We start from the raw sequence: 115,343 nt of genomic DNA on the forward strand, positions 1-115,343 counted from the left end.
TTCCCCGCCAGCGACCCGGTGTCCGCCAAGCGCATCACCTGAGGCAAACTGATCGTTGTTAACCGGCCGTGTCATCGGCTAGGCGTGGTGCGAACCCACGGAGCATCCGATGACGCGGCCGACCGACCGGTTCGAGGGCACCTCGAACTACATCGCAACCCAGGACCTCAAGATCGCGGTGAATGCCGCCGTGGCCCTGGAACGCCCGCTGCTCATCAAGGGCGAGCCCGGCACGGGAAAGACCGTGCTGGCCTATGAGATGGCGACCGCCTTGAAGGCACCGCTCATCACATGGCACATCAAGTCGACGACCAAAGCCCACAACGGCCTGTATGAATACGACGCAGTAAGCCGGCTGCGTGACAGCCAGCTGGGCGACGAGCGCGTGCATGACGTGCGGAACTATCTGAAGCCCGGCAAGCTGTGGGAGGCCTTCACCAGTCCCGTGCGGCCCATCCTTCTGATCGACGAGATCGACAAGGCCGACATCGAGTTTCCCAACGACCTGCTGCAGGAACTCGACCGGATGGAGTTCTTCGTCCAGGAAACCGGCGAGACGATCCGCGCCGCAGTGCGCCCCATCGTCGTCATCACCTCGAACAACGAAAAGGAGCTGCCCGACGCCTTCCTGCGGCGCTGTTTCTTCCACTATATCCGCTTCCCCGACGACGAGACGATGAAGGCGATCATCGACGTCCATTTCCCCGCCATCAAGCCCCGCCTGGTGTCCGAGGCGCTGAAGACCTTCTACGAAATCCGCGACACGCCGGGCCTGAAAAAGAAGCCCTCCACATCCGAACTGCTGGACTGGCTGAAGCTGCTTATGGTCGATGACGTCCAGCCCGAAACCCTGCGCGAAAAGTCACCCAACAAGCTGATCCCGCCCCTGCACGGAGCCTTGCTGAAGAATGAGCAGGACGTGCACCTGTTCGAGCGGCTGGCCTTCCTGAACCGGCGCGAGGGCGCTCGCCCGGGAGGCTAGGCTGCCGTCATGCCAACACCGCGCGAACAGATATCGTCAGGCCGGTTACCGCGATTTCACTGGAATGGCCGCTCCTTTTGGTCAGGATGGGCTGCGAAAGGAACCTTGTTATGCGCCTGCCCCTTCTCGTCACCCTCTGCGCGGCTTCGGCCCTCGCGGCCGGCTGTGACGGCGAGAATGGCGTGCGCATCTCCAGCAGCACGACGTCGTCGGATGCCAAGGGGGTGCTCAAGGTCGTCGAGACGCTGCAATGCCCCGAGACCCTGGGAGTCCTGACACGCAAGGGCACCGCCGAGGCGGGCGGCACCGTCTGCAACTATTCGGGGCCCCGCGGAGCCGAGGTCTCGATCCATCTGGTCGCGCTGGACAGCGAGCCGGTGGACACGATCCTGGCCCGGTTCCAGTCCCTGCTGGCTGCCGACATGCCCCGCACATCGGAAGACCTGCGGGCCTCCGCCGACGCCGATCGCGCGCGGATTGCCGCCGACGCGGCGCGGATCCAGGCGGACGCCGCAAGGGCCGAGGCAGACACCGCGCGCGCGACCGCAGAATCGGCCACGGACGAGCGCGTCACCGTCCAGGGGCCAGGCATGGACATCAACAGCCAGGGCGACCAGGCCGACGTCCGCCTCCCCGGGCTTCAGGTCAAGGCCGACGGCGACCACGCCAGGGTCCGCATCGGCGGCTTCAGCATCAACGCCGACGACTCCGCAGGCACGGCAGACATCCACTCCAGCGACGACAGCGTCAGCATCCAGGCCCATGACGATGCCGCCGAAATCCGCACCCGCGCGCCCGGTGACGCCACGCGAACCACCTATATGCTGACGGACAGCAGACCGGCTGACGAGGGCTGGCGGCTGGTCGGCTACGAGGCCCGCGGCCCGGTCGGTGGCCCCCTGGTGATCGCCATGGTGAGGGCCAAGGATCGCGACAGCGACGGCGTGTTCGACTCGGCCAAGGACCTGGTCACCCTGAACGTCGGGGAATAGTCGCCGCGTCCGGAGGCGTTCCCGCTTGATCCCGACGGCAGGATGGGTCACCTGACCTGCCGTTCGCCGCTGGACCCTGCCCCTTGGACGATCTCGCAAAGACCACGCCCGCACCATCGCGCAAGTCTGCGGCCCCCGCCCCCCGCGCCTGGCAAAGGATGCTGTCGGGTCGCCGGCTCGATCTGCTGGATCCCTCCCCCTTCGACATCGAGATCGAGGACATCGCCCACGGTCTGGCACGCGTCGCCCGGTGGAACGGCCAGACGATCGGCGAGCACGCCTTCTCCGTCGCCCAGCACAGCTGCGTGGTCGAAGAGATCGCGGCCCATATCCGGCCAGGCCTGGAACCCAGATGGCGTCTGGCCGCCCTGCTGCACGACGCGTCCGAATACGTCATTGGCGACATGATCTCGCCCTTCAAGGCGGCGCTGGGCGTCAGCTACAAGAGTTTCGAGGCCCGCTTGGAGGACGCTATCCACGTCCGCTTCGGCCTGCCGCCCAGGACGCCACTGCCGATCAAGAAGCTGATCAAGGCCGCGGACAAGGCCTGCGCCTTCTTCGAGGCCACCCAGCTGGCCGGCTTCACGGAAAAGGAATCGCTGGGCTTTTTCGGCGCACCCCCGGCCGATTACCACCTCACGATCGAGCCCCTGCCCGCCCCGGCCGCCCAGGCGCGCTACCTGGAACGCTATCGCGTACTGGCAGAGGCGACCGGCGGCCTGCCGGGCCCCGACGCCTGGCATACGGAATAGCCAATGTCGTGGGGCGGGGAGCACGGCGTTCGCATCAGTCTGTCGGCGGTCGTGATGGCCGTGCGCGGCGACCGTCTGTCGGTCCTGACGACCGAGGATGCGAACGGGGACCTGGCCCTTCCCTCCGGCCCTTTCGATCCTGTCCATGACCGGACGTTCGAGCGCGCGCTGCGGGCTTTCGTGACGGATCAGACCGGCTTCGGGCTTGGTTTCGTGGAGCAGCTCTACACCTTCGGCGACGCAGGCCGGGGCGCGCCGCGCGCGACGCCGGGCCCGGACCAGCAGCGTGAAATCTCGGTCGGTTACCTGGCCCTGACGGCCGATGCCGTCGATGTCGCCCCGCCCGGTGCCCGCTGGACCCCGGTGCTGGAGGTCTTTCCCTGGGAAGACCGGCGCCAGGCCGGGACGCCCGAAGTCCTTGGCGAAGCGCTCGGGGCCTGGGCCGGAGCCGATGCCCGTCGCGTAACCCGCTACGAACCCCTGTTCGCCCCCGGCCCGACCCTGCGATGGGACGAAGGTGCCGTGCTCGACCGCTACGAGCTGTTGTATGAGACCGGGCTGGTGGCAGAGGCCCTTCGCGACGGTCAGGAGGCCACCCCTCCGGCGCTCGGCGACCGGCCGATGTCCTCCGATCATCGCCGTATCCTGGCCACCGGCCTGGGTCGGCTGCGCAGCAAGCTCCGCTATCGCCCGGTCCTGTTCGAGCTGATGCCGCAGACCTTCACCCTGTCCGGGCTGCAGGCGGCGGCCGAGGCCGTCGTCGGCCTCAACCTGCACAAGCAGAACTTCCGCCGCGGCGTCGAACGCACCGGTCTGGTCGAGGCGACAGGTCGCCTGTCGACCGGCACGGGAGGGCGCCCGGCCGAGCTGTTCCGGTTCACCGGCGCGGGCGTTCAGGACGGCCAGGCCCCCGGTCTCGCCTTGCCTGCGCTCCGCTGACGGCCGACGTCATATTCCGGCTTGCGGTGCAGCCCCCGCCCCATTAGAGAAGCCGCTCGCTTTCGACCGAGCGTTCCTACGGCCCCGCGGAGAGGTGGCAGAGTGGTCGAATGTACCGCACTCGAAATGCGGCGTGCCTGGAAGGGTACCGTGGGTTCGAATCCCACCCTCTCCGCCACTCATTCCCTTGAAATATAACGGTTTTCCCTGATCTGGGAAGTTCTCCCGACGTTTCGGCGACATCCGGATCCCACGGAGACGGCAATTCCGTCTCCGATCCGGTTTCCAGAGCCCCAAGAATAGCGAATTTCACCCCTCGTCTCCGTTCTCCCGGAGCCGGGTCCTTTTGCGCGGCGTTTGGATTTACAGCGACTTTACAGGGAATTCCGCCCGTTGTCCCTTGGCTTCCGAAGGTCGCATCAACCGTAGAATGACCGCCACCACTGCATTAGCTGGCGAGCAAACGTCAAAAAGGGCTGGCAAGAACAGGGAAATCGCGACGCCGGAACAGGGAATTCCAACTTCCCTATCAGGGAACGAACACGTCGATGCAGGCCGGCGAGGCTTTTGGCGGGAAGGGCCGATCAGGCGGCGGCGTAAAGCCGGCGCTGGTCGTTCCAGTCTAGGGGCATCTCGGTCTTGGTGATCGCCTCTAGCGTCAGGCCAGTTGGCTGGCGTCCGTCGAGGATCGACGCCTTCAGATCGGGTGCCAGGTAGGCCGGCCGGATCATGCGGCGAGCGTATTCGGGGGTGACGCCCTCGGCCTTGGCGATCACCGTCAGGCTCTCGACCTCGCCGCCGAGGATGCGTCGCTTCCACGACTCGGCCCGGATCAGGGCCGAGCTTAGGGCCGGGTCGATCATCGTGCGTTTCACGGCCGGCTGGCCATCGGGTCCAATCGCGATCCTGGACCCGCCCCTGAGAACCATCCGCGCCTTGATGAGGAGCACGGGACGGTCGCCGCGTCGCTCAAGGCGATCCAGGGCGAGGCGACCGGAGGTCGGCATGTCTCGCGTCGCGCGCTCTAGCGCCGGTTCGTCGAGCTCGATGATTAGGCCGTCGGCGACGACCTCGATCCGATGAAGCAGGTCACGAACCCCATCCCAGTCCGGGGCCGGCCCGCTGGCCGCAGGAATCTTGAGCTCTCGCAACCGATCGACGATCAGGTCCTCGACCAGGGGTGCCGAGACGCGCGGGACTGCCCCAGCCTTCTCGGGCTCGCCGAGCTGGACAGCGGTCGACGCGTAGTACCTGTAGGCCGGCTTGTTCTTCTGCCGTGCGGTCGTCGGCGACATCCGATTGCCGGCCGAGTCGTGGATCAGGCCCATCAGCGGCGCGCCCTTGTGCGCCTTGCGCGCTTCGCCAGGTTTTCTCACCTTACGATCGTTCTCCGAGAGCAGCGCCTGGACCGCGTCGAACAGCTCGCGGTCGATAATCGCCGGGTGCTGTCCGGGGTAGCTTGTGTCCTTGTGGGGGATCTCCCCGACATAGGTGCGGTTCTTGAGCATGTGGAACAGAGGGCCCCGCTGGATCGGAATCCCACCCCGGACTACCCCGGCCTTACTGGTGGTCCGCTTGGTCACCACGCCGGCCTTTGCTAGTTCATCGACCACCTTGTGGGTCGAGCCGAGCTCAAGGTAGCGCTCGAACACCCAGCGCACCGTCTTGGCCTCCTCCTCGTTGATGGTGAGCGTCCGTCCCGCCGCGTCGTACCCTAGGGGCAGGCCTCCCCCCATCCACATCCCGAGCTTCTTAGACGCAGCGATCTTGTCGCGGATACGCTCGCCGGTCACCTCGCGCTCGAACTGGGCGAAGGAGAGGAGGACGTTGAGCGTCAGCCGGCCCATGGAGGTGGTAGTGTTAAAGGCCTGGGTCACGCTGACGAAGCTTGACCCCGCCTTGTCCAGGACGTCGACGATCCTGGAGAAGTCTGTCAGGGCGCGGGTCAGGCGGTCGACCTTGTAGACGACGACCACGTCGATCCTGCCGGCCTGGACATCGGCCATCAGTCGCTTGAGGCCTGGCCGGTCCATGTTGCCGCCGCTGAAGCCGCCATCGTCGTAGACGTCGGGAAGGAGCGTCCACCCCTCCCCGGCTTGAGACATCACGTAGGCGGCGCAAGCGTCGCGCTGGGCGTGGAGCGAGTTGTAGTCCTGGTCCAGGCCCTCCTCGGAGCTCTTCCTAGTATAGATGGCGCAGCGGATCGGGCGGCCGACGGGCTTCATCAAGCGGCTCCTTCTCGCAGGCCGAAGAAGCGTGGACCGTTCCAGCGCACGCCGGTGATCAACCGGGCGACCTTCGACAGGCTGTCATACCTCTGGCCGTTCCACATGTAGCCCTCCGCCGTGACCTGCACCTCGTGCCGCGTGCCCTTCCAGTCCCGCACTAGTGTGGAGCCGGTCCGGAAGGTCGCGCCCTTGATCCGGGTCTTGCGCCCCGCCCTGTGCTGGGCAGAGGCCCGGGCTAGGCGCGGATCGAGCTTTGCGTTCGCCCCGCTCGCCGCCATCTGCAGGGCCTCGGCGAGCGAGCGGCGCAGGACCTCGGTCGAGCGGACCGGGGGCGGCTCTCCGATCCGCTCCCGCCACACGCCGCGAAGATCGTCGATGCCCATGTCGTTCAGGCAGGCGAGGGTCTGACGAAGGTCATCCATCAGCCGGCCGCCTCGGCGGGCACCGTGATGCGCCAGACGCGGGTTTCGCCCACCTTCGCGCTGCCGACGTCGTGGCCGCGCTTGCGCACCGCGCCGGCGATGGCGCCTCGGATCGAGTGGGCCTGCCAGCCTGTGGCTGCGATCATGGCGGCCATATCGGCGCCGTCGGGTTTCTGAAGCGCCGCGATCAGGGTCTCGATCTTGGTGGCGGCGCGCGCCTTTGGCGCGGGCTTCAGAGTCTTCGCTGTCTTGGTCATTGTCGTTCCTCGGTTCCGAGCGCGACCATCGCGCCCTACCGAGGCAAGCCCGGCTGGGACCGGGCGACGTGGACACCAATGCTTCGTCGGCGGGTGAAGTCCAGCGGTCGGGACGCGTTGGATCAGGATTGCGACGAAGTACGATTTGCGAAGATTCCGATCGCGCGGCCGAGGACCGAAGCGTCCTCAGCCAGCGCACCCGCCGCCGTTACTTCGCCCCGCTCTTGCGCCGCAACCGCCTTCTCCAGAACCTCTGTCATCACGACGTATAGAGTTCGAAATGGCTCGCGTTGGAGGTCGGGCGGCGTCGTCATGCCGACACTCATGCTTCGTTCGCTAAAGAACTCAAGTCATTAAAACACAGCCCAAAAAGCCGGATTCTGACGAAACATCTGGATACTACTATCTGATCTTTATAACTTTTCTTCCTTAGGGCGACCTTGCGCCAGCCTCGCCGGCATGCTGTGATCCGTGTGTCGCCGCTGCGAACTGCAGCCGACGCAAAGCTCGGTCCCAGTCCGACCAGAGCGACGCGAGGCGATCCACTCTGTTTCAAAAAAATCGGCTTCGGCCGAACAGGAGGCATCATGCCCGTTGCTGCACCCCGCGTACGAGTCCGTACGCCCTCATCACCGTCCGCGATGCAACGACACACTATCGTCTATCGCAGTCCCAATGACATCGTATTGGGAGATCGTCGCCTCCAGAACCACTCTCAGCGTCAACTGAGGGCTTTGGTCAAAACCATCGATCGTTTCGGGTTTCCCGTGCCGGTCATCCTCGATCGAAACGGTGTTCTGGTCTGTGGCCACGCGCGCGTTACCGCGGCCAAGAGCCTAGGCTTGACCGAAATTCCGACGATCAGCGTCGCGCATCTGACCGATGAAGAGGTGCGCGCTTTCGCAATCGCTGAAAATAAACTTGCCAAGATGTCGGACTGGAACCGAAAGGCGGTCAAGGCGGAATTCGAGTTTCTCACCAGCTTTGAAATCAACTTCGACACCGAGCTCACGGGCTTCGAAATGCCAGAAATCGAACTCCTTTTGGCGGGGGACGAAGATCAGGCGGAAAATGACGCTGATGACAATGCCATTCTGGCCCAAGCCATTGCTGTCTCCCAAATTGGGGACGTCTGGGAAAGTTCCGACGACAGGTTGAGCATCATCTGCGGCAACAGCCGCTCTGCCGCGACCTATAACAACCTTCTTCAAGGACGTTTGGCTGACCTCGTCGTGACGGACGCCCCCTACAATTGTTCGATTACGAAGTTTGCGGGGGGCGGGGGCAAGGCCCCGCGCAGGGAATTTCACGAAGCCTCGGGTGAGATGACCGATGAGGAATTTCGGCAGTTCCTCTCGGATCAGATGACGCTCTGTTCGGAGTTCAGCCGGGACGGCTCTCTCCACTACGGATTCATGGACTGGCGAAATGTAAGTCACGTCATCGATGTCGGACGCACGGTGTTTGGCACATTCGTGAACTTGGGTGTCTGGCGCAAAACGACGGGCGGCATGGGCGGGCTTTATCGAAGCGCCCATGAGCTCTGCCCAATCTTCAAAAAGGGTGACACCCCTCACATCAACAACGTCCAGTTGGGGAGGTTTGGTCGCAACCGCAGCAATGTGTGGACCCATCAGGGCGCGAATACCTTCAGGAGAGGTCGCGACGCGGATTTGGAAGCGCATCCCACGGTCAAACCCGTTGAATTGATCAAGGACATCATCAAGGACGCCTCCAACCTCAATGATCTCGTCCTCGACGTCTTCCTTGGATCAGGCACCACGCTCCTGGCGGCCCATCGAACCGGTCGCCGAGGTGCCGGTATTGAAATCGACCCACTGTATGTGGACGTTGCCATCCGGCGCATCCAGAAGGCGACGGGCGTGAAGTTTGTTCACCGCGACACTAGGCAGCGCTTTGAGGACCGTGCCGCTGAGTTGGGGGCGTAGCAATGAACGCCGCCCCCCGCATTCGAGTCCGCGTACGCGCTCCAGAAAACGAGGAACAGGCGGACACGCCAGCGGCCAAAGAGGCTGTGGGCTATCGCTCCCCGCCGATCGCCAGTCGATTCAAGACTGGCCAGTCCGGCAATGCCAAGGGCCGCCCTAAGGGCAGCCGCAACATCGAGACCCTGTACCGCGAGGTCCTCGACATGAAGATCACCACGGCCGTCGGGGGCAAAAAGCAGACCATCACGGCTCTGAAAGCCGTCCTTATGAAGCAAATGCAGAAGGCGCTCGCCGGCGACTTCCGTTCAATGGAGGCCGTCATCGAAGCGCAGATCAAGTACGCTGAAAACCGAGAAGCAAGAGCCGAGGCTCGAGAACTGGGCGATCGAAGCCGGGGCATCCTCGAACGCGCCCGCGAGCGGATGCGGTTGGACCTGGCAGCAGAGATGGGGTGCCCGTCATGACCGTCTTGGACCCGCTCGGCCACTACAGGGCTCACTTGAGCGATGATCTCTGCGCGTTCGCGGAAGCCAGCCTGGAGGTTACTGACCCGATCGGCTTTGCACGGTTCGTACCGAACTGGCATCAACAGGTGCTGGCCTACCACCTGGAGCGCGTGGAGCGCGGGGAATGCCGCCGCCTGCTCATCCTGGCCCCTCCGCGCAGTCTGAAGTCCCACATGGCGTCCGTGGCGTTCCCCGCATGGGTGCTCGGTCGCAATCCGGCGCGCCGCATACTTTGCGCGTCCCATAGCCTGGATTTGGCAAAGAAGCTCGCCGGCGACAGCGCCGCTGTCATGCGCAGCTCGCTTTATTGCGACGTATTCCCGGGTGTTCAGATCGACCGGGATCGGGATGTCGAGCTCACAACCCGCCAGAGGGGCAGCCGATATGCGACCTCGATCGGCGGACCGGCCATTGGCCGAGGAGCCGACATCTGGATCTTGGACGACCTTCACAAGCCGGAGGAGATATACTCCGACGACCTTCGCGAACGCCCATACCGCTGGCTCACGGAAACAGCCATCACCCGGCTCGACGACAAGGCGACAGGCTCCCTCGTTCTGATCATGCAGCGTCTGCACCCCGACGACATCGCCTCCAAGCTAATCGCAACGGGTGATTGGGAAGTGGTCGAACTGCCAGCCATAGCGGGCGTGGACACCACTTATCAGCTGGGACCGTCCCGCACGCACCTCTTTCGGGCAGGCGAATACCTCCAGCCCGCGCGTGAGGGCCGCGACGTGCTTGACGAGATCCGGCGCGGCATGGGCACTCTTTCGTTCAACGCCCAATATCTCCAGGCTCCCCAGGACATGTCCGGCGGCGTGGTACAGATCGGCTGGATCCATCGCTACGACGGCGTGATCGAACCTAGGCCCACCGACTATGTCCTTCAGTCGTGGGACCCCGCTATATCCGACGATATGACGGCCGATTACTCAGTCTGTACGACTTGGGTACGACGGGGTGGGGTCGCTCACTTGGTTGATGTGTGGCGCGACAGGCGCACTTTGCCTGAGTTGATCCCCGTTGCCCTGGACCTGGCTCGGCGGTGGTCGACAGACGAGGTCGTAATCGAGACCAATGGTATTGGTCTGGGCTTCTATCAATCCTTGCTTGAGCGAGTCCGGACGCAGTCCGGCGACCGTGCCCATCGTCGGACCCTTGATCGCGGGGAGGGATTGGTCGCGCGCACGGGCCGAGGCGACCACTGGCGGCTGCCCGAGGTCCAGTTCCGCCGCCAAACCAACACGCTCGGAAAGCTGGAGCGGCTGATAGCCTGCACGCCACAGATGGAGGACGGCCGGGTCAAGTTCCCGACGAACGCACACTGGCTGGCGGCCTATATGCGGGAGTTGCTGAGGTTCAACGGTCGCACCGGGGAGGACGACCAGGTCGATAGCACCAGCCAGGCGCTGCAGAGACTACGACCCCGCCGCAACGGCGGCGTGCTTCAGATCACGGCCTACTAAGGCCCATTTGGCGGGGTGACCAGTTCCGCCGCGCTGATCTGCAGCGCAGCGGCAATCCGCTCGAGCACATTCATCGTGATGTTGCGATGGCCGTTCTCGACGCCGGACAGATAGGTCGTGTGAACCTGGGCCATGTGGGCGAGCTCGTCCTGCGGCAGACCCCGCGCCTCGCGAGCCTTCCGTATGTTCGCGCCCACGATGATCCGCAAAGCCATGCCGCCAAGCGCACCGACGCGACTGGACTGTGAATAGACTATGAGTAATGTCGGTCCGTGCCGTGGAGAGAAACGCGATGACCGAACAATACGATAAGCCTGTCCCCAGGAAGCGGGGCTGGGTGAGTGTCATTTGGTGGATCCTGACCGGCGTGTTTATCCTTTGGGCGATCCAGGCCGGCTCTCAGCACAATATCGTCTTGGCAGCCGGCTTCCTGACCGCCGCGATCCTCGTTGCGCCTACTGTTCAGAAGATGCTTCTCTCGCTCCCTGGATTGCGAATGCCAGGCTGGGCCGTGCCAATCACCGCGATTGGGATCGCCGTCGTCGCCATCGCGGTATCGCCCCCCTCGGAGGTCGCAACGGCGCCAGCGTCATCTCCAAGCCCCGCCTCGAGGCAAGCTGCCGTGAAAACACCAGCCGACACGCTCTCGGGGCGCGTATCCATTGCCCGTGATTGGATCGACATTCTCATCCGGGACGATCTGAACACGAAGGAGGGACATCGTGACGATTACGAAACCCCCACCCTCCGAAATGAACTTACGCAAGCCGAAGATTGGGGCACGCTGGCATTCGAAGGATTGCGAGCTCAACGCGCCAGCCAAGAGGTCCCTGAACTTAGAAGCTTGATGACGCGGGCGGCGACATATCAGCGCCGGGAGTTTCCCCGCTACCGGCTGGGCTACGCCAAGCAGGCATATGGCAAGATATGGCAGAACGACATAAAGGTTCAGGCCAGAGGCGAGCGTAACTCCACTCTGCGCCTGACCGGCCTTGTGTTCGCGGCCAACCGCAACATCGGCGAGATGCATCGCGAGATCGAGGATGAGGCCAGGCGGCTACGATTCAAGCGCATCGAGTACGCGACCTTCGATACGGGCGAGTATCAATACTTCGACCTCGAAGTGCCAGCAGATGAAGAGGTTGGCGTGTGGGTGGGGAACGAGTTCATGTCGGCGAGCGCGCCGGGACCTGACGAGGAGGCGACGATGCTCGTCAGACCGATGGCGGGACGCTAATTGCAATTCCGAAATGCACCAAACACAACTCCCGCCGCATTATCGAGACGCCGTACCGCAAAGCATCTCGCACGGTTCACCGTCGCTGTTGCCGTCGAGTGACGCCACCCCGCACTGCGTCAGGTAGAAGTTAGCCTCTGCGCACGAATTCATCTGACGGCAGTATTGCTTACCCGAGCAGCTGAACGTCCCGCTGGTGAGGGATTTCGAGGCTCCACTGCCCGACCGCGACGCTAGCAGCGACCGCATGCCAGTCGATGCTGCAGCGGTCTCTGGTGCCAGCCCGCTGCCTTCCCTCACCCCTTGTCGCCATTCCCAAGGTGCCACAGTTTCTGCATCGCTCAGCGACCACAGACCGACGCGCTGCGCGCGTGCGCGCGTCTCGGCGGCGATCAGAGTCCGGTCGGTCAGATAGCGCCGGTAAGCCCAAGACGCCCCCTGTTCGACCATGGTGCGGTTGATGTCTGAACCGTCGACAAACAGGCGCGCGACGACGCGGCCGTAGCGATCGTTATCAGTCTGCCGCACCGAGATCGTCTTGCCGAACGCGAGCGTCGACAGCGTCTGCCGCGACCGATCTCCCCAGGGCTGCCGACGCTCAGGTGCGTCGATCTCAGCCAGTCTGATGGTGTGCTGCTGGTTCTGTGCGTCGACCACGGTGAGCGTGTCACCATCGGTGATCCCAACGACGCGCGCCTCGAATGAGACGGCCTGCGTTGGTCGCGCGCCGAGCCCAACCTGGTCGATCACTGACGCTGCACGTTCGCAACTGGCGAGCACCACACACGTGAGCATCATGAACGTCGCGAGCGCGACGCGTGCAACCGGTCTCAGTGGATTTGTCGTGATCTGCACTGAGACGCTCATTAGCGGGCGTGTCCTCGCGAAAGATCGGCTGGCAAAAAGCTCAACTGTGCGCGGGGCCCACTCGCGTACCGGAGACTATCCAACACATTTGCTAATAAGGAAGATGATCACACCGAAGGCGATCACCGGCCAGATCCAACCGTGGTCCGAGCTCGATTTCGTGGGCGGTATAGCCGGCCTAGTCACGACGGGCGGTCTCGCCCCGGAGCTAGTCGGCCCCTTTAGCGTCGCAAGGAGCTGCTGATTAGAGGTAGCGGGTCGAGCCGTCGTTGCGGCGCTTGCTCGCCCGCCCAACCCCGTTCGAGCAGATTGCTTAGCCGTGCCATTCAGCTGGCCAATCAGGTCTTTGTTGGACGAGATGGCCCTGGTGGTCCCAGCCCTCGCGCCGACCGCCCCAAGTCGGAACTTCGCCTCGGTAGCGGTAAGCTGGACGATCTGACCGTCGGATGTGACGGTGATCCCAACGCTCACATACGACCGGCCACGGAAACTCCCTTGATATGGCGGCTCGACGAGGCCGGTCACGCTAATCCAGCGCCCTACCCACGCTTCACCAGGTCGTGTGCTCTGCTGACCCAGACCTTCCGACCAAAGCGTGACCTTGACGCTCTGCTCATTCCACTTGCCGAAGTTGATGAAGACGTATGGAAGTCCGCGCCCTCGTCCGCGGCGCCCGACACCTTCCTTGACCGAGGTGATCTGTCCGACGATCTCAACACGCTCCCCTACGGCGCCTTCGACCGCTGCATAGTCGCCCCCCTGAAGAACGGGGTAGGGGCCAATATAGCCGATGGCAGCTTGCGCGGCCCGACGTGCCAACTGGATCGGAGGGGCCGCGGGAATGTTTTGGCCGGCGAGAAAGTCGGCGAGGGTCGGGGTTTGAGACACCGGAGCCGAGCAGATTGCCGCGAGACGATCTGCTGCGGCTTTTAATTCCGGGATTGCCCTCAGCTCCGCAAAGACCGGTGAGCCTTGCGGATCTGCGTAGTCGTTGGCGCGAAAGATGATGCTCTCGCCGCCATTGTTGTAGCGCTGCTGGAGGTCCGGCTTCCGACTGACAGCGTCCAGGCTGAGATCCACGACGATGAATGAGAACCGATCCATCTCTGGACCAAAATCACTAGTCGACCGCTTTGGATGCTGGAACGCTTTGTGGCCCACCTCGGAGCCTTGCCCTGGCGTCATTCCTGGCACGTACATACCGTCATAATCGATGAGCCGGAGCTCATCGTTCTGCACAATCACGTTGAGATTCTGCAGGTCGCCGTGAGCAATACCCCGACGCCTCAACTCGGCTTCGAGGCGTGAGAAGCGCTCTCGTAGCGCCACAACTCGCGGAGCGCTTCGTGCGTTGGCTGCCAAGTAGAGATCGAGCGTGTCGCCGTCCACCCAGTCCATCTTGACGATGGGAAAGCGGACACCGCGCACCATGATTCCAGTTGGCTGGTAGTCAAACTTTACAAAGTAATCGGCCGAGAGATTTTTCAGGGCCGATGAGATCGCGGCATATCGATCGCCAATGCCAGGAGCCTCTCTATGAAAGCACCTCACTGCGTAGCGGCGTGAACCCGTCGTGACTTGATAAGTCACCGCAAGCCCCCCGCCGGCCATAGCCGGGAGTCCGAGCGCGTTAGTTTTCAGGACTCCTGTCGCAAGCTCACGGTCGCTGAACGCGCGATCCGGTGCTTGAACGGCATCGTGGTACTCAGTGACTGATGGGAGAGACATCGCAGTCCATGATGAGCAAAGTGGTGTCGTCGCGACGGAGGCGACCGGCTTGGCGCTCAGAAACCACGAACTCTTCGAATTCTTGGTCTGACAGCTTCGTCGTCAGCTCATGAGCGCGATTTGGATAGCTCACCAGCCAATGGCCAAGTGCGTCGGTCACCAAGAGCAGGCACGGGGAGCTATACGGAGTCAGGTCGATGACTTGAGTTTGGATTTTCTCGACCTCTCGAAATATCGGTTCGTTCTCGGCAGCGGAGGTGCTGATGAGTTGGGGGCTCGCGTCAAACTGCTCAGGACGACTGTACGGCATTGTGTGCTGGAGCTCGCCGGCATCAATGATGGCGAGTACGGAGTCGCCGACCACGACAACCTCTATCGAGCCTGGAACCTGAGCCGGTCGAACTCCGAGAAGCGACGCGAAGCTTCCCCGGTCGAGCGCACCCTGCTGCATCCAGTCCAGCGCATCCCGATTATACGCGGCTTTATAAGTGATTGCCGCGCTCTTGATCCAGGCGGCGGTAAACGACGCCCCGTTCACAAAACCTTGCGCCAGCAATTCAGCCCACGGCCCTGAGTCAAACGAAACGCTTGCACCATCACTGATCGCGCACGCCCGCCCGTCGAGCGATCTTGCATAACGGTCCTCATTAGCCGCGTCGTCTCGCTTAGCCACTGTGAACGCGCGCACGAACGAGATCATCTCACCGGTCAGCCGTCAGCCTTGGCCTGGTCCCGATATCGAAGAAGTCCGCGATGTGCCGCGGATCTGCGTTGAACATGAAGCCACGCGCGCCGTCACCGACAGCGTAGCCCTTCTGTCCGGCAAGACGTCGGATGTGATCGGGCATCGGGCTCGACATGCGGTAAAGCGTACGCGCGTACGCGTTGGGCAAGCTAGCTTCTGAGCTCGGAAACGTGGTCGGCTCGGAATTGTCTCCGGACACGTGGATGTTGAACAACAAGCACTCACCGTCGCCCGTCGAAAGCTGGTGCAGGACATCTCCGATATTCGACGGATCACCGTCGGTAGATTCGCCGTCGGTTACATGGATGATTGTGGGTGGATAGGAATGAGGGTGAGCGTCGCACCAATCGCCTATAGCCTCAGCTGCCGTGGTCAGGCCTGCGCACATTGGGGTGCCACCGGACGCGGTCGGATCGAACCATACCGGAAACTTTACGCGGCGCTCGAAAACGCCCCCTGCTCCATCGTCCTCGTGGCGAGTCCGGTCTTCGACCCGGGTTGGGTTGTTCGCCAGATCGACGATCGAACTGATTGCCTTGCCACCGGCCAGGCCAGCCCGGGTGCCGCCGCCTCCGTAGGTCACTATCCCCACGTCGAAGTAATTCCTGACGCCGTCAGATTTCGTGCAGTTCGTAACAAGGGTGTAGATCGTCTTGTTCATCACATCGGCTACGAAGTCCGCCTTGGATTTTCCCGTGGCCATCGCGTCCGCCATAGATCCAGACTGGTCGACAACGAAAAGAATACAGGTCGGGTGGTCCCGACTGATCTCGGCTGAGTACGTCAAAATGGCCCCCAAAGTCTGCGCCAAGTTAGGCAGCGCGATAGATCGGCGCACGAGCACCGGATCTTTCAAAGCCTAACCATTGAAACGTGCATGTCAGAGTGGCGCAACCACGCAAATCGTAAGGCGCGTGATGGTGTCGCCAGACAGGACAAACTTGCGGAAGCCCGAAAGTCCACCCTGCCCTTCGATGGATTTTTGCTGATCTGCACGGAGCGCGGCATTGTCGGGAGTTGACACGCGGCGGTGACCATTTTTGACTCGTTCCGGGCTCCAGCGACGTCCGCTACCAAGTGCGCCGAGATCAAGGGCTAACCGGCCGGCGTAGTTTGCTCAGAACATTCATGCCTGAACATTGAGCTTGGCCTGAAGCCCAACCAGACTCGGCTCAGAATTCACAACTTCTGCACCGCCGGCAAGCGCGCGCCTACCTAGGGTTTCATTGAGACTCCAGCCAACCTTGCCGTTAAGGTTAGCGGGTAGGAGAGAACCGATGCCCGAACCTCAGCCTATTGAAGAGATTGTCGCTTGGTCGCAGAAGCGATCCGGATGGCAGCAAGATGCGCTCAGACGTTTCGCTGTAGGCGGCACATTGACGGTGGCGGACAAAGCCGATCTGCTGCTTCTGCTCAAATCCAAGGCCGGTTTTAAACTTACCCCTGCCCCTCCTGCCCCAATCCCCCTGGCCGTGAACGATTTCACTGGGGCAGCGAAGGGTCCGCCCGTCGCTCTAAAGGGCATTCAGGGAGTGAAGGGGGTTAACCGCCTCGTTGACGGAGCAAGCATCACCTTTTCGCCCTCCGGCCTAACCGTCATCTACGGTCGTAACGGCAGCGGAAAGAGCGGGTACGCTAGAGTGCTCCGGTCGGCGTGCCGGACGCGACTCGATAATCCCGCCAAACTAAAGGTGTTGGACAATGTCTATGGGGCCGCCACCGGCCCTCAGTCGGCCGAAATCATCGTCGACTCTGGGGCTGGTGATACGTTTGTGCCGTGGGGTCCGGCTCAGCCCAAACCCAATGAGTTGCTGCAGGTCGCGGTGTTCGACAGTGCGGCAGCGGCCCTCTACGTCGACCAGGGTCATCAAATCCGCTTCCTGCCATTCGGGTTGGACCTGTTGCATAAACTCAATGAGGTCTGCCTAGAGTTCCGCGAGATCCTGGACGCTGAGGGGGCGCAAGTGGACGTAGCGCTTGGGCTCGCGGTGGTGAACTTCCCGGAGGAGCGTCCATCCGCAGCCCAAAAGTTCTACGCCAACCTCAGCGGAGGAACGGCAGACGACAAGATCACCGCAGTGACTTTATTCGGGTCCAAGGAACAAGCGCGTCTTGACGAGCTGAACGAACTGCTAGGATCGGCGGCTACCAGCAGTACCGACCTGTTTGGGCTGGCGGGGTGGACCGCCACGCTGGCCGAACACTGCGGGACGGTCAGCGCTGGCTTGGGAAACTCTCGGCTCAAGGAGCTAGCCAAGGTGCGGAAAGACTACGATGCGGCGCGGAAAGCTGCGAGCCTGGACGCAAAGGCGCTGTTCGCTGGGGAGCCCCTTGATGGAGTGGGCGACAGCGAGTGGCGACTGCTCTGGGAGGCGGCCCGAAACTATTCCGTTACCCAAGCTTATCCCGACCTACCCTTCCCCGTCCTCAAGGTGGAAACTGAGCCCGCCTCGTGCGTCCTGTGCCAGCAGTCCTTGAGCGAAGATGCTGCCCAACGGCTTGAACGCTTTCGGCTCTTTGTGGAGGGCGAGCTGAACAGCAAGGCGAATGCGGGCAAGCTCGGCTTAGAGGCTGCACTGGCAGAGCTGCCTTCACTTGACGGATTTGAGGCCGATGATTGGAAGGCTCGTCTCGATCAGATCGCCGCCCGTAGCGAAGCGATAGCCAAACGATTGTCGCCGTTTCGTACGTGGGCGATTGAGCGCCTCGCGGCGGCCAAGGCCATCATTCAAGTTGACGCCGACACCCCCACGGGGCCGGACCTAGATTGCCCCTCAATTGAGCTTGCCGCCGCCTCCGAAACTTGGAGGAAGGCCGCAGAAGCTCTGGCTGCGACCGAAGACGCAGAGGCGCGTTCGCTGCTAGTAGCAGAGCAAAGGGAGCTGCAAGACACCAAGCACCTTGCCGCCAACGTAAGCCAGCTGAAGTCCCGGCGGGACCTTCTGCTCCAGCGCCACTGGATCGATGCTGCCCTCGCGGACGTCCAAACGAAGGCGATCACTGAACAAGCTAACAAATTCGTCGATACACACCTTACGAAAAAGGTGGTGGATCAGTTCAACGCCGAGCGAGGCATCCTTGAAATCGACGGGCTGAACGTCGGGCTGCAACGGGAGAGCGGCAAAACCAAAGCGACGTTTGGCACCAAGTCTGGGACCACCATCACGAAGGCCGCCTCGGATTTCCTCAGCGAGGGAGAGCAACGAGCATTGGCGCTCTCAGCGTTTCTCACCGAGGTCGTGATGACGGAAGGGGCTGGGCCGATAGTCGTGGATGACCCCGTTTCATCCCTCGACCGAGAGCGTTGCCGGGCTGTCGCTGATCGGCTGATTCAGGAAAGTAAGCTGAGGCAAGTAGTCGTTTTTACCCACGACCTGGTTTTCTTCAATGACCTTGCAGCGGCCAGCCATGCCGCCGGAGAACCTATCCACTCGGTCGCGCTATTTGCCGACAAGGCAGCGGCGGGAAAGGTCGATCCCCACGGGATAAACTGGCCAGGCCTCCCTGTCGCCAAGCGCCTAAACATCCTTAAGAAGGAGGCGACCGATATCGCAGCAATCCACAGCTCCAGCCCTACCGACTACGAATATCGCGCGAAGAACCTCTACGGTCGGATGCGAGATACCTACGAACGGATGGTCGAGGAGTGCATCTTCGCAGGCGTAGTCTCCCGAGGAGCAGATCGTGTCGAGACGCTCAAGCTAAGGTATGTGCATCTGTCGGACGCCACCGCCAATGCCTTCCACGGAGGGATGACCACTGCGAATACCTACAGCCACGACAACCCCGCTGCTGCGACGGTGAAGACCCCAGACCCAGTGGCCGTGGCGGCACATCTCAGCGAACTAGAGCAACTCGTGGCGACCATCGCCGCCGAGAACAAGGCGTCTGAGGGTCGGCGGCCAATGATGAAGCCGACAAAGTAAGGGCCTCGCGTTTCTCGAGGTGCTCAAACGTCTCGACTTCGAGACCTGACGCCTCAAGTGCCGAACTCGGTGATCCAACAAGGGGTGCGCGCTATTTGAACGGCCTCTACGGTTTCACTTCCTGAACGCCCTGGCCCATCGCGAGGCCGGGCCCGAACAGGAGGCTTCGGTCCCAAGAAATCTTCCGCCCGCTACCCGGTAGGGTCCTCATCTTCAGCGGCCTCGTCGAGCCGCTCGACCCTGTAATAAAGTGCAATCGCTACCATGACGCCGCCCCCGCACGTCGCTTTGACTCCTTCGTCGACAAGATGCGTTGCGAGCCCCTGCTTGACCCCACACCCGGGACAATCCCAGACCACCTGCTGCGGGGCGAACAGGTCTTCGCCCCCTCTCCATCGCCGCTTCGCTGAAACGACACCACCCGGCTCCGATCGGCCCACGGATCGGCCGTGATTAGCTCGCGCATAACCGGACCGACCTGCCACTTGGCCATGGCCAAATGGCGCATCTCCGCGAGGTACATCTGCAACCACTCATAGGCCACAGCCTCCAACGCCAGACGGAGCTCAAGGCAGGCGTAGCGCGCCGACATTTCGCCAGTCTGGCCAAGCAGGGTCTCGGCGCTGCTCACATGCGCCCGAGCGCGGCTCCAGAAATTTATCTGCTCGGCCATCACACCCTCTTGGATCGCCACCGTGGTTAGTCAGAGTTCGTCCAGCCCCGCCAGTGTCTCAAGAAAGGCCCGTGCCAACTTGCCCACTCAGCCTCCGAGGCGTCGTAGATCGAAGCGGTCTCCCGATGTAGTAGTGGCTCGCCAAGCTCTGGGCCCCCTTCGAAAAGTTTGCCGACCCGCGACCCGGTTCATGCGGCAACACCGCCGACCGATCGATCGGGTCAAAGACGCCGATGAGACCTGCGATCATGCCGTGAGTTTCCAGTCGTCGAGGGCCGGACGCCCGTCGTTCCCACGGAGCTCATTGACCCGAACCGCGGGGAAGCGGATCGATGACCTCGATGCGTCCGGTGCTGCGGTCGTAGGCCAGCAGGACCGTACGTCCGACGGCGCTTGCCGCCTCGAACGGCGCTCGGTCCGCCTTCGCGATGCGCCCCGCTGACCATCCGTCCAGGAAGGCGAAGAACCGCTCGAACGCTGCCTCGGTCTCGTCCTCCGACAAGCCGACCGGGACCAGGAATTTGAACCGCGTCTGGTCGTCGCGCTGAAACCAGATCGAAAAGACCGGACTGTAGCGCTGGGGGGTAGCTACGACCTTCCCGGGCGATCCGATCCTGGAGACAGCAACCTGACCGACACGAGCGGCGACACGTTTCACGCCCGACTTCAGTGCGGCGTAGTGGTCCTTGCCGGCTTCGCCGAGGAACCCGTCGAAATAGGATTTGGCCACATACAGCATGATCGCGGTCGGCATCAGCCATTCGACGCCGGCCATGGCGCGGGTCGTCGGCGTTGTTTCCATCCCGAGAGACAGACCGTCGGCGGCGACCGTGTCGCGGAACTCGGCGGAAATCGCCGCGCTGTAAGGGCTGCCTTCGCAGGCGAAGATCAGATCGGGCATCTGCGAATCCATGGATACCCTCCTGATGTCAGATTACTCGGTCCTGCTCTAGTATGGAGGAGAAAGCGCTTAGCGCGCGCACCGAGCGGCTGTGCTCCAGGAGGCGCTCCGGTGGAATCCTGTTAGGAGTCCTCTCGACGGAACCGCAGGAGAGGAAAGAAGGTGACGGAAGCGGCGGGCCCGAGCAATCAGGATGGCGTCTTCTACCAGAACACGGTCGCGGCCAGTCATCTGGCCGACCTGCTGAATCTTCACAGGGCGTCGCCGCGCGAGAGCGTGATCGAGGTACGCGTCGAGGCTCTCGAGCATGTCGACGACATCGTGGTGACTTACGCCGATCGACACCGCGAGTTCATCCAGGCGAAATCGAACCTCAGAGCCTCAGGCGACGCCTGGACGAGTCTATGGACGGATTTCGCGAAACAGGCGTCTGACCCCGGGTTCCGATCCGATGACCGGCTGGTGCTCGCGCTCGGACGTCGCGGAAAGCTGGGAGAGGCTCTTCAGGCCATGTCCGAAAGGGCCACGGCGACCACAGAGGCGGAATGGGACGCCCGCTGCGGGATCGGTGTCGGGACAACCCTGGCGGCCGTCCGCGATGCGCTTCCCGCCGGAGCCAACGCCCTGGACCTCTTCCGTCTGATCGAGATCCGGGTCTCGACGCTCGACGATCTGGGAACGGATTTCCACCGCCTTGATTTGGGAACCGCAGCGCCGCTGCCTAACACGCTGCAATCGCAGCTGCGCGACCTTGTAGGCGGCGAAGCGCGTCGGCGGGGGATGTTTCGAGCGCTATCCCTGCGACGGCAGCTGGCGGACGACTTCGGTGCGGACTTGTTCGAGCCGAAGGATTGGGGGCTGGGAGCCTATCGTGAAGCTCTGGGGCGATCGCAGCGCATTGAGATTCCCGGACGAGGGGTCAGTGCGCCGGTGGACAAGGTGGTCGTCTGGCCGCGCGCGCGTCTGCAGGTCGCCTCGCCGCAGACGGACTTCGACGACGAAACGCCGCGCTGGGACGCCCAGCGTTCCGAAGGCGGCGTGGATCTCTCGGCCTTCCCTGGCGAGGCTCTGCAGCACTGCGTCCTCGTGGCAGGTCCAGGGTTCGGCAAATCGACTATCGTCTCGGCCCTTAGCGCCCGGATGCTGGCCACCCCGATCACGCCCGTTCAGGTCTCCCTCGGCACCTTCGCCGAAATGGACCTCTCGGTCGTCGAGTTCCTCGATAGCCAGGTAAACCGGGACTACTCCGTCCGCGTTGATTGGCTTCGTCTCGCCGACCGTGGCCTGGTCTGCGTGCTGTTTGACGGACTGGACGAAGTCCCGACCGCCAGTCGAGCCATGATCATCCGTCGCATCCAGCAGTTCAGCGGACGGTTTCCACAGACCCCCTGGCTCCTGACGGTTCGAGACCCGGCTGCACTTAACGGGCCGCTGGAGGGCCAGATTGTCGAGCTGGAGCCTTTCGACAATCCGGAAATCTCCAAGCTCGTCGAAATCTACAAGACCTGGTCTCCGGAACTCGACCCGTGGGCCTTCACAAACGGTCTGGCGGCCTATCCCGAGGTGGCGCGGCTCGCCCGGATCCCGCTGTTCCTGTCGATCATGCTGGCCTCCTGGACGCCGCAGAGCGCCCGGCCGGCCAGACGGTCCGATCTGATCGAGAGCTACCTGGCGAACCTGTTCAAGGCCCAGAGCGCCAAAGGGCGCCCCCTTCCCGAGCTCTCTGACGCAGAGTTGCGTCGGGTGTCGGAATTCATCGCCTTCGACAGCCTGCAGCGCGAGGAGATCGGCCTGTCGGATCGTCAGGCCGCCCGGGCCATCGGAGCGGCGACCGCGGCCCCTCCCGATGCGGTGCTAACCCAGTTGCTGGCGTGCGGCGTGCTACGACGCGGGCTGGATCGACGCTTGCAGTTTCCTTATCCGATCGTGCAGGAGTATCTCGCCGCCGTTCACATCGTCGACGAGCGACCAGACGAGGTGGCGGGCCGCATCGACGATGTAGTGAAAAGGCCTTGGGCCCAGGTCATCCAGTTTGCTCTCGAGCTGCTGCCGGACCCGTCGCCGCAGATCCGGGCCATGCTCGCCCGCCCGGACGACGCCTTTTCCACAGGCCTGCGGCTGCTTGGGCGTTGCGTTGCAAACGGAGCTGAAGTCGATCCAGCATTGCGGGATGCAATCGGTGTTCGCCTCGCAGACCTGTGGCGGCACGCAGACCACCGCATTCGCGAGCGGGTCGGACGACTTCTGGTCGACGCCTACTCCCGCCCCCTTCATCCTGAAGTCCGCAATCGGCTTGGCACCCGCTGGCTTCTAGGCTGCGGAGGGGTCGAGATCATCTCGGCGCAGGCGGACCCGGCGCTCACCCTGGAGGTCGTCGACGAGCTGCTCGACAGCGGACTGGAGACCTTCATGGGGCTGCGCGGCCTGGAGCCTTCCCTGAGAGTGGTCGGCCGCGAAGTGGCCTTGAGGGTCGCCCAGCGAGCGCGGCGGCAAGGCACCACCGCCGAAGAGTTTGAAGGCCTGACGGATTTTCTCGACGCGCTCGAGCCCTTGGCGGATCCTCCGGCGGAGCTGGTGGAACTCGCGCTCGATCCGACCATGCCGGAATACGTCCGCTTGGCGGTGCGCGCCGTGCTTCCGGAGGCGCTCGACGCGGCGGCGATCTCCGTCGCGATCAACGCCCTGGCCAGCGATGAATGGAAGGAGCAGTCGGCCGCCATGACCCTGCTGGCCCGCGCGACCGACATCGGCGCCATGCTCGGCGACATCCTCACCGGCACCGAAGCTCCCCCTGAGGCGCAGACATACCTGGTCGAACACCTGTCCACACTGGTGCGGGATCAGCAGGAACGGGGAAGGATCGCGGGCCTCGTCCTGCAGCACGCCGGTCTCGATCAACGACATCAGGATATCCTTCGAGTCTATCAGCTCCGGGCCGGCGACCGCACGGCGCTCGAGGCGCTGGTCGAGCGGATCGAGCACGCGCCGCTCGACGTCGTTCAAGCCGTCCTCGCGAGCCTCAACAGCGTGCCTGACCGCCAACTCGGCAAGGTGGCCCTAGCGAAGGTGCGCGCCCGCTGCGATCCGCCATCTGCCGCGGTCGGGCTCGCCGGAGCCGCACTTTTCGGCATGACCAAAAGGCTGACGATGGACGGGTGGAACCACTACGCCATGGACGACGCGCCCCGGCACCCGGCCTGGGACACCTGGAGGCCCGCGTTCGACGCCTGGATCGCGACCGTGGGATTGTCGACCGTGGAGCGTCTTCGGCTGTGCGACGCGATGATCGGTATCCGGCCCGACCTGATTTCAGATATCGAGGCGATCGTGCTGTCCGCAACCGAGCCAGATGGCACCGAGTGGGACGAAGATAAGGGCGGCCACCACCTTCGAGGCGGAATGGATGAACTGCGACGCCACAGGGTGGCGATCCCGCTGTCCCTGGCGGAAGCCTTCGTCCGAGCGAAGCGGCCGAACCTGATCTACGCCGGGGTGGCCGCCATCGGTGCCCATGCCAGCCAGGAGGCTCTGGACCTTCTGCTCGCCCTGCATCGTACAACTAGAAGGGGCCGATCGACCCTGCGCGAGGAAATCGAAGTGGTCGCTGCCCGCCTCGGCGTCGTCATCATGCCTGAGGACATGACCTGACGGAAGCTTGGTCGCATCGCGTTTCGTCTAAGCTTTCCTGTTCGCAGCGGCCGATAGTCTCAGGCGAGGAAGTCGATGCATGACGGTCGAGGAACACGAAAGGTTCGGCTAGTTACGCAACCTACACGTACACTCTCCGAATGTCTGCAATCAGTCAGCAGCGGCCATACGATCTAAATGCATTTGTCTGCCTTTGTACTAACAGCGTGGCCCACGCCCCTGCTCGCAAAGCACCGCCCAGAAACTGACGCTCGACACGCGCTCCGCCGTTCGATTTGCTCAGATCCCACTCAGTGGAGTTGACTTGATCTGCACTCAAGCCGTGTTACGGATCTTGCTACCTCACGTCAGCACTGATCCATCTCGCGCGCTTCTAAGCCGAGCTTGTTCGCTGCGCTTGGGTCGCTAAGCTCCGCCAATGGACGGCAATGACAGAAGACCTGACGCCGATTTGGGGCCTTCGCTTTCTACCGAAGCGCAGTTGGGAGCGATATTTGACGACGCGGACTTTCTCGCCATCCATCGTCGCATGTCGCCGTTCAATGTCTTCGAGGCCGTCGGTGCCATCCGTGGCGAACTTCGCCACTCCAATTTCCTAGCTTACCTGCTCTCGCCCAATCGGCCCCACGGCCTCGGCTCGCGCGCTCTCGCCGCATTCTTACGCCGTGTCCTTGACCGAATGGAACCGGACGAGCGGCCGATTATGTTGTTGGAACTACTCGTCGCTGAACTCGATGATGCAGTCGTCTATCGCGAGCGCGACAACATCGACATCTTGATCGAGCTGCCTAGTTTGAAACTGGTTGTGGCGATCGAAAACAAAATCGGAGCAAGCGCCGGCGACGGGCAGCTAAGGCGCTATAGCGACAAGGTTTCGCAAGTTTATCCAAATCATAAGAGGCTCTTTGTATTCCTGACTCCCGACGGGACGTCAGCGGACGAGGAAGGCTATATCGCCTATGGCTACGCCGACATGGCCGACACCCTCGAAAGCCTCGTCAGAGATGAGCTCACTGAGCACTCTGAAGCCGGATTGGTCGTACGCCACTACGTAGAAATGTTACGGAGGCACGTCGTGCACGATGAAAAGCTACAGGCGCTCGCGATAGCACTCTACGAGCGGCATAAAGAGGCTTTTGATTTTATCTTCGACGCCAGACCGGCGGCCACCAGCCTCGTGACCGTGGTTCGCGACAGTGCGTTAGCGGTGGAGGGCCTTATCGAAGACAGTGGATCTACCAACCTCTTTCGTTTCGCACCCGAGGTCTGGGACGAACGCTTGACGATCATCAAAGGCGATCCGACCAAATGGTCAAAGACCGGCCGAGGGCTGTTGTTCGAAGTCAAAACCTACAACGGGTCGCCAGGTCGCGTGAACGTTTCCCTTATTCTAGGTCCAGGGGACGCTAGTATGAGAGCCGGTGTTTACGCTGAAGCTCTCGCTCAGCCGCACCTGTTTACTGGGCTGGTCAAGCCGATGGGAGCTCAATGGGTCACTATCTTTAGCCGCGACCTCCAGACTGCTCAGCAGGCGAAAGGTCAAAGCTTTCAGGTTCAGGCCAATAGCGCCGGCTTGGCGTGGTCAGATTTCCAGGGACGAAGCCTGCAGCCGTTGATCGACGCGATAATCGACATTGATGATCGGCTCGTCGCCACAGCTTCTAGGGTAGCCGGCTGATTCAGAAGCCTGAGTGGAGGCGATTATTAGTGCCATCCGAGGGTCCCGTTGCGTTCGGAACATTTGTGTTACTTTGCACCGATGGCGTGGTCCCTGCCCCTGCCCATTGAGCACCGCGCAGAAGCACGCGCCCTGCCCTTCGACCTAGCGAGCGTCCCTCATTGGATTTGACCGGATCTACACTGAGGTAGGTAGCAGTGGCGTTGCGCCAGGAACGGACGTTCCCTGCCCCTGCCCGTTTTGCGCCTAACGGCCATTCCGCGAAATGGAACCGTGAGTTCGCTGACTGACAGCGCTCTATTCCGTCACTCGCGGTTGCAGACTTCAGTTTAGCCGATAACGTGACTCGGCTTGGAGTTGTCTCCGGCACGAGGGGTTGGGTAGTTGAGATTCAAGGAAAATCCGCCAGATGCGGCGGCTCTGATGACGTCCGCGCGCAGCTTCGGTAATTACGATCTGCCGGGCGCAATTGCAGACCTGATCGACAACAGCATCAAGGCGAAGGCGAACCAGGTCAGCATCAGTTGCCTGTTCAATGCCGGCAACCCGACACTCAGCGTCGTGGACAATGGCCATGGCATGTTGGCTGAGGAGCTCGAGGCAGCCATGCGTCCCGCCTCCACAAACCCCGCGACAGAGCGCTCAGTTGATGATCTGGGCCGGTTTGGTTGGGGGATGAAATCAGCCTCCTTTTCTCAGTGTCGCCGACTTACGGTGATCTCGCGCCAACGCGGAATGCTGTCTGCGGCCACCTGGGATCTGGACGACATCGATGGCTGGCGCATGGCGGTCTATGAGGAAGAAGAAGCGTCGGCGCTGGTCCGCGGGCTCCCGAGCATAGCCGACGGTACAGAAATCCATTGGGAAAAGTGCGACCGCCTGTCCGAGAATGGCACCCTCGGAGAGGACACGTTCAACGATCTCGTGTCCTACACCCGCGCCCGGCTGGAGCTGATCTTCCACAAGTTCCTGGCGGGGTTGGACGGCGCACCCAAACTGGCGATCAGGGTCAACGGACTGCCACTCGAAGCCTACGACCCCTTCTACCGCTCCCACCCGGCGACCCAGCCACTGGAGAAGGAAGATCTCCCACTGAGCGGCGCGCTGATCCGGATCAGCCCCTTCGTGCTACCCCATTACTCCAAGCTCAAGCTGTCGGAGCACGACCGCCTCGGGGGTGAGGACGGGTTTCTCCGGAATCAGGGGTTCTACGTTTATCGCAACCACCGCCTGATCATTCACGGCACCTGGTTCCGGCTCGCCAAGTACGGCGAGCTTTCCCAACTGGTGCGGATCTCCGTCGATATTCCCAACTCGCTGGATGACGTCTGGAAAATTACAGTCGACAAGTCCGACGCCCAGCTGCCTGCAGCTCTGCGAAAGAGACTATCCCAGATCGTCGAGAAGCTTCGCGGTCAGGCATCGAGGGTCTACCAGGCCAAGGGCGCAAAGATCGACAAACCGGGCGTGACCCACGTGTGGTCCCGGACCATCCGCCAAAACGAGATCCGGTACTCGGTAAACCGCGACCACTCGCTCATTGCCGCGGTGCTGGAGGCCGACGAGACCGGGCGCGTGTCGGCCTTGTTGAAGCTGGTGGAGCAGGCCTTCCCGGTCGGAAGCTTCGCCCAGGACGCTTCGATCAACATCTCGCGCATCCACCAGACGGAGGCCGATCCAAGGCGGCTGATCGAGCTGGCAGAAACCGTGGCCGTCGCGACCTTGGCAGAAGTCGGGGACATGAAAGAGATGGCGCGAGTGATGAAGCAGCAGGAGCCCTTTGCAAGCAGCTGGGCTCTCATTGAAGATCATTTCAAGAGTAAGGGCTGGAAAGTTGCCTGATTTCAACGCCGAGTTAGCGTTCTATCGTACCCGGATCAGCACGAACTATGCCGACGCGCTGAGCTCCAGCGGCGCGCTTCCCGCAGAGGCGATTGACCAGTCGCTCGAGTTCAACCCGTTTGGCCTGTCTGACGATGATCTCGCCCAGATTGCTCGCCAGTTGAGGGCAAGCTTCGCGGTCCAGCAAACCGTCGGCCATTCAATCACCAAAGGCTATACGCCCTGGCTGCGACAGAGGTCGGATATCGACTTCTGGTACTGGCGGCGCCTGCAGCGCTTTTACCTGGAGACGGGCGCCCTGCCCCCGCATGTGGTCGGCGTTCTGGATCGCGTGACCTCGGAGGTCCTGGACTACAGCGGAAACCCCGTCGAACCGGGCTCATGGTCAAGGCGTGGCATGGTCCTGGGTCACGTCCAGTCCGGTAAAACGACGAACTATTCGGCCCTGATCTGCAAGGCAGCAGACGCAGGCTACAAGGTCATCATCCTTCTGGCCGGCATCACCAACTCGCTGCGGGCCCAGACGCAGGAGCGGATCGACGAAGCCTTCATCGGCCGCAAGGCGCTCTTCGGGGCGGCGACTATTGAACGGCTGCCGATTGTCAATTTCGCCCAAGGCTTCCGGGAGCCGGCCTTCGGGACCACGCGGGACCAGGACTTCAATCGCGACCGGGCGACCGGCTACGGCGTCACCTTCGATGCCCTGCGTGAACCCGTCATCTTCGTCCTGAAGAAGAACAAGCACTCATTGGAGAGTCTGCGAGACTGGGTCGCCAACCAGGCTCGCGGCGGCCGAATTGATCAGCCGCTCCTGCTGATTGATGACGAGGCTGACAACGCATCGGTCAACACCTCGAAGGACCCTAACGGGACGACCACCATCAATAGGGCGATCCGGGAGGTTCTCGGCCTGTTCAGCAGGTCGACCTACGTGGGCTACACCGCGACGCCTTTCGCCAACATCTTCATCGACCCCGAAACGGAAGATGAGATGCTGAGGGACGATCTGTTCCCGAGGCACTTCATCAAGGCGCTGGACCCGCCAAACAACTATGTGGGCGCAGAGGCGGTGTTCGCACCAACCGGGCGTCTAAGAGAGCGGATGATTCGTGTGGTCTCCGACTACCAGGACGTTCTTCCGCTTAAACACAAACGCAGCGAATCGTTGCCTTCCCTTCCGCCATCGCTGGTGGACGCGGTTCGGGCCTTTGTACTGGCCCGCGCCATCCGGGTTCGCGCAGGCGACGGGGCAAAGCATGCGTCGATGATGATCAACGTTAGCCGCTTTAACGACGTGCAGGAGCGGGTGTTTGGTCTGGTCTACAGCCAGCTTGAAAAGATCCGCCAGGCGATCACGGTGAACTCCATGGCCGGCGAAGCAGGCTGGCGTGACCTCGAGCTTCAGGCCCTCGCCGGAGTTTTTGATGCGGAGTTTGCGACTGAAGAGCTGACGCTGGCCGACCTCGTCCCGCATCTGTTCGAGGCCGTCCGGACCATCGAGGTTCGGACCGTCAACATGAAGGGTGGCGAGCTCGACTACTCGAGACATGCCGCCGAGGGCCTGCACGTTATCGCCATCGGCGGCCTGGCGCTTTCGCGCGGCCTGACTCTCGAGGGCCTCATGATATCCTACATCCTTCGGAACACGGCGGCTTCCGATACCCTCATGCAGATGGCCCGGTGGTTTGGCTACCGACCCGGCTACGAAAAGATCTGCCGCCTTTATCTGCCCCAGTCATCCCTCGATCACTACGAGTACATCGAGGAGGCCATCGAAGAACTCCGCGATGAGATCAAGCGGATGGAGAAATCTGGCCAAACCCCCGAACAGTTCGGTCTGAAAGTCCGCGAAAGCCCTACCGCGCTTCGAATCACGGCCGCCAACAAGATGCGGTCGGCAAGGCCATTGATGCTGGCTCAGGACTATTCCGAGAGGCACATCGAGGGGCATGTCCTTTTCAACGACCAGACCATCAATGCCGCCAATCTTCGCGAAGTCGGGAGCTTCCTTGAGGCGCTTGGCCCCTGCACCAACGCGCTTGGGGTCAGCGACCCATCGATGGCTCGGGATCTGCCCGCGAATAGGGCCTGGCTTGCAACCGATGGCTGGCGCGTTCTGGATCTGATCAGGAAGTTCCAGTTTCCCCCGGCTCAGGGCGATCTCGGCCGAATCACGGCCGATACGTCCCTGTTTGCTGACTATGTCGCCGATCGCATTGGTCAGGAGCTGGCGCAATGGGACGTCATATTGCCGCTCAACAGCCTGAAGACTGCTGAGAGGGCGACACCCTTCGCAACCTTGGGCCCCCTCAGATTGCGGTCACGCACCACAGGAGCGACGGATGAGCGCGGCTATCACGTCACTGGGGGAAAAAACCGTGTCGCCGACAAGAACGACGCCAGACTTTTGCTCCCGGCTGACCGCTCGCCGCCCGATACGGGCCTGAGCGGCGACCGCGCCTACTGCGCCCTCCGGGATCGCCCGCTTCTGATCATCCACTTATTCCACATCGGACCGGCGCCGTCCGAGAAGCTCGACCTGTCGAACCCGGTGATCTCGCTCAGCTTCTGCCTGCCCGGGACGGGCATCAAGCCGGTCGAACGCTCCTACCAGGTCAACAAAGTCTACCAGCGACAACTCGAACTCTTCGCGACGGAAGAGGACGACGACGAGGCAATCACCAATGGCTGATCAATGGGACACCATTCCGCGGGCCGCCGCGGCCGGGAGCCGAACAGAGCGTCTCGCCGATCCAGAACACGCGCTCGACTTCTTTCGGGGCCGTGACTTTGAAGGCCGGCATCTGTTCTGGCTCAGTGTCGACTGGCAGGGCGACGAGTTGCCGAAGTGCCCCACCCTTTCAGGCATTGAGGCCGAGTGCCAACCGGAAGGCGCCGGGACCCGGTTGACTCTGGCGTTGCGCGATAGCGGTCAGCTCGAAGTTTTCGCGGCGCTTTGCGCCAACCTTATGGACGCAACACGACACCTGACGTCCGAAGGTGGCAAGCAAGCTCTGCATGTCGTGGTCGCTCGCCTTCGGCGGTGGCAGGAACTCCTCGGCCGGCGGCGCGACAACATCCTCACGCGGCAGGCGATCATCGGGCTAGTGGGCGAACTTCTCGTCTTTCGCGACCAGGTCCTGTCACGGCTGCCGGCAGGCGAAGCGGCGCTGTGCTGGAGAGGTCCCTTTTCCGATGAGCAGGATTTTGTTTTCGGCGGACGCATCCTAGAGGTGAAGACCCAGCTCGCCACCGCGGACCGGCGTTTCCAGATCGCGTCGGAGCATCAGCTCGACACGACGTCCGGCCCGATCACGCTGGTCCACCAGTTGATCGGCGCCGGTGCCAATGATCCGGCGGCACGCTCGCTGAATGAGCTGGTGGCTGAAATCAGCAGCACGATCAGGGAGCGATCGCCCGACGCGCTCGACCTGTTCAATGCCGGCATCATCGAAGTCGGCTATGTCGTGAGGTCCGAGTACGACGCAGAAGCCTGGGCTCCCGCTGGCTTGCGCGTCTATGAGATCCTCGACGGATTTCCCCGCATTGCCGCGCGTGGCCTCCCGGCTGGCATATCCCGCGTGCAGTACGAGGTCAGCCTCTCGTTCTGCGGTGACTTCGAGCGTCCCATCGAGTGGCTGGAGAAGGTTGTTCTCGGATGATCCAGGACGATATCGGCGATCCATTTGACCAATTCTGGAACGACCTGCTCCTCGAGGCTGACGCTACCGGTGATTCACAGAACGAGGCCTTCTTCCGCCTCTATTCCGGGCTGGCAGCCGAGAACGGTGACTGTCTTGATCTGACCTACATGCCGGCGCGCAGGGAGGGCCGCGGGGGCTTTCAGATCGACGGATATGCGATCGACACCGACCGGGGCGAGCTGCAGATCGCGATCTGCGATCTCCAAGCGGATCGCTCCCTTCAGACCCTGAATGCCGCCGATCTGCAGAGCCTCATCGGCCGCGCGGTTCGGTTCTGTGAACTGACTGCTGACCCGCGCTTCCTGGTCGAACTCGATGAAGCCAGCCCTGCGTGGGAGGTCGCCTACCATATCCGTGAGGCACGCCCGCAGATCCGCCGGATCCGGTGTCTCGTCTTCACCAACGCACGTCTCTCGATGCGAAGGAAGGTGATCGAAGCCACTGAAATCCTCGGGGTCGAGGCCGCGATCAATGTGATGGATTTTAGCCGCTACAGCGACATGCTGCTCGCCCAGGCTGGCTTCGATCCCATCGAGATCGACATCGAGGAACTGAACAAGGGGCCGCTGCCCTGCCTGCAGGCCCATCTACCCGAGGGAGACTACCGGTCGTTCCTGGTGGTCATGCCCGCCGAGCTGCTGGCCAATCTTTACGGGCTCTACAATACACGCCTCATGGAACAGAACGTTCGAACGTTCCTGCAGGTCAAAACCAAGGTCAACAAGGGCATCAATCAGACGATCCGGGAAGCCCCGGAGATGTTCTTCGCCTACAACAACGGCATCACCGCAACGGCAACAGACATCGGATTGACGGAGGGCGCGGAGGGAACATCTATCCGCACGATCAGCAATCTGCAGATCGTCAACGGCGGCCAGACGACGGCCTCGCTCCTTCAGGCGAGGGACAAGAACGGGGCGGACCTCTCGGGCATCTTTGTCCAGATGAAGCTGTCGGTGGTCAGGCCGGAACTTGTCGAGACCATTGTCCCCAACATCTCCCGGTTCGCCAACACCCAGAACCGGATCAGCGAGACGGACTTCTTCTCCGGCCACCCCTTCCACGTCGAGCTCGAGAAGCTCTCCAAACAAATCAGCCCACCCGCTGCACCGGGCGAACTTGTCGCCCGGTCATGGTTCTACGAGCGCGCACGGGGCCAGTATGCCAACGCAGTCGCGGCGCTCGCGGGCGCTGCGCGGCGCAAGTTCGAGGCGGAGTATCCCCGCAAGCAGCTCATCAAGAAGACCGACCTCGCGAAGTACATGCTGTCCTACGCCTGCAAGCCACACATCGTCAGCCTCGGTGAGCAGAAATGCTTCAAGCCCTTCGCCGATGAAATCAAAGATCTGTGGGAGAAGAACAAGGACCAATTCAACGAGACCTACTTCAAGCACGCGATCGGCCAAACCATCCTCTTCAGATACGTGGACGAGATGATTGGCCGGTCTGAGTGGTACCGGGTACACCGGGTGGATAAGGCGGCCACTGTCACCTACTCCATCGCTTGGCTCCTGAACCATTTGCGGCAGAACCACGGTCAGGAGCTCGATCTGGGACGGCTCTGGTCGGAACAGGGCGTTCCGAGGCAGGTCCAGCAGGCGCTGCAGGTCATCGCCCCGCGTGTTATCGACCGTATCCGAAGCACCCCCTACGAAAAAAAACGCGTTTCGGACTACGTCCGGGACCCGCGATGCTGGTTGGACGTGGCCAGCCTGGAAGTGGAGTTGGACGAGACCAGCCTGCTCAGCTGCTGCGTCTCCATCGAAGAGGCCAGAAACCTGGAACGGGATGCTGTACGCAAGCTGAAGGTCGACACCGAGATCGAGTTCGAAACGGTGCTCTTCCAGCTGATCCCGCGGGTTCCGCGCATCAGGGCGTTCGCGAAGTCCAAAAGGATTCTCTCCCCTTTGGCGGACAAGGCGTTGAGACAGTTGGAAACCCGCGCAGTTTCACTGTCGAAGTCGGATCGAAACGCTCTCAAGAATCTGTTCGAACGCATCGACGCTGTGGGCGGCGGTGAGCTGATCAGTCTGGGGGCTCTCTCCGCCGCAGAGTAGCCGGGCGCGTTCGACAATTCGCCGGAGACGATCCGGACGGTCGTCATGATGAACGCGAGGTAGCCGCTGTCTCTGCGTACTTCAGTCGACCTGCTGGCTGGTCGCGGCATCGACATCTGCCACGAGATGGTCAGGCTCTGGCGCCCTTCTGATGTCAGTCTGAGGCGCCCACGACCACGCCCCGGTGGGGGCAGGTATGACGGCTGAGGATCAGGGAGCGGCCATCGAGGACGAGGTGAAAGCCCTCGTTCTGAGGGGCGATCTCCACTGTTCCATAGTGCAGCTGGCGGTGATGGTTGGCGCAAACGGTGATGACGTTCTGCGGCCCCAGCGCGCCGGGAGCCAGGCTGGCCACCGGCAGGACGTGATGGGCCTCAACGTAGGGCACGCCATTCCGCTTGCGGAACCCCAGAGGAGGCAGACCCAGCGCCTCGCACACCTGACACCGATAGCCGTTGGCGCGCTTGACCAGGTTCCCGACCCCGCCGCGCTCGATGGCCGCGCTCAGACGATGCTTCACCTTCGGCGGCGCGTCGCGGTAGCGCTGCCGCAGCGCCTCCAGCTCCGCCGGATCAACGGTGGCGATCGGGGCCGTCGGGGCCGGCGGCCCGGTCCAGCCGTCCGGATCGCCGCCCGCCTTCCCCGTCACCGAACCGGCGCCGGACACCAGCGCCTCGGCGAGCGCCGCCAGCGACGCGGCGGCGACCTGCAGGCGCAGGGTGATGCGTTTGGTGGTGTTGCCACTGGTCCCCTCCGGGCGGCCGACGCGCGCGCCGGCGCGGCCGAGAGCCAATCGCAGCGTCCGCGGCGAGACATCCGTCAGCGGCAGCGGCCAGGCGAAGGGTCGCGGGTCGAGAGCCAGATCCAGACCCTCGGCCGCCGCGCGCCGCTCCGCCACCTGACTGGAGACCCGGGCGTTCAACACGATGGCGTCGAGGCGCTGCAGCCGGGCCAGAACCAGCTCGATCGCTGCGCCATAGTCCCGGTTGCGCCGCCGGCCGTCGGCGCATTCGAAGGTGAGCTCGGTAGACGGCACGTCGCCCGCAAGACTGAAGTCCGCCGCGAGCATCCGGCCCTCGTCGGTCCGCGCCCGAAGCAGTCCGGTCTCCGCGGCGGCGGGCGCGGAGGAACCTGAGCTTGGCGTCGCGGGTGCCCCGACGGCGGGTGGCGTCGGCCCCCGCGCCAGCACGGCCAGAACCGCCGCCTGAAGCTCGGCGTCGCTGCGTGGTCTCCATTCCCGCAACATCCGGCCCACCATGGTGTCGGCCCCCCGGGCGCGCTCCGGATCTCGGTCGATCCAGCCGATACGGCTGGAGTCGACGTGGGCGTCGAAGGCGTCTCGGGCGTTCTTGAGACTGTTGGCGAAACTCTCCAGCGTGCGGCCGTCTCCGAGCACGTCGAAGAAGCGCGCGTAAGCCTCGCGCCAGCTGTCGACCTCGAGCCACGCCGGCGGTCGATCGGCGCCGCCCTCGCGGTCGCCGCAGCGCGCCAGTGCATAGGCGACGAGCTGCATGTCCGGCGCGCGCTTGACCACCACCCGGCTCAAAGGGTCGCCCCGACGCGTTGGGGTTCCAGCGGAGTGGCGTCCGGAGCGACCGGGTCCCAGAGGATTCCGGCCGCCGTCAGCCGGGCGTGGATGTCATCGCCGAACCGCCAACCTTCCGGCATGCGCTGGCGCAGGCCGAGGGCGTCCCTTCGATCCAGACGATCGCATTCTTCGCGCGTGATCAGGACAATCCGCACGTGATCGCGGAGCAACGCTGCGATCACAGCGTCATCTTCGCCCTGCGCAAGCAGGCGGTGACATTCGTCAATCACGACCTTGCGCAGGACGACATGTTCGCGACGCCCGACCCGCGTCCAGGCCCTCGATCGCCCCGCAACGACGAGATCGTCGGGCAGCAGCAGGCCTTCGAGAAGCCGGGTGTGCGAACTGCCCTTCTCTTCCCACAGCCCGCGGATATGCATCGCCGCCCGCAGGCTGGCTCGCTCCAGACGTTCGGTTCTGGTGTATTCGCGTCGCATCCCGCCCCCTCAGGCTTCACATAGCCGCCGGGCCAGCACGACCATCGCCCAGGTATCGCGCTCGCAGTAGGCGAGCAGACCGCGTTCAAGCTCGGCACGGCGCGCCGGATCCGCGCCCGCCGCGATCTCAAGCCAGGCCGTTTGGGCCTGTCCGCCGTCCCGCACGTCGAGACCGCCATAGTCGAGTTCGGGCGCGACCGTCGGCAGCACCGCCTTGATCGACCAGCTGCCGCGCTGATCGCGATGATACCAGGTCGCCCGCGCGACCGGCAAAAGATCGACGATCCGGTCCGCCATCGCCGACAGCGCGGGCGCCTGGTCCGGGAATACGTCTGCCAGCTCCCGGATCCGGCCACGTTCAAAGCTCGCATTGTAGGCGATGATCGCACCGGCCTCGGGCAGAGCGTCGATCAAGGCTTGCGCGCAGGCGCGACGCGGATCCTCGCCGTCGAGGCTGAGGAAGGCCTGGTGCTCGATCCGGCCGTCCTCCTGTTCGACGTGGACGGAGAACTGGAATGGGACCTGCTGGTAGGGCCGGGTCCCGACCCAGCGCGGGACCGCAAAGGCTATGGTTTCAAAATCCAGCCAGGCCCTTGGCCAAGCCCACGCGCCGATCGCCGCGCGGGCGGCGGCCACGTCATGGAAGGTCGCGCCGCTGACGGTCGCCTCATACACCCGCCGGTGCACCGGGTTGGTCAGTGCCTCCGCCTCCACCTGGAGAAGGTCATCCACCCCCAGGTCGAGCCAACGCCGCCCGCCGCCATTCGGGAGTACGGTGACCGGCCAGGCCGGCGGTTCCGGGAGGCCCTGGTTGCAGTGAACGGAGAACGCACAGGCGTGGGGCGAGGCGCAGTGGTCGCCCGGCGCGATGGCGGGATCCGGTCCCACGAGGGTCTCCCGCGCGGCCTCGATCAGCGCCTCTCGCTCCGCCACCAGCGGCTCGATCTCATCGAGGCATTCCTGGTCGGCCAGAAGTCCCTCGAACCGGCCCGGCTCGGTCAGCACGAAACGGTTGTCGATATGGCGGATCGTGGCGCTGCCGATGGGGACTCCGGCTTGGCGCGCCACCCACACCTGGGTCGCCAGATCGGACCGATGGTGCGGTTTCGCGGAGGTCGCACTCTTGACCTCGGCGACGCGCCAGGTCGCGTCACCCATCGGCTCAAGCACATCGATGCGGACCAACACGCCCTCATGTTCGAAGGTGGCTTCGAACAGCGGATGACCGCCGGCGGCGAGCCCGCGGCGCGTGCTCTCCAGCGCGGCGCCAAGGTCGGGGTCCGTCTCCACCAGCACACCATCGGGCGCTAGGGCCCGGGCGATCGCCCCGACTTCATGGCCCGCCGCAAACCGGGCTTGGGCACCATCGTCCATGGCGGCGGCGTCCGGCTGGTGAACCGCGAGCCAGAGCCTGCGGGCGCACTGCTCGAAGGACGCGATCTGCGATTTCGAAAGGCCAGGTCCGCGTGGCGTCGTCGACGTCATGGCCCGACGCCTCGTGCGTCGCTCTGAGCGGCCTCACCCGGGCCCGCGCCGAACGCCGCCCGAAGGCGGCCGTGATTGTCTTCCTGAAAGCGGTCCATTCGGTCTCCCCCGGTGCCACCTTACACAGGTTCAGCCCGTCACAAATCGTGGCGGTCGCCGGCGGTCCGCGGAGAAATTCGAATGCCCGGCGCGTCGTAACCCGTCGCTGTGCGAGCGCGTCTGGGCCGAGCCGACCTGCATCGTGGCCCGCACCCTGGGCATCTCCAACATCGTTGGTCACGGTCCGCTGCACCGCCGGCGTTCCGGTCCCGTCCTGGGGCTACTGGGCCAAACACCAGACCCCGCCGTCCACCAGCGATACCTAGCGTCGTAACTCCATGCTGACTTTGGGGAGGCCCGCTTTCGGCGTTCAGCCGTGATCTCTCATTCGGAGATCGCCGTCCCGACGCTGGTCCGTGGCTGGCTACAGGGATCCCAGCCCGCGGCCCCGCCGACATCGGCCCTTTGCTCGACTGGCCAAACGCTAACGCGGCGCGACCGTCAGGCGGGACAGTTCTGCCCGGCCTCGTCCATTGCCGCCTTCAGGGCCGGCGCGACCCGCTCCGAACGCGCCGTCTTCGCCCATGCTTTGCGCTCGTCTCCCGCCAAGTCCGCCACCTCGCGCAGCGCCACATCCAGCCGCGCGAGCAGACCGGGCGCGGCGGCCGTCAGCGCCTCGTCGATTAGACGGTCGCCGGCTCCTTCCCAGTCGCGGGACAAAAATCCGAACAACGACCAGGTGATCGGCTCGGCCAGTCCGGCGTCGTGGCACAGGATCGAGACTTCGGCGGACAGCTGGTGGGTGGGCAGGCTGCGCAGATCGACATCGCCGCCGGGTTCGACCAGGACCGTGGGACAAGCGCCAACGTGCAGCAGAAGGGCGAAGTCCCCGCGACCCGCGACGGTCTGGCCTTCCGTCAGGAAGAAGGGCCGACCGGCCAGTCGCGACAGGATGAGCCATGGCTGGAAGTCGTTCCAAGCCACATGCTCGGTCGGTTCGCCGGGCTCGACCTCAGCCACCATCCTATGTCCGTCCTTCTCGAACTGGACGGCCCCCGCCTCCAGCAGGGTCATAGTGATCACGCCCAACCCGTCCATCCACCCGCCGACCCGCGTGCCGGGCGCGAGGACCTTGCGGACCGGGGGCCGGTTGACCAGCGACGTGATGAAATCCGCGCTCAGCCGAACCCCCTTGAGCGCAGCGTCGATCAGGGCCTGGGCCCCGATGGCGTCGCCAAGAAACAGCCCACCGGTGGTGCCCAGCAGCCAGTTAACGGTCTCGGAGACAGGGGCGTTGTCGGCGGACGCCAGTCGCTCCGCGATCAGTCGGGCGAGTTCGCTGGCCAGGAGCTGGGGCAGGCGGATGGCGTAATGGATCTCGCCGTCCTCGCTTCGCCCCGGCGTGATCAGGCCGGCAGCCTCCAAGGCCCGGACATCGTGATCGGCCAACTGAGCGTTCACGGTGTCGCGGCGCGCGATATAGCCGGAGCCGAGTTGCAGCCTGTGCTCGATCGAGGCACCGGCGTCGAGATCCGCGAGGACCGCCTTGGCCAGCGCCCGGTAGAGCGCATAGGGCGGTTCGGTCGTGTCGAAGTCCTCACGCACCGAGTCTAGAAGGTCGAGTCCCGGGAGGGGCGAGAGCGCCGCCGAGAGGGTCTCGTCCCGGTACTCGTCCGCGCCGAACACCTCGTTTGCCATGACGCGGAGCACCCATGGATGGCGTAGTTCGGCGCTGTACCGTGCACCGGCCATCAGACCGATGCGTCGCTCGGACAATCGCCGCCGCGCCGCCTGGAACTCGCCGTCGTCGAGCGGACCGACGGCTACCCGACTGGCACGCGGGGCCAGTGCGCTGCTTCCTCGACCAGTTGCCTTCTTCAACAGACTGCCGGCCGCACCGTCGTCGATGGCGAGGACGACGCGCACTCCGGGCCCGAACGCGTTGGAGGTCAGGGCCTCGATGTCCTTGCGTAGGTCGCCGTCACCTCGCCCGACGTGGTCGAGCACGAGCACCAGGACAGGACCGGCGGCGCGGGCCCGGATCTGGAGCCAGTGCCGCGCATCGTCGCGCGTCAGGGGCCAGTCGAGCGCCGACGACAGCAGGTCGGCCAGCATCTGGAAGAGATCGGCACCGCTGTCCGCCTGGACATAGAGGGCGGCGAAGGCCTCGTCGTCCGCAAGGTCCTGGACGAGTTCGCGTAGAACATGACTCTTGCCGGCGAGCGGCTCGCCCTCGACCATGACTAGTCGGGCCTTCTCTCTCAGAAGACCGTTCACCCGCTGCGTCGCTCGGCGGTCGAACCCCCAGCCCTCGACGAAGGTGGTCGTCGGATCGTTCCACTCGCCCGTCATCTCGTCCAAGGTCGCCGTGGACACCTGCCTGACGGCGCTCATCCAGACTTCGGGGGCGTCGGCCATCAACTGTTCGATCGCCGCCTTGAAATCGGCCTTGGCGAGGGTCGCCGCGTTCGCGATGAGGGCGGCCAGCTTGGCCTCATCCGGATTGTCCGGAACCCAAGCTTGGCCGGTATAAGTGTCGAAGAAGGCGGTATTGGTCCCGTTCGTTAAGGCGACCAGCGGAGCCATGGGCTCGACCAGCTTGGCGTAGGACCGGGCCTGGGCCGCATCCGCCGCGGTGAGCCTCTCGCCCGGCCGCTTGAGCTCGAGGATGGCCAAGGGCTTGCCGTTCAACTCCACGAGGATGTCGAGGCGGGCACCGGCCTCCGTCTTCGGTTCGCCGTTGACCGTGATCTCCTTGAGCCCGGCCTTGAAGGTGAAGCTCCTCTGATGCTTTAGCGCCTTCGGCGGCAGCCACGGGAAGGCCTTGAGCATCTTCGCGCGCAGCTCGGCCTCGAATTCCTGTTCGGGCGTCGTCTTGGTGGTCAACACATAGGGCATCGGGAGATCCGGAACGGTCGAGGCGGGTTGTCCGGCGCGCCGCCCTTGGCTCAACGTGCAGCTTACCTGAAGCGGGTGCAACGACGATGTGGCGCGCGCGCTGCCACGCGCCCAGTGTTTCAAGTTCCGAGGTCGGCAGCCTCCGCCGTTCGACCACCTATCGGCCAGGGTCCGCTTTTGGACATTGGTCTGATGTCCGCCTTAGCGCCCAAAGTCCGATGGGGATCAACCAAGCTCAAGGGTTTCGCTCGCGTGAACTCTTGCGCTTTTGCGACTCGTCAATCTGAGGGACACGAGAAGGGACTCACTGAAAGGCTCGTGCGGTGGACAGTCAGAAACAGCTTTTGAAGTTCAGCGGGCCCTCGAAGTACGCCCTCGATAATCTCGAGAGCGGACAAATCTTCTGCCAGCACTACGGTGCGTACAACGACCCTTTCGAGTTCTGGTCGGACATCGTCACAGGAATCCCTGACGCGGGGCGAGAGCCTGAGCGTTTCCTGTCCGCTCTTAGAACTTGGGGATTCCACTTCGATACGGTGGAGGAAGCCCTCGGTGAGCCGCTCGTTAGCGAAAGCGTAGAGGAATATTTCGAGGAGTGCGCATCCTACGTCCCGCCCTTCGAGGTGATGCGAAAGGAAATGCGGATCGCCTGCTTCGCTTCGCAGCGGGACAACCTTCTAATGTGGTCGCACTACGCCGACGGGCTGCGAGGCTTCTCCCTGGTCTTTGACGAAGACGCCCTAGTGAGCGGCAGGCCGGAGGCCTACGTTCTCGACGTGGCATACACCAACAAGCCGCCTACGATTGACAGCTTTATTTACGGTCTTGCTTGGGACCAAGACTGGTACAGTCACGTAGCAATCGAGGAAACGCAGAAGCGGATCCAGTTTTCCGGTGAAACGGAACGCGAGGCGGAAATTGAAATGTATGAAGCGTCGGGTGCCGAAGCTCTCGGAACCATGCGTGATATGTGGCAGCGCGTCTTCGCGACCAAGCCCGTTCAGTGGCGTTATGAAGGCGAGCGACGTCTTCTGATCCAAACGGACCAGGAGGACGACGCTCCGCTTCTCTGGCAATACGATCGCGGTGCGGTCAGAGAGGTCATTCTTGGAGAGCGGATGCCGGAAACCTACCGGCAGCGCCTCATGGCGGTGCTTGAGAAGCACTATCCGGAGATGCCAGTCACAGCCGCGGGGCGCGCGCGGGACTGCTATTCCATACTCATAGACTAACCCCGCGCGCGCCGAGCGGCAGGGGTATCCTGTCTCGAGAGTCAGATAGCTTTTGATTTCGGACGGGACTGGCTCTTGTCTGAATATCTAGCGCCCCGCCGCCGCGTGTGTCGTTAGTTGGGGTTTAGCGTCGAGGAGCGCCGTAGCCTTCTGATGACAATCGATGGCCGCTCCGAGGTTCTCTCGGGCAGGAAGCTGATGACTCCGCAAGTCTTGAAGGACGGCCAAGGTTTGGAACCGGACATCCTCCTGGAGGTGCATCGAGCGTCCGCTTTCCGGGCCGGAGCCAAGATCCGTTCTTGGCGCGAAGCGGCTGCCTCCCCTGCCCTTTATTCCCGTCCCGTTCCCGAAATGCGCATAATCGGCATTGCCAGAACCTGAGTGCCAGTTCGTCTACTGTCAGGATCCTATCGTCTGCCCACGCCTAGACCGGACGAGCCGCGGCTGATTGCTGACGCTCCTCTACAGGCCCTCTAGGGTTTCAGGGCTCAGGTGGCCGAAAATACCTTCGGGCAGCTTCAGCACCGCACTGCCGCCGCCCGTCATAGACCTGCCCCCCGCGCGCGGAACCCACGAGGCGTATCGCGCGGCGCTGTCAGATTAACTTCGGCAAGCCGAAAGCCCCCTACCCCGCCGCCATTCAGGCAACGGCCAACGCCCAAGCGGCATCGGCATCGGCGCGGAAGCGGCGAAGGGTGGGTCTGCTGATCAGATGACGTTGCATGTTGAAGGTGTTGTAGATCGCCGCGTGGGTGGTGAGGAATCTCTGGGCTGAGGCTTGCGATTTGAACCGCTGCTGCTGTCGCTCCCGTCGTCGGATCGGCAGGTGGGAGTTCTCGATGCGATTGTTCTCCCGAAGACGGCCGGGTCGATGCAGATGCCTCAGATCCAGGACATCGAGCGCCGCGCCATAGGAGGCCAGGCCGTCCGTCGTGATCGTCTGAGGCTCGATCGGCTGGTTGTGTAGCAGGCGTCGCAGAAGCCTCAGCGCTGCCTCCGTGTCCCGCCGGCGCTGGACCACAAGGTCGAGGACCTCGCCTTCATCGTCCACTGCGCGCCACAGATACATCCGCTTGCCGCCGATCCAGCAGACCATCTCGTCCAGGTGCCAGCGCGGCGACGGGGCCCCTCGCCGCTTCTTAGGCCGTCGTGCGATCAAGGGGCCAAACTTGATCGTCCAGCACCGGATCGTCTCATAGCTGACATCGATACCCCGTTGCGCGAGCAGTTCCTCGACGTCACGAAAACTGAGGCTGAAACGAAAGTACAGCCAGACGGCATGGCGGATAACACCTGCTGGAAACCGGTGACGCTTGAACGAAATCGCCTTCACGAAATATGATCCCCGTCAGTGGCTTACGCCACAAATACCGGAGAACTTTTAGCGTTCGCCTGACAGCACCGCCACACAGGCGCTGTTAGATTAACTTCGGCAAGCCGAAAGCCCCCTACCCCGCCGCCATTCAGGCAACGGCCAACGCCCAAGCGGCATCGGCATCGGCGCGGAAGCGGCGAAGGGTGGGTCTGCTGATCAGATGACGTTGCATGTTGAAGGTGTTGTAGATCGCCGCGTGGGTGGTGAGGAATCTCTGGGCTGAGGCTTGCGATTTGAACCGCTGCTGCTGTCGCTCCCGGCGTCGGATCGGAAGGTGTGAGTTCTCTGCCCGATTGTTCTCACGAAGCCGGCCGGGTCGATGCAGATGCCTCAGATCCAGGACATCGAGCGCCGCGCCATAGGAGGCCAGGCCGTCGGTCGTGATTACCTGCGGCTCGGCCGGCTGGTTGTGAAGGAGACGCCTGAGCAGCCTCAGCGCTGCCTCCGTGTCCCGCCGGCGCTGAACCACGAGGTCGAGGACCTCGCCTTCGTCATCGACAGCCCGCCACAGATACATCCGCTTTCCGCCGATCCAGCAGACCATCTCGTCCAGGTGCCAGCGCGGCGACGGGGCCCCTCGCCGCTTTTTCAGCCGTCGTGCGATCAAGGGGCCAAACTTGATCGTCCAGCACCGGATCATCTCATGGCTGACGTCGATACCCCGATGCGCCAGGAGCTCCTCGACGTCACGAAAGCTGAGGCTGAAGCGGAAATAAAGCCAGACGGCGTGGCGGATGATGTCCGCCGGAAACCGGTGGCGCTTGAACGAAATCGGCCTAACGAAATGTCATGCCCGACAGCGGCTTACGCCACAAATACCGGAGACCTTTTATCGTTCGCCTGACAGCACCGCCACACACCCCCGGCACCTGGGTCTGTCAGGGCAGCTGAGCCAAGTTGAAACGTCCCCTACCCTGCCCAGTTTCAGGCAACCGCCGCCGCCCATGCGGCGTCGGCTTGGGCGCGGAAACGCCGAAGAGCGCTGTCAACTTAACTTCAAGTCGGATCGAAGTAGACGCCCCTCTCCGCTCACCCGACGGCCTCACGCCAAGCTTGATGACCGGCTGCGCGGAACAACTCCATAGCCCTCCGAGAGGTCAAATGCCGCTGGGTGTAGAAGGTGTTGTAGACGGCTGCTTGGACGGTCAGAAACCGCTGCGCCGACACCTGGGACTTGAACTGCTGCATATGCCGCTCGCGCTTGCGGATAGGCAGATGCGAGTTCTCGACCCGGTTATTCTCGCGCAAGCGACCGGGGTGATGGATGCCTTTGAGGCCCAAAACGTCGACTGCTGAAACATACGATTTCAATCCGTCGGTCACGATCCTCTCGGGCGCAACGGCTTGATTGCGCAGCAGCTTCTGCAGAAAGAACGTCGCAGCCGCCGCGTCGCGACGCTTCTGAACCGACGTGCCCAGCACCTCGCCCTCGTCATCCACAGCCCGCCATAGATACATGTGGCGGCCGCCGATCCGGCTCACCATCTCATCCAAGTGCCAGCGTGGAGACGGTGCCGGTCGACGCCGTTTCAGGTTGCCGGCGATCTGCCGACCGAACTTCAGGCACCAGCTCCGGATGGCCTCATAGGACACGTCCACGCCGCGTTCGGCGAGGATCTCCTCGATGTCACGAAGGCTCAGTGAGAAGCGATAGTATAGCCAGACCGACTGTCGAAGGACGTCGGGCTTGTGCCTGTGACGCTTGAAAGATAGTCTCGCCATAACCCACTGTTCCAACTCGCCTTTCGGCTATTCAGTGGAGACAAGTTAGCGTTAGAATGACAGCACCGCCAGCCAGCCCCACTGACCGGGCTCTCGATCTAGCCAGGCCCTCCGGGGCCGACGTGTGGGCATCTGCGCGGCGCTATCGGACTAGGCCGACCGTCATAACCGACCCTTTAGCCGAATGATCCCGCGAGCTCGGGATCCATTCTCTGGCGGTCTGAACCTTGTGCACTTTGCCCGGCTCTGTCAGCCCAAACCGATTGCCGGGCTCGGACCCGGCACTTAGCCTCGGCCTATGGCCCGCTCCAACAACCCGTTCCGCTACTTCGACAGCTCGCCGGAGGTGATCCACACGGTGGTGATGATGTACGTGAAGTACCCTCTGTCTCGCCGGAACGTCGAAGACCTGCTGGCCGAGCGCGGCATCGACATCTGCTACGAGACGGTGCGGCTCTGGTGGAACCGGTTCAGTCCGATGTTCGCAGCCTAGATCCGCAGGAAGTGCGTCCAACGGATGCGATCCTTCACCCATTGGCGATGGCACCTCGACGAGGTCTACGTGACCCGAAGGGCGGCGTAGCCAAGATCAACGGTGAGATGCACTACCTCTGGCGGGCCGTGGATCAGGAGGGCGAGGTGCTGGAATCCTTTGCCAGCAAGACGCGGGACAAGGCTGCAGCCCTCACCTTCATGAAGAAGCTGATGAAGCGCCACGGCCGCGCCAGGGCCATCACGACCGACGGTCTGCGCTCCTACAAGGCCGCGATGAAGGACCTCGGCAACACCGCCAAACAGGAGGTCGGCCGCTGGGCCAACAACAGAGTCGAGAACTCCCACCTGCCCTTCCGACGACGAGAACGGGCCATGCTGAGGTTCCGGCAGATGAAGACCCTGCAGAAGTTCAGCTCCGTCCACGCCGCCTTCCACAACCACTTCAATCAGGATCGCCACCTCATCAGCCGGGAAACATACAAGGCCCAACGCTCAGCCGCCCTGGCCGAATGGAAGACGCTCGCCGCATAGGCCTCGCTTCCCCTGCCCTTGCTGCGTCCTCTGGAGACAAGTTCGCGTTGGACTGACAGCACCCCCATAGAAGTTGGGAAGTGTGGGACGCGGCTTGGGTCAATGGCTGTCGCGCGGAAGGCCGAAGCGGTCGACGATGCGGTGGTATTTCACGGCCAGCTCCAGCACGGCACCGGTCTCCAACTGTCCGACCATGCCACGCTGCAATTCCTGCCACGGTGTCTGGGATGCGGGATAAGCGTAACCGCCAGCGGCCTCCAGCGCGATACGGCGCTCGGCCAGTTCATCTTCGGAAATCAGGATGTCGGCCCGGCCGGTATTCAGGTCGATCCTGACCCGGTCGCCGGTCTGCAGGATGGCGATATTGCCGCCCGCCGCCGCTTCGGGCGAGGCGTTGAGGATCGAAGCGGAGCCCGACGTGCCCGACTGTCGACCGTCTCCGATACAGGCCAGGGCGGTGACGCCCTGTCGGATCAGAGAAGCGGGCGGCTGCATGTTCACGACCTCAGCAGAGCCTGGATACCCAATTGGTCCAGCCCCACGCATGAACAACAAGGTCCGCTCGGTGATGCCAAGGGCGGGGTCGTCGATACGCTGGTGATAGTCTTCCGGTCCGTCGAACACGACCGCAGGTCCCTCGAAGGCGTTGGGATCGGCGGGGTCGGACAGGTAGCGCTCGCGGAACTCGGGACTGATAACGCTCAGCTTCATGATCGCCGAGTTGAACAGATTGCCGGTGAAGATGACGAAGCCCGCATCGGTCTTCATCGGCGCGTCGAACGGTTTGATGACGTCGGGCAGGTCCGTCGTCTTGCCGCGGCAATTCTCGCCGATCGACTTGCCCGTGACGGTCAGGGCGTCCTCGTGGATCAGCCCCTTCTGCATCAGCTCGTGCACGACGGCGGGCACCCCCCCGGCATGGAAATAGTCCTCGCCCAGATACTGGCCGGCGGGCTGGAGATTGACCAGCAAGGGCACATGCAGCCCGTGCGTCTGCCAGTCCTGCAGCGGCACATCGACGTGGGCGTGGCGCGCCAGGGCTGTCAGATGGATCGGCGCGTTGGTCGATCCGCCGATCGCGGAGTTGACCACGATGGCATTCAGGAAGGCCTCGCGCGTCAGGATGTCGGACGGCTTCAGGTCCTCGCGCACCATTTCCACGATCCGCAGGCCGGTCTCGTAGGCCACCTGGGCGCGCTCGCGATAGGGTGCCGGAATAGCGGCCGAGCCCGGCAACGACATCCCCAGGGCCTCGGCCAGCGAGTTCATCGTCGTCGCCGTGCCCATGGTGTTGCAATAGCCGACCGACGGCGCCGACGAAGCGACCAGCTCGACGAAACCCTCGTAGTCGATCTCGCCCGCCGCCATCATCTGGCGTGCCTTCCAGATGATGGTTCCCGACCCGGTCCGTTGGCCCTTGTGCCAACCGTTCAGCATCGGCCCGACGGACAGGGCGATAGCCGGGATGTCGACCGTCGCAGCGGCCATCAGGCAGGCCGGCGTGGTCTTGTCGCAGCCGATGGTCAGGACAACGCCATCGATCGGATAGCCGTAAAGGCTTTCCACCAGCCCGAGATAGGCCAGGTTGCGGTCGAGCGCCGCCGTCGGTCGCTTTCCAGTCTCCTGGATCGGATGGACCGGAAATTCCATGGCGATGCCGCCCGCCTCGCGAATGCCTTCGCGCACCCGCTCGGCGAGGATCAGGTGATGCCGATTGCAGGGGCTGAGGTCGGACCCGGTCTGGGCGATGCCGATGATCGGCTTGTTCGACTGCAGCTCCCGGCGCGTCAGGCCGTAGTTCAGGTACCGCTCCAGATAGAGGGCGGTCATGTCGGGATTGTCCGGATTGTCGAACCAGGCCCGGCTTCTCAACGGTTTCTTCATGGGCAAATTCAGGTCCAGCCGCCGTCGACGACATAGTGCTGGTTGGTGATGGCCGAGGCCTCCTCGGAGCTCAGGAAGACGGCAACGCGCGCGATGTCCTCCGGGACCAGTCGCCGCTTCAGGCACTGGTTCTTGTAGATGTCCTTTTCGGTCTCCGGCGTGACCCAGTGCTCTAGCTGGCGCTCTGTCATGATCCAGCCGGGTGCCAGGGCGTTGACGCGCACGCCATGCTCGCCGAAGTCGCGGGCCAGCGACCGGGTCAGGCCCAGCACTGCGGACTTGGACGCCGTATAGGCCGCCATCCCGCCCTGACCGATCATCCACGACGTCGAGCCGAGATTCAGAATCGAACCGCGCCCCTGCGCCATCATGTCCGGCAACACGCTCTGGGCGGCGAAGAACTGGTGCTTCAGGTTCACCGCGATCCGCCTGTCCCAATAGGCCTCGGTCACATCCAGGGTGGCGTGACGCTCGTCGTGGGCAGCGTTGTTGATCAGGGCGTCGACCGGACCGAACCGGTCTCGTACCTGTCCGATCGCTGCGCGGAGGGCGTCGACATCGGTCAGGTCGCAGGAGACGAAAGCCGCCGCCCCGTCGCCCAGGCTGTCGAGCTCCGCTTCCAGCGCCGCACCCCTGACTGCGTCGACGTCCAGAAATCCGACCCGGCAGCCTTGTGCGGCGAAGGCCCGGACGATGGACGCGCCTATGCCGCCGGCCCCGCCGGTCACGATGACGACCCGGCCCTTCAGGTCGGGATAAATGGCTCCCATGGTCTCCTCACGGTCGGCCGACCGAACGGCTGCCGACTCTGATATCTGCTTTCATCTGTGAAAGCGGTTTCTACCTGCGAAAGTAGCGAAAGGTCATCGGCGAAGTCAACGCACGGATTGCCACCCGGGCAATTCGGCGTGTCAGGCCACAGAGGCGACGCCCATTTCCCCGGAGATCGCCGCAGCCGCCTCCCCCAGAAGCGTCACCGCCCGTTCGATCGAGCAGGTCGGCGGCATCCGTTCGATATAAGGGGTGATCAGGGTGGCGATGATGCCGTCGGCACCCTGGATCGGCGCGACCAGATCGGTCACCCCCTTCACGAAATCGCTGGGTCGTTCGACGTGGCCCGCCGCAGCGGCGGTCGCCGCAGCGACAGCGAAGGCCTTGACCTTCCTGGCCCCGTGGCGCGCCGCCAGGATTTCCGCCAGTATCGCCTGCTCGCGCGCATTGGCCCGGCCATAGAGCATCAGTCCGGACGTTGCCTCCAGGAGGCTGCGCCGATAGCCGACGCGGACCGAATACCCCAGATCGCCCGGCCCTTCGACGCGGGCGATGACGACGATCTGGTCGCCCGACGGTACAACGAGATGGCAGGATTGCGTGGTCGCCGCAGCCAGTTCGCGCATGGCCGGCAGGGCCACGTCGACCAGGGATTTGATCGGCGCGCGCGACAGTCCCAGGGTGAACAGTCTGTTGGTCAACTGATAGCCATCCGACGACTGCTCGATATAGCCTCGGAACTCCAGCACCTGGATCATGCGGAACAGTTCGCTGACCGATCGACCGAGCGTGGCCGACATCTGCGACGGGGTCAGGGGCTGGCCATGGGCGGACAGCAGTTCCAGCACGTCCAGTCCCTTTTCCAGCGCGGGGGCGCGGTACTTTCGATCATCGGCGTCGTCGGCGGCCGTCATGGAATCGTCCTCAGGATCGCTGCCACGCTAGCGGCCGGATGGCTTGTGCGAAAGGGGCTGGGTCCAGCTCATTGCCGCTAGTAAAAGCTTATCGCAAATATGAAAAACGATTGCGGGCGATCTCAGGCTCTTCTACCGTGCCCGCAGAACCCCGTGGAAGGGGCCGTGCCGGGGAGGCTCAGCCATGTCGCTCGCGACCATCGATCTCGTCATTCTGGGCGTGTACGCCGTCTTCATCTTCGGCCTGGCCCAGTGGGTCTCGCGCGACAAGGGCGGTGAGAAAAAGACCTCCACCGACTATTTCCTGGCCTCCAGGAACCTGCCCTGGTGGGCCATCGGGGCGTCCCTGATCGCGGCCAATATCTCGGCCGAGCAGATCATCGGCATGTCGGGCTCCGGCTATGTGATCGGCCTCGGCATCGCCTCCTATGAATGGATGGCGGCCCTGACCCTGTTGATCGTGGGCAAGTATTTTCTGCCGATCTTCCTGCGCAACGACATCTACACCATGCCGCAGTTCCTGCAGCAGCGGTACGGTCCGACGATCCGCAATGTCATGGCCGTGTTCTGGCTGCTGCTCTACGTCTTCGTGAACGTGACCTCGATCCTCTGGCTGGGGTCGATCGCGGTCAACACCGTCACCGGACTGGACCAGATGTACGCCATCGTGGCGATCGGCGTCTTCGCCTTGGCCTATCAGTTGTGGGGCGGGCTCAAGGCCGTGGCCCTGACCGACATCGTCCAGGTGGCGCTACTGGTCGCGGGCGGCCTGATCATCGGCTTCATCGCCCTGAGCGAGATCGGCGGCGCGTCGGGTGCGCTGGGCGGGTTCACCACCCTGCTGACGGACTTCCCCGAGAAGTTCGATATGATCCTGTCGCCCGACAACCCGAACTTCAAGGAACTGCCGGGCATTGCCGTCCTGCTGGGCGGACTGTGGATCATGAACATCAGCTACTGGGGCTTCAACCAGTACATCATCCAGCGCGCCCTGGCCGCCAAGTCGCTGGGCGAGGCCCAGAAGGGGATCGCCTTCGCCGCCTATCTGAAACTCTTGATGCCGGTCATCGTGGTGCTGCCGGGCATGGCGGCCCTGATCCTCGCGCCCAGTCTTTCGGCCCCGGACCAAGCCTATCCGACGATGATGAACCTTCTGCCCGCGGGCCTGAAGGGTCTGGTGTTCGCCGCCCTGATCGCGGCCATCGTGGCGTCGCTGGCGTCCAAGGTGAACTCGATCTCAACCATCTTCACCCTCGATCTGTATGCCAAGGCGAACAAGGGCGCATCGGAACAGCATCTGGTGCTGGTCGGTCGTATCGCCGCCTTCGCCGCCATGGCCATCGGCATCCTGGTGGCCCGCCCCTTGCTGGGTGGCTTCTCCCAGGCCTTCCAGTTCATCCAGGACTTCACGGGCTTCTTCACGCCCTCGATCGTGGTCATCTTCATCCTGGGCCTGTTCTGGAAGCGGGCGTCCGAAGCAGGGGCGCTGACGGCCGCCATCGGCGGCGTGGCCCTGTCGGGCTTCATGTGGTGGCTGGACCGCGAGGGGATCTTCACCCTGCCCTTCATGAACCGGGTCGGAGTTGTATTCCTTGTCTCTCTCGTAGCCGCGATCGTCGTCTCGCTTTTCTCCCCTCCGAAAGAAGGCACCATGCAGATCAAGCTGGACGGTGTCAGCTACAAGACCTCCCTGGGCTTCAACATCGCCAGCGCGGGGGTCATCGCCTTCCTGATCGCCGTCTATGCCATCTGGTGGTGAGGTGAGCGGGACGCAGGACGGCGCGGGCCTGATCGGCGTCGACTGGGGAACAAGCAATCTGCGCGTCCTGCGCATTGGTGAAGGCGGCACGGTCCTGGAGTCCCGCTCCGATCCGCGGGGCGCGGCCGGCCTGGCTCCATCGGCCTTCCCTTCCGTCCTTGCCGAGGTCGCCGACGGATGGCTGGATGGCGCCTCGCCCATTCTGGTCTGTGGCATGGCCGGGGCGCGGGGCCGGTGGCGCGAGGTCGCCTATCTGCCAACGCCGGCCACGCTGGCCGATCTGGCAAATGCGCTGTCCTCTCCTCTCGACCGGCCGGATCTGAGGATCGTGCCCGGCCTGAAGGCCGTGGCGGGCGGGCGGATGATCGACGTCATGCGCGGCGAGGAAACCCAGGTCATGGGGCTGGACCTCGAGCCCGGCAGCCACCGGATCGTCGCACCGGGAACCCATTCCAAATGGATCGCCGCGCGTCCGGGTCAGATCGTCGGCTATCGTACCTTCATGACAGGCGAGCTGTTCGCCGCCATTCGCAAGGGCACGATCCTCGGTGCGGGCATGGGCGAGCCGGGCGTCGACGAAGGCGCCTTCGCGGACGGGGTCGATCGCGCCCTGACCGACCCGGCACTCACCAGCGCCCTGTTCTCCGTCCGCGTCGAAACGCTCGCGGATCGGCTGCGCCCGGACGCGGCGGCCGACTATCTCTCGGGTCTGCTGATCGGGGCCGAGATCGCCGCCCACCGCCAGGACACGCACGGCACCGTCACCCTTGTCGGGGCGGACGCCCTGAATGCCCGTTATGCGGCGGCCCTCGAGATCGCGGGCTTTTCCGACGTCCGCCTTGCCGACGGCGCGGCCGCCGTCGCCAACGGCCTGTGGCGCATTCACCAGGCGAGCCTTCGATGATCCAGATTCTCGACACCCTGCCCCTGATCGCCATCCTGCGGGGGCTCGAACCCGACGAAGCCGTCGCCGTCGGCGAGGCGATCGTTGCTGCCGGTTTCGTCTGCCTTGAGGTGCCGCTGAACTCGCCGTGGCCGCTGGAGAGCATCCGGCGCCTGCGCGACGCCCTCGACGGCCGGGCCCTGGTCGGAGCGGGCACAGTGCTGAACGTCGAGGCGGCGCGCGGCGTGGCCGAGGCTGGCGGGCAGATGGTCATCTCGCCGAATACCATCCCCGACGTGATCCGCGCCACAAAGGCCATGGGCCTGATGTCGGTGCCCGGGTTCTTCACGCCGTCGGAGGCCTTCGCGGCGCTGGACGCCGGGGCCGAGGTGCTGAAACTGTTCCCCGCCGAGGTCGCGGGACCACAGGGACTGAAGGCCGTGCGCGCGGTCCTGCCGGCCGGGACGCGGGTCTATGCCGTCGGGGGCGTCGCGCCTGACAGCGTCGCGACCTGGCGCTCGGCCGGAGCCTCCGGCTTCGGCATCGGCTCGGCCGTGTTCAAGCCTGGCAAGACGCCCGCCGAGGTGAGCGACGCCGCGCGGGCCTTCGTCACGGCCTGGGGCGCGTCGGCCTGAGGCCTGACGCCCCCGCCCCCGCCCCCGCCCCCGGGCGGGCGCTTACTGCGCCGCCGCTTCGCCGCCAGCGTCCGCCGGCCAGCGATAGGCCGCCGTCGGCCAGTGACCGGCCATGGTCAGGTCGTTGCCTTCGCGCCAATCGAAGAAGGTTGCGTTTTCCCAGTTCGACCCCCGACCCCAGCGGGTGGAACAGCGCGTCGAGACCCAGGCGGGCTCCCAATAGACGACGCCCGTGCCGCCGTTTGCGATGACCGTCTGGGTGATGTCGGTCATGTATTTCAGCTGCCCCTCCTGGGTAGCCGGATACTGGGGCAGCAGGGTGTCTGGGCCCAGCAGGTTCGGGGATGTGTCGGCCCCCTCGTTGGTGAAGGGATAGGAGGTCTCCACCACCACCACGTCCTTGTCATAGGCCGCGTCCAGCCGCTGGATCGTGGCCCCGAGGCCGGCCAGATCGTTGGTCGACCATTTGCGGTAATAGCTGACGCCGATCAGGTCGTAGTCGGTGACGCCGTGGTCCTGGGCCGCCGCGAACCACGGTTCGGTGTTCTCGGGCTGGGCGATATGCAGCATGATGCGGGGCTTGATGGCGCTGTCTTCGCCCGCCTCGCGCACCGCCCGGATGCCGGCGTTCAGCAGGGCGGCGTTCCGGGGCCAGTCGATGCCATCGCGGGTTTCCTTCCAGTCCAGCTCACCCATCATCTCGAGGTTGGTCTCATTGCCGACCTGGACCGTCTCGGGCATCAGCCCCTCGGCGTCGAGCGCGCGCAGGGTCTCGAGCGTATAGTCGTGAAGCGCCTGGGCCAGGGCGGGAACGTCGTCGCGGATCGGCCGCCAGGCCTTGGGCACGATCTGCTTGTCCCCGTCGGCCCAGTCGTCCGAATAATGGAAGTCCAAGAGCACCTGCATGCCCTCTGCCCGCGCCCTGCGTATGGTCTCACGGACGTCGTCCAGGTCGCTGTAGTCGGTCCATTCCGCGTCGTTCCAGATGCGGACACGAACGAGGTTGTGGCCCGTTTCAGCAAAGATCGCATAGGGGTCATGGGCTTGGCCCCCGACCCGGTAGACTGCTCCGCAATCCTCCATCTCGTTCACATAGGACAGGTCCGCGCCGAAATAGAACCGGGGCACGTCCTGGGCCTGGGCGGCCGAAGCGGTCAGCACGGCCGCGACCGAGGCCGCAGCGAGAAAGCATCGAATCATCATGCAACTCCGGCGACCGGCCGACGCACCTGCGCCGACCGGTCTTGTTTGGATCAGCCGCCGAAGCGGTAGGTGGCACCCAGGAAGAAGCGCCGGCCGAAGGTCTCGTACCGTCCCTGACGGGCAACATCACCGTAGTAGGTCTCAAACGGCTCGTCGGTCAGGTTGTTGGCCTGAAAAGACCGTGGCCCCCAGCAGGACGGCTTTGAAGTGTCGCATGATAGTCTCCCCTAGTGCCGTGCGTTTCGACGGCTTTGTTGATCGTGTTTGCCCCAGACTCACGCGGCGTGAAGCTGGAGGGTGGCGGGCCGAAGTCCAAGCGCTCGCGCCGTCACCGCGATCGCGCCGGCCCTGCGGTTTGTCTGAAGAACGGCTTGAGCCAGACCGTTGAAGGTCAGGCGCGTCGTCGCCCGATCGGCCTCATGGCTGACTGGATTGCCGTTGCCGACCCCGATGATCCGGGCCGGACCCTCGACCTCGAACGTCACCTGATCGTCGGCCGTCGGGACCGGGCGGCCTTGCGCGTCGAGGATTTCGACCTTCAGCATGGACACGTCCTGACCATCGGCGCTCAGCCGGGTTCGGTCGCCGGTCAGGGCGATGCGTGACGCGGCTCCAGCCGTCTCGCGCCGCACCGGGGCCAGGGCCCGGCCATCCTTGAACCCGCGCGCCTCGATCACGCCGGGCGCATAGGGCACCGACCATTCAAGATGACGGTTCGCCACCACGTCCCTGGACCCCAGCGAGCGGCCGTTCAGATACAGCTCTACCCGGTCGACATTGGCGTGAACCCAGACCGGGATGGCCTCACCCTCTCGGCCCTCCCAGTTCCAGTGCGGGAACAGGTGAACCATCGGCTCGGGACGCCACCAGGCGCGGTAGTACCAATAATTGTCCTTTGGGAAGCCGCAGCTGTCCATGGCACCGAAGTAGGAGGCGACGCTGGGCCAGCGGTTGAAGGGCGTCGGCTCTCCGCGATAGTCGAAACCGGTCCAAATGAAACCACCGGCGATGTACGGCCGCGCTGCCGCGAGGGTCCACCAGTCCTCTGCAGTAGACGCCCACCAGGGGTGTTCGGTGTCATAGGCCGGGACGATCTGGCGGGCGTCATCACGCACGTATTCGCCGCGCGTCTGGACCGTGCTGCCCGTTTCGGTGCCCATGATCGGCTGAGCCGGGACGCTGGCGTGATAGCCCTCCATCAGGGGCGTTCGATAGTTGAAGCCCAGGATATCGACGACCCGCGAGACGCCGTCGCCGAAATTCTGGTCCAGGGCCGCCGTCGTTGGACGGGTGGGGTCAAGACGGTTGATGAGGCGCACCATGGTCCTGGCTATCCGGGCCCCGCGCTCGGTGCCCTGGATGGTCTGTTCCTCGTTCCCGATCGACCAAGCGATCACCGATGGCCGGTTGCGATCGCGCCGGACAAGTGCGTCCAACTCGCCCATGGCGGCATCGTCCGAAGCCATGCGACGGGTCTCGTCGATCACCAGGATCCCCATCGCGTCGCAGGCATCCATCAGCTCTGGCGTGGGCGGATTGTGAGAGCTGCGATAGGCGTTGCAGCCCATCGATTTCAGCTGTTCCAACCGCCAGACTTGAAGCCGGTCGGGAATGGCCGCGCCTACGCCCCCGTGATCCTGATGGCAACACGCCCCTAGAAGCTTGAGCGGCTGGCCGTTCAGGAAGAAGCCGCGCGCCGCGTCGAACACGGCGGTCCGCACCCCGAACGACTGTACATAGCGATCGACCAACATCCCCCCGACGCTGACCTCGGCGATCAGGCGATACAGGCTGGGCGTCTGGGTAGACCACAGCCTCGCCCGGTCCCAGGTCAGGGTGGTTCCGACCTGACCCACGGTCCAGCCCGCCAGTGTCGTTGCGGCCGCACCTTCGGCGACCGGACGGCCGTCGGGATCGATGACCCGTATCGCGACCTCACAGGCCGCTTCGGCATCGCCTTCGTTCTTAAGATCGACCACTACGGCAGCCGACGCGCCCGCGCCCACAGGCTGGGGCCGCACCATCACGCCCCACTGCGGCACGTGCACCGGATCGGTGACGACCAGCCAGACATGGCGGTACAGGCCTGCACCTTCATAAAACCAACCCTCGCCTAGACTGGCGTCCACGCGGACCGTCAGGACGTTGATCTCGCCCGGCACGGCGACATCGGTAATGTCGACGCGGAACGGCGAATAGCCGCCCTCGTGCTCGTGCACGACGAAGCCGTTCAGAAGCACCACGACCTCGCGGAAGGCCCCATCAAACTCGATCGACAACCGCTTGCCAGACAGATAGCCTGGCAGCTCCAATGTCCGACGATACCAGCCCACACTGCTTTCCGGATGCTCACGCCCCAGAGGCTTGAAGCCGTGTGCGGCCTTCGGATCGTCCTCGCCTATCGGTGGCGGGTTCGGATTGTCCACGAACGGCAGATCGATAGCCCAGTCGTGTGGAATCTGGACCAACTGCCATCCGCTGTCATCGAAATCGCGGCTCCCAGCAGCCGCGACCGTCTTGCCCGCCTTGGCATAGGTGCCCTGATCGAGGCCAAAGTGGAAATCGCGAGCAGGATCCTGGGCGTGACCAAGTGCAAAGCGCCAATCGGAGTCCAGTCGAACACGGCGGTCCCTCAGAGCTTGGCTGGCTTGCTCGGCCTCAGCCGGCATGAATGCTCCCAGAGACAGCGCGGCGACCGCACCGGCGGATCCGTGCAGGATGACACGACGGTTCGGCGTCATGCGTCGGCCTTTGACGCCGCAACATCACCCCGCCGATCCGCAATGTCTTCCAACTCGATCATGGAGCCTTCGACGTTCCCGCACGCCAGTTCCCGACGCCTGGGTGCCAAAAGGCTCTACCAATGGCAGATCGTCAATCGATTTCATCACAACAGGTAAATATATTTTTATGGATGAACGCTCGCAGTTTGCCGGTGCGTCGTGCTTCAGGCAGCCATTCAACTAATCACCCTCGTCTCCTCTGAGGTCGGAGACGGTCCATTTTTGCGACAGAAGCGGCTGTCCGTCATCGTGGCGCTGCGCGAGCGTCAAAACCTACCGGATGTGACCTTAGGGCTCTGTCAGAGCGCTGTCAGGGAAACTTCCGTCAGTCCAAAAGCGCCTTCCCCGTCTCGTTTCAGGCAACCGCTGTCGCCCAAGCGGACGCCGCATCGGCGCGGAAGCGCCGAAGTGTGGGTCTGCTGATCAGGTGCCGTTGGGTGTTGAACGTATTGTAGATCGCTGCGTGGGTGGTGAGGAATCTCTGGGCTGAGGCCTGGGATTTGAACCGCTGCTGCTGCCGCTCTCGTCGTCGGATCGGGAGGTGAGAGGTCTCGATCCGATTGTTCTCCCGAAGCCGCCCCGGTCGGTGCAGGTGCCTCAGACCCAGCTGATCCAGAGCCGCACCGTATGAGGCCAGGCCGTCCGTCGTGATCGTCTGCGGTTCGACCGGCTGGTTATGAAGGAGCCGCCTGAGCAGCTTCAACGCAGCCTCTGTGTCCCGCCGGCGCTGGACCAGGACGTCGAGGACCTCGCCTTCGTCATCGACGGCACGCCACAGAAACATCCGCCTGCCGCCGATGTTGCAGACCACCTCATCCAGGTGCCAGCGAGGCGATGGAACTGGCCGACGGCGCTTCAGTCGCCTCGCGATCAAAGGGCCGAACTTGATCGTCCAGCAGCGGATCGTCTCATAACTGACGTCGATCCCGCGTTGCGCCAGCAGTTCCTCGACGTCACGAAAACTGAGGCTGAAACGAAAGTACAGCCAGACGGCATGGCGGATAACACCTGCCGGAAACCGGTGACGCTTGAACGAAATCGGCTTCACGAAACATGATCTCCGTCAGGGCTTACGCCACAAATATCGGAGACCTTTTATCGTTCGCCTGACAGCACCGACGGGAGTGGGGTCATGACCGGCCCGGGCCGCCCGGCGGCCTTGGCAGATAACCAGGCGACGTCGAGACACCCCTCCCCCATCTCGATCCAGGCAGCGGCGCTCGCACCGTCGGCCCTGCCCGCCCCGGAGACTCCGCCGGCCCCGGACGATCCCTGTGCGGGGGCCCCGGTCACGGCTGACGCCCGGTTCTGCGTGGCGTCGGCGTGTCCATCGCTTCGTGGCGTTTCGATACCGGGAACAATGTACCCCAGGCCGCGACGGCTAAAAAGTGCTGCCATGGCAACAGGTTATGACGACCCTTTGATCCCGGCCTCAACGAGTCCCGACCCGAACGGCTGGACTCGAAAAAACCGGGTGCACCGAGTCCAATCCGGCCTGAAGCCTTTGCCATTCAACGGCTTGGGGTTGGACTCCAGATGGACGCGAGTCTCACGGAGTCCACGCACCAGGAACGGAACAGAGCCCGGCCGGGCCTTACCGGGCCCCGCCAACCTGCCCTCGATACAAGGGAAGGCCGGGCCGGGGATTCAAGGGGCCCGGGCGGGGATGCGCGATTTTTTCGGCGGCGCGAGGATGCGGGTGCTGTCCGCATCGGCACCGACGCCGTCGGCGGGGCTGGCGTCCGCCTGCGGGCCTGAGGGCCCTGTCATCCCCTCCAGGCGCTCGACCGAACCTCGCGCCGGGCGGCCGTTGGGGTCTCGTCAGCCGCATGGAGGCCCCCTTGTTCTACGCCCTGTCCCCCATCATCGCTCTTGTCTTCGTCGCCACCCTCGCGCCGGGTACCGGCATCGCAAGGTGGCTGGAGAAAACCCCGCGCGATCGCCACCGGGCGCAGCGACAGGTCGACCTCAAGCCCTGATCACGCCGGCCAGTGCCGACGACACCCGCTCGGGCCACCACGGCCAAGCCTGTCAGACAATGCCGGCGCAAAGCGTATCCTGCCCTCGTCCGTCACAGCCGTAAAACAGGCAACTCAGGGCAAGCCGTTGGGGGCGCAAAGATCGATGGCGAAGCAAGAGGTTACGGCACCCCTTTTGTCTTGCTCCAACCCTTACACCGTTCGCTATCTGCCTCAGTGTACCGCTCAGCGTTGGCAGAGAGCTACTGATCGAAAGCCCATTCCGATCCAACTACCGCGATCGAACCTCCGGCACTGAAGTCGAAACTGATGGCCTGAAGTCTTATCGGGCCGCCTTTAAGGATCTGACGGCGACCCGAAAACAGGAAATGGGTCGCCGGCTCAACAACCGAGTCGAGAATTCACACCTCACGTTTCGACGACGAGAACGTGCCATGCAGCGCTTTCGCCAGATGAAGACCCTGCAGAAATTCAACGGCGTCCACGCCGCCTTCCACAATCACTTCAACCTGGAGCGCCACCTCATCAGCAGGCTCAATTTCAAAGCCCAACGCTCGGCCGCATTAGCCGAGTGGAAGTCGCTCGCCATCTGATGATCACCTCACCTGCCCTCGCTCCGCCCGCTGGAGACAAGTTCTCATTGGACTGACACCACCGGCGCGCCTCATCAAGCGGCGCTTCCTCAGCGTACAAAACCGGAAGTAAAGACGTGATACCTGCGCTTCTACAAGCGATCGAACGCGGCTTCGCTGGTTATTCTAGTCGACCTGGATAAACTGCGTCAGCAAGCATTTTTTGCGCGATCGCGATATCCGCATTTTTGAACTCCCGGAGCCTGCTCACGTATCTGACCGTTTTTGTGCGATGATGAGTTCCAACCCAATCCTCGTAATAATCTAGAACGCCTTTGTCGTCCGCTTTCAAGGCGTCCAAGCAACATTTAATAAGCGAGTTTATGACTGGACTTAGCAAGGTGTCAGTTTTGTTTGGCGAATTAAATTTGGCGGATAGAAATAAGCCGAGCAATAGACTCACGTCTCCAATCCCAGAGCCCTTTATAATCACCTCAAATTTTGAGTATTCAGAGTACATTTTGTCCAATTCTTGTGAATATTATGTTTCTGCCGTCGTTTCTTATCGACCCTCGGACTCTAACACCTCGAAATGCAGTTCCCGGATCTGGCTCTCCGATTATACTTCCTTGCCGGTATCGGAACTCCACCACCGAGGTGGCACCAGGTCTACGCCCCGCAAATAGGGCATTGTTTACTTGGTCAGCGGATATTCGTTCGGTACTAAAGAACGTATAGGGACGACCTTGGGGCGCAATAACGCCACTACGGCCAATACTTTCGGCATTTTCTGGCGTTGTATAGTGATAACCGTAGCCGTAAACCTCATCCCTTTCGGGTCCAGCGAGTTCTTGCGTGGGAATTGCCCAACTAGCTAGAGCACCACCAATCCTTCCGCCACCCCTCACGAGGCGCCCCAAGAGCGTCCGAACTAGACTATTATCGTTCGCCGCGCCTGGGGGAGGAACGTACGGCCGACCGGTTTGGTAAGGGTTAGGCGGGGGGGGGCTAGAGTTAGGAGCAGGCCCCGGACTGACGACTTGATACCCTATCGATCCATTAGCAAACACTTGAACGGCCCCTGTCGGGTCTGTCCCGTTCACCGGATCGTTTGCGACATACGCATACAGGTTGATCTGGTCCTCGTATCCGATCGGATCCGTCTGCAGGAACCGTCCGAGGGTGGGGGAGTAGATGCGGGCCTTGTAGTGGTACATGCCCAGCTCGGGCAGCCAGGCCTGGCCGGTGTACTGGAAGCGGCCGGTGTTGGTGGCGTTGGGGATGCCGTATTCGTCATAGGCGTTGATGTTTGTGACGGTGCCCGCGGCATTGGTGCGGGCCACGATCGAGCCCTGGTGGTCGGCATAGAGGTATTGCGGCGCGGTGGTGCCGGTGCCCTCATAGACCACCAGCGGCGTGTCCGAGCCGTCGGCGTGGACATAGCGGCGCAGCAGGGTGTTCGAGGCGTTGTACTCGGCGATCAGCTTGTCGCCGTCATAGGTGTAGCGGGTCGCGCCATAGGTGTTGCTGGAGCTCTGGAACAGCCGGCCCAGGGGATCGTAGGACAGGGTCGCGCCGTTGGGCCCGCGGATCAGCCGGTTCTCCACGTCATAGACATAGGTCCCCCCCACCCCGTCCGAGGTCAGGTTGCCGTTGGCGTCATAGGTGAAGCTGGCCGGGCCAGCCGTGGTGTACTGGTTCAGGCCATTGACCGCATAGGCCCGGCTGACGTTGGCATGGCCGGTGAAGCGATAGGCCGTGTTGGACTGATTGCGGCTGACCACCTGGCTGGCCGGGTTGTAGGCGAAGCCCGTGGTGATGTCCTGGGCCGTGCCCGCTGGATCGTGGATCAGCGAGGTCAGGCGCGAGGCCCCGTCGTAGCCATAGCTGGTCGGCGATCCCCAGTTGGCGCCATTCGCACGGTACAGGGCCGAGGTCCGGCCCAGAGTGTCATACCGCGGATCGAAGATCCTGGTCACGCCGTTGAGGGTCGTGGAATCGATCCGGCCCAGGCCGTCGCGGGTGTACCGGACGTACTGACCGTCCGGATAGACCAGGGCCGTGCGCGCGCCCGACAGGTCGTACTGCGACCCGATCGTCCAGGCGATGCCGGACAGCACGGTCGAGGACGCCGTCTGCCGCCCCAGAGCGTCCCAGGTGTTGGTCACCCCCTCGCCGTTCGGTCCGTCGAACCGGGCATAGGTCTGAAGACCCCTGAGGTCGTAGCCATAGTAGACGTCGCGCGTCGCCGAGGCCGGGAGCCCGCTCCCGTCCGGCACGACCCTGGTCGTCATCCGGTTCAGGGCATCATAGGTAAAGGTCAGGGTGCGGCCGTCGCGCTTTCTCAAGGACGTCCGGTTGTTGTTGGCGTCGTAGCCATACTGTTCATAGTCGGCCGCATTGACCTGACCCGGCGTGGTCCGGGACGGGAAGGTCCAGCGGGTCTGACGGTCGAAGCCGTCATACGTCATCTCCGCCCGGTTGCCGTTGGCGTCCGTCACGCTGGCCTGCTGGCCGTTCAGGGTGAAGGTATAGGCCGCATAGACCTGCTCGAGGGGCGTACCCACGGCCCGCCGGACCTGGATGACCCGGCTGGCTGCATCATGGACGTTCCGGGTGATCCGGTCCGGGCCCTGGCTGCCCTCCGGGCCCAGGGTACAGGCCGAGGCCGGCAGCGCGCCATAGACCGCCGGGTTCATCCGCTGGGCCGTGCAGGTCTGGCGACCCGCTGTGTCGTAGCTGTACTGGGTGACCATCGCCTGGGGCGTGCCGAACGCCGCCGTGTCGCGCACCTTGCGCCCTTGCGCGTCATAGGTGGTGGTCGCCCGCTGCAGCGGAGTGAAAGCGGCCCAGGCCGTGGCCGTCTGACCCGTGGTGGTCCCCTGCTCGACCATCGTCACCTGGCCGTCGGCATTGTAGGTGGTCCGGGTCGCGCCGAACGGCAGAACGCCCGTGGCCCCGTCCGGATCCGGTCCGATCACCCCCACCTGCTGGCGCATCGCGTCATAGACATAGCGCGTGGTGTCCGCCGAACCCGACAACGGGCCATCGACGCTCACCACATTGCCCACCGCATCCCAGGTCGTGGTGACCGTCGCCGTCACCGACCCGTTCGCCGCCCCCGTCGTCACCGACACCGGCAGCAGATTGCTGGCCGTGCTGGAGGAGCCCACCTGATAGGTCGTGGTCGTGCGGACCTCGTCCGCCGACTGGGCAAACGCCGGCCCCGCCAGCACCAGCCCCCCCGCCAGGCCCGCAAGCCTCAGCCATCCCATGCGCGAAAACCGGGCCATCAGCAGGTCGTTCCTGTCATGCACTGAGAACGGCCCGTCTGGACCCACACCGGCGACGCGGCCCGGGTGATCGCCGAGGATCCGTTCTGCCTGTACCAGGCGTAGCGCTGCTCCCAAGTATAGCGCGTCTGAGGACGCGCAGCCCCGGGCGTCGGCGCTGGACCCGTCTCCGTCAGCAAATTCCCCGCAGCGTCATAGGTGTAGGTCGTCACGTTCCCGCGAGCATCCGTCACAGACGTCGGACGACCGCACCGGATGGGGGTCGAACAGTCGCCGTAGGTGGCCGTGGTGATCTGATCCGGCAGGGTCGGCGAACCCGGCTTTGCCCGCCGGGTCACGGTCTCGACGTCGCCGCGCGTGTTGCGGATCACACGTATTCCATCGCCTTCAGGATAAATGATCTCACGCACTCCGCCACCGTCCTGCAGCACCGCTGTAGTGTTGTTCAGGCTATCGGTGATCGATCGAAGCTCAGGCCTTACGCCCTGAACCTCCTGCGCCTCCCATGCAAAGGCATAGGAGGTGGTGTTGAGGTTCGGATCCCTGACGGTGGTGATGGTATTGTAGCTTGAGCTGGGACGCACCGGGATGGTGTAGGTCCAGATTCCCACACCGTCGGACACGCTCGACACTCGATTGTCGCTCCAGACGACCGAGCGGCTCGAGCCTGTGGTCTGGGTCGGACGTGCAATCGCCGTCAGTTGCCCCCGAGCATCGAACCCGAGCCGCAGTGTGTGGCCGAGATTGTCGGTGGCGGTCCGCTCGCCGGAGCTGAGTGCCGCCAGCGTCAGCGACGGCCAGTTCTGGCTAAAACTGCAGCTGGTTGCCGTCGGGGCGCAGGCATCAATGCCATTGTTCAGCGCCGTCACGGTCAGGTTGTGCTGCTGAGCACCGCCCGCGTACTCGAAGTGAATCTGATATCCGAGATTGTTGGAGACCGAGAGGGGGTAGCGGCCAGCGTTGCCCCCCAGATAGGTGAAGGAGATGATCTCGCCGTTCGGTCTGACGATTTGCTGGATCACGCCCTCGTTTGCTTCGTAGGGGTATTCACTCCGCTCGCCCTTGTTGAAAGTGGCGATGGTGCCGTCCAGGGCGGTGAAGGTATAAATGCCACCGGCCAGGGTCAGAGTGCCGTAGCCCTCGACGGCCCCGAACGTCCCAGCCGTCAGTTTCTCAAACACCACTGACCGGCCCATGACCGTGACGGTATAGGCGTGCAGAGGCGCGTAGACATCGTCGGGTTTCCGGTTGATCCCGCCCCAGGTATTGTGTCGCCAACCCCTCGCCCGTGCGTCGAAGCTTGCGCTGTAAGACAGCCCCCCCGCGCCCGATTGGCCGATCGAGATTTCCGAGGTCGAGATGCCGATGGTCCCGGTCGCCAGATTGACGCCATTTCCATCGGTCGGCTGGTAGGGTTCCGGGGGCTGGATGTTTTGAGCCAGGACAGCCCGTGGCAGACATAGCCCGAGCACGAGACTGACCAGAAGCATGACGACAGAGCGTCGCACAGAAGGATTCAGTTCAATCGTGGTCACAGGTGTTCCCGCCCATAGGTTGTGGGCAGACCAGAACTTCGCCCGAGGCTGACCCCGGCGGTGGCGTCCCAGATGTCCAGCGCCACCACATCGCCCGTGTCGGGGTAGGTGTTGCTGTCGACCTTGATGCGCCAGCTGGCGATGTTCAGACCCGTCGGCGTCGCGGGCGTATAGGGGCCGTAGGTCATGAAGCCGGAACCGAGCCCGGCCGAGGCCTCCCAGCCTCCCGGAATCCCGTAGCCGATGACGTGGGGAAGGCTTTCCGCCTGCCAGACGGCCTCCATCTGATTGAGCGTGGTGACCGTGGTCCGGTTGCCCGCAGCATCGTAGCGATAGGCGGTGTTGGTCTGGGACGAGCGATCGACGGCGATCAGCCGACCAAGGCTGTCATATCCATACTGCTCGACCGCCTGCGCCAAACCCACCCCAGGCAGACTGCCAAGGACCCATGCGGCGAGCGCAGCCCGGACCGGAACCCGGGGCCTCACAGACCCGCTCCGTCGCCCGGGCACCACCCCCTCAGGGGGAAACGGAACTCAAGCCCCAACCAGCGCATGCTAAGCCCCCCGGTCCAGAACGAGGGTTGGCCAATCCCGCCAACGCGTCAAGCGCGATTCCGGCGGTCGGGCCTTGTGTCCACAAAACCCCGCCCGGCAAAAGACGAGCCAGAAACTCCGAAAACGGACGACAGCTTCGAGCGGACACGGCGTCCACTCCACGGATGGCATATGCCAGTGAAAAACTGGACGGCCAAAGACGGAGCGGGGTTGGCAGCCGTCCAGATCTGGGCATGATACAGTGTTGGCGTCATCAGGATCTTGCATGTCCAAGCGGTTGAGAGTTCTTCAGGGCGCAAGCGTCGCGATGGGTGCCGCGGTGCAGTCCGCCACGGCCTCAGCCCAGGCCGCGCTCGCCGATCCGAGTGGCTCTGGTCCAATCGTCTCCGCCGTCCAATGGCTTCAGGGCACGCTGCTGGGCACGGTCGCTACCGTTATCGCGGTAATCGCAATCGCCTGCGTCGGTTTTCTGATGCTGACCGGGCGGGTGGACTGGCGTCGTGGCGCGATCGTGGTGCTGGGCTGCTTCATCCTGTTCGGCGCGGTCAGCATCGTCGCCGGCATCCGTTCGACCGCAGCATTCACGGGCTAGGCGATGGAGGGACTTGACCGGGCCCCGCTGTTCACGGCCCTGACCCGCCCGCAGATGTTTGCCGGCGTGACCTACAACTATTTTGTCATCAACGCCGTGGTCGCGGCCGAGCTGTTCTTGGTGTTCCGTTCGGCCTGGGTCATTCCAGTTGCCCTGGTGATCCACGGGATCGGCGTCCTGTTGTGTCTGCGCGAGCCCAGGATCGTCGATCTATGGCTGACCCGGATCGGTCAATGCCCGCGCGTGCGGAACCATGATGTCTGGCGATGCAACTCCTATCGCCCGTGAGCCGGGGCCGACGGACCGTCGAACGCGAACAGGCCGCCGGGACCCATCTGCCCTATGCCCGTCATCTCGACGATGTCACCATTGAGACCCGTGACGGCCTGCTGCTGCAGACGATCCACCTTCGGGGCCTGTTGTTCGAGACAGCAGACACCGCCGAGCTGAACTATCGCCAGACCCTGCGCGACGCCATGATGCGCGCCATCGGGTCGTCCCGCTTTGCTCTTTACTATCACGTCATTCGCCGGCGCGTGGATGTCGAGATCGAGGCTGAGTATCCCGACGGCTTTTCCCGGATGCTGGGCGAGCGATGGACGGAGCGATTGGCGGCCAAGCAGCTCTTCGTCAACGACCTCTATCTCACGCTCGTGCGTCGGCCCCTGCAGGGAAGTGTGGGACTGGCCGACCGGGTCCGGACCTGGCTGGCCCGCTCGACCGAGCCCGTCGGGGCAAACCAGGCCTACGAGCTGGCGCAACTCAACGCCGGACGCGACGCCCTGCTGGCGGCGCTCGGCGACTATGAACCGCGACTGCTCGGCGTTTACGACACGCCCAACGGACCCTGTTCGGAGCCGCTGGCGTTTCTGTCGTCGCTATACAACGGCGAAGAGCGGCCGGTTCTACTGCCGTATCAGGATCTGGGGGCCTACCTCCCCTACCGACGCATCAGTTTCGGCCAGGAGTTGGTAGAGCTGGCTCCCGCGGGCCACCTCGACCGCAGCTTTGTGGGCCTCGTGTCCATCAAGGACTACCCGTCGTTCAGCGCGCCCGGAATGTTCGACGAGCTGCTGCGTCTGCCGCTCGAACTGACGATCACCCAGTCCTTCGCCTTTGTGGAACGGCAAGACGCGCTTGAGCGCATGAATTTGGCATTGCGCCGCATGCGTTCGACCGAGGATGAGGCGATGTCTCTGCGAGGTGAACTCGCCCAGGCCAAGGATGATGTCGCAGCCGGACGGGCTGGCTTTGGCGAACATCACATGACCATTGCCATCAGAGGCTCCACGATTGGTCACATCGATGCGGGCGTGGCCGACGTCACGGCGACACTGGCCGATCTGGGCATCGTCGCCGTGCGCGAGGAGGTCGCGCTGGAACCCGCGTTCTGGGCGCAATTTCCAGCCAACTTCAAATATATCGCCCGGCGCGGACTGGTCTCCACGACCAACTTCGCCGGCCTCGCCAGCGCGCACAATTTCCCGCGGGGTCAGGCCAGCGGCTCGCACTGGGGCGAGGCCATTACCCTGCTGGAAACGACTGCGGCGGGACCCTATCACTTCAACTTCCACCAGGGCGATCTGGGCAACTTCACGGTGATCGGCCCCTCCGGGTCCGGCAAGACCGTGGTGCTGAACTTCCTTCTGGCCCAGGCGCGCAAGCTGAATCCCCGGATCGTCTTCTTCGACAAGGATCGGGGGGCCGAACTGTTCATCCGGGCCATCGGCGGACGCTATGATCGGTTGCGACCAGGCGAACCGTCCGGCCTGAACCCCCTGCAACTGCAAGACACCCCCGCCCATCGCGGCTTCCTGATCGACTGGCTGGCGCAGCTGGCCGGCGAGGCTAACGTGGAGGACCTGGCGCGCATCAAGGATGCGGTGGCGGCCAACTTCGAGCAGCCGGTGGCGCACCGTCGCCTGCGTCACCTCGTGGAGCTGTTCCGGGGAGATCAGCGGCCGAAGCGGTCAGACCTCTGGTCGCGACTGCGGCCCTGGTGGGGAGACGGCGACCGCGCCTGGTTGTTCGACAATGCCGAGGACCTTACCGATCTGTCCAACCACGCCGTCGGGTTCGACATGACCGTGCTGCTGGACGATCCGGCCGTGCGGACACCGGCGATGATGTATCTGTTCCATCGCGTGGAGGAACGGCTGGACGGATCGCCTGCCATCATCGTCGTCGACGAGGGCTGGAAGGCGCTGGATGACGATGTGTTCGTGCGACGCATCAAGGATTGGGAAAAGACGATCCGCAAGCGCAACGGGATCGTCGGCTTCGCCACCCAGAGCGCACAGGATGCCCTGGAAAGCCGTATCGCCAGCGCCATCATCGAACAGGCCGCGACCCAGATCTTCATGGTCAATCCCAAGGCGCGGGCCGAAGACTATATGGGCGGCTTTGGCCTGAGCCAGCATGAGTACGATCTGGTCCGCGCCATACCGGATAGTGCCCATGCGTTCCTGATCCGTCGCGGCGGCGAAAGCGTTGTCGCCCGTCTCGATCTGTCCGGAGAAAACGATATCCTGACGATCCTTTCGGGGCGCGAGCGCACGGTTCGCGCCCTGGACGACATTCGCGCCCGCGTCGGCGACGATCCGGCTGACTGGATGGCCCCGCTTCTGGAGGTCTCATGATCCTCGCCTCCTGTCCGTCCGTCGGCACGGGCGACGCGTTTTTGTCGGGCGTGCTTCGACATCTGGACTGTCAGGCCGGGACGATCGGCACGGCCGGCTATGCGGCCCTGTCCGATCCCGGCTCGCCGCTCTCCCTCGCGCTCACGGCCGTGCTCACGATCTTCATCGCCCTGTTCGGACTGCGCATGGTGCTGGGGACGACGCCCACGCTGCGCGAAGGTGTCATGGCGGTGGTCAAGATTGGCGTGATCCTCCTGATCGCGACGAGCTGGCCGGCATATCGGACGGTCATCTACGATGTCGTCGTCACCGGTCCGGGCCAGCTCGGTGCGGCAATCAGCGGGGCATCCGGGCTGGCGGGTGACGCTGATGGACTGGTCGACAGACTTCAGACTGCCGATCAGGCCATGAGCCGTCTGGCGACGCTGGGGAGTGGACGCAATGACCTCGAATCTCGTCCTCCGACTGCGGCTGGCGGAGCGTCGATCTCGACCGGGCGAGAGCCGGTCGCGGATGACCCCGCGCTGGGTATGGCGCGAACGGTGTTTCTCTCATCGACGATCGCCGCACTCGGTGGCATCCGCATCATGGCCGGGCTCCTGCTGGCCCTTGCGCCTCTATTCGCGGGCCTGTTGCTGTTCGATTTGGCGCATGGTGTTTTTGTCGGCTGGATTCGGGCCATGGTGTTCACGGTGCTGGCCTCCGTCGCCGTGAGCATCGTTCTCGGGGTGGAACTGACGGTTCTCGAACCCTGGCTCGCCAATGTGCTCCAGCTTCGGGACGCGCGCGTCATGACCGCCTCGGCACCGCTCGAGATGCTGGTGCTGACCCTTGCTTTTTCTGCGACATTGGCAGGATCGGCGTTCCTGATGCTGAGGTTGGCCTTCATGATGCACATTCCCGCCTTCAACCTCAGCTCTCTCCTGGCCTTGCCGTCCGTCCCTGAAGCGGGCCCAGGGCCACAGACATCGATCCCCGTGACATCGGCGCTCGCCCGGGTCGGCGACGCATCTCCCCGGGTACTCGGCGTTGCGGGGGCCTTGAGCGCGGCGCAGAGGCGAGAAAGCGCGTTCATGGTCGGCCGTTCGGACGGGCACACGGGAAACGCTCGGGCCGGATCTTCCTCCCTTGCCGGTGAAGAGTTCGCCATTCCCGCGTCGGCTCCTGTCGTACGTCGAACCCGGACGAGACGCTCGGTCGGCAGCAGTCTACGGGACCGCCGGACATGAAAAAGACCAGTCGGGAAGCCCTTTCGGCCTACTACAAGGAGGCAGGCAGTTGGGCGGCGGATCGCGCTGCCGAGATCGATCGGTCGCGCCGGGTCGCCTGGATCATCGCCGGTGTCTCGGTCGTCGTCGCCCTTGTCGAGGGGATCGCCCTGATGGTGCTGATGCCCCTCAAGACGGTCGTCCCCTATACCCTGCTTGTCGATCGAACGACGGGCTTCGTCCAGACCCTCAAGCCGCTGGAGGCCAATGAGATCACGCCCGATCGGGCGCTGGTCCAGTCCATGCTGGTTCAATATGTAATCGCGCGCGAGAGCTTCGACATCGCGACCCTGAACGCCAACTATCAGAAGGTCGGCCTCTGGTCGGCGGAAGCGGCGCGCAGCGATTACGTCTCGCTGATGCAGGCGTCCAACCCGCGCAGCCCTTTGCAGACCCTGCCGAGGTCCACGGTCGTCGACACGCGGATCAAGAGCGTATCCCCCCTGGGGCTGGATACCGCGCTGGTGCGGTTCGAGACGATCCGGCGGGACGCGGGCGGCACGCTGCAGCCTGCTCTGCCCTGGGTTGCCGTGGTGCGTTACCGGCTGTCGGGCGAACCGATGGCGGTCGAAGATCGCTTCTCGAATCCGCTGGGGTTCCAGGTCGTGAGTTACCGACGCGACCAGGAAGCCCCTGCGCCGCAGGACCTCGACGGGGGGCGATCCGCACCCGACGAAGCCTCGGATGCCGGGAATGATGCCTATACTGCCCAGGGCGTCGTTCGATGAGGGCCCTGGCGTTCACGGTCCTGATGCTGGCCACGCCCGTGCTGGCCCAGACACCGCCGTCGGCCCCGGCGGATCCGCGGATCCAGACCCTGCCTTACGATCCGGGACAGGTCTATCGGCTGAATGCGGCGACCCGCTACCAGGTCACGGTGCTGTTCGGCACCAACGAGACGGTCGAGAACGTCGCGGTCGGCGACAGCGATGCCTGGCAGGTAACGCTGAACGGCCGGGGCAACGCGCTCTTTCTACAGCCCGTTCGCGCCACCAGCCCAACCAATATGACGGTCATTACCGACCGCCGGGTCTACAGCTTCGAGCTTGTCCCTACCTTCGGTCCGACGCCCGATACGCCGTTCAGCCTCAGGTTCAGCTATCCCGAGGTCCAGCCCCGGATCGGACCGTCCAGTCCGGGTGAAACGGCCCCCTATCGAATGAGCGGCAACCGGGCCTTGCAGCCTCTCGCCGTCATCGACGACGGGACCCGGACCTATATCGACTGGCGGCCGGACCAGACCCTGCCAGCCGTGTTCGGGGTGGAAGGGCGAGGAAGCGAGGTGCTGCTGGAGGGTTATGTTCGTGACGGCCGCTATGTGATCGACGCTGTTCATCCGACCCTGGTGTTTCGTCTTGATCGCCTGTCGGCCCGCGCGACGCGGCCACGCCAGCGTCAGCGAGTGTCGCAATGACACGCTTGCCGGTCGATCCGCGTCCCCGTGATCGCGAGGACAGCATTGTCCCGACGGTCGCAGGCCTGCGGCGCGCGATCCCGACGTGGATGATGGTGGCCGTCGCGGTTGTGGCCGGTGGGCTTCTCTTTCTGGTCCTGGACGGCCAACGGCGAGCCAGTGTCGCCCCAGCGGTGCAGGCTGGAACCGTCGATCGCGTCTCATTGGGGCCCGGCCTGCCCCCGCTCGATCTTGATCAGGACTATGGAGTCCTCCCACCGCCGCCACCGCCGCCGCCTCCAGCGCTATTGCTGACCCGGACACCCATGGAGTCGCCGCCGTTCACACCCGTGCCGGTGCGTTCGACATCGTCCCTGCCTGGCCCGATACAGCAGATGCCGGACTTTCTGCCGTCTCCAGGCCTGCCCCAGCCATCACCGTCTTCGCCCGCCAGCACCGGATCCAGCGGGGGCTCTGTGCTCGTGATCGACACGACAGCCGCATCACGCAGCAGCACGTCCACCGCGACGCCAGGGACCGAAGACGTCGAACCGGGTACGACGGCAGCAGCATCAGGCTCGATCGGATCGATCCGGACCACGGTTCTGGGGCGCAGGGCTACGACGGTCGCCCAGGGTACGCTCATCCCTGCCGTCCTGGAGACCGCCCTCGACTCGACACGCCCGGGCTTTGTCCGTGCCCTGGTCTCTCGCGACGTGCGCGGGTTTGACGGCACGGAAATCCTGATCCCGCGCGGCAGTCGCCTGTTCGGCACCTATGCAGCCGACCTGTCTGCAGGCCAGGATCGTGCCCTCGTTCAATGGACACGACTGGTGCGGCCGGACGGCGTGTCGATCGCTCTGGAATCGCCCGCAGCTGATCGGGTCGGAAGGACCGGTGTCCGCGGGCGCGTCGACACCCACTTCCTGCAACGCTTTGCCTCCGCCGTTTTGCAGACCACGGTGAACTTCGGCCTGAACCTGGCCAGTCGCAGCATCAGCGGGGACACGCCCGTATTCGTCGCCCTGCCCGGCTCGACCCAGACCGGAACCGCACCGGTTGCGGGCGCTTCCGTCACACCCACGCTTCGGGTGGACGCCGGCACAACGGTGTCCGCCTTCGTCGCGCGCGATCTGGAGTTCCCGCCCGTCCGGGACCGACCATGACGCAGGCCGCGCCCGAGGGGCAGGTCTATCTGCGCAGCTATCTGGCACCCTTCGCAGACGTCCTGGCACGGCCGGAAGTGACGGATATCTACGTCAACGCCCCTGGCCAGATCTGGGTCGAGACCCTGGGCGGGGATACCGAACATCACGCCGTTGACGGGCTGGACGAGGTGGTTCTCACCCGGCTGGCCCGACAGATCGCCGCTTTTTCGAACCAGGGCATCAACCGCGAGCATCCCATCCTGTCGGCCTCCCTGCCCGGTGGCGAACGTGTGCAGATCGTCATACCGCCGGCCACGCGCGGCGATATCGCCTTCGCCATCCGCAAACACGTGTCGTCCGATCTGAGGCTGGAGGACTACGTTGCCGCCGGTGCCTTCGATACGACGGCTATGAGGCCCCCAGAGGCAGCGGACGGGGTTGGCGACATCCGGGATCACCTCGCCACCGGAAACGTGGCCGGTGCCCTGGCGTCCGCCGTCGCGACCCGCCGTAACATCCTGATCGCCGGCGGTACGTCGACCGGCAAGACGACCTTCCTCAACGCCCTGATCCGCGAAATCCCGGAGCGGGAGCGGCTGATCCTCATCGAGGATACGCCAGAGCTGATCCTGCATCATCCCAACGCCGTGGGCCTGCTGGCAGCCAGAAGCGTGCTGGGCGAGGCCTCGGTCACCGCGGAGGATCTGTTGAACGCCTCGCTGCGGATGCGCCCGGACCGGATCATTCTGGGCGAGTTGCGGGGCCCCGAGGCCTTTACCTTCCTGCGCGCGGTCAACACCGGCCACCCGGGATCGATGACGACCGTCCACGCCGACAGTCCGGAGCGCGCGATCGAGCAGATCGCCCTGCTGGTCCTCCAGGGCGGCACCCGGCTGCGGCGCGAGGACGTGACCCACTATATCCGCTCGACGATCGACGTCTTCGTCCAGCTCAGCCGCGTCGGCGGTCGGCGCAAGGTCTCCGACGTGCGGCTGAGGGGTGACCTGTGAGCGCGGTCTGGTCTTCGCCCGCGAGCGCTGTCGCCGGGACCGGCGAACCGAGCGTCTTCCTGGCGGCGGTCGAGTGGGTGCAGGCGGTCCTGCTGGGGCCGATCGCGACAAGCCTGGCGGTCGTGGCCGTGGCGTCGGTGGGGCTGCTGATGTCATCCGGCCGGATCAACGTCCGGCGCGGCGCGACGGTGATCGTCGGGTGTTTCATCCTGTTCGGCGCAGCGACGATCGCCCAGGGGCTGCGGGGTCTGGCGGCGTCGGCTGTCGGAGGCGAGCCTCCGCCCGTGACCGTCGTGACGGCCGCCCCCCTGGCCCTGCCCGCCCCGGAGAGCCCGCCGACCCTGGACGATCCCTATGCGGGGGCCTCGGTCAGGCGCTGACGACGCATGGAGTGTAAGCGTAGGCGCGCACTCCGGCAGGTCTGGCCGTCCGTTACAAGCTTCCGGGGCTTGACCGGCTGGTTGTGCAAAAGCCGTCCGGGCAGCTTCAGCGCAGCCTCCGTATCGCGCCGGCGCTGGACAAGGACGTCGACAACCTCGCCTTCGTCGTCGACCGCACGCCAGAGAAGCATGCGCTTGCCTCCGATCCGACAGACTTCTTCGTCGGGAGGCCAGCGGGGTGACGGGTGTGGACGACGACGTTTCAACCGCCGGGCAATCAGTGGTCCGAACTTGATGGTCCAGCAGCGGATCGTCTCATGGGTGACGCCCGCCAGCCCTCTCAGCAGAAGGTGTAGGAGGCCCAGAGGGGTGTGGAGCCGGAATAGAGGACCAAATTGCCGTCGTTCTGGAGCACAAGGTATGCCCCTGGATTGCCCCAGGTGACCGTGTGCCAAAGAGCGACTCCCGGGGCGTAAAGGACCAGGTTTCCATCGTGCTGCATCGCCAGCAGATTGGCGCCGCCCCCTCCAGAGTAGAGCGTCTGCTGATCGACGCCGTTGCAGGTGATGATCAGCGAACCGTTCGAGCGAAACTCAAGGCGGGATTGGGCGTCGGCGGACATCAAAGCCTGACCCGGGTAGAGCACTTCTCCGGGCATCAAGACGTTTGGCGGAACCTGATAGTTATTGTCGGCATCGACCGTGACGTCGACACCCTTTTCGCTCAGGAGAGCGGGCGTTCCAGTCATGCGCCAGACTGCCATGGTCCAGGTCGAACGCCTGCGTCCCGTAGTTGTAGAGGCGCGAACGCTGTATTTTACCCGGTATCCATTTTGAACGGTCACTTCGCGATACCGATGGTCGTTCGTGCCGGTGCCGCGGATGTCGAAAGAGCCGCTTTCAACCAACACATTCGACGCGTTGAAGACCTGATAATCGATATCCCCCGCGTCCAGATTGCCGGTGTAGTAGAAACGTTGAATCCGCAGGACTATCGGCTGGTTGATCCCTGTGATCAGACTCTCGGATCCGGAGCCACTCACGCTCGGATCGTTCGATGAGATGGTGAGGTTCTGGAAGGTCAGCGGATTCGGGTCGATATCGGCCACTGCGGCCGAAATGGTCACGGTCACCGTCGCCGAGGCCGTCCCGCCTCGTCCATCCGAGATCGTGTAGGTGAAGCTGTCCGTCCCGGTCTGGCCCGCATTGGCCGTGTAGGACACCGCCGTTGCGCTTCCTGTTCCTGTGATGGTCGCCGTCCCCTTCGTAAAGCCGCTGACGGCGGTCACGGTCAGGGTATCGCCGTCGGGGTCGGTATCATTGCTTCTCACGGCGATCGACACCGTGCTCCCGGCCGTGACCGAGGCCGTGTCGTTGACCGCCGTGGGGCCTCGGTTCACCGGGCCGATGCTGGAGGTGAGCGTCACGCGGTTACCGGCGGGATCGAACGTGTAGTTCGTCGCCTCCGTACCGGTTACGCGCCGGGTCAGCCGTCCAAGGGCGTCATAGGTGTATGTCGTCGCGGTCTGTGCGTCCGCAGGCAAAGCGACCGCCCAACTGCAGAGACCCAGAACGACGCTGACCAATGAGCAGACAACCCTCGTTGCAGTCACGGTCGCCTCCGATTGCGCTCGACTGCGACTACAGCCGAAACGTGAAGCGCGAGCAAGGCAAAGCTTGCCTTGGCGACGTTTTTTGTGCGTCGTTCTGCGGCCCCCGACGGTGGGCGAGTGATCGGCTCCGCCTGCGGGCCTGAGGGCCCTGTCATCCCCTCCCGGCGCTCGATCGAACCTCGCGCCGGGCGGCCGTTGGGGTCTCGTCAGCCGCATGGAGGCCCCCTTGTTCGACGCCCTGTCCCCCATCATCGCTCTGGTCTTCGTCGCCACCCTCGCCATCGGTGCCGGCATCGCAAGGTGGCTGGAGAAAACCCCGCGCGATCGCCACCGGGCGCAGCGCCAGGAAGACCTCAAGCCCTGATCACGCCGGCGAGCACCGACGACACCCGCTCGGGCCAACACGGCCAAGCCTGTCAGACAATGCCGGCGCAAAGCCTATCCTGCCCTCGGCACCACAGCGGTAAGAGCCGGCAACTCGGGGCAAGTCATGGGGGGCGTTAAACTCGACGGCGGAGCAAGAGGTTACGACACCCCTTTTATCTTGCCCTCCGACACTCCTGTTCCCCTACCTGTTCCTTACTAAACGAGGTCCGACGTTCGCCATGGTTGTTCGATTTTGTCGCAAGGCTAGTTTGCGGAGTTTAGATGCCTGATTACGGAGCTATTATAGGCCCTGGCGTACTCGCGCGCGTTGGCATTGGACTCAGAGGTGACGCCATTTTCGAGCACATCTCCAGTACCTTCCAGAATCCTGAGCCCATACCGCTGCCGCGCCTCTTCAGCAGTCAAATTTGTTCCGGGTACCTCTACGGAAAAACCTGCTACCCCCAAAAGCCTCCGGTCTCCCCGAGATAGCGCGCTGGCGGCGTCACTCTCAGCCGACTTGATATCGGAGTGCGTAGTCACATCTCGATCCACCGAAGGTGCTTCTAACTGACCGCAGCCGCAGAGATACAACAAGGCGAAGCCAAAAATTGCGTTTTTCAAAGGACATTCTCGCCTAATACTGGGTTCGCTCCGGCTCGCCACGTTCGCGGCGAGAGGGGTTTTCGTTTCTACGCACGTTGTTCATTCGACCTGGTCCGTCATCGTGGTCGCCCCCGGCATGACCGATTTCGTGAGCAATGACAGTTGCCGTCGAAACGGCTTGGGGACCAGCCGTTGTTTCAATGACCGGGTGGCTGGAGGGGTCGATATTAACTACGCCGGTATTGGGGTCGTATGACAGATCACCTCTGTCATTGACCCTAATCTCCACCTCTCCGCCTTGTGCTGCAGCCGCAGCTGCCACGGTTCTCCTACCGGATTCACCTGTCACTACCACGGATACCCCTCTTCTCGTCGCATCGCGTGTCGCAGGAGTGCCTCCTGTGACCCGGACTGGCGTTCCACCGTTAGCCGGTGCGTTATTGCTGTCGTTTACACCATCAGTCAGGCGTCGCCGTTGGCGATTATCTGCGATGATGTCGCTCGGACGATCTTGCCAAACCATCCCCGTCGGATCGGTCTTATTGACCGGATCGTTCCCAACATACCCATACAGGTTCATCTGATCCTCGTATCCGATCGGATCCGTCTGCAGGAACCGTCCGAGGGTGGGGGAGTAGATGCGGGCCTTGTAGTGGTACATGCCCAGTTCGGGCAGCCAGGCCTGGCCGGTGTACTGGAAGCGGCCGGTATTGGTGGCGTTGGGGATGCCGTATTCGTCATAGGCGTTGATGTTTGTGACGGTGCCCGCGGCATTGGTGCGGGCCACGATCGAGCCCTGGTGGTCGGCATAGAGGTATTGCGGCGCGGTGGTGCCGGTGCCCTCATAGACCACCAGCGGCGTGTCCGAGCCGTCGGCATGGACATAGCGGCGCAGCAGGGTGTTCGAGGCGTTGTACTCCGCGATCAGCTTGTCGCCGTCGTAGGTGTAGCGGGTCGCGCCATAGGTGTTGCTGGAGCTCTGGAACAGCCGGCCCAGGGGATCGTAGGACAGGGTCGCGCCGTTGGGCCCGCGGATCAGCCGGTTCTCCACGTCATAGACATAGGTCCCCCCCACCCCGTCCGAGGTCAGGTTGCCGTTGGCGTCATAGGTGAAGCTGGCCGGGCCGGCCGAGGTGTACTGGTTCAGGCCATTGACCGCATAGGCCCGGCTGACGTTGGCATGGCCGGTGAAGCGATAGGCCGTGTTGGACTGATTGCGGCTGACCACCTGGCTGGCCGGGTTGTAGGCGAAGCCCGTGGTGATGTCCTGGGCCGTGCCCGCTGGATCGTGGATCAGCGAGGTCAGGCGCGAGGCCCCGTCGTAGCCATAGCTGGTCGGCGATCCCCAGTTGGCGCCATTCGCACGGTACAGGGCCGAGGTCCGGCCCAGAGTGTCATACCGCGGATCGAAGATCCTGGTCACGCCGTTGAGGGTCGTGGAATCGATCCGGCCCAGGCCGTCGCGGGTGTACCGGACGTACTGACCGTCCGGATAGACCAGGGCCGTGCGCGCGCCCGACAGGTCGTACTGCGACCCGATCGTCCAGGCGATGCCGGACAGCACGGTCGAGGACGCCGTCTGCCGCCCCAGAGCGTCCCAGGTGTTGGTCACCCCCTCGCCGTTCGGTCCGTCGAACCGGGCATAGGTCTGAAGACCCCTGAGGTCGTAGCCATAGTAGACGTCGCGCGTCGCCGAGGCCGGGAGCCCGCTCCCGTCCGGCACGACCCTGGTCGTCATCCGGTTCAGGGCATCATAGGTAAAGGTCAGGGTGCGGCCGTCGCGCTTTCTCAAGGACGTCCGGTTGCCGTTGGGGTCGTAGCCGTAGGCCTCATAATCCGTTGTGCTGGACGGGCCGGCGGTTGCCAGCGCCGTCGCTGCGGTACTGGAGTTGAACCCCGTTGGCGCGGCGAGATTGGGAAACCGCATGGCCTCCTGTCGGCCCAAAGCATCGTATTCGATGGTCGTTCGGTTGCCGCGCGCATCGATAATCTGGGTGCGCAAATTGCCGCCGCCGTACGCATAGGTGGCTTCGGCCTGCTCCAGATCCGTACCGACCGCTCTACGCACCTGAACAAGGCGGTCACGGTTGTCGTACTCATACCTTGTGACCCTGTCTGCGCCCGAGCTCCCCGTGCCAGGCACACAGGGATCCGACACGGTCGACGCCAGATTCATCCTGACCACGGAGCAGCGAAGCCGGCCGAGACTGTCATAAGAAAACTGGGACACAGCCACGAGAACGCCACCCCCAAAACGGGCCTCTCTCGTCTTGTGTCCTTCGTCGTCGTATTCGAAATCGGTCGCTTCGCCAACGGTGAACCCCGTCCAGGATGAAGGCGAGACCGTCTCGGGCTGCCATGCAGACAGGAAACCGACCTCCACCCTCGAGACCAGGCCTTTTGCGCTATACGTCGTTCGCGTGGCCTGGAATCCAAGCGGGCCAGTGCCATCCGGGTCGGGTGAGATCGCCCCCACCAGACGACCCGCATCATAGCGATAGCCTGTCGTATAGGCGGAGGCGGAGGATTGGGCCGATGCGAATGTCGGCTGGGCCAACAAGCCGACCGCAAAAGCGACAAGGGCCAGGCCAGAAGGTTGTGAGATTTCGACGATGTTTTTCATCACGGGCAGCTCGTCAGGTTCGCGTTCGGGCCGGTCTCGCTGATCTTGTTCCCAAAGCGGTCGTAGGCGTAGCAGGTCCTGGCGGCCAGGCCGGTCGCATCCTGAACGATCCCGCGAACCAGAAGATTGTTCAGGCCAGATGCCGGTCCGCGTTCATACACCGTACGCACCTCGTCGCCGGGGATCGCACAACCCGAGCCTGATGGCTGGCCGGTGCGACACGTGCTCTCGCTGGCCAGGACCCAGATCGGATGCGGGTCCTGAACGGCCACCCCGGCCGGGTTCAGATACCACGGGTAACGCTGTTCATAGGTGTAGCGTGTCTCCCTCACTACTCCATTCACCGTAGGACCGGTCGCCTTAAGCACCCCGCCGTGGACAGGGTCGTATTGAAAAACGGTCTGGTTGCCATTCGCATCCGTAACCGAAATCGGACTGTTGCAGGTCGTGCGGATCGAACAGTCAACAGGATAGACTGAGATTTGTTCGACGACTGCGGATACGCCGGAGCCCCTTGTAATCCGGGTGATATTGCCTCTGGCATCCCTGACGTAGCCTGCTTGCGTCCCGTCGGGGAGTGGACCGCTCGTCAAATGGCCGGCCGGAGTGCCATCGAAGGTGTACGAACCGTCTGGCGTCGTGAGGGAGACCATCTCGCCAGCGTTGGTCGTCCGTACCATCACCTTGTTGCCATTTGGTGCCGTTGAGTTTCGGCCCAGATGATAAGGACCCTCGCTGCTCATGCCGTAGTTCCACGTCAATCCATTTTGACTGGCCGTAAGGACAAGATCAGTTATCGATGTAATGCTGACCGGGTATCCGCCTCCCGAATATACCATATTCGTACACCCCGGCCCGAAGGGACAGTAGGTGTAAATGATGTCTGGTACGTCACTGGTTGGAAGTTTAACCTTGTTGAATCTTCCATAGTTCCCGAACTGATAGCTAAGATCAACGATAAATTCTGTCGATTGTCCTGTGTCGTCTATTATCGCGGTTGTATGAAAGTTTCCATTTTCAGTCTGAACATAGTTTGAACTCGGCCAGTTGAATCTGAAGTTACAATTCTGACTTGGATTACAAGCCTCATAGGCGGCGTTGTATCCGGTGACACCAACAACGGTGCTCCACGACGCATCCGCTGGATTGTCGGAGGCGTACCTGTAATAGAGTCGGAATCCGTTGCTTTTTGCGACCGTTCTCAAGCGAGGAGGCGTAGGCGCAGCGCGGCCGGTCTGATAATAAAATGTCGTGATCGTGCCATCAGGCTCCTCGACGAACGATACCCCGCCGGGGCTATAGTATCCATTATGCGTGAAATAATGTATTCGTGTCCCGTTTGATAGTGTGTAGACAAATCCACCAGGTTCGCTTTCTAGATAACTACCTTTCATCGAGTAGGATTTGTAAGACCCTTGCTCAAGGTAGAAACACTCGCCAGCCTGATTCCACCTCGCGACCAAAATTTGCTGAATTCCCGGACGCGCGGCACAGTCTGATCCGCTGCTCCCGGCAACCCAACTCTGCAGATACCCATCCTTGGGGATCAGAAAACTGGCCTTCTCGGACGAGACGGAGTGCGTGAACCCGAGCCCCTGCGGTCCTATGGAAACATCCGGCACGGTCCAGAAAGGCAATCCGGTCGTGACATCGACATTCAGCCGATCAGACGTCCGGAATTCAGGAGCTGCCTTGGCCGATATCTGGGCCGACGTTGGCCCCTGAATCGCAATACCGACGACAAGGGCAAGCGAGAACAACCCGTTGATGGCAAGGGCCCTCGTCCGGTTTGCCCTCGACAGCCGGTGATGTCCGTCGCTCCTGCAAGTTTCGGAGAGCGGTTGCCGGGCCCTGTTCTTTGACCTGGCCTGCATATCAGCCTGCAAAAATCTCATCATCGGTAGCCCACCCAGTTGAGGACGACGTTGGCGTTGCGGTGGAAGTAGGTTCGGTATTCGAGGGCGTGGCCGGCCCGGGCGGGGTCGAGCACGAAGGGGATCTCGAACAGCTGGAACTGACTGGCCTGCTTCCAGTCCTGACGCTTCAGGGTCCGCGTGCCCAGGGACTGCCCCGCGCTGGCGTCCCAGATGTCGATCGTGACGATCGGTGAGGTATCGGGGCTGGTGTTGTCGTTGATGCGCATCCGCCAGATCGCAGTGCGCGCGCCAACCGGGGCGGCCGCATAGGGCCCGTAGGTCATGTGCCCCGCCGGGTCCGTAACGCTGGCAGCCCACCCGTCAGCGGCCGCGCGACCGACGACGTGATAGATCGAACTGTCCGTCCCGGACCAGGCCGAACCGGCACGGCGGTACCCGAGAGCGTCTACCCCGACCGTCGCCCGTCCCGTGGACCAGGTCCGGAACTCCAGCTGGTGCCCGCTCGACGCAGCCACGAGCGCGAAGGGCACGTCCAGATACTGATAGGTGTCGCTGGCCGTGAATGCGCGGCGATCAAAGCCCGCGGACCCGAGGCTGACCCCGGCGGTGGCGTCCCAGATGTCCAGCGCCACCACATCGCCCGTGTCGGGGTAGGTGTGGCTGTCGACCTTGATGCGCCAGCTGGCGATGTTCAGACCCGTCGGCGTCGCGGGCGTATAGGGGCCGTAGGTCATGAAGCCCGAACCGAGCCCGGCCGAGGCCTCCCAGCCTCCCGGAATCCCGTAGCCGATGACGTGGGGAAGGCTTTCTGCCTGCCAGACGGCCTCCATCTGATTGAGCGTGGTGACCGTGGTCCGGTTGCCCGCAGCATCGTAGCGATAGGCGGTGTTGGTCTGGGACGAGCGATCGACGGCGATCAGCCGACCAAGGCTGTCATATCCATACTGCTCGACCGCCTGCGCCAAACCCACCCCAGGCAGACTGCCAAGGACCCATGCGGCAAGCACAGCCCGGACCGGAACCCGGGGCCTCACAGACCCGCTCCGTCGCCCGGGCACCACCCCCTCAGGGGGAAACGGAACTCAAGCCCCAACCAGCGCATGCTAAGCCCCCCGTTCGAGAACGAGGGTTGGCCAATCCCGCCAACGCGTCAAGCGCGATTCCGGCGGTCGGGCCGTCTCTCTCATCGACGGGCCGCCGCGTGGGCGTTTTAAACCTGGTAGTTGTCGTCAAGCCGACCCGGCTGATCCAGATGCCTCAGATCCAGCCGATCCAGAGCTGCCCCATATGACGCCAGCCCGTCGGTGGTGAGAGTCTGTGCCTCGACCGCCACACACCCCCGGCACCGTGCTCTGATCTGACGCCGGTCGTGCAAGGCCCCGTAACGCCGGGGCTATTCGCCGCCAAACTCCCGGACGGGCAGCCATTCGACGGCGACGGGAGCGGAGGTCATGACCGGCCTGGCCCGCCCGGTGGCTTTGGCAGGCAACCAGGCGATGTTGACACACCCCTCCCCCATCTCGGTTCAGGCAGCGGCGGGCGCACCGTTGGCCCTGACCGTCCCGGAAACCCCGCCGATCCAGGACGATCCCTATGCGGAGGCCTCGGTCAGGCGTTGACGCAAGTCACAACGCCCCGAACGGGCGGAAAGACCCGGCCCGGGCGTGGGCCGCCACGAGGAGATGCGATCCGGACCGGGACCGACGGCCAGGACCTTCCAATAACGCGTCGGCGCAGCGTGGTTCTCCGTGGAGCGGGGAGAACGGGCCAGCGGACACCACCAGGACGAGCGGGCCAGGCCCGGCATCCACAGGCCAATCACGAGACCGGAACCCACCAATCCCTGACTTCAACGCCCTTGCCAATCGAGCGCCGTCCACACAAGACGCGTTGGCATTGGACTGATCCCACTGCCAGCGGCCATTCCGCGACGGTATCGACCGTTCGCTGACTGACGGCACCAACAGGAGGCCCCGATGACGGGACCCGTTCTTGACCGTCGCCTGTTTGCCGGTGGCCTGGCCGCCCTCCCTGTGTCGGCCTGTGCGATCCTCCGGCCGTCCGGGCCAACTCCCGTCGCCGCCGGCGTGACCGTGTCCGATTTCGGAACGACGGACATGGGGGAACCGGTCAGGCTGTTCACGCTGACGAACCGGGCGGGCCACACGGCGAAGATCATGACCTGGGGTGCGGCGGTGACGTCCCTGACCATGCCTGACCGGACCGGAGTCCTGGCCGATATCGTCCTCGGCCTCGATACCCATGCGGACTATGTCGCGCGCTCGCGGAACTTCGGAGTGACGATCGGCCGTTACGCAGGCCGGATCGCCGGCGGCCGGTTCGACCTGGATGGCCGTACGGTCCAGCTCGACACCGGCGGCGCGGCCCACAGTTCTCACGGCGGCCCGGTCGGCTTTTCGAAGCGCAACTGGACCGGACGTGTCGACGAGACGGCTGCAGGCCCCGGCGTGGCGATGACCCTTGTCAGCGCCGACGGCGATCAGGGCTTTCCCGGCGAACTGGTCATCACCGTCACCTACCGGCTGACCCATGACGATCGCCTGACCCTGACATTCGAGGCGACGACGACCCGGCCGACGGTCCTCAACCCGACCCATCACAGCTATTTCAACCTGTCCGGTGCCGCCGATCGACTGGTCCTGGACCATGTCGTCACGATCGACGCCGACCGGTTCACCGCCTTCGGACCCGACAAGATCGTCACCGGCGAACTGAGGTCGGTGGCCGGCACGCCGCTGGACTTCCGCCGACCCAAGCCGGTCGGCCGCGACCTCGCGACGCCCGATGAGCAGATGACGATCGGCGGCGGCTACGATCACAACTTCGTCGTTCGCGGGCCGCAAGGGACACTGCGGCGCGCCGCCCGGGTGGATCACCCCGCCAGCGGGCGCCGGCTGGAGCTCTGGACCACCGAACCCGGCGTTCAATTCTATACTGCGAACGCGGTTGAGATGATCGGCCGGGGCGGCGTCCCCTATCATCCGCGCTGTGGCCTGTGCCTTGAACCCCAGCACTTTCAGAACAGCCCGAACCGGCCCGAGTTTCCGTCCACCGTCCTCCGCCCGGGAGAGACCTATCGCTCCGCCAGCGAGTACCGCTTCGGCCTTTCGGGCTGAGCAACGCAATGGAGGCCAAGGGATCGTCGTCGCCGGTGAAACGTCAGCAGTGCCTGGCTTTCATTTCCGGAAACCGGTGTCATAGTCTTTGCAGGCGGCAGGTCAAAAGCCGCAGAGGAGCGCGAAGGCAAGGGCGAACGGCGTGCACCATGCCGGCTTCGCACCGCCATTGGGGGAAGCATGCGGACGTTCATCGGCCGGCTGGGCTGGCTTGCGTTATGCGTCGCGATTGGGTCGCCGGGCGGAGCGGTCGCCCGGCAGGTCACGGGTCCGCCCGATGGCCTGCTCTTTCACATGTCGGCCGACAACAGTGTGGTGGCGGACCTTGCCAGGGGTCAGGCCGAGCCGACATTCGCCGACAGGATCGCCGTGAGACCGACCGGCGGGGCCCGGGGTGGCTACCTCGAAGGGAGCGATGATCAGCAACTGGCCTGGTCCGCGCCCGGCAACATCCTTGCGCAACGGGGTACGGTCGCATTCGACTGGCGGGCCCGGTATGCGACCGGTCCGACGCCGTTCGTCCTGTTCCGCGTCGGCTATGCCAACCATTCCAGCTGGGACATGACGTTCCTGCGCATCGACTGGAACGGCTCCGGCTTCGACGCTTTCGTCACCGACGCCAATCTGGCCCGGGTGCGTGTATCCTACACCTTGCCGGTCGCGCCGGATCCCGATCACTGGACCCACCTCGCCTTCACCTGGGACGAGACGACCGGCATCGCGCTGTTCGTCGACGGCGAACGCGTCGCGGCCGAGGCGACCTCTGCGCCGCTGGACGCGGCTCTCGATCAGTTCGGCACGGCAGCCCGCATCGTGTCGCCGATACAGGTTCACAGCCGCTACAGCTTCACGCGCGGGTCCGACTACGATGATCTGAGGATCTACGAACGGGCCCTGTCCGGGGCCGAGATCGGCGCGATGCGACGACCGGGAAACGCCGATGCCCCGCCACCGGCACAGGCATCCCGGCCCTGGCAGGATGCGTGGAACCGTCGCTTCGGCTTCGATCAGGGCCCAGCCCCGTATCTGGCGGATGACGTCACGACCATTCGTCGCGTCGAGTTCACGGATCAACGCGACGTCGCGCAGCGGCACTGGAAGGGCAACGACGGCATCCGGGAGACCACATGGCCCGGCGTCTACAATCGTTCACGCCTGCCCGGGCGGAGCGACTATTTCATCCTGCCGGACTGGAACGTCTATTCGATGGGCGGCCGGTCTGCGACCTGGTTCCTGCCGCAGGAGCCATGGAACCAGGTGGAAATCCAGGGCGCAGCCTATGGCGACGTGGCTGCCGTCGACGCCCGGATCAACGCCAGCCGCGTGATCGATACGTCGCCGCCGCGAGGTCTGTTTCAACGCCCGCAGGGTGCCGAACGCACCTCGACGCGCCTGCCTGCCCAGCAGGGCGGCGCACTGCGCTTCATCAACACGGAGCCAGAAACCCCCATTCAGGAGATCGGCGTCTACAACGTGACGGCGGGTGACAGTCCTCAAAGCCTCGGCGACTACCGCTACGTCGTCCGCAGCGCGGTCGAGCCAAGCTATGTCGCCATCGACGACGTGACGGCTTTCATTGCAGGCCGCTATCCACAGGAGGAGCGCGACACGGTCGTCGCCCTGCCCGACAGCGCGCCAGGCCTGGCCCGCGCCACGCCCCTGACGAGAAGTCGGCCGATCGTCCATGTCGTGGTGCCGATCGATTTCCGCCGCGGCCGACCGGGCGGTCCCCTGATCCGCAATGTGTCGACCCTGAGTTTTCAGGAGGCGGGTGGTCTGGATGGCATCGTGCTCGACATTCCTGCCCTGACCGCCACGCCGGATGCCGCGGGCCTGATCTCGCTGAACATACGGGTCAAGGACCCCACCTGGCCGCTGCGGGATCTGCTCGACATCAACGTCTCTGTCCGCCCGGGGGAGGCCCGGACCGTCTTTCTCGACACCCGGGACCGCATACTGGACAACGATCACAGCCTGTACCTGACCGTGGCCGCCGCCGCTTCCGACTTCAGTGCCCGGAGCCTGGACGGCATGGGCGTCCGCCTGATCTTCAAGACCCGCGACGCTGCGCGTGCCGAGCATGTCGCCGACCGCCTGATGCAGATCAAGGACAGCTACGGCTTTCTGGTCGAGGAACGCCAGATCACGCGGGACCTGGCGCTGTTCGACCGGTTCTATCGCGACCTGACCGATCTGCTGAGGATCGATCCGGACAATGTCGAGGGCCGGGCCTACTGGAGCGAATGGAACGCGGCCCAGCCCCTGCCCGACTTCGTCCAGCCGGTCCCTCCCGCCGGCGTTCCCCTGTGGGCCTTCCGTCAGGTGGAGACGCTGAAGCAGGTGCGCCATTTCGTGAACTGGTGGATCGACAACCGCCAGGTCGACGGTGAGTTCGGAGGCGGGATTTCCGACGATACGGACCTGACCAATCAATGGGTTGGCCCGGCCCTGATGGGTGTCGATCCGGACAAACTCAACGCCTCGGTGAATGCACTCGTCGAAGCGAGCTATCGCAATGGCATGTGGGACGACGGCCTGAACCGGATCCAGACCGACGAGCTTCACACTTACGAGGAAGGCATCAACGCCATCAGTCAGGCGGCATTGCTGAACCGCGGCGATCCCGTCGCTGTCGAGCGGCTGATGGCGACGGCGCGGCGTTATGCCGACATCACGGCGATCAACGCGGCCGGCCATCGGCACATCATCTCGAGCAACTTCGGCGGTTCGCGGTTCGCCCGCGAAACGCCATGGGACTGGTCGAAGGGCCAGTCGCATCTGATCCTGCATCCGGGGATGCTTCTGGTTGACTACAACGGCTCTCCGGAACTGAGGTCGCTGCTGCTCGAACTGGCGGACGGTTACGTCGCCCATCGCCAGACCGGTGCCGACGGGACGATCTCCTGGCCGGCGGACATAAACTGGACGACGGATGCACAGCGCGGGTCCGGGCTTGGGCCGACCGCAATGTTGCTGTGGTCTGCATGGCGGTGGACGGGTGCCGCTGCCTATCTGGAGCCACTGGGAGACCCGGCGAGCTCGGCGGAGTTCGCGAGTATCAACAGCGACGTGGGCCGCGACCTGGGCCGGCCGGAGCTCGATCAGCGCTATGTGGACCTGGCCAACGCACCGGACGCACCGTCCGATGCCCTGACCTTCGCTGCCGCCGAAACAGGAAACCGTGAGCCGCTGGAACGCCTGTATGCCCGCGAGCTTCAGTCGGCCTCCGTGCGCATGCGCATGCAGACCGAGGACCACTGGTGGACCGACCGCGTGGAGGTGCCCAGCGTGCAATTGCAGCGCGCGAGGCTGGGCGGCGTCGCTCACGCCCGCAACCGCATCGTTCCGGGCCACAGGATCAGCTGGCGCTTCGACGATCCCGAAGACGCTCTCAGAACGGCCATCCTCGTGCGCGAACCGGCCGCAGACGGGTTTCGCGTCGTCGTCTGGAACCTGTCGAACCGGCCCGTGCGCGCGGCGATCACGGGGGCTGAAATCCAGCCTGGAACCTGGCGTGTCACTCAGGGGCCGGATGGGGACGGTGATGACCGTGCCGACACGGCGGAGGCCCGGACGGTCCCGTTCGGACCCGGCGAGCCCTTGCCGCTGATCCTGCCGCCCGGTGCGAGTGTTCTGGAGCTCCAGCTTGTCGAGGCCGGGCCGGCGATGGCGATCCGTCCGGATGTCGGGATCAGCCGGTCCGATGTGACCATCAACGGCCATCAGATGACGATGAACGTTCACAGCCTTGGGTCCGTCGCCTCACCCTCGGGGCGGGTGGTCGTGGAAACGACGCAGGGCGTGCCCCTTACCGGCGCCCCGTTCGAAGCGCTGGAGGCCCCGAACGATCTTCGGCCGAAGGTCCAGACGGTGACCCTGACGCTTCCGTCATCGGTACCGACCGGCAGCCGGGTCCGGCTGGTTCTTGACGGCGAACCGCTCGAGATCAGCCGCCAGAACAATGTGGTCCCGTATGCGCCCTAGAACCGTGCGTCTCTGTTCCCTCTTGCTCGCGGTCGTGTCGGTCTCGGGGTGCGGAACCGTGGCGGAGGCCCCGCCACCGACATCGATTTCAACGACCAGCCCGGCCTGGAGCGCCGGTGTGCTGGAGGTCGTCACACCGCTGGTCGAGCGACGTCTGGCGGCGAAGGGGCAAGGACGGATCGAGGCGGACCATCCCCTTCTGCCACTCGGCCTGGACGCCCTCGGACGGGCAAGCGGCGACCCGCGATACTCCACCGCGGCCGCACAGGCCGAAGTGCCCGGAGCGGAAGCACTCCCGATCGCAATGCCCCTCATCTGCGCCGGGTCTGACTGTCGGACCGACGATCTGCTCCGGGGTTCCGATCTCTGGGTCGGGCCATGGGCGGGCGAGGCGGGACGGGCCAAGGTCGCTTCGCTCGACCCGGCTTTCCGGCGTCTGGCGCTGACCCTCTTCGACCGCGAGGCCCTGCTTTTTCATGCCAATGAAGACGCCATCGGCGAACGGCATTTCGACGCCACGATCAACGCGACGGCCTTCGCCGCCCTGACGCGAATGGTGGACGCCTTGCCCGATGAAGACCTGGCCCGCCTCGAGTATGTCGCCCTGTACCGTGAGATGGCACGCACGGTCACCCGCACCCAGGGGCCTGACGGCTTGTGGCACGCCCGCCTCGACGATGGGTCGACGCCAGCCGATATGGGCGCCTCGGCGCTGTTCGTGTTCGGGCTGACATGGGGTCTGAACACGGGAATGCTGAGCTTCAACGAGGGCGAGAGCGCGGCCCTCAACGGCTGGGACGCTCTTCAGACCTCTGCCCGTTTCGCGGCATTCGAAAACGATGACGCGGCCCTGGGAGCGCTTTTGCTCGCCTCGGCCCAGATGGCGGAACGCCGATGGTAGGCCAGGTCGCGCCCGGAACAACAGGACGGTCGCGGCCGGTATCGCGCGCCGTCTTCTGCCTGCTGGCGGGCTTCCTGATCATGCTTGCCGCGGCAGCGCATGACGGGGCCAGGGCCGAAGGGCAGTCCATGCCTCCGGTCTTGATCGGGGAACCCGCATCCGGGTTCGCCCTGTTTGGGCCGGGAGCCGAAGATCGCTTGCCGACTTACGTCGGCACCCTGTCGGCCGACTCCGTGATTGCCAATGCCACGGTTGGCCTGTCCCGACCTCCCGGTGCCATCCCCGTGATCCACACCGAGGGCACCCTCCCCGGCCGAGGCATCCGAGAGATCAGTGGCCGGGCGCGAGAGGACTTTCCGATCTCCCTGTCCCTGGGTCTCGCCTATCGGCTGACGGGCGAGCGTCGCTACGCGGAGCGCGCCGAGGTCTATCTGATGGCCTGGGCAGAGACCTATCGCTGGTCCTTCAACCCGATCGACGAAACCGGCTTCGATACCCTGATCATGACGACGGATCTCGTAAGCGACGCCCTGACGCCGGAGGGCAAGACGCGGATCGACGCCTTCTGGCGAGCCCTTTCGGTCGGTTACCTGGACGCCATGGACGGCACCCCGATCAATGCCGGCACGAACTGGCAGAGTCACAGGATCAAGCTGGCGACCCTTGCGGCCTATCGCGTTGGCGACCCGGTGCTGATCGAACGTGCCCGGGCCGCCTATCGCCGCCACGTCAGCAACAACATTCTCGCCGACGCGACCGTCCACGACTTCCACGAGCGTGACGCGATCCACTACGTCACCTACAATCTGGATCCCTTGATGACGGCGGCTCTGGCGGCAAGGGTGCATGGCGAGGATTGGTTCGGATGGCGGAACCCTGCCGGTGCAAGCGCACGCGATGCCGTCTCCTGGCTCCTCCCCTACGCGGATGGCAGGCTGACCCATCAGGAGTTCGTCAACTCCCGGATCAAGTTTGACGCAGACAGGGCGCGAGCCGGGCAGCCGGGCTATGCGGGAATGTGGGACCGCGCCGGCGCGATCAACACCCTGGGCATTGCCAGCTTGCTGGAGCCCGGATTCTGCGACCCGTACGACGCTCTGAAACAGGCGACCGGTCGTCCCGCAGCCGTCTGGATCGATTGGCTCGGGCCAGCGTCGGCAAACCTGGCCGTCTGCGCGCCTCCACGCCGGACGTGATCCGGATGACTTGATGATGTCCTTGAGGTCCTCATTGCCGTCGTCGAACCTGAATCACCGGCCGATCGAGAGCGGCATCGATACCGGCTAAGGGGCCGCGCGGGTCTGGCGGGACCGCTCCGGGCTGACGTTTGCACCGAAGGTGCGCAACAAGCGTGTCCGGGGCGTCGGCATCTCGTTGTTGCTCGAACAATGACATCGCCAGCCCTTGACGAGTCGAATGACACCGGTATCAATAAGAGATTGAACCGAAAAAGCTTCACCAAGAAGCAGACGGTCAGGGGGAGAGAAAACGATGATTCTGCGATCCATTCTGTTCGGCACTGTCGCGATGGGTGCCATGGCGACAAGCGCTTTGGCCCAGACGCCATCCACGTCGCAGGAAACAGTGGTCGATGAGGTGGTCGTCACCGGCTTCCGTCGGTCGCTGCAGGCCGCGATCGATGTGAAGCGCAACGAGAACTCGATCGTCGACTCCATCAGCGCCGAGGATATCGCCGACTTCCCCGACCTCAATCTCGCCGAATCGCTTCAGCGCGTCCCCGGGGTGCAGATCGATCGTGACGGCGGCGAGGGCCGCTCGATCAACGTCCGGGGCTTGAGCTCCGACTTCGTCCGGGTTCGCCTGAATGGCCTGGAAGCCCTGGCAACCACCGGCGGCCGCGACCAGGGGCGCGCCAACCGCAACCGGGGTTTCGACTTCAACGTCTTCGCCTCGGAGCTGTTCAACAGCATCACCGTGCGCAAATCTCAGGAAGCCTCGGTCAACGAGGGTTCGCTGGGGGCCACCGTCGATCTTCAGACCGCCCGTCCGTTCGACTATTCGGGCTTCACCTTCGCCGCGGGAACCCAGGCCACCTACAATGACCTGTCGGAAAACACAGGCCCCCGGGCAACCGCACTGATCAGCAATCGCTGGCTGGATGGCCGTCTCGGTGCGCTCGTCTCCGCCGCCTACAGCAAGCGCGAAACTTTCGAGGACGGCTCCAGCTCGGTCGGCTTCCGCGTCCCTGCCGACGACGGCTGCGTGCCGACCTCGGTGGCCGGGGTCATCACCTCCTACGTCAACTCGACGCGCTGCTATCAGTCGGTCGGGACGATCACGACCGCAGACGGCCGCACGCTGACGGGTCTCGCGGCCCAGGCAGCGGCCCATCTGGCGGCTCATCCGCGCATTCCGCGCTATGGCCGCATCACCTACGATCGCGAGCGCCTGGGTGTCACCGGGTCCATCCAGTTCGACGTGTCGGACCGCACGCGACTGACGTTCGATTCGCTTTACGCCAAGCTGGACCAGACCCGGAACGAGGAGTTCCTGGAGATCATCAGCCCCGCGCGTGAAGCGGGCGTCCAGGGCTTCCGGGCCATGGATCTGGTCCGCGGTGTGATCGACGACAATGCCACCCTGATCAGCGCGACCTTCGACGACGTTGACGCCCGCTCCGAACAGCGCATCGATATTCTGTCGACGAAGTTCACCCAGAACGCACTGACCCTGACCCACGATTTCACCGACACCTTCCGTTTCCGCGGGCTCGTCGGCAGCTCCGAGGCGATCGGGACCAACCCCCAGCAGACGACGGTCTCGTTCGATCGCTATGACGTCGACGGCTACAGCTACGACTATTCCGGCGACGTGAATGTGCCGTCGATCAACTACGGCTTCGATGTCACGAACCCGGCCAACTGGTCGCTCAGCTCGTCGGCCGCGCTGGGTGACGCCTCGATCATCCGTCTGCGTCCGAACCGGACGGAGAATACCTACGACACCCTGGAAGCCGAGTTCACCTGGGACTTCAACGACAGCCTCACGCTGCGCGCCGGCGGATCGCAGAAGGAGTTCGGCTTCTCGGTGGTCGAGGATCGCAAGGCGGTCGAGGCCGTTCCGGCAACCGCCATCGCCCTTCTGGCGGCGCGCGGGATCACGATCGACCAGTATTCGACCCGCGTCACCGGCCTGAGCCGGGGGTCCCTGACCCTGCCGGGCTCCACGCCGTCGAGCTTTGTCATCCCCGACATTGCCAGACTCGATGCCCTGATCGGTTTCAGCTGTAACTGCGTCAATGAATTCGGCGACTTCCGGGTCACGCCGTTCGCGGGCGAAACGCGCGCCGTGAGCGAGACGTCCAAAGGCATCTTCCTCCAGGCCGACTTCCAGACGTCGCTGATGGACATGCCGGTCCGGGGCAACCTCGGCGTCCGCTATGTCGAGACGGAAGTGAATGCGACCGGTCTGCTCGGAACCCGTGAGCTCAACCTCACCAACACCTACAAGGACACCCTGCCCGCGCTGAACGTCTCCATCGAGCCGATCAGCGACCTGATCGTGCGCTTCGCCGCCGCCAAGGTCATGGCGCGGCCGGCCCTGAACCAGCTCACCCCCGGCGGCACGGTCGCCCAGGGCGTTGCGGACGTCACCCTGACTGTCGGTAACCCGTTCCTGGATCCCATCCGCGCCACCAACTACGATCTGAGCGTGGAATGGTATCCCTACGACGAGGCCCTGTTCAGCTTCGCCCTGTTCCACAAGTCCATCGACTCCTTCGTCCAGACGACGCGCGAGCGTCTGCCCTTCTCGGAGACGGGTTTCCCGAACGACATCCTCCCGGCCGGCGTCCTGCCGTCGTCCGACGTCATCTTCACCTCCAGCCGCAACACGCCCGGCGGGGACCTGGACGGCTTCGAGATCACGCTGCAGACGCCGTTCAACTTCCTGCCCGAGAGGTTCCGGGGTTTCGGCGGCCTGTTCAACTACACCCAGGTCGAGTCCGAGATCGAATACATCGTCAGCGCGACCCTGGGCACCACGACCCGGCAGCCGATCGTCGGCCAGTCGCCCTCGTCCTGGAGCGGCACGCTCTACTATGAAAAGGGACCGTTCGAGGCGCGGGTTTCGGCCACCTATCGTGACGAGTATCTGATCCGCGTTCCGGGGGCCAACAGCAACGACGTCGAAGGCAAGGCCGAGTCGACCAACATCGACATGTCGATGTCCTACGACATCGGCGACAGCCTGACGCTCTCGTTCGAGGGGATCAACCTGACCGACCAGTATGACGAGCGGTGGATCAACAGCCAGCGCAAGAACAACCTGAACTACGAACACACCGGCCGCGAGTTCGTGTTCGGGGTTCGCTACCGGTACTGATATGCCACGCGGGTGTTACCGCCCCATCCTGCGCTTTATTCCCTGAAGTGACTAAACCGGCACCCATGTGGTCAGGACCACGGTGCCGGTATCTTTTTACGACACCACCCGGTCAATGGAGGGAACGCACGTGAGCGGCATCACTATCGGCGTTCGACCCGCCTGCGTCATGATGGTCGCGGCGCTTGCCGTCGGGTGCGCGACGCCACAGGCCGTGCAGGCAGCGCCCGTCACGGTGCCGCCCGCCCCGATGAACCGGACCGTGACCGAACGGCTCAATCCCCAGGTCGAGGCGCTGCTGGTCCGGCTGATGACCGAGCGGCGCGACATGGTGATCGACGGCCAGCCGGTCTTCGGGACGACGGACAAATTCCTGCCCGGCAAGATCGCCGTCGGCATGGCCAATCTGATCCTCGAGACCCCGGCGGACGATCCCCGGCGCGCCGTCTACATCCGCGGTTTCCGGGACATCACGGCCATGACCGTGGACGACGTCAACACGGAATGGGGCATCTACTATTCCCTGCTCGCCCTGCACCGGCTGCAGAAGGCCGGCCTGCTCGAGGCCGCCGTCGATCCCGGAACCCTGGCCCGGCTGAGGACCCGGCTGGACTGGCGCAGCTTCGTCCGGGAAGCCGACCTGACCCTGATCGACCTGCCCAACAACTACTATGGTGTCGCCTACAGCGTGGCCCAGTTGCGGAACCTGCTCGGGTGGGAGGATGCCGCCGCCGCCGACGCCCTTTTGGCCAAAACCCTTGAACACTACGCCACCTACTCGGATTTCGGCTTCGCGGACGAGACGGATGGGCAGGGTCGCTTCGACCGATACAGTGTTCTCCTGATCGGCGAGATCGCCCAGAGATTCATCGATGTCGGCCGCGAGCCGCCCGAACAGGTCAAGGTCTGGCTCCGCCACTCCGCCGACCTCATTCTTCTGCGTGCCGGGCCCGCCGGAGACGGTTTCGAGTACGGGCGCTCGATCGGGGCCTACGGGGAAACGGCCATGCTGGAGGTGCTGTCGGCCGCGGCCGTCCTCGGCGTGCTGACGCCCGAGGAGATGGACGTCGCCTATGCCTACTCCTGCGCCATCACGGCCCGCTATATGGACTTCTGGGTGGACCCGGACACCGGCTCCGTGAACCTGTGGGACAAGGGACGGCGCACCGATGCCTATCGTGCGAAGCACCGAATCCTCGGCGAGAACCTCAGCCTCGCGCGACAGCACGTCTATACCAATGCGCTATGGAATCGACTGGGGTACAGGGACAGGATCCCCACGGCTGACCTGGCCGCCTGGCGCGCGTCCCGGCACCGGGCGACCCTGACCTGGTTCGACCGCGGCGAGCAGGATCGCGCCCTGCTGACGGTCATCGACGGAACCCGGCTGTTCGGCCTGCCCGTGATCAACGGGGGGACGGGCCAGCACATGAACAACCCCTACTTCCCGATTCCGTATTCGCCGGGCCTTGTCGCCGGCTCGCCTGACGCCGATTTCCCCCAGCTGATCACGCGTGTCACCCTTGACGACGGCACGGTGCTGCAGCCCCTGGCCTATCATCGCAACCTGGTCATGACCGAGACCGATGACGCGGTTCTGCTTCAGATAGACCAGACGGCGATGGACCGGATGGGAGAGACCGCCCCGCGCCCCGACGACCGCATGCGCGCAGAAACCACCTATCGCTTCACACCCGGTGCCGTAGATCGAACCGATCTGTACACGCCCTCCGCCGCGCTCGGCCCTGTCGACCTTGATTTCGAATTCGCGGGGTACCAGCCGATATCGGGGATGACGCGCGATGGCGATGGCTGGACCATTCAGTACGCCAGCGGAAGCCTGCGGAGTCTTCGCGTGACCGGGCTGGAGACCTGCGAGACCCTTCCAGTGCAGCCCTTCCACGCCAGCCCGACGGGCAGGTTCGCGAGTGTCGTCCACTGCCGTTCAAACGACCGCCCGGCGCAGGTGCCGATCAACCTGGGATGGCGCATGACCTACGCTGACGCGGGGCAATAACGGCGATCCACTGAAGGCTGGCCGCCGGGCCATTGTCGTCATTTTCGCACCCTGCAGTCTCTGGCAGCGGTGGCTAGTTCGGGCCAGATTCCGCAGTCGGGTCCGTCGTCGGCGCGATCGGGTTCGGCTCGTCGATGAGGATGCGTTCGGCGGCACCCTTGACGTCGTCGTACTGGCCGGAGCGGAGCGTCCAGACGAACGCGATCACCGCGACAAGACCGAGCATGACCGAGAACGGCGCGAGGAGGAGAAGGATGTTCATCGGGCGGCGCGCAGCCTGAGCGCGTTCAAGGTCACGACCAGGGACGATCCCGACATCGCCAGGGCTGCGACGAAGGGGTTCACCAGACCGATCATGGCGGCAGGCGCGGCGACCAGGTTGTAAAGCGCGGCAAACCCGAAGTTTTCCAGCGCGCGCCGACGCGATGAACGGGCGACGTCCAGCGCTTCGACGACCGCCATCAACCTGTCCTGGGTCAGGACCAGATCGGCGGCGTTCTGGCTGGCTTCGATCGCCGATCCCGGCGCGATCGCGGCGTGGGCGCGCGCGAGGGCCGCGGCGTCGTTGAGGCCGTCTCCGACCATCAGAACCTTTCGCCCGGCAGCGGCTAGATGATCGACAGCCTCAGCCTTGTCCTCCGGCAGTAGCCCGGATCGCCAGACCGGAATGCCGACGCTCCGCGCCACTGCTTCGACGACGCCCGCCTGATCGCCGGACAGAATCTCGACGGTCAGTCCCCGGGCCAGCAGGGCCGCAACCGTCTGCGCCGCGTCCGGGCGGGGCGTGTCGGAGAACCGCAGTCGCACCTTCGGGCCGTCCTCGAAACCGAACCAGAGTTCCGTCTCGGACCCGCTCAGGGTCGGAACACCGACGAAGGCCGACCGGCCCAGACGGGCACGCCGACCATCGATCAGACCCTCGACACCCAGGCCGGCGTGCTCGATCACGTCCGTTGCAACCGGCCCGTCACCCGCGACACGGGCGACGGCGCGCGCCATCGGGTGGTTCGAGGCCCGGGCCAGAGGTGCCGCCATGGCCACCACGCACCGGGGTGTTTCGATCAGGGCGGGCCGACCCTCGGTGAGGACGCCGGTCTTGTCGAAGACGACGTGATCGACCTCGGCCAGCCGCTCCAGTGCGGCACCGGACTTGACCAGGACGCCCCGGCGAAACAGCCGGGCGGAGGCCACGATCTGAACGGCCGGCACCGCCAGACCGAGGGCACAGGGGCAGGTGACAATCAGGACGGCCACGGCGCGGATCAATGCCTCGCGCGGGTCGAGCCCCAGGGCCCAGCCGCCGGCGAAGGTCAGTACGGCGGCGGCATGAACCACCGGGACATAGAGCGCTGCCGCGCGATCGGCGAGACGCACATAACGCGACCGGGACTGTGCCCCGGCATCGATCAGCCGGGCGATTTCCGCCAGGGTCGAGTCTTCGGACCCGGCCTCGGCGCGGAGGGTCAGCAGGCCCGCCAGATTGACCGCCCCGGCCCGGCAGAGCTGGCCCCGCGCGACCCGTTCCGGCGCGCTCTCCCCGGTCAGCAGGCTGTTGTCCAGCAAGGCCTCGCCGTCCTCCAGGACGGCGTCGACCGGGATCCGGTCGCCGGGCCGGACCCGGATGCGATCACCGGACGCGACATCGCCCAGCGGGATCGACCGTTCACGCCCGGCCCCGTCGACAAGACAGACGGTCGGGGCCTGCAACGCCAGAAGATCCCCGGCGGCGCTGCGCGCGCTGGCCTTCAACCGATGATCAAGCCAGCGCCCGATAAGCAGCAGAAAAAGAAGGGAAACCGCGGCGTCGAAATAGGCGTCGCGGCCATTCAGGATCGTCTCCGAAAAACTGATGGCGAGGGTCAGGATGACGCCGACCGAGATCGGCACATCCATGTTCGCGCGGCCGGCCCTCAGCGACCGCCAGGCGGACTCGAAGAAGGTCATTCCGGCGAAGATCGCGCAGGGTGCGCCCACCGCCGCCGACATCCACATCATCATCGTCCGGGTCGCCGGGCCCAGCTCCTGGTCGAACAGACCGGCCCACAGGGGCACCGAGAACATCATGGCGTTCATCGCCCCGAAACCGGCGACGGCGAGGGCCAGGATCAGCTTGCGTCCCTCGCGATCGCGCTGTTGCAGGGCTGCGCCCGGGTCGTATGGCGTGGCGGGATAGCCGAGGCCGGCGAGGGCCCCTATGACGCGGCCCGGATCGATCGCCCCGGCGGAAACCTCGATGGCGAGCCGGCCGGTCGAGAGATTGAGGCGGGCGGACCGGACCCCGGGCAGGGCCGAAACCTCGCCCTCGATCTTCGAGATGCAGCCGGCGCATCGCGCGCCGGTGACCAGGAGATCGAGCCTGTCGCGGCCGTCCTCCCGCCGTCGGACGAAGGCCGACATGTCGCGTCCGATCGCTGTATCGAGGGTCATGGCCATGTCAGTCTTCTTTCGGCGACGATCCGCCGCCCGGTGCCGTCGGTCGCATCGATGCGCACATCCCAGGCCCCTGTCAGGGGAAGGGCGGCCTGATACCGACCGGGTTCGATCTGCGTCAGACGGACCTGGGCACGGCCCTGCTCGGTGGCCGGCCGCTGGAGCAGTGCGGACACGGTCAGATCCGCCAGCGGCGCGCCGTCCCGGTCCTCCAGCAGGACCTCGAGACCCGCTGGCGTGGCCCTCGCGCCCGCCCGCCAACCCAGGGCGTCCTGGACGCGCATCCGTTCGAGCTCGGCGTTGTAGATCAATCCTGTTTCATAGGGTTTGGCCTCGACCTGACCAGGGTGGGTCCGGTAGGCGATCACGAGGAAGCTCATGTCCACGGTCACGACCACGGCAAAGAAGGCCACAACCCCGGCGGCGACATGCCAGCCCTTGATCGTGAACGGGGGTCGGGACGGGGCAGCGGGGATCGTCATCGGTCGTGGCTTCCGTAGTCGAAGGCGGTCCTGACGACCTTGATGTCGTCGCCGGAAATGATCTGGAAGGACGCGTCCTGGCCCGCGTCATCGTCGTCCTCGCCCGCCTCCCCGGCCCTGGCGTCCGCAGCGGCGGCCGGGACGGTGACGAACAGGCGCAGCGACGTCACGACATTGGGGGCCAGGTCCACCACCAGGGGGCCGGAGCCAGGGTGGCCGGGGTCGGTCAGGACCGCGCCGGGGACCCCCACATAGCGAATCCGGACCGCTGCCGTCTCGAAGCCGTGGTTGGCGAGCTTGAGCGTATAGCCGTTGCGCACCGCGCCGTCCTGCAGCTGGACATAGGCCGGGTTGCGGTCTCTCAGCGCGTGGACGCCAATGGTCTCGCGCGTGCGGAAGCCCTGGATCATCAGGCCGCTGACCAGCAAAAGGGCCCCGGCATAGTACAGGGTGCGCGGACGGATCAGCCTGTGCTGCGGCTTGCGGCCTTCGCAGCGTGCGGCTACTGCCGCATCGGTGTCATAGGCGATCAGGCCGCGCGGGCGTTCGACCCGGTCCATGATCTCGTCGCAGGCGTCGATGCACAGGCCGCAGTTGATGCATTCCAGCTGCGCGCCCTTGCGGATGTCGATGCCCATGGGACAGGCGACCACGCACTGACTGCAGTCGACGCAGTCGCCCCGCCCGGTCCAGGTTTCGGTCTTCTTGTGCGGGCCGCGAGGTTCGCCGCGGTCGTAGCGATAGGTGACCTGGAACGACTGGTCGTCGAGCATGGCCCCCTGGATGCGCGGCCACGGGCACATATAGGTGCAGACCTGTTCGCGCATGTGGCCGGCGAAGACATAGGTGGTGAAGGTCAGGATGGCGCACGAAACATAGGCGGTCATCGGCGCGGTCCCGACCCAGAAGGTTCGGATCAGGTCGGGCGCATCATGGAAATAGAAGATCCAGGCCCCGCCGGTCCCGAAGGCGATCCCGATCCAGACGAGGTGCTTGCCGACCTTGCGCCACAGCTTGTCGAACGACAGGGGTGCCGCGTCCAGCCGCATGCGCGCGTTCCGGTCGCCCTCGAACAGCCGCTCTATATGGATGTAGAGGTCGGTCCAGACAGTCTGCGGGCAGGCGTAGCCACACCACAGCCGACCGAACAGGGCGGTCACCAGGAACAGGGCGAGCGCCGCCATCACCAGCAGGCCGGTGATGAAATATACCTCCTGCGGCCACAGCTGGATCATGAAGAAATAGAAGCGGCCGCCAGCGAAATCGACGAGAACGGCCTGGTCCGGCAGGGCCCCCGGGCGGTCCCACCGGATCCAGGGGGTGATGTAGTAGATCGCCAGCATGACGATCAGCAGCGCCCATTTCAGCCAGCGCCACGGGCCGTGAACGAGCTTGGGATAGATGGGCGTCCGGGCCTTGTAGAGGCCCTTCGGACGCGCCTTCTCGCGCTGGCGTTCGGCGACGGAAACCGGACCCGTCGTCGGCGCGCGCTCGCGGGTCCGGTCGATCAGGATGGTCATGGCGCCGGCGTTTCGACCTTCGCGACCGAGGGCTCGCCGCCGCCGGCGTTGACGTGGATGTAGACTGCCAGCGCCTTGATGACGCCGGGAGAAAACCGGCTCTCCCAGGTCGGCATCACCCCGTTACGTCCATTCTGGATCTGGCTTGTGATCGAGGCCCGGTCCGAAGCGTTCAGCCATTCCCGGTCCGTCAGGTTCGGTGCGCCGAACTCGCGCGATCCCACCCCCGTCGGCATATGGCAGGCGGCGCAGTTGTCCGCGAACAGGGGGGTCGCGCGGGCCACTGCGGCAGGGTCTGCCGGTCGGCCCGAGAGGCTGACGACATATTCCGTCAGGTCGGCGATCTGGGCCCCTTGCAGCAGGCCATCCCGCCCGAAGGCCGGCATCTGTGACATGCGCGTATCGGCGTGGCCGGAGCGGACGCCGACACGCAGCGTATGTTCGATCTCCTCGAGCGAGCCGCCCCAGAGCCAGACGTCGTCGCGCAGATTGGGATAGCCCTTGGCGCCCCCGCCCCCGGCGCCGTGGCAGCTGGCGCAGTTGTCGCCGAACACCGACTGGCCGATGGCCAGGGCATGGGCCTGCATCGCAGGGTCGGCCTCGATCTGCTGCAGGGAGGCCGAGGCCAGCATGGCCTCGCCCTGCCCGCGCTGGATCTGCAAGGCTTTCAGCTCCTTGACCACATCGGCCCGGGCGGACTGCTTCAGCACACCCGGCGTGTAGCCATGAAGCCCCGGCCAGGCCGGCATCAGGATCCAGTAACCCACGGCGAAGGCAATGCAGCCGTAGAAGATCCACAGCCACCAGCGCGGCAGCGGGTTGTCCAGCTCCTTGATGCCGTCCCATTCGTGACCGGTCGTCTCGATGCCGGTGTGGTCGTCGCGCTCGCGGTCAGACATGGTCGTCCTCGTCCTTCTCGAGCGGGAGTTGGGCGAGGCGGCGGAAGGCCTCGCCATTACGGGGCCAGAGCGCATAGGCGATGCCGGCAAAGAAGATCGCGCCGAAGTAGACCAGTCCGCCCTGCTGGGCGAAACGGGCCACGGTCTCGTAGTCCAGGCCGCTCATCGCATATTGTCCGGATCTTCGGCCTGATAGGTGCGGAAATCGACCATCGTGCCGAGTTGCTGAAGGTAGGCGATCAGGGCGTCCATCTTGGTCAGACGCGCCGGATCGCCGTCGAAGTCGCCCTGGACGATACGAGGGCCGTAGCGGCCCCGCAGGGCAGAGGTTTCGCTGGCGTAGGGATCGACCTGGGCCCGGGCATCGGCCTCGGCGTTCTCGATCTCGTCGTCGGTATAGGGCACGCCCACCGTCCGCATCGTCGCCAGCTTGGCGCGAATGGCGTGCAGGTCCAGGTCCTGATCGGCCAGGAAGACGTAGGGAGGCATGTTGGACTCGGGCACCACCGAGCGCGGGTCGCCGAGGTGCTGGCGGTGCCACTCGTTGGAGTATTTGCCACCGACCCGGGCCAGGTCTGGCCCGGTGCGCTTGGAGCCCCACTGGAACGGGTGGTCGTACATGCTCTCGGCAGCCAGACTGTAGTGGCCGTAGCGTTCGACCTCATCGCGCAGGGGCCGGATCATCTGGGAGTGGCAGCTGTAGCAGCCCTCGGCGATGTAGATGTCGCGGCCGGCCAGTTCGAGCGGGGTATAGGGGCGAACGCCCTCAACCTCCTCGATCGTGCTCTCGACCCAGAACAGGGGCGCGATCTCGACGATGCCGCCGATCGAGACGACGATGACGATGCCGAGGATCAGCAACAGAGAGTGCCGCTCAAGCGGTCCGTGTTTCTTCCACATGGTGATCCTCACTCGGCCGGCAGCAGGTGCGGCGCGATCGCCGTCGCGGTCTCGGAGGCTTCCGGGGACGGCATGCGGATCGTTCGCCACAGGTTGTAGGACATGATGAGCGTGCCGCTCAGGAACATCAGGCCGCCGACGGTGCGGATGACGTTCTCGATGTGCTTGGCGGCGACGGTCTCGATGAAGCTGTTGGCCAGGTAGCCGTCGGGCGTGTACTCGCGCCACATCAGGCCTTCCATGATGCCGGAGACCCACATCGCGGTGATGTAGAGAACGATGCCGGTGGTCGCGATCCAGAAATGCCACTCGACCAGGGCGTTCGAGTACAGACGGTCCTTCTTCCACAGCCAGGGAACGAGGCAGTACATCGCGCCGAAGCTGATGAAGCCGACCCAGCCCAGCGCCCCGGAGTGGACGTGTCCGATGGTCCAGTCGGTATAGTGGGACAGGGCGTTGACCGTCCGGATGGACATCAGGGGGCCCTCGAACGTCGACATGCCGTAGAAGGCGATGGCCACGACCATCATCCGCACCACGGGGTCGGTGCGCAGCTTGTCCCACGCCCCCGACAGGGTCATCAGGCCGTTGATCATCCCGCCCCAGGACGGCATCCAAAGCATGATCGAGAAGGTCATGCCCAGGGTCTGCGCCCACTGGGGCAGGGCGGTGTAGTGCAGGTGGTGCGGGCCCGCCCAGATGTAGATGAAGATCAGCGACCAGAAGTGCACGATCGACAGGCGGTAGGAATAGACCGGCCGCTCCACCCGCTTGGGCACGAAATAGTACATCATTCCCAGAAAGCCGGCGGTCAGGAAGAAGCCGACGGCGTTATGGCCGTACCACCACTGGACCAGGGCGTCCTGGACACCGGCGAAGACCGAATAGCTGCGCGCTTCGAGCAGGCCCACCGGAACGGCGGCATTGTTCACCAGGTGCAGCAGGGCGACCGTGACGATGAAGGCCAGGTAGAACCAGTTGGCCACATAGATGTGCGGTTCCTTGCGCTTCCAGATCGTGCCCAGGAAGACCAGCAGATAGGCGACCCAGACGATGGTCAGCCAGATGTCGACGTACCACTCGGGCTCGGCGTATTCGCGCGACTGGGTGATGCCGGCGAGATAGCCGGTGGCCGCAAGGACGATGAACAGCTGGTAGCCCCAGAAGACGAACCAAGGCCAGATGCCGCCGGCCAGGCGCGCCCGGCAGGTCCGCTGCACGACCCAGAAGGAGGTGCAGATCAGGGCGTTTCCGCCGAAGGCGAAGATCACGCCGGATGTGTGCAGCGGACGCAGTCGGCCAAAGTTCAGCCAGCCGGCTTCCGGGAAATAGAAGATGTCCGGCCAGGACAGCTGGGAGGCGATGACCACCCCGACCAGCATCCCCACAACGCCCCAGAACATGGTGGCGATGACCCCGGCGCGAATGACGCCGTCGGAGTAGCGCAAGGGGTCGGCACGGAACCGCCCGTTGTTGATGCCCAGCGTCATGGCCGCCAGCGAGAGCACGCCGGCGATCAGCAGGATGGTTCCATGAAACCGGAATGCCGGATCGTCGGTGAAGGCCGTCGCCAGAAGGGCGACGACGGTCAGCACTCCGAGAGTCACGAAAAGCGTGATGGTCCCGAACGCGAGTTCGTCAGTCTGTGGTCGATTCGGCATGCACGCCCCCTTGTCTCCGGGGGCTTTGCCGCACCGCTGCGGCGTCCGCTTTGATCTATCGCAAAGCCGCATGGCGACGTTCGGGATGTTATGGTCGGCGGAGGGCCACGATGCCGATCACTGACGACCTGGAACGCAAAATCATCGCCGGCGGCCTGCTTGGCCTGGCATGTTCACTGGGTGGCCTCGCCTCGGCGCTGACCGTCGTGGCCCTGGATCACATGGCGATGACCGCCACGCTTTGCGGACCGACGAGCGGACATTGCATGGCCTGTTTCGGAGCCGTCGCCTGCTGGACGGCCACCCTTGGAGCGGCTGCCGCCGGCACGTCACTGCTGCGCTTCAATGCGATCGATGGAGCGAGGGCATGATGCGCGGCACCCCGAGTGGTTTCGACTACACCGCCGCATTCCAGTCCGCCGTCGATCAGGTCAGGGACGAGGGCCGCTATCGGGTCTTTGCCGATCTGAAGCGGGTGCGCGGACAGTTCCCCAAGGCCGTGCGGCGTCGCGCGGACGGGTCCGGGCAGGACTGTGTGATCTGGTGCTCCAACGACTACCTCGGCATGGGCCAGCACCCGGCCGTGCTGGAGGCCATGGCGGCCGAGCTGGACGCCGTGGGCGCCGGGGCCGGCGGCACGCGCAACATCAGTGGCACGACGCGCTCGGCGGTGGATCTGGAGGCCGAGCTGGCGTCCTGGCACCGGAAGGAAGCGGCCCTGCTGTTCACCTCGGGCTATGTGGCCAATGAGGCGACGCTGACGACGCTGCAGAAGATCCTGCCCGGTCTGATCATCTTCTCCGACAGCCTGAACCACGCCTCGATGATCGCGGGCATCCGGAACGGCGGCTGCGAGCGGCATGTCTTCCGGCACAACGACCTGGCGCATCTGGAGACCCTGCTGGCCGCGGCCCCGGCCGATGCGCCCAAGCTGGTGGCGTTCGAGAGCGTCTATTCGATGGACGGCGACATCGCCGACCTGGCGGGCACCATCGCCCTGGCCCGGAAATACGGGGCCCTGACCTATCTGGACGAGGTCCACGCGGTCGGCCTGTACGGCGCGACCGGCGCGGGCGTGGCCGAGCGGGACGGGGTGCTGGACGGCATCGACATCGTCGAATGCACCCTGGGCAAGGCCATCGGCGTGATGGGGGGCTATATCGCCGCCGATGCCGTGATCGTGGATGCGGTCCGCAGCTGGGCCTCGGGCTTCATCTTCACCACCTCCCTGCCGCCGGCGCTGACCGCAGGAGCCCTGGCCTCGGTCCGGCACCTGAAGACCCACCCCGAACTGCGCGACGCCCATCAGGAGCGGGCCGCGACCCTGAAGCGCCGCTTCGCCGAGGCCGGCATCCCGGTCATGCCGTCCGAGAGCCATATCGTGCCGGTCTTCGTCGGCGATCCGGTCCACGCCAAGATGATCTCGGACATGCTGCTGGAAGAGCACGGCATCTATGTCCAGCCGATCAACTATCCGACCGTGCCCAAGGGCACCGAGCGCCTGCGCTTCACCCCCTCGCCCAACCACGACGACGCCATGATGGACGCCCTGGTCACGGCCATGGACAGGCTGTGGACCCACTGCAACGTCGCCCGGATGCCGGTCGCAGCGTAGGTTTCTTGATCGCTCGAAGTGGACCCAAGGTCGACCCTTGCCAATGGCCGGGCGGCTTGAAGGGTCTGTGTCCCGTCCCCGAAGACTGCGGGTCGACGCAACCGGAGAACGCGCGATACGCAGGCGACGGCCGTCGGAGACGGCCGCCACCGGCATGATCAGAACTTGCGGCCGATACCGAGCGAAACGACCCAGGGATCGAGGTTCACGTCGCTGTTCAGTGCACCACCGTTGATCGTGGCGTCGGTGTTGAACCAGACCTTCTTGACGTCGACATTCACGGTCCAGGGGCCCGATACGGCAATGTCCGCACCCGCCTGAAGCGCATAACCGAAGCCGTCGTCCAGGTTCACGTCGAAGCCGTTCCTGTCCTTGCCGCTGAAGAACACCATGTAGTTCAGCCCGGCCCCGACATAGGGGCTGACGCGGGCTTCCGGGGCGGGTCGATACTGCACCGTGACGACGGGCGGCAGCACCCAGGTCTCGTGGACCGGCACGTCCGTCGTCCCGCCCTGGGCGCGGATCTCGTGGTGGGTCGCGCCCAGGATCGCCTCGACCGAGATGTTGTCGGTCAGGAAGTAGGTAAAGCCGAGCGTCGGCATGACGTCATTGCCGACATCGACATTCAGACCGGTGGCGGCACCGGCGGCGGTGGTGATGGCGTCGTCGGCGCTGGAGGCCACGTCGGTGATCCGGCCGGTGACAATCCAGTCGCCCTTGCGGGCAACTTGCCAGTCCTGGGCGGAAACGGGCGCGGCAACCAGGCTGGCGAGGCCGACGAGGCCGGCGAGTGCAAGCGTCTTGTGCATGGGGACGTCCTTTTATCTGAGCCGCTGAGCGGCGATCTGCGGAAAATGTCGGGATCGGGAGATCACCGCATCGGCGCATCGGGGGCCCGAACGACCTATGGCGTTCGGCATATGGCGCGACTGGCAAGGTCGGCCGGAAAGCCGTCCCTGGCCGGACGACTTGACCTGTTGCAAACCTCAGATCATGCGCCCGTGCCTCCCGGTGGTCGGCGCGAGCGATGTGTCGAACGCAGCGCAGATCAGGCGCACGAAGGGTCGACCCGGATCGGTCACCGAAACGCGGTCGTTCTCGCAGACGACAAGGCCGTCGGCGACCAGCGGCGACAGTCGGCCCACGGCCGCCACAAAGCGATCCGGCGCGGGACCATGCGAGCGCTCCGTTTCCGCAAGACTCACCGAGAAATCACACATCAGCCGCTCGATGACCTCGGCGCGGCGGCGGTCGTCCTGCGTCAGGGCCAGGCCGCGCGCAACAGGCAGCCGGCCCTCGGCCACGGCAGCGCGCCAGTCGCGCTCGACCGCGTGGTTCTGCACATAGCCTGCCGTCGTCCGCCCGATCGACGACGCACCGAGCCCGATGAGGGTCGAGGCATCATCGGTCGTATAGCCCTGGAAATTGCGATGCAGCCCGCCCGATCGTGCCGCGATCGCCAGGCTGTCGTGCGGCAGGGCGAAATGATCCAGACCTACGGCCTGATACCCGGCGTCGGTGAGATAGGCAGCGGCGGCCTGGCTCTGGGCGAATCGTTCTTCGGGTCCCGGCAGGTCGGCTTCGTTGATCAGCTTCTGGTGCGGCTTCAACCAGGGCACATGCGCATAACCGAACAGCGCGATGCGGGCAGGCCTCAGGGTCGTTACCTGGTCGAGGGTGGTGAGCAGGTCATCCCTGGTCTGCAGCGGAAGCCCGTACATCAGGTCCAGGTTGAGCGATCCGACGCCGGCATCCCACAGCCAGTCGGCGGCCCGGGAGACCGTCTCGAACGGTTCGAAGCGATTGATCGCCTGCTGCACGCGCGGCGACAGATCCTGCACGCCGAGGCTGGCCCGGCTGAGGCCGTTGCGGGCCGCTGCGCGAACCCAGGTCCGGGTCAGGCTGGCGGGGTCGAGTTCGGCCGCGATCTCGGGCTCCGACACGAAGGCAAAGGCCTCGCGAAGCCCGGCGAAGAGGCGGTCGAGATCATCGGCGGCCACCATGTTCGGCGTCCCGCCGCCGAGGTGCAGCCGGGCCACGCGCTGACGTCTGCCCAGCGCGGCTTGCGTCAACCTCGCCTCCTCGATCAGCAGATCGACATAGCTTCGGATGGTCTCGGAGCGATTGACCGCGCGCGTGTTGCAGGCACAGTACCAGCAGAGAGTCTTGCAGAACGGGATATGGACGTAGAGCGAGACCGCTTCGCCGGCCGGAGCCGCCGCGAGCCAGTCCTTCCATTCGCCGGGACCAACATCAGGCGTGAACTGCGCTGCCGTCGGGTAACTGGTGTAGCGAGGCAGATTGGCGTCGTATCGCCCGATCAGGGCCGCGGCCCGAAGCGCGCGTTGCGTCTCCCCGCAGACGGGATGTGCCAGGGTCATGGTCAGGCTCCGTAGCGTCGATCCCCGCGATCGACGTCACGATCCGCCTAGAGCCGCCTCCGGACACCGTCTTTGACCTCTGTCAAACCGTGGTGGTCAAACCTCGCCGTCGGCCAGCGCGCGGAGCCTGTCCGGCTGTTCGATGCGGATTTCCGTGAGGGACACCAGCCGGATCACGCCCTGTGTCTTCAAGCGGGTGAAGACCCGGCTGACGGTCTCGATGGTCAGTCCGAGATAGTCGGCGATCTCGGAGCGCGTCATGGGCAGGTGGACACGGCCCGACGGTCCCGGCCGCGCAGGGTCATGGTTCGGCATCTCCAGCAGGAAGGTCGAGACCCGTTCGACCGCCGTCTTGCGTCCGAGCAGCAGGATCTGGTTCTGCGCCGCCGCCAGTTCATGGTTGGCCCGATCCAGAAGGGCGGTCTCCAGCGCCGGTGTCTCGCGGATCAGCGTCCGGTAATCACTCTTGCGGAACCTGCACGCCGTGACCGGTTCGATCGCCTCGGCCGAGAACACATACAGATCGCCGGTCGCAAGGCCCAGAAAGTCGCCCGCAAACAGGAAGCCGGTGATTTGCCGACGGCCATCGGACAGCAGCCTGTAGACCCGGACCGAACCTGAGGTGATGTTGAACACATGCCGGGCCGGATCATCGGCACGGATCAGGGTGTCACCGCCATTCAGCACCAGATGCTCCGCCAGCGCATCGAGACGGCTGAGATCGGCATCGTCGATACTGGCGCAGACGCTGAACGGACGGGCACCACAGCTATTGCAGGCATTGCTCCGCCGACGGTCTGCACAACCGGCCGGGAGAGCCTTCAGCTCCAGCATGCTCGGGTCCTCCTTGTCGTCGAGGGTGTGGGCATATTCCTCGCACACGATTGTTTGAGCGAGATCAATGCGGGGCGTCGACATTGAGGCAAAACTCATCGGATGACCATTGTGGTGAAACCCATGGAGTCAAATGAGTTGGCCGACGGGCTCGTCCTGGCCCGCCTCGGTCATGCGCCATTCGACGAACGGGCTTTGCGCGACGAGCTGGAGACCCTTGCCGATGAAACCGTCGACGGTGGGGCCTTGCTCGCCCGGAACGGTGCGGGACGTCCCTGCGGATTGATCCTCTATCGTATTTTGATTGTGCAGGGCGGTCGGCCGAGCCTGCAGATCGTTCGACTGGTCGCTTTCGACCTCACGGATCCCCAGCCGATCGCGGACGCACTGGTGGATGAGGTCTTTCGGCTAGCCTGCGCCCAGGGGTGCGAAACCCTGCGTACCGTCCGCTTCCTGACCACGCCGGCGGACACGATCGCAGCCGTGCGCGCGGCCAGTGTCGCCGAGCTCCACAGCATTTTCTGAGGTTTGATTTCCTCAAGGCCGGCCGCGACATCGGCTACTGCCACATGGAAAAGCTGGCGAACCTGGAGGCCCTGCCACCGTTCGGTTTCACCGTGTCCAATCCCGATTTCCGCGACGTGGGGTCGACCTGCATAGCCGAACGCCGGGCGATCGAAATGCTGGACGAGGGCGCATCCCGCACCAGCTTCATGACGTTCGGGGACAGGGGCCGGATGGAGTGCGTATCGGCCGAAGGCAGTGTCCTGTTCGGGCCGATCGATCAGACCGTCCGAGGGACACCCTAACTCCAGACTCTGTTGGCTCCTGACATGCCATGACGACCGCCCGGGCAAGGGTTCATGGGGTCAGAATGGTCTGCCGATAAACAGATAGACGGCCCGGCGATCGTCTTCGGCCTGGCCATAGGCCAGAAACGCCGGGCCCAGAATTGTGTCCGCCCCGACGTACACGCTGCCGCCAAACCGGAGATCCTCGAGATCAAGGTCGCCCCGCCGGTCCCAGACCTGGCCAGCCTCGAGCGACGCTCCCACGAAAAGCCGGGTCCCCCCGAAGAGTTGCCGTGACGTGTCCGTCAATGCGTAGCGGTAGATCAGCCCCCCGGCGGCAAAGGTCTGGCCCACCAGTTCATCTTGCCGGTATCCGGACAGACTGAACAGGCCTCCGAGCCAGTACAGCGAATCCACTGGTACAGAGCCCTCCAGACTGGAGCCTCCTGACGCTGCAGTAATCAGGGTGTGACGGCCACTGCTGATGGCGGTCAGCGCCCTTGCCGTTACGGTCTGGTATTCAGTGTTGTCACCCAGCGATTCCAGTCCCTGGACAAAGCGGGCCCCCAGCCTGACCCCGCGTCGAGGGAAGTAGGGGCTGTCCAGCGTGTCGACGCCGGCGCTGGCCGTCAGTCGGCCGACGTCGATGTCGATCTCCGTCGGATCGGCGCGGCCCCGGTCCAGTTCGGCCCTGCCCTGCCCGCGTTCGAAACCGACCCGGACCTCGGCGTTGCCTCCGAACTGGCCCCCCGCCTCGATGGTGGCCAGTCCGTAGGTCAGATCATAACTGCCGAAGTTGAACCCGGTGGGACTGTAGCGTTCCACCGGCCGGTTCTCGATGGCGACGCGTGCATTGGCAAACCAGGTCTGGCTGGGTTCCAGCAGCTTGAAGTAGGCGGCGGAGACGCCGTTGTGCGAGCCAAGGGCCGCCTGAAGCTGGAGTTCGGATCCGAAGCCGTCGAGTTCTCCGGTGCGATAGTCCACGAAGAGGGTGTCCTCAGACCCGGTGCTGAAGTCGTTCCAAATCGTCAGGCCAAGTCGTATCCGCCCGTCTTCCGGGACGCTGTCCTCGCCATGCACCAGCAGCCCGGTGCGGCCGTCGACCACCTCAAGCGCGTGATCGACACGCTCGAACGGGCCGAGCGCATAGATGTCGTCCAGCGCGGCGTTGATCGTCCGGTGATCAACCGGCTGCCCGATCAGTCCGGTCAGCATGCGTTCGATCACGGCATCGGCAAGGCGAGACCCGTTTTCAATCCGCACGTACTCGATGATGGGCGGCTGCGAGGGCGACGGCTGGACGGGGCTGACCAGGGACCTGTCCTGCGCGAGGGCGGCGAGCGCCACGGCCCGGGCATCGACCGATCGACGTCCGGCCTCGATCAACTCGGCGCCGCGCGTGAAGTCGGCCGAGGTCATGTCTCCCGCATCGATGGTGATCAGGATGTCCCGCGACGTCAGCGTCGCCAGCTGGGCGCGCTCGTTGGCGAGCACCAGAAGGCTGACACTCTGTCCCAGAATGTCGAGAGCCGAGGAGATCTCATCCTTTGCGAGCAGTGCGCTCGGTGTTGCGACGACAATGATGACGTCCGCACCCATATCGCGGGCCACGCTGATCGGGATATTGGCCGCCATACCTCCGTCGACCATGAGGCGGCCGCCGCTCTCAACCGGTGCGAACACGCCCGGAACCGCCATGGAGGCCCGCATCGCCATCGGTACCTCGCCGCTCGACAGGACGACGGCTTCGCCCGTGGCGATGTCGGTGGCCACAGCACGGTAGGGGATCGGCAGCGTGTCAAAATCCTCAACGACGCCCTGGATCGGCGTGAACCGCCGCAGCTCCTGCATCAGGACCTGATCCGAAATCAGGCCCGCCGGCAGGACGAATGCACCGTCCCTCAGCCCCAGGCTCAACCGGACCGGAAAATCGGCCTGCTGGGCTTTCTGGCGGAACGTCAGATCGTCCCGATCCGGAGCCGGGTTGAACACGCCGGTCCAGTCCACCTCCTGGACGACACGGCCCAGCGTCGTCGCGTCCACGCCCGAGGCATAGAGGCCGCCGACCACGGCGCCCATGGAGGTGCCGACGACGATGTCCGGATGGATTCCGAGGCGCTCGAGCTCCTGTATGGCACCGACATGGGCGAGCCCGAGGGCACCGCCCCCTGAAAGGACGAGGGCAACGCGGGGTCGGTCGTGCGCATCCTGTGCCTGTGCAGGCGACATGAAGGCGAACGCGCCCGCGAAAACAACTGCCAGAAGGACCGGTTTCATGGTGGATTTCCGTAACGTTCGGCTCGCAGCGTCGGCGGGAGGGCAAGCCATCGCATCGGCAAGTCAGGAAGTGGCGGAAACGCGATCGCTTCATGGCCCAGGGCCGTGGCCGCAACCGCTGTGAGACCGAGATGATTCAGCAGCGTGGCCGTGGCGGTGTCGATCCTGGAGGCTGGCACGGTGCCACGATGCAGGTCACGCCCGAGACCTTCTATGGCGCCCGCGACCATGCTGACGATGACGTCAAGCTCGCCTTGCTTGAACAGGCCGCGCTCGATCCCGTCTGCGATGTCGCGTTTCAGGCGAAGGCGCATGGCACCACCGAGTTGCTCGGGATACAGGCCAACGTCGAACATCAGGCGACCAAACCCGGGTCGCAGGGCCATAACGCGCAAGGTCTGGCGGGTGATGCGAGCAAACCGCGCCGCCGGATCGCCCTCGCCGTCGATCAGTCCCATGATGGCCGCTGCATGGGTGGCACCCAGCAGATCGCCGAGTTCCGAGATCAGGGCTTCGATGTCGCGAAAATAGTTATAGAAGGTCGCGCTGACGAGCCCGGCTTGCGTCGTGATCTGGCGCACGCCGAGGCTCGCCACACCGTCCTCCATCAGGATGCCCTGTGCAGACACCAGGATTTGGTCGAGGGTTCTCTCGCGCTTCGTGCCGGTCAGTTTCGAAGCGGAGGGCATAAAATGTCTCTAAAGCCAAAATTGAAATAGTGTCAATTTACGAGTGTTCGCCCCCGGCGGTCAGATCGATGGATTTGCGGGACCGGGCCTGCCAGAAAAGATTGAACCTCTTCAGGGAAGATAACGCGTGACCTTGACCTTCGAGCCGGCTCCCGCCGTTCTGGCCCCGACCACCACCGGCGAACGCTTCCCCGTCCGTCGCCTGTTCTGCATCGGCCGCAACTACGCCGCCCATGCCCGCGAGATGGGCAAGGATCCGGATCGCGAACCGCCCTTCTTCTTCACCAGCTGGGCCGAAACCGTCGTGCCGGACGGCAGCATCATCGCCTATCCCCAGGCGACCTCGGATTACCAGCACGAGATCGAACTGGTCATCGCCATCGGCCAGTCAGGCCGCGAGGTCCCGGAGGACCGGGCCATGGACCTGGTCTATGGCTATGCCATCGGCCTCGACATGACCCGCCGCGACCTTCAGTTCGTGGCCCGCGACGCAGGCCGTCCGTGGGACGCCAGCAAGAATGTCGAGGAATCCAAGCCGCTGGGCCCCATCCATCCGGCCGCCGGACTGGATGTATCGAAGGGTGCCGTCACCCTTGCGGTCAACGGCGTGACGAAACAGACCGGCGACCTGGCGGACCTGATCTGGTCGGTGCCCGAAATCATCGCCCACCTGTCCAGATTCTATCGCCTCGAGCCGGGCGACCTGATCTATACAGGGACCCCGGCGGGGGTCGGCCCCGTGGTGCAGGGCGATGTCCTGGTCGGGGCGATCGACGGGCTGGGCACGCTCACGGTCACCATCGGCCCGCTCGCCCGCTGAGACCGCGACCATGATCCTGCACGGCTATTTCCGCTCCTCGGCCGCCTGGCGTGTCCGCATCGCGCTGCATCTCAAGGGGCTGACGGTCGAGCACCGGCATCAGCATCTGCGCAAGGGCGAGCAGTTTTCACCGGAGTATCTGGCGCTCAATCCGCAGGGCCTGCTGCCCAGCCTGATCCTGGACGACGGCGCGGTCCTGACGCAGTCGCTGGCGATCTGTGAGTATCTGGACGAGACCTGTCCCGATCCGGCGCTGCTGCCAGCGGATCCCCTGGGCCGCGCGCGGGTGCGCGCCTTCGCCCAGGTCATCGCCTGCGACATCCACCCGGTGCAGAACCTGCGCGTGCTGAAGGCGCTTCAGGCGCGCGGCCAGACCCAGGACGACACCCACGGCTGGGCCCGGGACGTGATCTCCAGTGGCTTCGATGCGCTGGAGACGCTCGTCGTCGGTCAGTCCGGACCCTATGCGTTCGGCGACACGCCGACGCTCGCCGACATCTGTCTGGTGCCGCAGATGGCCAATGCGCGCCGCTTTGGCGTCGTGCTGCGCTGGCCTCGGCTCGCCGCCATCGAGGCGGCCTGCCTCGCCCTGCCCGCCTTCGCAGAAACCCACCCCGATCTGCAGCCGGACGCGGAATAGGGCACCATCATGAAGGTCGTCATCGTCGGGGCCGGTCACGCGGGCGGGTCCGCCGCATCCCTGCTCAAGGCCTCCGCCTTCGAGGGTGAGATCGTCCTGCTGGGCGAGGAGCCCGTCCCCCCATACCAGCGCCCCCCCCTGTCCAAGGCCTGGCTGAAGGGCGAGGCGGACCTTGAGTCCCTGCTGCTGCGTCCCGAAAGCCATTACGCCGAACAGGGCATCGACCTTCGGACCGGCGTCCGGGTCACCGCCCTGTCGCCGGCCGAGCGGACCGTCACCCTCTCGGACGGTCATGTAGAGGCTTACGACGCCCTGATCCTGGCCACCGGCTCGACCGGCCGCCGCCTGCCCATCCCCGGCGCGGACAGACCCGAGCTGATCGAGTTGCGCACCCTCGCCGATGCTGAACGCCTGAAAGGCCGGCTTGGTCCGGGCCGCAGGCTGGTCATCGTCGGCGGCGGCTATGTGGGTCTGGAAGCGGCGGCCTCCGCCCGGTCCCTGGGCGCCGAGGTCGTCCTGCTGGAACGGCTCGACCGGGTGCTGAAGCGCGTCGCCTCCGAGCCGTTGTCGGCCTTCTTCACCGACCGCCACCGCGCCGAGGGCGTCGATATCCGGCTGAACGTGGAAGTCGCGGGCTTCGAGGATGGCGGCGTGCGTCTGGCGGACGGCAGTCTGGTGGAAGCGGACATCGTGCTGGTCGGCGTCGGGGCGCTCGCCAACGACGGCCTGGCCCGCGTGGCCGGGCTCGCCTGCGATCCGGCCGGGTCCGGCGGCATCGTCGTCGACGAAACCGCCCGCACCTCCGATCCGCACATCTATGCCATCGGCGACGTGACCGTCCGACCCGTCCCCGTTCACGGCCTGACCCTGCGGCTGGAAAGCGTCCCCAACGCCCTGGAACAGGCCCGTCAGGCCGCCCATGCCATCGTCGGTCGGGCCCAGGCCGCGCCGGAGGTGCCCTGGTTCTGGTCGGATCAGTACGACCTGAAACTCCAGATCGCAGGCCTGCAGAACGAAGCCGATCGCACCGTGGTCCGTGGCGAACCGGCGACCGGCCGCTTCGCCGTCTTCCACCTCAGCGGCGACCGAATCGTCTGCGTCGAGGCCGTCAGTGCGCCGCCGGAATTCATGGCTGGCAAACAGCTGATCGGACGTCGGACGAGGGTCGATGTCGGCAAGCTGACCGACCCCGCCATCTCGATGAAGGCCGTCGCTCTGGACACGGCCGCCGAGACCCCGGGTGCGCAGGCCTAGGGGAGAACCCCGCGTCAGGCCGGATCGGGCTCTCCAGACTTTCGCCAGCCCCTGAACCTGTCCTGAGTTTAATGATTCATCGGTTTGACGCCCCGTGATCCCGCGTCAAAGATGACCGCTCCGTGATCGGTGCGTGGCCGTCGTCCAGCACGGTCGCCTGCCTTGGTCGTCGTCCGCTGGGGCGCATTGTCGGTGGAGAGAAGCCTTGGATAGACGTTCGTTCCTCGCCGCGTGCGGCATCGGTGCGGGTGGCCTGCTGCTGCCCGGGTTCGCGGGGCGCGCCATCGCCGCCTCGCAGCTGGTCGAGACCATCGACGTCGCGGTCAAGAAGCGGCTGGCCGATGCGGGCCTCAGCGCGGCGTCCGCTGCCGGAGCCAGCTACTGCGACGTGCGGGTTGGCCGCTATCTGCGCCAGTTCGTCATCACCCGCGAGGCGAACGTCCAGAACATCGTCAACACCGAATCGACCGGCACGGGCGTCCGGGTCATCGCCGACGGAGCCTGGGGCTTCGCCGCCACCAACGACATGACGCCCGAAGCCGTCGCCGACGCCGCCCGTCTGGCCACGGCCATCGCCAGGGCGAATGCGAAGAACCAGACCCGGCCGGTCCAGCTGGCCCCGACACCCGGCGTTGGCGAGGTCAGCTGGAAGACGCCGATCCGCCGCAACGCCATGGAAGTGCCGATCGAGGAGAAGGTCGAGCTGCTGCTGGGCGTGAACGCCGCGGCGATGGCGGCCGGTGCCAACTTCGTCAACTCGCAGCTGTTCCTGGTCAACGAGCAGAAATACTTCGCCAGCTCGGACGGCTCCTACATCGATCAGGACGTGCACCGCATCTGGGCACCGATGGGGGTCACGGTCATCGACCAGTCGACCGGCAAGTTCCGCTCGCGTCAGGGCCTGTCGGCTCCGATGGGCCTCGGCTACGAATATCTGGACGGTCGGCCGGAGGACAAGCTGGAGTCCGCCCCCGGCGTCATCAGCTACGGCATGTCCTACGACATGAAGGAAGACGCCATCGCCGCCGCGCGTCAGGCCAGGGAAAAGCTGACCGCCAAGTCGGTAGAGCCGGGCCAGTACGACCTGGTGCTGGACCCCGATCACCTGGGTCTGACCATCCATGAGTCGGTCGGTCACCCGCTCGAGCTCGACCGCGTGCTGGGCTATGAGGCCAACTACGCCGGCACCAGCTTCGCCACCCTCGACAAGCGCGAGGCCCGCTTCCAGTACGGATCGGAGATCGTCAACATCTTCGCCGACAAGGTTCAACCCGGCAGTCTGGGCGCAGTCGAATACGACGACGAGGGCGTGAAGACGAAGTCGTGGGACCTCATCAAGGACGGCAAGCTGGTCGACTATCAGGCGACGCGGGATCAGGCGCACATCCTGGGCAAGACCGCCTCGGACGGCTGCTCCTATGCCGACAGCTGGTCCACGGTGCAGTTCCAGCGCATGGCCAACATCTCGCTGAAGCCCGGCACCCGGCCCATGACCCGCAAGGACATGATCTCGAACGTCGAGAACGGCATCTACATCCTGGGTCGCGGGTCCTTCTCGATCGACCAGCAGCGCTACAACGCCCAGTTCGGCGGCACCCTGTTCTACGAGATCAAGAACGGCGAGGTCACCCGGCCGCTGGAGGACGTGGCCTATCAGATGCGCACGCCCGAGTTCTGGAACGCCTGCTCGGCCATCTGCGACCAGAGCGACTACCGGATGTTCGGCTCCTTCTTCGACGGCAAGGGCCAGCCCAGCCAGGTCTCGGCCGTCAGCCACGGCTCATCGACCACCCGCTTCGACAAGATCAACGTCATCAACACCGCCCGTTCGCTCGGCTGATCGGCTTTAGGGGAAAACTCAGATGAGCATCATGACGGAAGCCGAGGCCAAGACGATCCTCGACAAGGTGATCGCGCTGTCGACCGCCGACGAATGCACCGCCCAGCTGGACGGCACCATCGACGGCAACATTCGCTTCGCCCTGAACAACGTCTCGACCAGCGGGGTCATCACCAACACGGAGCTGGGCGTCCAGGTCGCATTCGGAAAGCGGGTCGGAACGGCCTCGATCAACGAGTTCTCCGACGACGCCCTTGCCCGGGTCGTGAAGCGGGCCGAAGATCTCGCCAAACTGGCGCCCGAGAACCCGGAGTTCATGCCTGCGGTCGGCCCACAGACCT

The 115,343-nt window shown here is 64.4% G+C and carries 95 protein-coding genes and 1 tRNA gene (1 of these 96 running past the window's edge); 52 read left to right on the forward strand and 44 right to left on the reverse strand.

Going from position 1 to position 115,343, the window contains the following annotated elements; translation table 11 throughout:
- Positions 1-109 precede the first annotated feature (109 nt).
- The 5 genes from O3139_RS10475 (at position 110) to O3139_RS10495 (ending at position 3,843) form a co-directional block, all read left to right on the forward strand.
- Positions 110-982 carry an AAA family ATPase gene (locus O3139_RS10475; RefSeq protein WP_269514025.1) on the forward strand — a complete coding sequence of 291 codons (873 nt, stop codon included), beginning with the start codon at positions 110-112 and terminating at the stop codon, positions 980-982.
- Positions 983-1,092: 110 nt separating this feature from the next.
- On the forward strand, positions 1,093-1,974 hold the full coding sequence (locus O3139_RS10480) for a methyltransferase type 11 (protein WP_269514026.1): 882 nt from the start codon (positions 1,093-1,095) through the stop codon (positions 1,972-1,974).
- 158 nt (positions 1,975-2,132) lie between these two features.
- Positions 2,133-2,726 carry an HD family hydrolase gene (locus O3139_RS10485; protein WP_269516468.1) on the forward strand — a complete coding sequence of 198 codons (594 nt, stop codon included), beginning with the start codon at positions 2,133-2,135 and terminating at the stop codon, positions 2,724-2,726.
- Between the two features lie 3 nt (positions 2,727-2,729).
- Positions 2,730-3,665, forward strand: coding sequence for an NUDIX hydrolase (locus O3139_RS10490; protein ID WP_269514027.1), 936 nt, complete (start codon positions 2,730-2,732; stop codon positions 3,663-3,665).
- An 88-nt stretch (positions 3,666-3,753) separates the two neighbouring features.
- Positions 3,754-3,843 (forward strand) — tRNA-Ser (locus tag O3139_RS10495).
- A gap of 406 nt (positions 3,844-4,249) precedes the next feature.
- On the opposite strand, the gene O3139_RS10500 is transcribed toward O3139_RS10495, so the two are convergent.
- The 4 genes from O3139_RS10500 to O3139_RS10515 form a co-directional block, all read right to left on the reverse strand.
- Positions 4,250-5,890: a recombinase family protein gene (locus tag O3139_RS10500; RefSeq protein WP_269514028.1), complete on the reverse strand. Its 1,641-nt coding sequence runs from the start codon at positions 5,888-5,890 to the stop codon at positions 4,250-4,252.
- Positions 5,890-6,315 (reverse strand): DUF2924 domain-containing protein, encoded by a 426-nt coding sequence (locus O3139_RS10505; protein WP_269514029.1) that lies wholly within the window; start codon positions 6,313-6,315, stop codon positions 5,890-5,892. Before O3139_RS10505 ends, O3139_RS10500 begins: the two co-directional genes overlap by 1 nt.
- Positions 6,315-6,572 (reverse strand): DUF3489 domain-containing protein, encoded by a 258-nt coding sequence (locus tag O3139_RS10510; protein ID WP_269514030.1) that lies wholly within the window; start codon positions 6,570-6,572, stop codon positions 6,315-6,317. The genes O3139_RS10505 and O3139_RS10510 overlap by 1 nt, the downstream gene beginning before the upstream one ends.
- A gap of 122 nt (positions 6,573-6,694) precedes the next feature.
- Positions 6,695-6,886: a hypothetical protein gene (locus O3139_RS10515; RefSeq protein ID WP_269514031.1), complete on the reverse strand. Its 192-nt coding sequence runs from the start codon at positions 6,884-6,886 to the stop codon at positions 6,695-6,697.
- Positions 6,887-7,159: 273 nt separating this feature from the next.
- Between O3139_RS10515 and O3139_RS10520 the strand changes: the two genes are divergently transcribed.
- Genes O3139_RS10520 through O3139_RS10530 form a run of 3 tightly spaced genes read left to right on the forward strand, consistent with a single transcriptional unit; the run spans position 7,160 to position 10,496 of the window.
- A complete protein-coding gene (locus tag O3139_RS10520) occupies positions 7,160-8,521 on the forward strand; it encodes a site-specific DNA-methyltransferase (protein WP_269514032.1) in 1,362 nt (453 codons plus the stop codon).
- 2 nt (positions 8,522-8,523) lie between these two features.
- Positions 8,524-8,985, forward strand: a complete 462-nt coding sequence (locus tag O3139_RS10525) for a DUF5681 domain-containing protein (RefSeq protein WP_269514033.1) — start codon at positions 8,524-8,526, stop codon at positions 8,983-8,985.
- The gene (locus O3139_RS10530; RefSeq protein ID WP_269514034.1) at positions 8,982-10,496 is read left to right on the forward strand and encodes a hypothetical protein; all 1,515 of its coding nucleotides are present in this window, start codon (positions 8,982-8,984) and stop codon (positions 10,494-10,496) included. Before O3139_RS10525 ends, O3139_RS10530 begins: the two co-directional genes overlap by 4 nt.
- Here the strand turns inward: O3139_RS10530 and O3139_RS10535 are convergent.
- Positions 10,493-10,711: a helix-turn-helix domain-containing protein gene (locus O3139_RS10535; protein WP_269514035.1), complete on the reverse strand. Its 219-nt coding sequence runs from the start codon at positions 10,709-10,711 to the stop codon at positions 10,493-10,495. The two genes, O3139_RS10530 and O3139_RS10535, sit on opposite strands and share 4 nt — an antisense overlap.
- A gap of 77 nt (positions 10,712-10,788) precedes the next feature.
- Between O3139_RS10535 and O3139_RS10540 the strand changes: the two genes are divergently transcribed.
- Positions 10,789-11,733, forward strand: coding sequence for a hypothetical protein (locus tag O3139_RS10540; RefSeq protein ID WP_269514036.1), 945 nt, complete (start codon positions 10,789-10,791; stop codon positions 11,731-11,733).
- 39 nt (positions 11,734-11,772) lie between these two features.
- On the opposite strand, the gene O3139_RS10545 is transcribed toward O3139_RS10540, so the two are convergent.
- From O3139_RS10545 to O3139_RS10560, 4 genes are all read right to left on the reverse strand, one after another.
- Positions 11,773-12,588: a thermonuclease family protein gene (locus O3139_RS10545; RefSeq protein ID WP_269514037.1), complete on the reverse strand. Its 816-nt coding sequence runs from the start codon at positions 12,586-12,588 to the stop codon at positions 11,773-11,775.
- A gap of 87 nt (positions 12,589-12,675) precedes the next feature.
- A complete protein-coding gene (locus tag O3139_RS10550; RefSeq protein WP_269514038.1) occupies positions 12,676-14,211 on the reverse strand; it encodes a hypothetical protein in 1,536 nt (511 codons plus the stop codon).
- Between the two features lie 94 nt (positions 14,212-14,305).
- The gene (locus O3139_RS10555; RefSeq protein WP_269514039.1) at positions 14,306-15,028 is read right to left on the reverse strand and encodes a hypothetical protein; all 723 of its coding nucleotides are present in this window, start codon (positions 15,026-15,028) and stop codon (positions 14,306-14,308) included.
- Between the two features lies 1 nt (position 15,029).
- Positions 15,030-15,929: a vWA domain-containing protein gene (locus O3139_RS10560; protein ID WP_269514040.1), complete on the reverse strand. Its 900-nt coding sequence runs from the start codon at positions 15,927-15,929 to the stop codon at positions 15,030-15,032.
- Between the two features lie 421 nt (positions 15,930-16,350).
- On the opposite strand from O3139_RS10560, the gene O3139_RS10565 reads away from it, so the two are divergent.
- Positions 16,351-18,999, forward strand: coding sequence for an AAA family ATPase (locus O3139_RS10565; protein ID WP_269514041.1), 2,649 nt, complete (start codon positions 16,351-16,353; stop codon positions 18,997-18,999).
- Positions 19,000-19,973: 974 nt separating this feature from the next.
- On the opposite strand, the gene O3139_RS10570 is transcribed toward O3139_RS10565, so the two are convergent.
- Positions 19,974-20,573 (reverse strand): hypothetical protein, encoded by a 600-nt coding sequence (locus O3139_RS10570; protein WP_269514042.1) that lies wholly within the window; start codon positions 20,571-20,573, stop codon positions 19,974-19,976.
- Between the two features lie 162 nt (positions 20,574-20,735).
- Here O3139_RS10570 and O3139_RS10575 point away from each other — a divergent pair, with 162 nt between their 5' ends.
- The 6 genes from O3139_RS10575 (at position 20,736) to O3139_RS10600 (ending at position 33,502) form a co-directional block, all read left to right on the forward strand.
- Positions 20,736-24,221, forward strand: coding sequence for an NACHT domain-containing protein (locus tag O3139_RS10575; RefSeq protein WP_269514043.1), 3,486 nt, complete (start codon positions 20,736-20,738; stop codon positions 24,219-24,221).
- 418 nt (positions 24,222-24,639) lie between these two features.
- Complete coding sequence (locus O3139_RS10580; RefSeq protein ID WP_269514044.1) at positions 24,640-25,899, forward strand: PD-(D/E)XK nuclease family protein; 1,260 nt, start codon at positions 24,640-24,642, stop codon at positions 25,897-25,899.
- Between the two features lie 384 nt (positions 25,900-26,283).
- Positions 26,284-27,741, forward strand: a complete 1,458-nt coding sequence (locus tag O3139_RS10585) for an ATP-binding protein (RefSeq protein ID WP_269514045.1) — start codon at positions 26,284-26,286, stop codon at positions 27,739-27,741.
- On the forward strand, positions 27,734-30,433 hold the full coding sequence (locus tag O3139_RS10590) for a Z1 domain-containing protein (protein WP_269514046.1): 2,700 nt from the start codon (positions 27,734-27,736) through the stop codon (positions 30,431-30,433). Before O3139_RS10585 ends, O3139_RS10590 begins: the two co-directional genes overlap by 8 nt.
- Complete coding sequence (locus O3139_RS10595; protein ID WP_269514047.1) at positions 30,426-31,403, forward strand: PD-(D/E)XK motif protein; 978 nt, start codon at positions 30,426-30,428, stop codon at positions 31,401-31,403. Before O3139_RS10590 ends, O3139_RS10595 begins: the two co-directional genes overlap by 8 nt.
- Positions 31,400-33,502: an AIPR family protein gene (locus O3139_RS10600; RefSeq protein WP_269514048.1), complete on the forward strand. Its 2,103-nt coding sequence runs from the start codon at positions 31,400-31,402 to the stop codon at positions 33,500-33,502. The genes O3139_RS10595 and O3139_RS10600 overlap by 4 nt, the downstream gene beginning before the upstream one ends.
- Positions 33,503-33,656: 154 nt before the next feature.
- Here the strand turns inward: O3139_RS10600 and O3139_RS10605 are convergent, their stop codons facing one another.
- The gene (locus tag O3139_RS10605) at positions 33,657-35,036 is read right to left on the reverse strand and encodes an HNH endonuclease (RefSeq protein ID WP_269514049.1); all 1,380 of its coding nucleotides are present in this window, start codon (positions 35,034-35,036) and stop codon (positions 33,657-33,659) included.
- 98 nt (positions 35,037-35,134) lie between these two features.
- On the opposite strand from O3139_RS10605, the gene O3139_RS10610 reads away from it, so the two are divergent.
- On the forward strand, positions 35,135-35,551 hold the full coding sequence (locus O3139_RS10610) for a hypothetical protein (RefSeq protein WP_269514050.1): 417 nt from the start codon (positions 35,135-35,137) through the stop codon (positions 35,549-35,551).
- On the opposite strand, the gene O3139_RS10615 is transcribed toward O3139_RS10610, so the two are convergent.
- Both O3139_RS10615 and O3139_RS10620 read right to left on the reverse strand, forming a co-directional pair.
- Positions 35,537-37,012, reverse strand: coding sequence for a DUF2779 domain-containing protein (locus O3139_RS10615; protein ID WP_269514051.1), 1,476 nt, complete (start codon positions 37,010-37,012; stop codon positions 35,537-35,539). The two genes, O3139_RS10610 and O3139_RS10615, sit on opposite strands and share 15 nt — an antisense overlap.
- Positions 37,013-37,552: 540 nt before the next feature.
- Positions 37,553-39,949 (reverse strand): type I restriction endonuclease, encoded by a 2,397-nt coding sequence (locus O3139_RS10620; RefSeq protein ID WP_269514052.1) that lies wholly within the window; start codon positions 39,947-39,949, stop codon positions 37,553-37,555.
- Between the two features lie 323 nt (positions 39,950-40,272).
- Here O3139_RS10620 and O3139_RS10625 point away from each other — a divergent pair, with 323 nt between their 5' ends.
- Positions 40,273-41,181, forward strand: a complete 909-nt coding sequence (locus tag O3139_RS10625) for a DUF2971 domain-containing protein (RefSeq protein WP_269514053.1) — start codon at positions 40,273-40,275, stop codon at positions 41,179-41,181.
- Positions 41,182-41,821: 640 nt separating this feature from the next.
- On the opposite strand, the gene O3139_RS10630 is transcribed toward O3139_RS10625, so the two are convergent.
- Both O3139_RS10630 and O3139_RS10635 read right to left on the reverse strand, forming a co-directional pair.
- Entirely contained in the window at positions 41,822-42,514 is a 693-nt protein-coding gene (locus tag O3139_RS10630; RefSeq protein ID WP_269514054.1) for an IS6 family transposase, read from the reverse strand.
- 130 nt (positions 42,515-42,644) lie between these two features.
- Positions 42,645-43,295 carry an IS6 family transposase gene (locus O3139_RS10635; protein ID WP_269516469.1) on the reverse strand — a complete coding sequence of 217 codons (651 nt, stop codon included), beginning with the start codon at positions 43,293-43,295 and terminating at the stop codon, positions 42,645-42,647.
- On the opposite strand from O3139_RS10635, the gene O3139_RS10640 reads away from it, so the two are divergent.
- Complete coding sequence (locus O3139_RS10640) at positions 43,200-43,400, forward strand: hypothetical protein (RefSeq protein ID WP_269514055.1); 201 nt, start codon at positions 43,200-43,202, stop codon at positions 43,398-43,400. The two genes, O3139_RS10635 and O3139_RS10640, sit on opposite strands and share 96 nt — an antisense overlap.
- 185 nt (positions 43,401-43,585) lie before the next feature.
- Here O3139_RS10640 and O3139_RS10645 read toward each other — a convergent pair whose 3' ends face one another.
- The gene (locus tag O3139_RS10645) at positions 43,586-44,278 is read right to left on the reverse strand and encodes an IS6 family transposase (RefSeq protein WP_269516470.1); all 693 of its coding nucleotides are present in this window, start codon (positions 44,276-44,278) and stop codon (positions 43,586-43,588) included.
- A gap of 298 nt (positions 44,279-44,576) precedes the next feature.
- On the opposite strand from O3139_RS10645, the gene O3139_RS14765 reads away from it, so the two are divergent.
- Positions 44,577-44,771 carry a hypothetical protein gene (locus O3139_RS14765; protein ID WP_420022314.1) on the forward strand — a complete coding sequence of 65 codons (195 nt, stop codon included), beginning with the start codon at positions 44,577-44,579 and terminating at the stop codon, positions 44,769-44,771.
- 47 nt (positions 44,772-44,818) lie between these two features.
- Positions 44,819-45,304 carry an IS6 family transposase gene (locus O3139_RS10650; RefSeq protein ID WP_420022315.1) on the forward strand — a complete coding sequence of 162 codons (486 nt, stop codon included), beginning with the start codon at positions 44,819-44,821 and terminating at the stop codon, positions 45,302-45,304.
- A 99-nt stretch (positions 45,305-45,403) separates the two neighbouring features.
- Here the strand turns inward: O3139_RS10650 and O3139_RS10655 are convergent, their stop codons facing one another.
- The 3 genes from O3139_RS10655 to O3139_RS10665 form a co-directional block, all read right to left on the reverse strand.
- Positions 45,404-47,188 (reverse strand): IlvD/Edd family dehydratase, encoded by a 1,785-nt coding sequence (locus tag O3139_RS10655; protein ID WP_420022316.1) that lies wholly within the window; start codon positions 47,186-47,188, stop codon positions 45,404-45,406.
- 8 nt (positions 47,189-47,196) lie between these two features.
- Positions 47,197-47,958, reverse strand: a complete 762-nt coding sequence (locus O3139_RS10660) for an SDR family NAD(P)-dependent oxidoreductase (protein ID WP_269514056.1) — start codon at positions 47,956-47,958, stop codon at positions 47,197-47,199.
- A gap of 141 nt (positions 47,959-48,099) precedes the next feature.
- Positions 48,100-48,873 (reverse strand): IclR family transcriptional regulator, encoded by a 774-nt coding sequence (locus O3139_RS10665; protein WP_269514057.1) that lies wholly within the window; start codon positions 48,871-48,873, stop codon positions 48,100-48,102.
- Positions 48,874-49,057: 184 nt separating this feature from the next.
- Between O3139_RS10665 and O3139_RS10670 the strand changes: the two genes are divergently transcribed.
- The 3 genes from O3139_RS10670 to O3139_RS10680 are packed head-to-tail and all read left to right on the forward strand — an operon-like array spanning position 49,058 to position 52,150.
- On the forward strand, positions 49,058-50,632 hold the full coding sequence (locus tag O3139_RS10670; protein ID WP_269514058.1) for a sodium/sugar symporter: 1,575 nt from the start codon (positions 49,058-49,060) through the stop codon (positions 50,630-50,632).
- Between the two features lies 1 nt (position 50,633).
- Positions 50,634-51,536: a 2-dehydro-3-deoxygalactonokinase gene (locus O3139_RS10675; protein ID WP_269514059.1), complete on the forward strand. Its 903-nt coding sequence runs from the start codon at positions 50,634-50,636 to the stop codon at positions 51,534-51,536.
- Entirely contained in the window at positions 51,533-52,150 is a 618-nt protein-coding gene (locus tag O3139_RS10680; RefSeq protein WP_269514060.1) for a 2-dehydro-3-deoxy-6-phosphogalactonate aldolase, read from the forward strand. The genes O3139_RS10675 and O3139_RS10680 overlap by 4 nt, the downstream gene beginning before the upstream one ends.
- A 42-nt stretch (positions 52,151-52,192) precedes the next feature.
- On the opposite strand, the gene O3139_RS10685 is transcribed toward O3139_RS10680, so the two are convergent.
- The 3 genes from O3139_RS10685 to O3139_RS10695 all read right to left on the reverse strand — a co-directional run bounded on the left by O3139_RS10685 (position 52,193) and on the right by O3139_RS10695 (position 57,184).
- Entirely contained in the window at positions 52,193-53,353 is a 1,161-nt protein-coding gene (locus O3139_RS10685; protein WP_269514061.1) for a glycoside hydrolase family 53 protein, read from the reverse strand.
- A gap of 275 nt (positions 53,354-53,628) precedes the next feature.
- A complete protein-coding gene (gene galA / locus O3139_RS10690; protein ID WP_269514062.1) occupies positions 53,629-56,094 on the reverse strand; it encodes a beta-galactosidase GalA in 2,466 nt (821 codons plus the stop codon).
- Between the two features lie 397 nt (positions 56,095-56,491).
- Positions 56,492-57,184: an IS6 family transposase gene (locus tag O3139_RS10695; protein WP_269514063.1), complete on the reverse strand. Its 693-nt coding sequence runs from the start codon at positions 57,182-57,184 to the stop codon at positions 56,492-56,494.
- A 793-nt stretch (positions 57,185-57,977) separates the two neighbouring features.
- On the opposite strand from O3139_RS10695, the gene O3139_RS10700 reads away from it, so the two are divergent.
- Both O3139_RS10700 and O3139_RS10705 read left to right on the forward strand, forming a co-directional pair.
- Positions 57,978-58,115, forward strand: a complete 138-nt coding sequence (locus O3139_RS10700; protein ID WP_269514064.1) for a hypothetical protein — start codon at positions 57,978-57,980, stop codon at positions 58,113-58,115.
- Positions 58,116-58,363: 248 nt separating this feature from the next.
- Positions 58,364-58,708, forward strand: coding sequence for a DDE-type integrase/transposase/recombinase (locus tag O3139_RS10705; RefSeq protein WP_269516472.1), 345 nt, complete (start codon positions 58,364-58,366; stop codon positions 58,706-58,708).
- Positions 58,709-59,196: 488 nt separating this feature from the next.
- Here the strand turns inward: O3139_RS10705 and O3139_RS10710 are convergent, their stop codons facing one another.
- Genes O3139_RS10710 through O3139_RS10720 form a run of 3 tightly spaced genes read right to left on the reverse strand, consistent with a single transcriptional unit; the run spans position 59,197 to position 63,940 of the window.
- Positions 59,197-61,980 carry an RHS repeat domain-containing protein gene (locus O3139_RS10710; protein ID WP_269514065.1) on the reverse strand — a complete coding sequence of 928 codons (2,784 nt, stop codon included), beginning with the start codon at positions 61,978-61,980 and terminating at the stop codon, positions 59,197-59,199.
- Positions 61,980-63,515 carry an RHS repeat domain-containing protein gene (locus tag O3139_RS10715; protein WP_269514066.1) on the reverse strand — a complete coding sequence of 512 codons (1,536 nt, stop codon included), beginning with the start codon at positions 63,513-63,515 and terminating at the stop codon, positions 61,980-61,982. The genes O3139_RS10710 and O3139_RS10715 overlap by 1 nt, the downstream gene beginning before the upstream one ends.
- The gene (locus tag O3139_RS10720; RefSeq protein WP_269514067.1) at positions 63,512-63,940 is read right to left on the reverse strand and encodes an RHS repeat domain-containing protein; all 429 of its coding nucleotides are present in this window, start codon (positions 63,938-63,940) and stop codon (positions 63,512-63,514) included. Before O3139_RS10720 ends, O3139_RS10715 begins: the two co-directional genes overlap by 4 nt.
- A gap of 397 nt (positions 63,941-64,337) precedes the next feature.
- Here O3139_RS10720 and O3139_RS10725 point away from each other — a divergent pair, with 397 nt between their 5' ends.
- The 6 genes from O3139_RS10725 to O3139_RS10750 are packed head-to-tail and all read left to right on the forward strand — an operon-like array spanning position 64,338 to position 69,985.
- Complete coding sequence (locus O3139_RS10725; RefSeq protein WP_269514068.1) at positions 64,338-64,664, forward strand: TrbC/VirB2 family protein; 327 nt, start codon at positions 64,338-64,340, stop codon at positions 64,662-64,664.
- A gap of 3 nt (positions 64,665-64,667) precedes the next feature.
- Complete coding sequence (locus tag O3139_RS10730; protein WP_269514069.1) at positions 64,668-64,952, forward strand: type IV secretion system protein VirB3; 285 nt, start codon at positions 64,668-64,670, stop codon at positions 64,950-64,952.
- The gene (locus tag O3139_RS10735) at positions 64,931-67,303 is read left to right on the forward strand and encodes a VirB4 family type IV secretion/conjugal transfer ATPase (protein ID WP_269514070.1); all 2,373 of its coding nucleotides are present in this window, start codon (positions 64,931-64,933) and stop codon (positions 67,301-67,303) included. The genes O3139_RS10730 and O3139_RS10735 overlap by 22 nt, the downstream gene beginning before the upstream one ends.
- The gene (locus O3139_RS10740; protein WP_269514071.1) at positions 67,300-68,532 is read left to right on the forward strand and encodes a type IV secretion system protein; all 1,233 of its coding nucleotides are present in this window, start codon (positions 67,300-67,302) and stop codon (positions 68,530-68,532) included. The genes O3139_RS10735 and O3139_RS10740 overlap by 4 nt, the downstream gene beginning before the upstream one ends.
- Positions 68,529-69,299 (forward strand): virB8 family protein, encoded by a 771-nt coding sequence (locus tag O3139_RS10745; RefSeq protein ID WP_269514072.1) that lies wholly within the window; start codon positions 68,529-68,531, stop codon positions 69,297-69,299. The genes O3139_RS10740 and O3139_RS10745 overlap by 4 nt, the downstream gene beginning before the upstream one ends.
- Positions 69,296-69,985: a TrbG/VirB9 family P-type conjugative transfer protein gene (locus O3139_RS10750; RefSeq protein WP_269514073.1), complete on the forward strand. Its 690-nt coding sequence runs from the start codon at positions 69,296-69,298 to the stop codon at positions 69,983-69,985. Before O3139_RS10745 ends, O3139_RS10750 begins: the two co-directional genes overlap by 4 nt.
- A 241-nt stretch (positions 69,986-70,226) precedes the next feature.
- Here O3139_RS10750 and O3139_RS10755 read toward each other — a convergent pair whose 3' ends face one another.
- Positions 70,227-70,610: a hypothetical protein gene (locus tag O3139_RS10755; protein ID WP_269516517.1), complete on the reverse strand. Its 384-nt coding sequence runs from the start codon at positions 70,608-70,610 to the stop codon at positions 70,227-70,229.
- Positions 70,611-70,620: 10 nt separating this feature from the next.
- On the opposite strand from O3139_RS10755, the gene O3139_RS10760 reads away from it, so the two are divergent.
- Genes O3139_RS10760 through O3139_RS10770 form a run of 3 tightly spaced genes read left to right on the forward strand, consistent with a single transcriptional unit; the run spans position 70,621 to position 72,502 of the window.
- Positions 70,621-71,130, forward strand: a complete 510-nt coding sequence (locus tag O3139_RS10760; RefSeq protein WP_269516473.1) for a TrbI/VirB10 family protein — start codon at positions 70,621-70,623, stop codon at positions 71,128-71,130.
- On the forward strand, positions 71,127-72,122 hold the full coding sequence (virB11, locus tag O3139_RS10765; RefSeq protein WP_269514074.1) for a P-type DNA transfer ATPase VirB11: 996 nt from the start codon (positions 71,127-71,129) through the stop codon (positions 72,120-72,122). The genes O3139_RS10760 and virB11 overlap by 4 nt, the downstream gene beginning before the upstream one ends.
- Complete coding sequence (locus O3139_RS10770) at positions 72,119-72,502, forward strand: TrbC/VirB2 family protein (protein WP_269514075.1); 384 nt, start codon at positions 72,119-72,121, stop codon at positions 72,500-72,502. The genes virB11 and O3139_RS10770 overlap by 4 nt, the downstream gene beginning before the upstream one ends.
- On the opposite strand, the gene O3139_RS14730 is transcribed toward O3139_RS10770, so the two are convergent.
- Together O3139_RS14730 and O3139_RS10780 are read right to left on the reverse strand one after the other, a co-directional pair.
- On the reverse strand, positions 72,475-72,957 hold the full coding sequence (locus O3139_RS14730; RefSeq protein ID WP_332108838.1) for a DDE-type integrase/transposase/recombinase: 483 nt from the start codon (positions 72,955-72,957) through the stop codon (positions 72,475-72,477). The genes O3139_RS10770 and O3139_RS14730 overlap by 28 nt on opposite strands.
- A complete protein-coding gene (locus O3139_RS10780; RefSeq protein WP_269514077.1) occupies positions 72,843-74,114 on the reverse strand; it encodes an Ig-like domain-containing protein in 1,272 nt (423 codons plus the stop codon). Before O3139_RS10780 ends, O3139_RS14730 begins: the two co-directional genes overlap by 115 nt.
- 226 nt (positions 74,115-74,340) lie before the next feature.
- Between O3139_RS10780 and O3139_RS10785 the strand changes: the two genes are divergently transcribed.
- Entirely contained in the window at positions 74,341-74,478 is a 138-nt protein-coding gene (locus tag O3139_RS10785) for a hypothetical protein (protein WP_269514078.1), read from the forward strand.
- 639 nt (positions 74,479-75,117) lie between these two features.
- On the opposite strand, the gene O3139_RS10790 is transcribed toward O3139_RS10785, so the two are convergent.
- From O3139_RS10790 to O3139_RS10800, 3 genes are all read right to left on the reverse strand, one after another.
- Positions 75,118-77,154 (reverse strand): RHS repeat-associated core domain-containing protein, encoded by a 2,037-nt coding sequence (locus O3139_RS10790; protein ID WP_269514079.1) that lies wholly within the window; start codon positions 77,152-77,154, stop codon positions 75,118-75,120.
- 554 nt (positions 77,155-77,708) lie between these two features.
- Positions 77,709-79,607: a hypothetical protein gene (locus tag O3139_RS10795; RefSeq protein ID WP_269514080.1), complete on the reverse strand. Its 1,899-nt coding sequence runs from the start codon at positions 79,605-79,607 to the stop codon at positions 77,709-77,711.
- Positions 79,604-80,557, reverse strand: coding sequence for an RHS repeat domain-containing protein (locus O3139_RS10800; protein ID WP_269514081.1), 954 nt, complete (start codon positions 80,555-80,557; stop codon positions 79,604-79,606). The genes O3139_RS10795 and O3139_RS10800 overlap by 4 nt, the downstream gene beginning before the upstream one ends.
- Positions 80,558-81,037: 480 nt before the next feature.
- Here O3139_RS10800 and O3139_RS10805 point away from each other — a divergent pair, with 480 nt between their 5' ends.
- The 7 genes from O3139_RS10805 to O3139_RS10835 all read left to right on the forward strand — a co-directional run bounded on the left by O3139_RS10805 (position 81,038) and on the right by O3139_RS10835 (position 93,969).
- Entirely contained in the window at positions 81,038-81,205 is a 168-nt protein-coding gene (locus O3139_RS10805) for a hypothetical protein (protein WP_269514082.1), read from the forward strand.
- A 357-nt stretch (positions 81,206-81,562) separates the two neighbouring features.
- Positions 81,563-82,723: an aldose epimerase family protein gene (locus tag O3139_RS10810; protein ID WP_269514083.1), complete on the forward strand. Its 1,161-nt coding sequence runs from the start codon at positions 81,563-81,565 to the stop codon at positions 82,721-82,723.
- 180 nt (positions 82,724-82,903) lie between these two features.
- Entirely contained in the window at positions 82,904-86,707 is a 3,804-nt protein-coding gene (locus O3139_RS10815; protein WP_269514084.1) for a LamG-like jellyroll fold domain-containing protein, read from the forward strand.
- Positions 86,708-86,765: 58 nt separating this feature from the next.
- A complete protein-coding gene (locus O3139_RS10820) occupies positions 86,766-87,608 on the forward strand; it encodes a glycoside hydrolase family 88 protein (RefSeq protein ID WP_269514085.1) in 843 nt (280 codons plus the stop codon).
- Positions 87,602-88,804 carry an alginate lyase family protein gene (locus tag O3139_RS10825; RefSeq protein WP_269514086.1) on the forward strand — a complete coding sequence of 401 codons (1,203 nt, stop codon included), beginning with the start codon at positions 87,602-87,604 and terminating at the stop codon, positions 88,802-88,804. Before O3139_RS10820 ends, O3139_RS10825 begins: the two co-directional genes overlap by 7 nt.
- Before the next feature lie 295 nt (positions 88,805-89,099).
- Entirely contained in the window at positions 89,100-91,952 is a 2,853-nt protein-coding gene (locus O3139_RS10830) for a TonB-dependent receptor (RefSeq protein WP_269514087.1), read from the forward strand.
- 130 nt (positions 91,953-92,082) lie between these two features.
- The gene (locus O3139_RS10835; protein WP_269514088.1) at positions 92,083-93,969 is read left to right on the forward strand and encodes a hypothetical protein; all 1,887 of its coding nucleotides are present in this window, start codon (positions 92,083-92,085) and stop codon (positions 93,967-93,969) included.
- A gap of 73 nt (positions 93,970-94,042) precedes the next feature.
- Here the strand turns inward: O3139_RS10835 and ccoS are convergent, their stop codons facing one another.
- The 8 genes from ccoS to ccoN are packed head-to-tail and all read right to left on the reverse strand — an operon-like array spanning position 94,043 to position 101,690.
- Complete coding sequence (ccoS, locus tag O3139_RS10840; protein ID WP_269514089.1) at positions 94,043-94,231, reverse strand: cbb3-type cytochrome oxidase assembly protein CcoS; 189 nt, start codon at positions 94,229-94,231, stop codon at positions 94,043-94,045.
- The gene (locus O3139_RS10845; protein ID WP_269516474.1) at positions 94,228-96,396 is read right to left on the reverse strand and encodes a heavy metal translocating P-type ATPase; all 2,169 of its coding nucleotides are present in this window, start codon (positions 96,394-96,396) and stop codon (positions 94,228-94,230) included. Before O3139_RS10845 ends, ccoS begins: the two co-directional genes overlap by 4 nt.
- Complete coding sequence (locus O3139_RS10850) at positions 96,393-96,881, reverse strand: FixH family protein (protein WP_269514090.1); 489 nt, start codon at positions 96,879-96,881, stop codon at positions 96,393-96,395. Before O3139_RS10850 ends, O3139_RS10845 begins: the two co-directional genes overlap by 4 nt.
- Positions 96,878-98,401: a cytochrome c oxidase accessory protein CcoG gene (ccoG, locus tag O3139_RS10855; RefSeq protein WP_269514091.1), complete on the reverse strand. Its 1,524-nt coding sequence runs from the start codon at positions 98,399-98,401 to the stop codon at positions 96,878-96,880. Before ccoG ends, O3139_RS10850 begins: the two co-directional genes overlap by 4 nt.
- Positions 98,398-99,300: a cytochrome-c oxidase, cbb3-type subunit III gene (gene ccoP, locus O3139_RS10860; RefSeq protein WP_269514092.1), complete on the reverse strand. Its 903-nt coding sequence runs from the start codon at positions 99,298-99,300 to the stop codon at positions 98,398-98,400. The genes ccoG and ccoP overlap by 4 nt, the downstream gene beginning before the upstream one ends.
- Positions 99,293-99,466: a cbb3-type cytochrome c oxidase subunit 3 gene (locus O3139_RS10865; RefSeq protein ID WP_269514093.1), complete on the reverse strand. Its 174-nt coding sequence runs from the start codon at positions 99,464-99,466 to the stop codon at positions 99,293-99,295. The genes ccoP and O3139_RS10865 overlap by 8 nt, the downstream gene beginning before the upstream one ends.
- Complete coding sequence (ccoO, locus tag O3139_RS10870; RefSeq protein ID WP_269514094.1) at positions 99,463-100,200, reverse strand: cytochrome-c oxidase, cbb3-type subunit II; 738 nt, start codon at positions 100,198-100,200, stop codon at positions 99,463-99,465. The genes O3139_RS10865 and ccoO overlap by 4 nt, the downstream gene beginning before the upstream one ends.
- Before the next feature lie 8 nt (positions 100,201-100,208).
- Positions 100,209-101,690 carry a cytochrome-c oxidase, cbb3-type subunit I gene (ccoN, locus tag O3139_RS10875; RefSeq protein ID WP_269516475.1) on the reverse strand — a complete coding sequence of 494 codons (1,482 nt, stop codon included), beginning with the start codon at positions 101,688-101,690 and terminating at the stop codon, positions 100,209-100,211.
- A gap of 281 nt (positions 101,691-101,971) precedes the next feature.
- Here ccoN and O3139_RS10880 point away from each other — a divergent pair, with 281 nt between their 5' ends.
- Positions 101,972-102,232, forward strand: a complete 261-nt coding sequence (locus tag O3139_RS10880; RefSeq protein ID WP_269514095.1) for a hypothetical protein — start codon at positions 101,972-101,974, stop codon at positions 102,230-102,232.
- The gene (hemA, locus tag O3139_RS10885; RefSeq protein ID WP_269516476.1) at positions 102,232-103,476 is read left to right on the forward strand and encodes a 5-aminolevulinate synthase; all 1,245 of its coding nucleotides are present in this window, start codon (positions 102,232-102,234) and stop codon (positions 103,474-103,476) included. The genes O3139_RS10880 and hemA overlap by 1 nt, the downstream gene beginning before the upstream one ends.
- Before the next feature lie 158 nt (positions 103,477-103,634).
- Here hemA and O3139_RS10890 read toward each other — a convergent pair whose 3' ends face one another.
- The 3 genes from O3139_RS10890 to O3139_RS10900 form a co-directional block, all read right to left on the reverse strand.
- Entirely contained in the window at positions 103,635-104,285 is a 651-nt protein-coding gene (locus O3139_RS10890; RefSeq protein WP_269514096.1) for an OmpW/AlkL family protein, read from the reverse strand.
- A gap of 177 nt (positions 104,286-104,462) precedes the next feature.
- Positions 104,463-105,857: an oxygen-independent coproporphyrinogen III oxidase gene (gene hemN / locus O3139_RS10895; protein WP_269514097.1), complete on the reverse strand. Its 1,395-nt coding sequence runs from the start codon at positions 105,855-105,857 to the stop codon at positions 104,463-104,465.
- A gap of 96 nt (positions 105,858-105,953) precedes the next feature.
- Entirely contained in the window at positions 105,954-106,775 is an 822-nt protein-coding gene (locus O3139_RS10900; RefSeq protein WP_269514098.1) for a helix-turn-helix domain-containing protein, read from the reverse strand.
- 18 nt (positions 106,776-106,793) lie between these two features.
- Between O3139_RS10900 and O3139_RS10905 the strand changes: the two genes are divergently transcribed.
- A complete protein-coding gene (locus O3139_RS10905) occupies positions 106,794-107,216 on the forward strand; it encodes a hypothetical protein (RefSeq protein ID WP_269514099.1) in 423 nt (140 codons plus the stop codon).
- Positions 107,217-107,260: 44 nt separating this feature from the next.
- Positions 107,261-107,500: a hypothetical protein gene (locus tag O3139_RS10910; RefSeq protein WP_269514100.1), complete on the forward strand. Its 240-nt coding sequence runs from the start codon at positions 107,261-107,263 to the stop codon at positions 107,498-107,500.
- A 60-nt stretch (positions 107,501-107,560) separates the two neighbouring features.
- On the opposite strand, the gene O3139_RS10915 is transcribed toward O3139_RS10910, so the two are convergent.
- Positions 107,561-109,759 (reverse strand): patatin-like phospholipase family protein, encoded by a 2,199-nt coding sequence (locus tag O3139_RS10915; RefSeq protein ID WP_269514101.1) that lies wholly within the window; start codon positions 109,757-109,759, stop codon positions 107,561-107,563.
- Complete coding sequence (locus O3139_RS10920) at positions 109,756-110,448, reverse strand: TetR/AcrR family transcriptional regulator (RefSeq protein WP_269514102.1); 693 nt, start codon at positions 110,446-110,448, stop codon at positions 109,756-109,758. The genes O3139_RS10915 and O3139_RS10920 overlap by 4 nt, the downstream gene beginning before the upstream one ends.
- A 127-nt stretch (positions 110,449-110,575) precedes the next feature.
- Between O3139_RS10920 and O3139_RS10925 the strand changes: the two genes are divergently transcribed.
- From O3139_RS10925 to O3139_RS10945, 5 genes are all read left to right on the forward strand, one after another.
- Positions 110,576-111,268, forward strand: a complete 693-nt coding sequence (locus tag O3139_RS10925) for a fumarylacetoacetate hydrolase family protein (protein WP_269514103.1) — start codon at positions 110,576-110,578, stop codon at positions 111,266-111,268.
- Between the two features lie 10 nt (positions 111,269-111,278).
- Positions 111,279-111,908 (forward strand): maleylacetoacetate isomerase, encoded by a 630-nt coding sequence (maiA, locus tag O3139_RS10930; protein WP_269514104.1) that lies wholly within the window; start codon positions 111,279-111,281, stop codon positions 111,906-111,908.
- Positions 111,909-111,917: 9 nt separating this feature from the next.
- Positions 111,918-113,162 (forward strand): NAD(P)/FAD-dependent oxidoreductase, encoded by a 1,245-nt coding sequence (locus O3139_RS10935; RefSeq protein WP_269514105.1) that lies wholly within the window; start codon positions 111,918-111,920, stop codon positions 113,160-113,162.
- Between the two features lie 205 nt (positions 113,163-113,367).
- The gene (locus tag O3139_RS10940) at positions 113,368-115,002 is read left to right on the forward strand and encodes a TldD/PmbA family protein (RefSeq protein WP_269514106.1); all 1,635 of its coding nucleotides are present in this window, start codon (positions 113,368-113,370) and stop codon (positions 115,000-115,002) included.
- Positions 115,003-115,024: 22 nt separating this feature from the next.
- Positions 115,025-115,343: the 5' portion of a TldD/PmbA family protein gene (locus O3139_RS10945; protein ID WP_269514107.1), read on the forward strand. It continues 1,013 nt past the right edge of the window; 319 of the gene's 1,332 nt are visible here — the first part of the coding sequence; the start codon lies at positions 115,025-115,027; the stop codon falls past the right edge of the window.

The sequence above is a fragment of the Brevundimonas subvibrioides genome (genome assembly GCF_027271155.1).
GTDB classification, from domain to species: domain Bacteria; phylum Pseudomonadota; class Alphaproteobacteria; order Caulobacterales; family Caulobacteraceae; genus Brevundimonas; species Brevundimonas subvibrioides_D.

Excerpts from the sequence above, each read along its gene's own strand:
- O3139_RS10475 (WP_269514025.1), top strand. The coding sequence starts at position 110 with ATGACGCGGCCGACCGACCGGTTCGAGGGCACCTCGAACTACATCGCA.
- O3139_RS10480 (WP_269514026.1), top strand. The coding sequence starts at position 1,093 with ATGCGCCTGCCCCTTCTCGTCACCCTCTGCGCGGCTTCGGCCCTCGCG.
- O3139_RS10485 (WP_269516468.1), top strand. The coding sequence starts at position 2,133 with ATGCTGTCGGGTCGCCGGCTCGATCTGCTGGATCCCTCCCCCTTCGAC.
- O3139_RS10490 (WP_269514027.1), top strand. The coding sequence starts at position 2,730 with ATGTCGTGGGGCGGGGAGCACGGCGTTCGCATCAGTCTGTCGGCGGTC.
- O3139_RS10500 (WP_269514028.1), bottom strand. The coding sequence starts at position 5,890 with ATGAAGCCCGTCGGCCGCCCGATCCGCTGCGCCATCTATACTAGGAAG.
- O3139_RS10505 (WP_269514029.1), bottom strand. The coding sequence starts at position 6,315 with ATGGATGACCTTCGTCAGACCCTCGCCTGCCTGAACGACATGGGCATC.
- O3139_RS10510 (WP_269514030.1), bottom strand. The coding sequence starts at position 6,572 with ATGACCAAGACAGCGAAGACTCTGAAGCCCGCGCCAAAGGCGCGCGCC.
- O3139_RS10515 (WP_269514031.1), bottom strand. The coding sequence starts at position 6,886 with ATGACGACGCCGCCCGACCTCCAACGCGAGCCATTTCGAACTCTATAC.
- O3139_RS10520 (WP_269514032.1), top strand. The coding sequence starts at position 7,160 with ATGCCCGTTGCTGCACCCCGCGTACGAGTCCGTACGCCCTCATCACCG.
- O3139_RS10525 (WP_269514033.1), top strand. The coding sequence starts at position 8,524 with ATGAACGCCGCCCCCCGCATTCGAGTCCGCGTACGCGCTCCAGAAAAC.
- O3139_RS10530 (WP_269514034.1), top strand. The coding sequence starts at position 8,982 with ATGACCGTCTTGGACCCGCTCGGCCACTACAGGGCTCACTTGAGCGAT.
- O3139_RS10535 (WP_269514035.1), bottom strand. The coding sequence starts at position 10,711 with ATGGCTTTGCGGATCATCGTGGGCGCGAACATACGGAAGGCTCGCGAG.
- O3139_RS10540 (WP_269514036.1), top strand. The coding sequence starts at position 10,789 with ATGACCGAACAATACGATAAGCCTGTCCCCAGGAAGCGGGGCTGGGTG.
- O3139_RS10550 (WP_269514038.1), bottom strand. The coding sequence starts at position 14,211 with ATGGCCGGCGGGGGGCTTGCGGTGACTTATCAAGTCACGACGGGTTCA.
- O3139_RS10555 (WP_269514039.1), bottom strand. The coding sequence starts at position 15,028 with ATGATCTCGTTCGTGCGCGCGTTCACAGTGGCTAAGCGAGACGACGCG.
- O3139_RS10565 (WP_269514041.1), top strand. The coding sequence starts at position 16,351 with ATGCCCGAACCTCAGCCTATTGAAGAGATTGTCGCTTGGTCGCAGAAG.
- O3139_RS10570 (WP_269514042.1), bottom strand. The coding sequence starts at position 20,573 with ATGCCCGATCTGATCTTCGCCTGCGAAGGCAGCCCTTACAGCGCGGCG.
- O3139_RS10580 (WP_269514044.1), top strand. The coding sequence starts at position 24,640 with ATGGACGGCAATGACAGAAGACCTGACGCCGATTTGGGGCCTTCGCTT.
- O3139_RS10595 (WP_269514047.1), top strand. The coding sequence starts at position 30,426 with ATGGCTGATCAATGGGACACCATTCCGCGGGCCGCCGCGGCCGGGAGC.
- O3139_RS10600 (WP_269514048.1), top strand. The coding sequence starts at position 31,400 with ATGATCCAGGACGATATCGGCGATCCATTTGACCAATTCTGGAACGAC.
- O3139_RS10615 (WP_269514051.1), bottom strand. The coding sequence starts at position 37,012 with ATGACGTCGACGACGCCACGCGGACCTGGCCTTTCGAAATCGCAGATC.
- O3139_RS10620 (WP_269514052.1), bottom strand. The coding sequence starts at position 39,949 with ATGCCCTATGTGTTGACCACCAAGACGACGCCCGAACAGGAATTCGAG.
- O3139_RS10640 (WP_269514055.1), top strand. The coding sequence starts at position 43,200 with ATGGCTGACGTCGATACCCCGATGCGCCAGGAGCTCCTCGACGTCACG.
- O3139_RS10645 (WP_269516470.1), bottom strand. The coding sequence starts at position 44,278 with ATGGCGAGACTATCTTTCAAGCGTCACAGGCACAAGCCCGACGTCCTT.
- O3139_RS14765 (WP_420022314.1), top strand. The coding sequence starts at position 44,577 with ATGGCCCGCTCCAACAACCCGTTCCGCTACTTCGACAGCTCGCCGGAG.
- O3139_RS10650 (WP_420022315.1), top strand. The coding sequence starts at position 44,819 with ATGGCACCTCGACGAGGTCTACGTGACCCGAAGGGCGGCGTAGCCAAG.
- O3139_RS10655 (WP_420022316.1), bottom strand. The coding sequence starts at position 47,188 with ATGAAGAAACCGTTGAGAAGCCGGGCCTGGTTCGACAATCCGGACAAT.
- O3139_RS10660 (WP_269514056.1), bottom strand. The coding sequence starts at position 47,958 with ATGGGAGCCATTTATCCCGACCTGAAGGGCCGGGTCGTCATCGTGACC.
- O3139_RS10665 (WP_269514057.1), bottom strand. The coding sequence starts at position 48,873 with ATGACGGCCGCCGACGACGCCGATGATCGAAAGTACCGCGCCCCCGCG.
- O3139_RS10670 (WP_269514058.1), top strand. The coding sequence starts at position 49,058 with ATGTCGCTCGCGACCATCGATCTCGTCATTCTGGGCGTGTACGCCGTC.
- O3139_RS10680 (WP_269514060.1), top strand. The coding sequence starts at position 51,533 with ATGATCCAGATTCTCGACACCCTGCCCCTGATCGCCATCCTGCGGGGG.
- O3139_RS10685 (WP_269514061.1), bottom strand. The coding sequence starts at position 53,353 with ATGATGATTCGATGCTTTCTCGCTGCGGCCTCGGTCGCGGCCGTGCTG.
- galA (WP_269514062.1), bottom strand. The coding sequence starts at position 56,094 with ATGACGCCGAACCGTCGTGTCATCCTGCACGGATCCGCCGGTGCGGTC.
- O3139_RS10710 (WP_269514065.1), bottom strand. The coding sequence starts at position 61,980 with ATGGCCCGGTTTTCGCGCATGGGATGGCTGAGGCTTGCGGGCCTGGCG.
- O3139_RS10725 (WP_269514068.1), top strand. The coding sequence starts at position 64,338 with ATGTCCAAGCGGTTGAGAGTTCTTCAGGGCGCAAGCGTCGCGATGGGT.
- O3139_RS10730 (WP_269514069.1), top strand. The coding sequence starts at position 64,668 with ATGGAGGGACTTGACCGGGCCCCGCTGTTCACGGCCCTGACCCGCCCG.
- O3139_RS10735 (WP_269514070.1), top strand. The coding sequence starts at position 64,931 with ATGCAACTCCTATCGCCCGTGAGCCGGGGCCGACGGACCGTCGAACGC.
- O3139_RS10740 (WP_269514071.1), top strand. The coding sequence starts at position 67,300 with ATGATCCTCGCCTCCTGTCCGTCCGTCGGCACGGGCGACGCGTTTTTG.
- O3139_RS10745 (WP_269514072.1), top strand. The coding sequence starts at position 68,529 with ATGAAAAAGACCAGTCGGGAAGCCCTTTCGGCCTACTACAAGGAGGCA.
- O3139_RS10750 (WP_269514073.1), top strand. The coding sequence starts at position 69,296 with ATGAGGGCCCTGGCGTTCACGGTCCTGATGCTGGCCACGCCCGTGCTG.
- O3139_RS10755 (WP_269516517.1), bottom strand. The coding sequence starts at position 70,610 with ATGAGCGTACCCTGGGCGACCGTCGTAGCCCTGCGCCCCAGAACCGTG.
- virB11 (WP_269514074.1), top strand. The coding sequence starts at position 71,127 with ATGACGCAGGCCGCGCCCGAGGGGCAGGTCTATCTGCGCAGCTATCTG.
- O3139_RS10795 (WP_269514080.1), bottom strand. The coding sequence starts at position 79,607 with ATGATGAGATTTTTGCAGGCTGATATGCAGGCCAGGTCAAAGAACAGG.
- O3139_RS10805 (WP_269514082.1), top strand. The coding sequence starts at position 81,038 with ATGACCGGCCTGGCCCGCCCGGTGGCTTTGGCAGGCAACCAGGCGATG.
- O3139_RS10810 (WP_269514083.1), top strand. The coding sequence starts at position 81,563 with ATGACGGGACCCGTTCTTGACCGTCGCCTGTTTGCCGGTGGCCTGGCC.
- O3139_RS10815 (WP_269514084.1), top strand. The coding sequence starts at position 82,904 with ATGCGGACGTTCATCGGCCGGCTGGGCTGGCTTGCGTTATGCGTCGCG.
- O3139_RS10825 (WP_269514086.1), top strand. The coding sequence starts at position 87,602 with ATGGTAGGCCAGGTCGCGCCCGGAACAACAGGACGGTCGCGGCCGGTA.
- O3139_RS10830 (WP_269514087.1), top strand. The coding sequence starts at position 89,100 with ATGATTCTGCGATCCATTCTGTTCGGCACTGTCGCGATGGGTGCCATG.
- ccoS (WP_269514089.1), bottom strand. The coding sequence starts at position 94,231 with ATGAACATCCTTCTCCTCCTCGCGCCGTTCTCGGTCATGCTCGGTCTT.
- O3139_RS10845 (WP_269516474.1), bottom strand. The coding sequence starts at position 96,396 with ATGACCCTCGATACAGCGATCGGACGCGACATGTCGGCCTTCGTCCGA.
- O3139_RS10850 (WP_269514090.1), bottom strand. The coding sequence starts at position 96,881 with ATGACGATCCCCGCTGCCCCGTCCCGACCCCCGTTCACGATCAAGGGC.
- ccoG (WP_269514091.1), bottom strand. The coding sequence starts at position 98,401 with ATGACCATCCTGATCGACCGGACCCGCGAGCGCGCGCCGACGACGGGT.
- ccoP (WP_269514092.1), bottom strand. The coding sequence starts at position 99,300 with ATGTCTGACCGCGAGCGCGACGACCACACCGGCATCGAGACGACCGGT.
- O3139_RS10865 (WP_269514093.1), bottom strand. The coding sequence starts at position 99,466 with ATGAGCGGCCTGGACTACGAGACCGTGGCCCGTTTCGCCCAGCAGGGC.
- ccoO (WP_269514094.1), bottom strand. The coding sequence starts at position 100,200 with ATGTGGAAGAAACACGGACCGCTTGAGCGGCACTCTCTGTTGCTGATC.
- ccoN (WP_269516475.1), bottom strand. The coding sequence starts at position 101,690 with ATGACGCTGGGCATCAACAACGGGCGGTTCCGTGCCGACCCCTTGCGC.
- O3139_RS10880 (WP_269514095.1), top strand. The coding sequence starts at position 101,972 with ATGCCGATCACTGACGACCTGGAACGCAAAATCATCGCCGGCGGCCTG.
- hemA (WP_269516476.1), top strand. The coding sequence starts at position 102,232 with ATGCGCGGCACCCCGAGTGGTTTCGACTACACCGCCGCATTCCAGTCC.
- O3139_RS10890 (WP_269514096.1), bottom strand. The coding sequence starts at position 104,285 with ATGCACAAGACGCTTGCACTCGCCGGCCTCGTCGGCCTCGCCAGCCTG.
- hemN (WP_269514097.1), bottom strand. The coding sequence starts at position 105,857 with ATGACCCTGGCACATCCCGTCTGCGGGGAGACGCAACGCGCGCTTCGG.
- O3139_RS10900 (WP_269514098.1), bottom strand. The coding sequence starts at position 106,775 with ATGTCGACGCCCCGCATTGATCTCGCTCAAACAATCGTGTGCGAGGAA.
- O3139_RS10905 (WP_269514099.1), top strand. The coding sequence starts at position 106,794 with ATGACCATTGTGGTGAAACCCATGGAGTCAAATGAGTTGGCCGACGGG.
- O3139_RS10910 (WP_269514100.1), top strand. The coding sequence starts at position 107,261 with ATGGAAAAGCTGGCGAACCTGGAGGCCCTGCCACCGTTCGGTTTCACC.
- O3139_RS10915 (WP_269514101.1), bottom strand. The coding sequence starts at position 109,759 with ATGAAACCGGTCCTTCTGGCAGTTGTTTTCGCGGGCGCGTTCGCCTTC.
- O3139_RS10920 (WP_269514102.1), bottom strand. The coding sequence starts at position 110,448 with ATGCCCTCCGCTTCGAAACTGACCGGCACGAAGCGCGAGAGAACCCTC.
- maiA (WP_269514104.1), top strand. The coding sequence starts at position 111,279 with ATGATCCTGCACGGCTATTTCCGCTCCTCGGCCGCCTGGCGTGTCCGC.
- O3139_RS10935 (WP_269514105.1), top strand. The coding sequence starts at position 111,918 with ATGAAGGTCGTCATCGTCGGGGCCGGTCACGCGGGCGGGTCCGCCGCA.